88 protein-coding genes are annotated in these 105,365 nt (G+C 43.0%); 44 read left to right on the top strand and 44 right to left on the bottom strand.

Features of this window, described 5'->3' with window-relative positions:
- Positions 1-38: 38 nt before the first annotated feature.
- The 14 genes from ndk to trmJ all read right to left on the bottom strand — a co-directional run bounded on the left by ndk (position 39) and on the right by trmJ (position 13,331).
- Positions 39-470 carry a nucleoside-diphosphate kinase gene (gene ndk / locus ACFI6L_RS14610; protein ID WP_049588021.1) on the bottom strand — a complete coding sequence of 144 codons (432 nt, stop codon included), beginning with the start codon at positions 468-470 and terminating at the stop codon, positions 39-41.
- 271 nt (positions 471-741) lie between these two features.
- On the bottom strand, positions 742-1,152 hold the full coding sequence (locus ACFI6L_RS14605; protein ID WP_049588020.1) for a SufE family protein: 411 nt from the start codon (positions 1,150-1,152) through the stop codon (positions 742-744).
- A gap of 59 nt (positions 1,153-1,211) precedes the next feature.
- On the bottom strand, positions 1,212-1,745 hold the full coding sequence (sufT, locus tag ACFI6L_RS14600; RefSeq protein WP_014977033.1) for a putative Fe-S cluster assembly protein SufT: 534 nt from the start codon (positions 1,743-1,745) through the stop codon (positions 1,212-1,214).
- A 50-nt stretch (positions 1,746-1,795) separates the two neighbouring features.
- On the bottom strand, positions 1,796-2,152 hold the full coding sequence (locus ACFI6L_RS14595) for a HesB/IscA family protein (protein ID WP_014950172.1): 357 nt from the start codon (positions 2,150-2,152) through the stop codon (positions 1,796-1,798).
- Positions 2,153-2,161: 9 nt separating this feature from the next.
- The gene (locus ACFI6L_RS14590; RefSeq protein WP_039231541.1) at positions 2,162-3,379 is read right to left on the bottom strand and encodes an aminotransferase class V-fold PLP-dependent enzyme; all 1,218 of its coding nucleotides are present in this window, start codon (positions 3,377-3,379) and stop codon (positions 2,162-2,164) included.
- Positions 3,376-4,632, bottom strand: a complete 1,257-nt coding sequence (gene sufD / locus ACFI6L_RS14585) for a Fe-S cluster assembly protein SufD (RefSeq protein ID WP_039228366.1) — start codon at positions 4,630-4,632, stop codon at positions 3,376-3,378. The genes ACFI6L_RS14590 and sufD overlap by 4 nt, the downstream gene beginning before the upstream one ends.
- On the bottom strand, positions 4,629-5,390 hold the full coding sequence (sufC, locus tag ACFI6L_RS14580; RefSeq protein ID WP_014979831.1) for a Fe-S cluster assembly ATPase SufC: 762 nt from the start codon (positions 5,388-5,390) through the stop codon (positions 4,629-4,631). Before sufC ends, sufD begins: the two co-directional genes overlap by 4 nt.
- Positions 5,391-5,393: 3 nt before the next feature.
- Entirely contained in the window at positions 5,394-6,830 is a 1,437-nt protein-coding gene (gene sufB, locus ACFI6L_RS14575) for a Fe-S cluster assembly protein SufB (protein WP_014950176.1), read from the bottom strand.
- A gap of 394 nt (positions 6,831-7,224) precedes the next feature.
- Positions 7,225-8,391: an IscS subfamily cysteine desulfurase gene (locus ACFI6L_RS14570; RefSeq protein ID WP_061486181.1), complete on the bottom strand. Its 1,167-nt coding sequence runs from the start codon at positions 8,389-8,391 to the stop codon at positions 7,225-7,227.
- An 18-nt stretch (positions 8,392-8,409) separates the two neighbouring features.
- Entirely contained in the window at positions 8,410-8,895 is a 486-nt protein-coding gene (gene iscR, locus ACFI6L_RS14565) for a Fe-S cluster assembly transcriptional regulator IscR (RefSeq protein WP_014950178.1), read from the bottom strand.
- Positions 8,896-9,152: 257 nt separating this feature from the next.
- Positions 9,153-10,064: an alpha/beta fold hydrolase gene (locus ACFI6L_RS14560; protein ID WP_061486183.1), complete on the bottom strand. Its 912-nt coding sequence runs from the start codon at positions 10,062-10,064 to the stop codon at positions 9,153-9,155.
- Positions 10,065-10,113: 49 nt separating this feature from the next.
- Positions 10,114-11,568: a flavin-containing monooxygenase gene (locus ACFI6L_RS14555; protein ID WP_462574277.1), complete on the bottom strand. Its 1,455-nt coding sequence runs from the start codon at positions 11,566-11,568 to the stop codon at positions 10,114-10,116.
- A gap of 168 nt (positions 11,569-11,736) precedes the next feature.
- Positions 11,737-12,561 carry a serine O-acetyltransferase gene (gene cysE, locus ACFI6L_RS14550; protein WP_462574276.1) on the bottom strand — a complete coding sequence of 275 codons (825 nt, stop codon included), beginning with the start codon at positions 12,559-12,561 and terminating at the stop codon, positions 11,737-11,739.
- A gap of 5 nt (positions 12,562-12,566) precedes the next feature.
- Positions 12,567-13,331 (bottom strand): tRNA (cytosine(32)/uridine(32)-2'-O)-methyltransferase TrmJ, encoded by a 765-nt coding sequence (trmJ, locus tag ACFI6L_RS14545; RefSeq protein ID WP_014950182.1) that lies wholly within the window; start codon positions 13,329-13,331, stop codon positions 12,567-12,569.
- Positions 13,332-13,586: 255 nt separating this feature from the next.
- Here trmJ and suhB point away from each other — a divergent pair, with 255 nt between their 5' ends.
- Complete coding sequence (gene suhB, locus ACFI6L_RS14540; RefSeq protein WP_014950183.1) at positions 13,587-14,363, top strand: inositol-1-monophosphatase; 777 nt, start codon at positions 13,587-13,589, stop codon at positions 14,361-14,363.
- Between the two features lie 148 nt (positions 14,364-14,511).
- On the opposite strand, the gene ACFI6L_RS14535 is transcribed toward suhB, so the two are convergent.
- Positions 14,512-15,798 (bottom strand): acyltransferase family protein, encoded by a 1,287-nt coding sequence (locus tag ACFI6L_RS14535; RefSeq protein ID WP_462574275.1) that lies wholly within the window; start codon positions 15,796-15,798, stop codon positions 14,512-14,514.
- A gap of 100 nt (positions 15,799-15,898) precedes the next feature.
- On the opposite strand from ACFI6L_RS14535, the gene ACFI6L_RS14530 reads away from it, so the two are divergent.
- The gene (locus tag ACFI6L_RS14530) at positions 15,899-16,795 is read left to right on the top strand and encodes a LytR/AlgR family response regulator transcription factor (protein WP_462556722.1); all 897 of its coding nucleotides are present in this window, start codon (positions 15,899-15,901) and stop codon (positions 16,793-16,795) included.
- Positions 16,796-16,870: 75 nt separating this feature from the next.
- Here ACFI6L_RS14530 and secF read toward each other — a convergent pair whose 3' ends face one another.
- The 6 genes from secF to ACFI6L_RS14500 form a co-directional block, all read right to left on the bottom strand.
- Positions 16,871-17,812 (bottom strand): protein translocase subunit SecF, encoded by a 942-nt coding sequence (gene secF / locus ACFI6L_RS14525; RefSeq protein ID WP_014977044.1) that lies wholly within the window; start codon positions 17,810-17,812, stop codon positions 16,871-16,873.
- A gap of 9 nt (positions 17,813-17,821) precedes the next feature.
- Entirely contained in the window at positions 17,822-19,666 is a 1,845-nt protein-coding gene (gene secD, locus ACFI6L_RS14520; protein ID WP_014950187.1) for a protein translocase subunit SecD, read from the bottom strand.
- A 55-nt stretch (positions 19,667-19,721) separates the two neighbouring features.
- On the bottom strand, positions 19,722-20,057 hold the full coding sequence (yajC, locus tag ACFI6L_RS14515) for a preprotein translocase subunit YajC (protein WP_014999069.1): 336 nt from the start codon (positions 20,055-20,057) through the stop codon (positions 19,722-19,724).
- A gap of 24 nt (positions 20,058-20,081) precedes the next feature.
- The gene (gene tgt / locus ACFI6L_RS14510; RefSeq protein WP_014950189.1) at positions 20,082-21,194 is read right to left on the bottom strand and encodes a tRNA guanosine(34) transglycosylase Tgt; all 1,113 of its coding nucleotides are present in this window, start codon (positions 21,192-21,194) and stop codon (positions 20,082-20,084) included.
- A 173-nt stretch (positions 21,195-21,367) separates the two neighbouring features.
- Positions 21,368-22,414, bottom strand: coding sequence for a tRNA preQ1(34) S-adenosylmethionine ribosyltransferase-isomerase QueA (gene queA / locus ACFI6L_RS14505; protein WP_049588006.1), 1,047 nt, complete (start codon positions 22,412-22,414; stop codon positions 21,368-21,370).
- A 434-nt stretch (positions 22,415-22,848) separates the two neighbouring features.
- A complete protein-coding gene (locus tag ACFI6L_RS14500) occupies positions 22,849-23,124 on the bottom strand; it encodes a DUF6471 domain-containing protein (RefSeq protein ID WP_014950191.1) in 276 nt (91 codons plus the stop codon).
- A gap of 268 nt (positions 23,125-23,392) precedes the next feature.
- On the opposite strand from ACFI6L_RS14500, the gene ACFI6L_RS14495 reads away from it, so the two are divergent.
- The 12 genes from ACFI6L_RS14495 to ACFI6L_RS14440 all read left to right on the top strand — a co-directional run bounded on the left by ACFI6L_RS14495 (position 23,393) and on the right by ACFI6L_RS14440 (position 35,361).
- Entirely contained in the window at positions 23,393-23,782 is a 390-nt protein-coding gene (locus tag ACFI6L_RS14495; protein ID WP_014950192.1) for a DUF2170 family protein, read from the top strand.
- A 23-nt stretch (positions 23,783-23,805) separates the two neighbouring features.
- Positions 23,806-24,486, top strand: coding sequence for a PspA/IM30 family protein (locus tag ACFI6L_RS14490; protein WP_014950193.1), 681 nt, complete (start codon positions 23,806-23,808; stop codon positions 24,484-24,486).
- A 148-nt stretch (positions 24,487-24,634) separates the two neighbouring features.
- Positions 24,635-25,690 (top strand): potassium channel family protein, encoded by a 1,056-nt coding sequence (locus tag ACFI6L_RS14485; RefSeq protein ID WP_170826512.1) that lies wholly within the window; start codon positions 24,635-24,637, stop codon positions 25,688-25,690.
- An 11-nt stretch (positions 25,691-25,701) separates the two neighbouring features.
- The gene (locus ACFI6L_RS14480) at positions 25,702-26,346 is read left to right on the top strand and encodes a YjfK family protein (protein WP_014979843.1); all 645 of its coding nucleotides are present in this window, start codon (positions 25,702-25,704) and stop codon (positions 26,344-26,346) included.
- A 16-nt stretch (positions 26,347-26,362) separates the two neighbouring features.
- Positions 26,363-26,779 carry a DUF350 domain-containing protein gene (locus ACFI6L_RS14475; RefSeq protein ID WP_252118800.1) on the top strand — a complete coding sequence of 139 codons (417 nt, stop codon included), beginning with the start codon at positions 26,363-26,365 and terminating at the stop codon, positions 26,777-26,779.
- Positions 26,780-26,789: 10 nt separating this feature from the next.
- Entirely contained in the window at positions 26,790-27,458 is a 669-nt protein-coding gene (locus ACFI6L_RS14470) for a DUF1190 family protein (RefSeq protein ID WP_014977050.1), read from the top strand.
- Between the two features lie 2 nt (positions 27,459-27,460).
- A complete protein-coding gene (locus ACFI6L_RS14465) occupies positions 27,461-28,627 on the top strand; it encodes a glutathionylspermidine synthase family protein (RefSeq protein WP_168463599.1) in 1,167 nt (388 codons plus the stop codon).
- A gap of 19 nt (positions 28,628-28,646) precedes the next feature.
- On the top strand, positions 28,647-29,186 hold the full coding sequence (locus ACFI6L_RS14460) for a rhomboid family intramembrane serine protease (RefSeq protein ID WP_014950199.1): 540 nt from the start codon (positions 28,647-28,649) through the stop codon (positions 29,184-29,186).
- A 46-nt stretch (positions 29,187-29,232) separates the two neighbouring features.
- Positions 29,233-29,934, top strand: a complete 702-nt coding sequence (locus ACFI6L_RS14455) for a VC0807 family protein (protein WP_014950200.1) — start codon at positions 29,233-29,235, stop codon at positions 29,932-29,934.
- Positions 29,935-30,269: 335 nt separating this feature from the next.
- Positions 30,270-30,992, top strand: a complete 723-nt coding sequence (locus ACFI6L_RS14450; RefSeq protein ID WP_462574272.1) for an ABC transporter ATP-binding protein — start codon at positions 30,270-30,272, stop codon at positions 30,990-30,992.
- Between the two features lie 71 nt (positions 30,993-31,063).
- Positions 31,064-34,000 (top strand): FtsX-like permease family protein, encoded by a 2,937-nt coding sequence (locus tag ACFI6L_RS14445; RefSeq protein WP_462574271.1) that lies wholly within the window; start codon positions 31,064-31,066, stop codon positions 33,998-34,000.
- Complete coding sequence (locus tag ACFI6L_RS14440) at positions 33,997-35,361, top strand: lipocalin-like domain-containing protein (RefSeq protein ID WP_462574270.1); 1,365 nt, start codon at positions 33,997-33,999, stop codon at positions 35,359-35,361. The genes ACFI6L_RS14445 and ACFI6L_RS14440 overlap by 4 nt, the downstream gene beginning before the upstream one ends.
- A 40-nt stretch (positions 35,362-35,401) precedes the next feature.
- Here the strand turns inward: ACFI6L_RS14440 and glsB are convergent, their stop codons facing one another.
- The 3 genes from glsB to ACFI6L_RS14425 form a co-directional block, all read right to left on the bottom strand.
- Positions 35,402-36,310 (bottom strand): glutaminase B, encoded by a 909-nt coding sequence (gene glsB, locus ACFI6L_RS14435; protein ID WP_462574279.1) that lies wholly within the window; start codon positions 36,308-36,310, stop codon positions 35,402-35,404.
- Between the two features lie 102 nt (positions 36,311-36,412).
- Positions 36,413-37,891, bottom strand: coding sequence for an alkaline phosphatase (locus ACFI6L_RS14430; RefSeq protein ID WP_252118805.1), 1,479 nt, complete (start codon positions 37,889-37,891; stop codon positions 36,413-36,415).
- A 233-nt stretch (positions 37,892-38,124) separates the two neighbouring features.
- Positions 38,125-39,084: a chemotaxis protein CheV gene (locus ACFI6L_RS14425; protein WP_069944630.1), complete on the bottom strand. Its 960-nt coding sequence runs from the start codon at positions 39,082-39,084 to the stop codon at positions 38,125-38,127.
- A 437-nt stretch (positions 39,085-39,521) separates the two neighbouring features.
- On the opposite strand from ACFI6L_RS14425, the gene ACFI6L_RS14420 reads away from it, so the two are divergent.
- From ACFI6L_RS14420 to ACFI6L_RS14405, 4 genes are all read left to right on the top strand, one after another.
- Positions 39,522-41,117, top strand: a complete 1,596-nt coding sequence (locus ACFI6L_RS14420; protein WP_039228401.1) for an isocitrate lyase — start codon at positions 39,522-39,524, stop codon at positions 41,115-41,117.
- Positions 41,118-41,399: 282 nt separating this feature from the next.
- Positions 41,400-42,344: a LysR family transcriptional regulator gene (locus ACFI6L_RS14415; protein ID WP_049587990.1), complete on the top strand. Its 945-nt coding sequence runs from the start codon at positions 41,400-41,402 to the stop codon at positions 42,342-42,344.
- Positions 42,345-42,442: 98 nt separating this feature from the next.
- Positions 42,443-44,638 carry a malate synthase G gene (locus ACFI6L_RS14410; RefSeq protein ID WP_462574268.1) on the top strand — a complete coding sequence of 732 codons (2,196 nt, stop codon included), beginning with the start codon at positions 42,443-42,445 and terminating at the stop codon, positions 44,636-44,638.
- Between the two features lie 397 nt (positions 44,639-45,035).
- A complete protein-coding gene (locus ACFI6L_RS14405) occupies positions 45,036-45,920 on the top strand; it encodes a patatin-like phospholipase family protein (protein ID WP_014977059.1) in 885 nt (294 codons plus the stop codon).
- Between the two features lie 33 nt (positions 45,921-45,953).
- Here ACFI6L_RS14405 and ACFI6L_RS14400 read toward each other — a convergent pair whose 3' ends face one another.
- Both ACFI6L_RS14400 and ACFI6L_RS14395 read right to left on the bottom strand, forming a co-directional pair.
- Positions 45,954-46,970, bottom strand: coding sequence for an NAD-dependent epimerase (locus ACFI6L_RS14400; RefSeq protein ID WP_462574267.1), 1,017 nt, complete (start codon positions 46,968-46,970; stop codon positions 45,954-45,956).
- A 241-nt stretch (positions 46,971-47,211) separates the two neighbouring features.
- Positions 47,212-47,982: a S1 family peptidase gene (locus tag ACFI6L_RS14395; protein ID WP_462574266.1), complete on the bottom strand. Its 771-nt coding sequence runs from the start codon at positions 47,980-47,982 to the stop codon at positions 47,212-47,214.
- 62 nt (positions 47,983-48,044) lie between these two features.
- Between ACFI6L_RS14395 and ACFI6L_RS14390 the strand changes: the two genes are divergently transcribed.
- From ACFI6L_RS14390 to ACFI6L_RS14365, 6 genes are all read left to right on the top strand, one after another.
- Complete coding sequence (locus ACFI6L_RS14390; RefSeq protein ID WP_462574265.1) at positions 48,045-48,797, top strand: YdcF family protein; 753 nt, start codon at positions 48,045-48,047, stop codon at positions 48,795-48,797.
- 63 nt (positions 48,798-48,860) lie between these two features.
- On the top strand, positions 48,861-49,700 hold the full coding sequence (locus ACFI6L_RS14385; RefSeq protein ID WP_069944637.1) for a PEP-CTERM/exosortase system-associated acyltransferase: 840 nt from the start codon (positions 48,861-48,863) through the stop codon (positions 49,698-49,700).
- Between the two features lie 94 nt (positions 49,701-49,794).
- Positions 49,795-51,516: an FAD-binding protein gene (locus ACFI6L_RS14380; RefSeq protein WP_069944638.1), complete on the top strand. Its 1,722-nt coding sequence runs from the start codon at positions 49,795-49,797 to the stop codon at positions 51,514-51,516.
- A gap of 100 nt (positions 51,517-51,616) precedes the next feature.
- Complete coding sequence (locus tag ACFI6L_RS14375) at positions 51,617-52,579, top strand: PEP-CTERM sorting domain-containing protein (protein WP_139125433.1); 963 nt, start codon at positions 51,617-51,619, stop codon at positions 52,577-52,579.
- A 129-nt stretch (positions 52,580-52,708) separates the two neighbouring features.
- Positions 52,709-55,396, top strand: coding sequence for a tetratricopeptide repeat protein (locus ACFI6L_RS14370; protein WP_462574264.1), 2,688 nt, complete (start codon positions 52,709-52,711; stop codon positions 55,394-55,396).
- A 3-nt stretch (positions 55,397-55,399) separates the two neighbouring features.
- Positions 55,400-56,512, top strand: coding sequence for a GNAT family N-acetyltransferase (locus ACFI6L_RS14365; protein ID WP_239300768.1), 1,113 nt, complete (start codon positions 55,400-55,402; stop codon positions 56,510-56,512).
- Here ACFI6L_RS14365 and ACFI6L_RS14360 read toward each other — a convergent pair.
- Both ACFI6L_RS14360 and ACFI6L_RS14355 read right to left on the bottom strand, forming a co-directional pair.
- Positions 56,463-57,047 (bottom strand): acyltransferase, encoded by a 585-nt coding sequence (locus ACFI6L_RS14360; RefSeq protein ID WP_171337305.1) that lies wholly within the window; start codon positions 57,045-57,047, stop codon positions 56,463-56,465. The two genes, ACFI6L_RS14365 and ACFI6L_RS14360, sit on opposite strands and share 50 nt — an antisense overlap.
- Positions 57,044-58,255, bottom strand: coding sequence for a TIGR03087 family PEP-CTERM/XrtA system glycosyltransferase (locus ACFI6L_RS14355; protein ID WP_462574262.1), 1,212 nt, complete (start codon positions 58,253-58,255; stop codon positions 57,044-57,046). Before ACFI6L_RS14355 ends, ACFI6L_RS14360 begins: the two co-directional genes overlap by 4 nt.
- Before the next feature lie 188 nt (positions 58,256-58,443).
- On the opposite strand from ACFI6L_RS14355, the gene ACFI6L_RS14350 reads away from it, so the two are divergent.
- Genes ACFI6L_RS14350 through ACFI6L_RS14295 form a run of 12 tightly spaced genes read left to right on the top strand, consistent with a single transcriptional unit; the run spans position 58,444 to position 73,715 of the window.
- A complete protein-coding gene (locus ACFI6L_RS14350; protein WP_462574261.1) occupies positions 58,444-60,981 on the top strand; it encodes a hypothetical protein in 2,538 nt (845 codons plus the stop codon).
- The gene (locus ACFI6L_RS14345; RefSeq protein ID WP_159119938.1) at positions 60,978-61,943 is read left to right on the top strand and encodes a glycosyltransferase family 2 protein; all 966 of its coding nucleotides are present in this window, start codon (positions 60,978-60,980) and stop codon (positions 61,941-61,943) included. The genes ACFI6L_RS14350 and ACFI6L_RS14345 overlap by 4 nt, the downstream gene beginning before the upstream one ends.
- Before the next feature lie 2 nt (positions 61,944-61,945).
- Positions 61,946-63,055, top strand: a complete 1,110-nt coding sequence (locus ACFI6L_RS14340) for a glycosyltransferase family protein (RefSeq protein WP_462574260.1) — start codon at positions 61,946-61,948, stop codon at positions 63,053-63,055.
- Positions 63,048-64,064, top strand: coding sequence for a polysaccharide deacetylase family protein (locus ACFI6L_RS14335; protein WP_462574259.1), 1,017 nt, complete (start codon positions 63,048-63,050; stop codon positions 64,062-64,064). The genes ACFI6L_RS14340 and ACFI6L_RS14335 overlap by 8 nt, the downstream gene beginning before the upstream one ends.
- Positions 64,064-65,137: a GNAT family N-acetyltransferase gene (locus tag ACFI6L_RS14330; RefSeq protein WP_462574258.1), complete on the top strand. Its 1,074-nt coding sequence runs from the start codon at positions 64,064-64,066 to the stop codon at positions 65,135-65,137. Before ACFI6L_RS14335 ends, ACFI6L_RS14330 begins: the two co-directional genes overlap by 1 nt.
- A gap of 12 nt (positions 65,138-65,149) precedes the next feature.
- The gene (gene asnB, locus ACFI6L_RS14325; protein WP_462574257.1) at positions 65,150-67,030 is read left to right on the top strand and encodes an asparagine synthase (glutamine-hydrolyzing); all 1,881 of its coding nucleotides are present in this window, start codon (positions 65,150-65,152) and stop codon (positions 67,028-67,030) included.
- Entirely contained in the window at positions 67,020-68,084 is a 1,065-nt protein-coding gene (locus tag ACFI6L_RS14320) for an acyltransferase family protein (protein ID WP_239300763.1), read from the top strand. The genes asnB and ACFI6L_RS14320 overlap by 11 nt, the downstream gene beginning before the upstream one ends.
- Positions 68,081-69,190: a glycosyltransferase family 4 protein gene (locus ACFI6L_RS14315; RefSeq protein WP_462574255.1), complete on the top strand. Its 1,110-nt coding sequence runs from the start codon at positions 68,081-68,083 to the stop codon at positions 69,188-69,190. The genes ACFI6L_RS14320 and ACFI6L_RS14315 overlap by 4 nt, the downstream gene beginning before the upstream one ends.
- 8 nt (positions 69,191-69,198) lie before the next feature.
- Positions 69,199-70,584: a hypothetical protein gene (locus tag ACFI6L_RS14310; RefSeq protein ID WP_239300762.1), complete on the top strand. Its 1,386-nt coding sequence runs from the start codon at positions 69,199-69,201 to the stop codon at positions 70,582-70,584.
- Positions 70,571-71,470, top strand: coding sequence for a glycosyltransferase family 2 protein (locus ACFI6L_RS14305; protein WP_462574254.1), 900 nt, complete (start codon positions 70,571-70,573; stop codon positions 71,468-71,470). Before ACFI6L_RS14310 ends, ACFI6L_RS14305 begins: the two co-directional genes overlap by 14 nt.
- A 2-nt stretch (positions 71,471-71,472) precedes the next feature.
- Positions 71,473-72,795 carry a glycosyltransferase gene (locus ACFI6L_RS14300; protein WP_462574253.1) on the top strand — a complete coding sequence of 441 codons (1,323 nt, stop codon included), beginning with the start codon at positions 71,473-71,475 and terminating at the stop codon, positions 72,793-72,795.
- Positions 72,792-73,715: a polysaccharide pyruvyl transferase family protein gene (locus tag ACFI6L_RS14295; RefSeq protein ID WP_462574252.1), complete on the top strand. Its 924-nt coding sequence runs from the start codon at positions 72,792-72,794 to the stop codon at positions 73,713-73,715. The genes ACFI6L_RS14300 and ACFI6L_RS14295 overlap by 4 nt, the downstream gene beginning before the upstream one ends.
- Positions 73,716-73,821: 106 nt before the next feature.
- Here the strand turns inward: ACFI6L_RS14295 and ACFI6L_RS14290 are convergent, their stop codons facing one another.
- The 9 genes from ACFI6L_RS14290 to ACFI6L_RS14250 form a co-directional block, all read right to left on the bottom strand.
- Positions 73,822-75,270: an oligosaccharide flippase family protein gene (locus ACFI6L_RS14290; RefSeq protein ID WP_462574251.1), complete on the bottom strand. Its 1,449-nt coding sequence runs from the start codon at positions 75,268-75,270 to the stop codon at positions 73,822-73,824.
- A gap of 110 nt (positions 75,271-75,380) precedes the next feature.
- On the bottom strand, positions 75,381-76,484 hold the full coding sequence (locus tag ACFI6L_RS14285; protein ID WP_462574250.1) for a polysaccharide pyruvyl transferase family protein: 1,104 nt from the start codon (positions 76,482-76,484) through the stop codon (positions 75,381-75,383).
- An 88-nt stretch (positions 76,485-76,572) separates the two neighbouring features.
- Positions 76,573-77,637: a polysaccharide pyruvyl transferase family protein gene (locus ACFI6L_RS14280; RefSeq protein ID WP_462574249.1), complete on the bottom strand. Its 1,065-nt coding sequence runs from the start codon at positions 77,635-77,637 to the stop codon at positions 76,573-76,575.
- 23 nt (positions 77,638-77,660) lie between these two features.
- Entirely contained in the window at positions 77,661-78,851 is a 1,191-nt protein-coding gene (locus ACFI6L_RS14275; protein ID WP_462574248.1) for a glycosyltransferase family 4 protein, read from the bottom strand.
- A complete protein-coding gene (locus ACFI6L_RS14270; RefSeq protein WP_462574247.1) occupies positions 78,852-79,913 on the bottom strand; it encodes an acyltransferase family protein in 1,062 nt (353 codons plus the stop codon).
- Entirely contained in the window at positions 79,914-81,179 is a 1,266-nt protein-coding gene (locus ACFI6L_RS14265; protein ID WP_462574246.1) for a putative O-glycosylation ligase, exosortase A system-associated, read from the bottom strand.
- Positions 81,180-81,315: 136 nt separating this feature from the next.
- Positions 81,316-82,833 carry an exosortase A gene (gene xrtA, locus ACFI6L_RS14260; RefSeq protein ID WP_462574245.1) on the bottom strand — a complete coding sequence of 506 codons (1,518 nt, stop codon included), beginning with the start codon at positions 82,831-82,833 and terminating at the stop codon, positions 81,316-81,318.
- A gap of 36 nt (positions 82,834-82,869) precedes the next feature.
- The gene (locus ACFI6L_RS14255) at positions 82,870-83,709 is read right to left on the bottom strand and encodes an XrtA system polysaccharide deacetylase (RefSeq protein ID WP_342287824.1); all 840 of its coding nucleotides are present in this window, start codon (positions 83,707-83,709) and stop codon (positions 82,870-82,872) included.
- Positions 83,710-83,711: 2 nt separating this feature from the next.
- Positions 83,712-85,124, bottom strand: coding sequence for a TIGR03013 family XrtA/PEP-CTERM system glycosyltransferase (locus tag ACFI6L_RS14250; RefSeq protein ID WP_014977095.1), 1,413 nt, complete (start codon positions 85,122-85,124; stop codon positions 83,712-83,714).
- Positions 85,125-85,273: 149 nt separating this feature from the next.
- Here ACFI6L_RS14250 and ACFI6L_RS14245 point away from each other — a divergent pair, with 149 nt between their 5' ends.
- From ACFI6L_RS14245 to ACFI6L_RS14230, 4 genes are read left to right on the top strand one after another with little or no spacing between them, the layout of a single operon-like run.
- Positions 85,274-85,906 (top strand): XrtA/PEP-CTERM system exopolysaccharide export protein, encoded by a 633-nt coding sequence (locus tag ACFI6L_RS14245; protein WP_014977096.1) that lies wholly within the window; start codon positions 85,274-85,276, stop codon positions 85,904-85,906.
- 31 nt (positions 85,907-85,937) lie between these two features.
- The gene (locus ACFI6L_RS14240; RefSeq protein ID WP_069944660.1) at positions 85,938-87,506 is read left to right on the top strand and encodes an XrtA system polysaccharide chain length determinant; all 1,569 of its coding nucleotides are present in this window, start codon (positions 85,938-85,940) and stop codon (positions 87,504-87,506) included.
- Complete coding sequence (locus ACFI6L_RS14235) at positions 87,506-88,456, top strand: XrtA-associated tyrosine autokinase (protein ID WP_069944661.1); 951 nt, start codon at positions 87,506-87,508, stop codon at positions 88,454-88,456. Before ACFI6L_RS14240 ends, ACFI6L_RS14235 begins: the two co-directional genes overlap by 1 nt.
- Positions 88,425-90,101, top strand: coding sequence for a porin family protein (locus ACFI6L_RS14230; RefSeq protein WP_462574278.1), 1,677 nt, complete (start codon positions 88,425-88,427; stop codon positions 90,099-90,101). The genes ACFI6L_RS14235 and ACFI6L_RS14230 overlap by 32 nt, the downstream gene beginning before the upstream one ends.
- A 139-nt stretch (positions 90,102-90,240) precedes the next feature.
- On the opposite strand, the gene ACFI6L_RS14225 is transcribed toward ACFI6L_RS14230, so the two are convergent.
- Positions 90,241-91,305, bottom strand: coding sequence for an XrtA/PEP-CTERM system-associated ATPase (locus tag ACFI6L_RS14225; RefSeq protein ID WP_462556452.1), 1,065 nt, complete (start codon positions 91,303-91,305; stop codon positions 90,241-90,243).
- Between the two features lie 238 nt (positions 91,306-91,543).
- Between ACFI6L_RS14225 and ACFI6L_RS14220 the strand changes: the two genes are divergently transcribed.
- A complete protein-coding gene (locus tag ACFI6L_RS14220) occupies positions 91,544-91,891 on the top strand; it encodes a GIY-YIG nuclease family protein (RefSeq protein WP_156078658.1) in 348 nt (115 codons plus the stop codon).
- 45 nt (positions 91,892-91,936) lie between these two features.
- Here ACFI6L_RS14220 and ACFI6L_RS14215 read toward each other — a convergent pair whose 3' ends face one another.
- Positions 91,937-92,842 (bottom strand): DUF350 domain-containing protein, encoded by a 906-nt coding sequence (locus ACFI6L_RS14215; protein ID WP_156078659.1) that lies wholly within the window; start codon positions 92,840-92,842, stop codon positions 91,937-91,939.
- A gap of 314 nt (positions 92,843-93,156) precedes the next feature.
- On the opposite strand from ACFI6L_RS14215, the gene glnE reads away from it, so the two are divergent.
- A complete protein-coding gene (glnE, locus tag ACFI6L_RS14210; RefSeq protein WP_462556448.1) occupies positions 93,157-96,090 on the top strand; it encodes a bifunctional [glutamate--ammonia ligase]-adenylyl-L-tyrosine phosphorylase/[glutamate--ammonia-ligase] adenylyltransferase in 2,934 nt (977 codons plus the stop codon).
- 10 nt (positions 96,091-96,100) lie between these two features.
- On the opposite strand, the gene ACFI6L_RS14205 is transcribed toward glnE, so the two are convergent.
- The 4 genes from ACFI6L_RS14205 to ACFI6L_RS14190 all read right to left on the bottom strand — a co-directional run bounded on the left by ACFI6L_RS14205 (position 96,101) and on the right by ACFI6L_RS14190 (position 98,910).
- On the bottom strand, positions 96,101-96,718 hold the full coding sequence (locus ACFI6L_RS14205; protein ID WP_462556445.1) for a TcpQ domain-containing protein: 618 nt from the start codon (positions 96,716-96,718) through the stop codon (positions 96,101-96,103).
- A 153-nt stretch (positions 96,719-96,871) separates the two neighbouring features.
- Positions 96,872-97,807: an LpxL/LpxP family Kdo(2)-lipid IV(A) lauroyl/palmitoleoyl acyltransferase gene (gene lpxL / locus ACFI6L_RS14200; protein ID WP_462556442.1), complete on the bottom strand. Its 936-nt coding sequence runs from the start codon at positions 97,805-97,807 to the stop codon at positions 96,872-96,874.
- Positions 97,808-97,992: 185 nt separating this feature from the next.
- Positions 97,993-98,250: a DUF3081 domain-containing protein gene (locus ACFI6L_RS14195; protein ID WP_014950255.1), complete on the bottom strand. Its 258-nt coding sequence runs from the start codon at positions 98,248-98,250 to the stop codon at positions 97,993-97,995.
- Between the two features lie 105 nt (positions 98,251-98,355).
- Positions 98,356-98,910: an outer membrane protein gene (locus ACFI6L_RS14190; protein ID WP_014979895.1), complete on the bottom strand. Its 555-nt coding sequence runs from the start codon at positions 98,908-98,910 to the stop codon at positions 98,356-98,358.
- 409 nt (positions 98,911-99,319) lie between these two features.
- Between ACFI6L_RS14190 and ACFI6L_RS14185 the strand changes: the two genes are divergently transcribed.
- Both ACFI6L_RS14185 and ACFI6L_RS14180 read left to right on the top strand, forming a co-directional pair.
- Complete coding sequence (locus ACFI6L_RS14185) at positions 99,320-101,569, top strand: acyl-CoA dehydrogenase (protein ID WP_156078661.1); 2,250 nt, start codon at positions 99,320-99,322, stop codon at positions 101,567-101,569.
- A gap of 152 nt (positions 101,570-101,721) precedes the next feature.
- Positions 101,722-102,429: a type 2 periplasmic-binding domain-containing protein gene (locus tag ACFI6L_RS14180; protein WP_231513143.1), complete on the top strand. Its 708-nt coding sequence runs from the start codon at positions 101,722-101,724 to the stop codon at positions 102,427-102,429.
- Between the two features lie 73 nt (positions 102,430-102,502).
- Here ACFI6L_RS14180 and ACFI6L_RS14175 read toward each other — a convergent pair whose 3' ends face one another.
- Positions 102,503-105,013, bottom strand: coding sequence for a TonB-dependent receptor (locus ACFI6L_RS14175; RefSeq protein ID WP_462556434.1), 2,511 nt, complete (start codon positions 105,011-105,013; stop codon positions 102,503-102,505).
- Positions 105,014-105,365 lie beyond the last annotated feature (352 nt).

Here is a 105,365-nt window from a genome sequence, read left to right as displayed (position 1 = left end):
ACGGGGCTTATAGCCCCGTTAATTCTACCTACGTAATCTTAGCGAGTACGTGGGCAGATTTCTTCTTCAGAGAAGAAGTAAGCAATTTCACGTGCTGCTGACTCAGGTGCGTCAGAACCGTGAACTGCGTTTTCGTCGATTGACGCAGCGTAGTCTGAACGAAGTGTACCTGCAGCTGCATCAGCTGGGTTAGTTGCGCCCATGATTTCACGGTTAGCTAGAACTGCGTTTTCGCCTTCTAGTACTTGAACCATAACAGGACCAGACGTCATGAAGTCTACAAGTGCGCCGAAGAAAGGACGCTCTTTGTGTTCTGCATAGAAGCCTTCTGCTTGCTCTTTGCTCATGTGGATCATCTTAGATGCCACGATGCGAAGACCTGCAGATTCGAAACGGTTGTAAATTGCACCGACTACGTTTTTAGCTACCGCATCAGGCTTGATAATCGAAAAAGTACGCTCAAGAGCCATGTTCTCTCTCCAAACAAATAGTGTGTGTATCTTTAAAATTTTGGCCGCGAATTATAGGCAATAAATAGCAGCTTGACCAGAGCCTTTATCAAATCAGATATAAAGTACTGTTTTTATGCGCAAATGTAGAGAAAGGTTAGCCTGTTGGCGATGACAATATGATGACAGCGTACAGATTATTTTGCACAGAACTAATTATCGAGGACTCACCTGCCCCACTGCCTTTACTATGAAACCCTAAAACGGCTTAAAGAAACCAACGCTTAAAAAGTTAAGCGTTGGCTTTTGCTAATTCTTGAATTTTACCCACGATGGCGCGTAAGCCATTACCGCGGGTTGGCGTTATATGACGCTCTAGGTCTAGTGCTTCAAAATATCCGTCGATATCAAACGTCAAAATATCTTTTGGCGTTTTGTCATTATAAGCGGCAAGTACTAACGCAAGCAGTCCTTGAACGATAACTGCATCGCTGTCTACGTCAAAGTTGATTTTATTGCCGTCGTAAGACTCCACCAGCCAAACGCTGCTCTGACATCCTTTGACCAAACGCTCAGGTGTTTTGGCATCTTCAGGCAAGCCCGGAATAGATTTCCCTAAATCAATGATGTACTGATAACGCTGTTCCCAATCGTCGAAGAACGCTAAATCATCAATAATTTCGTCACTGCTAGGTAGTTGCATTGCTATTTCCGCTTAATTTGTTTGAAAAATTGTGTGATTAAATTTCACTGCGTGAATGACTAGAAGAACAGACCCGCTTCAAGCTGTGCTTCTTCACTCATCATATCACGGGACCATGCAGGGTCGAATACAAGCTCTACGTTGACGTTTTTAACATGGGGAACCATGGCAACGCGGTATTCAACGTCGCCAACCAATACTGGGCCCATGCCACAGCCTGGTGCGGTCAGGGTCATATCAATATTGACGCTGCTAGTATCTTGATCAATTTCCACTTTGTAGATAAGACCAAGGGATACGAGATTGATAGGGATCTCAGGGTCAAAGATAGTTTCTAACGCGTCCCACACTTGCTGTTCGCTTATGTTTCCGTCTTCTGGCGCGTCAAAGCTCAGAGTCATCGCTTTTCGGCCAATAGCACCTGCATCAGTACCATCGATGCGGTACATGTTGCCACGCCACGTTACCGTATAGTTACCACCGAGCTCTTGGGTGATATTCACAAACTCGCCTTCAGGGATCACGGTAGGATTGCCCGCTGGAACTAAGCGCGCTTTACAGTCGCGCTCGGTGGTCACCATTTTTTGCTTCATAAACTACTTAGTACTCTTTGTTCTACCACTGTTGGCCTTTGACGTGGCGCTTAGCCTACGTTAAAGCTTTCACCGCATCCGCACTCATCAACCACGTTCGGGTTGTTGTATTTAATGACGCCGTTCACACCTTCTGTAACGTAATCAATTTCAGTATTACGCAGTAGGTCGGTGGCATCTGCAGCAACGGCTACGTTAAGTAGTGGCGAAATTTCAACAATTTCGTCATCGGCTTGCGCACTATCTGCGAAATCAAGCACGTAGGCGTAACCTGTACAGCCGCTTACTTTTGTCGATAAACGAATTAACTGACCAGGCTTGTCTTTAAGCTTACTTTCGAAATGCTTAACGGCACTGTCAGTTAGCGAAATGAGCTTTGTACTAGGTACGAAAGTTTCAACACTCATAATGCCTCCTTAGGCCAACATCATTTTTGCTTTTTTAAGCGCAGCAAATAGGCTGTCTACTTCTTCAAGCGTATTGTAAATTGAGAACGACGCACGGGCAGTACCCGGTATACCGAAGCGCTTCATTAGCGGCTGTGCACAGTTGTCACCGGTGCGGATCGCAACGCCTTGTCTATCGAGAATGAAGCCCACGTCCGCCGGGTGCGCACCTTCAAGTAGAAAGCTCAGCACGCCTACCTTATTAGGTGCCGTACCGATTATCCGCATACCGTCAAACGCTTCGGCCTGCTCTGTAGCATAGGCAAGCAGCTTTTGTTCATGTTCATGCAAAGCATTGACATCAAGAGCACTAAACCAATCTACTGCAGCGCCCATACCAATGGCACCTGCGATGTTTGGCGTACCGGCTTCTAATCGATTTGGCAATGCTCCCCATGTGGCTTCATGGTAGGTCACGTCTTTGATCATCTCGCCGCCTACCTGCCAAACAGGCCAGGTTTCTAGCACCTCTTTTTTGCCCCACAGACAGCCAATGCCTGTTGGACCGAATAGCTTGTGGCCTGAAAACGCGTAAAAATCACAGCCAATGTCTTGTACGTCAACACCGCCATGAGCAATACCCTGTGCGCCATCAACCAGCACCCATGCGCCTACCGCTTTCGCTTTTTCAGTAAGCAGTTTAATTGGGTTCACCGTACCTAGTGCATTCGATACGTGAGGAAACGCCACTAGCTTTGTGTTTTCAGACAGCAGTCTATCGAAAGCGTCTACGTCTAACTCTCCGCTGTCGAAAATAGGTACAACATTTAGCGTTGCACCAGAACGGCGACACGCTTGTTGCCAAGTAACCAAGTTTGCGTGGTGCTCAAGCTCAGTCACCATCACTTCGTCACCTTCGCTTAGTAGCTGTCCAAGACCATTGGCGACTATATTGATGGCTTCTGTGGTGCCCGACGTCCAAATAACTTCTTCACGCGCTTTCGCGTTAATGAACTTTGCAACGCTGGTACGTGCATTCTCGTAACGGCGCGTGGCTTCATCCGATAAATGGTGCGCACCGCGGTGCACGTTTGCATTCGTCCCCGTGTAAAAATCTACTAAGGCGTCGATAACGGCCTGAGGTTTTTGTGTTGTTGCCGCGTTATCTAGGTAGACCAGCGGCTTGCCGTCTACCGTTTTAGATAAAATAGGAAACTGGGCACGAAGTGCTGCAACGTCTAAGCTCATTTCACCTCCATTTGGGCGAAGCGCTCACTTAAAATTGGTGCTAGCCATTCACGGACTGCCGCATTAGGCACGTCATTTATAAGCTCTTGAATGAAGCCAAAGTTGAGCATTACAAGTGCCTTACTGCGAGAAACGCCGCGGGTAAGCATGTAATACAAGGCTTCTTCTTCAATTTCAGCAACCGTTGCACCGTGAGCACATTTTACGTCATCAGCATAAATTTCAAGCTCAGGCTTGGTGTTGATAACGCCACGGCGAGATAGCAACAAGTTGCGGTTATTAAGTTCAGCCAATGTCTTTTGCGCATCACGATGAATATGAATGCGACCATTGAACACGGCACGTGCTTTATCGCCTACAATCCCACGCGCGTTTTCTTCTGTCGTACCATTAGGCATGGCGTGCTCAATGGTAGAGTGAAGGTCAAATAACTCGCCTTCCGCGAGAAGATAAATGGCGTTCATTTTCGCATCGGCAAATTCGCCGGCGTGATGAATATCTACATCTAAACGGGAAAGCTCACTTCCATAGCCCACCATGGTGCTGTTAAGCGTAGTGCGGTTATGTAGCTTAAAGTGGCTACCACCTAATTGCTTAGCTTTGCCGGTAAACATAGCAAAACGATAGTGCTCTAGGTGTGCATCATCAGCCAAGTCATATTCAGCAAACGCTGTGGTTAAACTTTCAGTATCGCCAAAACCTTGCTCGATAACAGTAGCACTTGCGCCTTCAGCGACCTTCACCACCACACGCGTATGAGCATCAACATTTTGCGACGCCATGTTCACAATGCGCACTGGCGTGTCGATTTTCGCGCCTGCTTCAACATTAATAAATATACCGTGTTGGCACAGCGCATCGTTAACTAGGCCAAACATATGACGGGTAGGTTTAACCTGACCGTATACACTGCTGATCGCTTGCTGCGTGGCAGTATCATCATTATTAAGTGACGTGATGCTCATGCCAGCTGGCACATTTAGCGTGTTAACCTGCGTGACCAAGACACCGTCTACAAATACTAGGTCGATAGCATTTAGGTTATCGATAGCGGGTACCGGTAAACTGTCTGCCTGAACCGCTTGCTTAGCTTCACGCTTTTCAACGGGTGTTAGCGGCGTAAAACGCCAGCTTTCGTTTCTACGGGCTGGCCAACCATCAGCTTTTAACTTTTCTAAGGCCTGCTGACGCACGGGCGCTAAGTAATCGGAGATTTGCGCCGCATCAATGACCTGTTCTAGCCATTGACTCATGCTTCAGCCTCCTCGTACGCTTTACCTAGGAATGCGTATCCGCTCTTCTCAACTTCTAGCGCTAGTGACGCGTCACCGCTTTTCACAATTTTGCCGTCGGCAAGAATGTGAACAAAGTCAGGCTTGATGTAGTCTAGAAGACGCTGGTAGTGGGTAACAACGATGAAGCTACGCTCACCGTCGCGCTGGCTATTAACACCATCGGCAACAACCTGAAGTGCATCAACGTCAAGGCCTGAGTCTGATTCATCTAGAATACAAAGCTTTGGCTCTAGCAAAATCATTTGCATGATTTCGTTACGCTTCTTCTCACCACCAGAGAAACCTTCGTTTACACCGCGCTTCAAGAAATCCAATGGAAGCTGTACCTGCTTGCACGCTTCTTTTGCTTTCTTTAAAAACTCAGCAGCTGTTAATGGCGCTTCGCCGCGCTGTTCGCGCATAGCGTTAACTGACTCTTTCATGAATTCCATATTGCTTACGCCAGGAATTTCAACTGGGTATTGGAACGCAAGGAAAAGGCCTTCACGGGCACGCTCTTCTACTTCAAGCTCTAATAGGTCTTTACCGTTAAGCGTGGCTTCGCCTTCGCTTACTTCGTAGCCGTCACGACCAGATAGGACGTAGCCTAGTGTACTTTTACCGGCTCCGTTGGGGCCCATGATAGCGTGTACTTCACCAGGTTTAACTTCAAGGTTAAGACCTTTTATGATGTTTTTCTCTTCCACGCTGGCATGTAAATTCTTGATACTAAGCATTGATTACCCCACTGAACCTTCAAGACTAATTTCGAGCAGCTTGCCGGCTTCTACGGCAAATTCCATTGGCAGCTCTTTGAATACTTCTTTACAGAAACCGTTAACAATCATAGAAACGGCCTTTTCTGTGTCTAAGCCACGTTGCTGACACAGGAATAATTGTTCGTCGCTCACCTTCGATGTTGTTGCTTCGTGCTCAACAATGGCTGAAGGGTTACGGCTTTCGATATACGGGAATGTGTGCGCGCCACATTTGTCACCGATAAGTAGCGAGTCACACTCGGTGAAGTTACGTGCTCCGTCGGCGCGAGGGCCCATTTGAACCAGCCCGCGATAGGCATTGTTACTGTTACCCGCTGAAATACCTTTAGAGATGATGGTCGACTTGGTGTTTTTACCAACGTGGATCATCTTAGTACCGGTATCAGCCTGCTGGCGACCGCGCGTTAGCGCTACTGAATAGAATTCACCTACACTGTTGTCGCCTTTAAGTACACAGCTTGGGTACTTCCACGTAACCGCAGAGCCGGTTTCAACCTGCGTCCACGAGATTTTCGCATTGGTATGCGCTACACCACGTTTTGTCACGAAGTTGTAGATACCGCCTTTACCGTTCTCGTCACCTGGGTACCAGTTCTGTACCGTTGAGTATTTAATCTGCGCATCATCCATTGCCACTAGTTCAACCACTGCCGCATGCAGCTGGTTTTCATCTCGCTGTGGTGCAGTACAACCTTCAAGGTAGCTTACGTAGCTGCCTTCATCAGCAACAATCAAGGTACGCTCGAACTGACCGGTGTTCATTTCGTTAATACGAAAATAAGTAGAAAGCTCCATTGGGCAACGTGTGCCTTTTGGAATATAGACAAATGAACCGTCAGTAAATACAGCGCTGTTAAGCGCAGCAAAATAGTTATCTGTGCGCGGCACTACCGAACCAATGTATTTCTTTACAAGGTCTGGGTACTTCTGTACTGCCTCAGAAATTGGGCAAAAGATCACTCCCGCTTCTTCAAGCTTATCGCGGAACGTAGTTACAACCGATACCGAGTCGAATACCGCATCTACCGCGACGCCTGCCAGCATTTCCTGCTCGTGTAGAGGAATGCCCAGCTTTTCATAGGTGCGAAGTAGCTCAGGGTCAACTTCATCTAGCGACTTAGGTTTATCTTTCATACTCTTTGGTGCCGAGTAATAAGAAATGGCCTGATAATCGATTTTCGGATAGTCGACATGCGCCCAATCAGGCTCTTCCATTTCTAGCCATGCATGATAAGACTTCAAACGCCATTCAAGCATCCATTCAGGCTCGTTTTTCATTGCTGATATGCGGCGGATAACCGACTCGTCCAGGCCGCTTTCAAACGTTTCCGATTCGATTTCTGAATAGAAACCCGCATCGTACTTTCTTTCTAACGCCTGTTCGATCTGTTCACTCATGTTGGGATCTCACTTGTTTGCCTGCATTTGCTGCCACTAACCTTTCTATTTAACTGGCAAATAAATCACCCCACGGTCTTGGTAATTTATATCGACTTTCAACTTCAACAACGTCATTTATTTGGGTTTACGCCCAAAAGAGTTGCCAAAACTGCCAGTTACATTGCGGACAGCCTAAAATTTTGGTGCCGTAGTATATAATACCCGACTATTTCACTCAAATATTCAGCCATTAATTTATGGCCACTTACGCGTTTTAAACGCTGCTTAAAGGTCAATTTCCTTCAAACGCGCATTAATTTTCTTCCACATTCACTAAAATAAAAAAGAATGCGCTAACACTAACTACGCTTTGCCTACTACAAAAAACCGCGCTCAACGACGGTATAGGCGTTTATGCTGAAACCGCTTGGCGTAGTCTTGTGGTTACATCCACTACTTTTTGTATTACGTAATCGATGTCTTCTTGGGTCGTAAAACGCCCCACGCTGAATCTAATTCCTGCATGCGCCAATTCGTTGCTTCGGCCAATCGCTTTCAGCACATACGAGGGCTCTAGACTCGCTGATGTACACGCCGACCCTGAAGATACAGCAATATCATTTAAACCCATCATCAAGCTTTCACCGTCTACACCCGCAAAGCTCACATTTAAAATACCCGGGATACGCTGTGTTGCGTGCCCATTTAAATAGATATCGTCGAGCTGTTGAAGGCCCTGCCACAGCGATTCACGCAGCGCTAATATGCGCGCACTATCCTCTTCTATTTTTGAAGAAGCTAGCGCGATGGCTTCACCCATTCCAACAATTTGGTGGGTGGCTAATGTACCCGACCGCATGCCGCGCTCGTGGCCCCCGCCATGAATTTGTGCCACCAGATTAATTTTGGGACGGCGACGCACATATAGTGCCCCCATACCTTTCGGGCCGTATATCTTGTGCGCCGATATAGACAGCAAATCTATAGGAAGCTCGCCTAAATCAATGGCAATTTTGCCCACACTTTGCGCACCATCCACATGAAAAAGAATGCCTTTGTCACGACAAAGCTGGCCAATAGCTTGAATGTCTTGGATAACACCAAGTTCATTGTTCACATGCATCACCGACACCAAAATAGTGTCGTCGCGCAACGCGTTTTTGAGATCATTTAAATCAATTAAACCGTTTGGCAATACTTCAAGATAGGTAACCTCAAAGCCTTGGCTTTGTAAGAACTCACAGGTATCCAACACCGCTTTATGTTCGGTGTTAACGGTAATGATATGTTTGCGTTTATTGGCATAACCTTGGGCGACGCCTTTTATAGCAAGATTGTTCGATTCAGTGGCCCCCGAAGTAAAAACAATTTCTCTAGGGTCGCAATTAAGCGCGTCGCTGATTTGATTTCTAGCAACATCAACCGCTTCTTCTGCCATCCAGCCGAAGCGATAGCTACGAGAAGCTGGGTTACCAAAGTTGCCATCCAGCGTTAGGCATTTTGCCATTGCCTCGGCCACATTCGGGTCTACCGGTGTTGTTGCTGCGTAATCTAAATAAATGGGTGTTGATAAAGCCATGCGTTACTCAATACCAATTTAAAGTTGAATACTAACTTCGATATCTTTGGTGATATGACGAAGTGATGCATTACCGTCTTGACGGTCGGCTACCTCTTGCACATCACGCTTTGCCATTAACTCGCCCAACGTAATTGAATTCAAAAACGCCGCAATGCGATCACTTAGGTCTTGCCACAAGCTGTGCGTTAGGCAGCGATCGCCGCCTTGACAGTCTGCTTGTCCTTGGCAACGTGTCGCATCAATGGACTCGTCGACGGCGCGAATGACTTCGCCTATCGCAATTTTGCTTGCTTCACGGCCTAACAAATAGCCGCCGCCAGGCCCGCGAACACTGTCTACTAATTGCTCTTTACGCAATCGAGAAAAAAGCTGTTCAAGGTAAGATAAAGAAATTTCTTGTCGTTCTGAAATGTCGGCAAGAGGCACTGGACCACGCTTTGAATGCAAAGCGACATCAAGCATTGCGGTAACCGCATAGCGCCCTTTCGAAGTGAGTTTCATTGGATTCTCCCGCCGTTTTATAGTGCGGGAATTTTCACATACCCGACTAAAATGGTCAAGTATAAGACCTAGTAAAATAGTCAGGTATTATTGATTCGAGTAATCGCTTTTGTACATCAAGGCTTTCGTTTCATTTTAGCCCGATCCAAATAAGCACTAATAGACGCTAGTAGGTGCCAAATTTGCGTGGTTACTTCTACGCTAAATGCTAAGAAATCGTTTATTCTGCAAATGAATGATAACGTCGACCATAAACGCTATTTGTTTGCATTTAAGTGAATATGAGCAAGAATACTGTCTGCTATCCGATGTGATTGAACGGTATCAATTTGATGGCGCAACCCACGCAACACTTGATGTTTAGCACCTGATATAGCTCTGGCTGTTGCAACACCGCCACTGGGATGCACCATGTGATCAACATCTCCGTGAATCACTAATGTTGGAGCTTTGACATTTTGAAGCATTGGCGTTCGGTCCCCGGATTTCATAATAGCACCGATTTGCCGGAACATCGCTTTTGCATCACTTTTGCCACCATTGCGCTGCCATGCCAAACGCGCGTACTGATGCCATTGGTTTACGGCTCCGTTTGCAGCTACATCGCCAATATGCGTCATCATTGCCTGATAGTTTTTTACTGCGTCTTTTTCGTTCATTGGCGCTTTAGCTCTTGCCATTCGCCATAGCGTTGAATAAGAGGGTTGCCCTACGCGGCGATTCCCTGTCGTCGAGAAAATAGACGTCATAGATATCACTTTTTCAGGATGCAGACTTGCAAGAGTCTGTGCAATCATCCCTCCCATAGACATTCCTGCGATATGTGCGCTTGATATATTTAGCGCCTCTAACAACTGTGCAGTATCTTCAGCCATCCGTTCAAGTCCATATGCACCTTTCGGCGACCTTCCTCTTAACTGCTGTAATAGGCTGGGATGCGGTGTGCCGCTGCGTACTGACCTTCCTGCATCACGATTGTCAAAGCAAATAACGCGAAATCCACTAGCAACTAAACGCTCAATAAGCGCGTTTGGCCAATAAACCAACTGAAGACCTAAACCCACAATAAGTACAATGGTGTCGGTATTTCCGACACCATGTTCGGCATAGCAAAACCTATCACCGCTTTTAAGCATTACGTATTGCTCATGATGCTGGGCTAAACTCATTTAAAGCTCTCGTGATTTAATAAAAGTAAGTGTGCGTCTATTAAAATTTCTATTCAAACTTAAGCGCTGGATCGTCTACACGGCCTTTCCGAAAAATTTTCACGTCTTGTGCATAATTGAACGACATAGACCAAGGAAACTGCATGCCTTGACGTGGCAACTGTTCTAAAGAGCGTTGGATGTAGCCAGCGCCAAAGTTTAGCAACGGTTGTGTTTCCATATTTGGGTCTGCTATAGGTGTACACTGTGTAAAGCCGTGCTCTTCCATATGATTGAGCAATCGCGTGAAATGCTCACATAGAAGGCCAATTTTTAGTGTCCACGATGAAGCTGTATAGCCCACCGCAATAGCAAAATTAGGCACGCCACTGAGTAACATACCTTTATACGTAACACATTCTGGAAGCGAAATAGCTTCACCATCAATTTTTGGCACTATCCCTCCTAAAGGCAGAAGGTTTAATCCAGTGGCTGTTACTATAATATCTGCTTCAATATGCTGGCCCGAATCAAGTTTAATGCCCGTTTCAGTAAACGTATCTATAGTATCTGTTGCAACCGACGCCTTACCTTTCGAAATCGACTCGAATAAATCTCCACCCGGAACTGCACACAGTCGCTGCTCCCAAGGATTGTAAGGTGGGTTAAAGTGTATATCTACTGGATACCCTTCGGGTAACATTTTTGCATTAAGACTGCGTATTATTTTGCGCGCACGATGCGGAAAGCGCTGACAAAATGCGTACACCCAACGCTGTTTCGCTATGTTAAACCAACGCGCAGCTTTAAACGCTGTATCCTCGCTAAACCACGCGCGTAAATGTTTTGCGATTGGGTCATCTACGGGAACAGGCAATACGTAGGATGGCGTTCTTTGCAGCATAGTCACGTGCGATGCGCTTTTCGCTAGTGCGGGAACCAGCGTTACCGCCGTTGCACCGCTTCCGATTACCACGACGCGTTTGTTTTCGTATTCCAGATCTTCAGGCCAATGCTGTGGATGTACAATCTGGCCGTTAAATTGTGATTGCCCTTTGAAATGTGGTGCATAACCTTTATCGTATCGATAATAACCCGAAGCGTTAAATATCCATCTGGCGGCAATGTGCTCATGCTGCCCACTCTCTTCTGACTTTAACGTAACCCGCCAATAGTGTTTATCGCTTTGCCAATCTATATCTACCACACGAGTTAAAAAACGTATGTGCTCTTTAATACCATTTTCAGCCGCGGTTTCTTCTACGTAAGCCTTTATTGAACGACCATCAGCAATGGCCTTTTTCTCTTTCCAAGGTTTGAATTCGTAGCCAAAGGTGAATAAATCAGAATCTGAGCGTATTCCCGGGTATTTGAATAAATCCCATGTGCCGCCCAAATCACTGCGGGCTTCTATAATAGAATATGAAAGGTCAGGACATTTTTTTTGAATGTGGTAGGCGCAGCCGATACCCGAAATTCCGGCTCCAACAATTAGTACGTCGAGTAATGGCGCTGTTTCTTGCATAACGTCCCTGAAAAGTGATGATCAACCTTTCATCTCAATGTATGTTGGAGTTATGCATGAGTCAATGTGATTGTTAATGTTTTGTAAAAACAAGCTTTTGTGAATTTTTACTATATAAGGGTGAAGGTTCTCGGCCTTAGCACCCGAAAATAGTATGCGGAATTAGAGTTAAATAGCGGGGTCGAAAGAAGAATGAGCCTTCTCTCGCTCTTGGGTTTCCGTTAGGTCGAAACCCGTTTCTGCGAAATCTTCAGCGCTAATATTGTGTAAATTATCGGTACACACATCGCCACCTAGTGACTGAATGACCTTGCACATCTCTTCCACTTTGGTGTCCATTTGGTGCATGTGCTCTAGCATTATGCCCATCGCATTGGCCACAGGATCAGGGTTATCTGGCGCGACAGCATAGGCATCAAAACCATATTTCTGGGCAATTTTATCTCGCTCGGGATTTACCGACGCATTCATCTCTTTTTGCTTCGAGATAATGATACGACCGGGGATCCCCACCGCCGTAGCGCCATCAGGAATATCTTTTACGACCACAGAGTTAGACCCTACTTTAGCGTTTTCACCTATAATAATAGGCCCCAACACTTTGGCGCCAGCGCCGACAACTGCACCATTTTTAAGGGTTGGGTGGCGCTTACCTGCTCTCCAGCTAGTGCCTCCAAGAGTAACGCCGTGGTAAAGGGTGACATCATCGCCAATTTCTGCAGTTTCACCAATGACCACACCCATACCGTGATCGATAAATACCCGTCGTCCTAACGTGGCACCAGGATGAATTTCAATCCCCGTAAGCCAACGGCTAAAGGTTGATAAACTGCGTGCCGACCATTTCCATTCAGCCTTCCATAGTTTGTGACTGATGCGATGTAGCCACACTGCATGAAGGCCAGGATAGTTAGTTAGCACTTCAAAGGTGTCTCTGGCCGCTGGGTCGCGATGAAAAACACCTTGAATATCATCTTTTATACGGGCGAACATAGTGTTTACTCTTTTTCTTCTATCGCTGGTGCAGGGTCTGCATCGCCAGAGTTAGCATTCTTCACCGATTTATCGATAGACGCCAATATACCGCGCAATATATTAAGCTCTTGAGACTCAGGGCGCGCTCGGTTAAACAAGCGGCGCAGCTTAGTCATAACCACACCCGGGTGACTTTTGCGAATGAACGACGTGCCTTCCAGCGTAGTTTCCAAATGCGTATAAAAACGCTCTAAATCGTCATTCAGTGGATATTCTTCCTCAACACTTGGATAGGTTTCGCGATTTAGATAGGCCATGCGAATTTCATAACAAAGGGTTTGCACTGCTGCTGCTAAATTAAGTGAGCTGTATTCAGGGTTGGCTGGAATACACATATGGAAGTGACATTGCTGCAGCTCTTCATTAGTTAAACCACTGTTCTCACGCCCAAACACCAAGGCTACCGGGTACTTTTCTACTTCTTGGACCAGCTTTTCGCCACAGTCGCGCGGGCCTAACATAGGCCATGAATGAGTGCGAGAGCGTGCTGACGTGCCTACTACCAAGCCACAGTCTTTAACTGCCTCTTCCAGCGTGCTTACAATTTTCGCATTAGCAAGCACATCACCAGCCCCTGCCGCCAATGCACTGGCTTGGCCGTCTGGCTCATTTACTGGGTCGACAAGATATAAGCTGCTCAGCCCCATGGTTTTCATAGCTCTTGCTGTCGAGCCGATGTTTCCCGTGTGAGACGTGTTAACTAAAATAATGCGAATATTCTCGAGCATGCGTGTAATACCTACGTACTTATTTGGATAGCGTCTTTAATTCGATAATACGCGCTTTTGGCGTACTATCTAACAGACCTTAATAGCGCGAAGTTTAACACAGCGGCAGTATAGATGGCTATTCACGCTATTGTGCTGGGATTTCATTTGCATCGCGCATAGATTCTGGTAGACTCCGCCCGTTTTCGAAAACAACTAGCTATTTTTTGTACAGTTAGTTTGTTTCATTGGTCTTTTACAATTGGTGGTTTATCTATGCATCCTATGCTGAATATTGCGGTGCGCGCTGCGCGTGCGGCTGGAACAGTTATTGTTCGTGGTTTTGAAAAACATAATGAAGTAGCAACAGAGTCAAAAGGCTTAAACGACTTCGTTACTCAAGTTGATAAAGAAGCAGAACAAGCAATTATTGCCAAAATTCAGCAGTCTTATCCGAACCATTGCTTCCTAGGTGAAGAATCGGGTGAAGTGTTGGGCACAGAAACTGATTATCAGTGGATCATCGATCCACTAGATGGCACCACTAACTTTGTAAAAGGCATTCCTCACTTTGCCGTTTCAATTGCACTTCTTCACAAAGGTCGCTTAGATCAAGCGGTTGTTTTTGACCCAATTCGCAGCGAACTATTTACTGCGAGCCGTGGTCAAGGCGCGCAGCTTAACGGTTATCGTATCCGTGCTTCTAAGCCTCGTGACCTTTCTGAAACCATTATTGCTACTGGCTTGCCGTTTAAGAACAAGTCTCAATTTGGCGAGTATGCACTAAGCCTTAACAAAATTTTCCACGAAGTGGGCGACATTCGCCGCGCGGGTAGTGCAGCGCTAGACCTTGCTTACGTTGCAGCTGGCCGCCACGACGGTTACTGGGAGCGCGGCATTAAATCTTGGGATATCGCAGCAGGTGAGCTTATTGTTCGTGAAGCTGGCGGATTGGTAACAGACTTTAAAGGCGGAAACGACCCGCTTCACAAAGGCGAAATTGTTGCTGGTAGCGTGAAGGTTGTTCAAGGCTTAGTGAAGCATCTTAAGTAAGAAGCACCTTAAATAAGAAGCATCTTAAGTAAGAAGCACCTTAAATAAATCGCTCGTAAGCACATAAACTGAGCCGATAAACCAAGCACAGTTAAACAGTAAAGGCGCTATGACACGAATGACGTGACATAGCGCCTTTTTCTTTTTCTCATTTATAGTTTTCGTTTAACTTTAGGCCAAACAAAAATCTAAGTATTAAAAAGCGCTTGGCGACTTCGTATGTCAGTGCGCACCCCACAACGGTTATTAGCGTTATTAAAATAAATTCTCCGAGTGTCGACGATACACTGGAGCTCAAAAAGAACGCCGCCACCACAATTATCGTTTGATGCACCATATAGTAAGGCAATACGCCTTTGTTCAAATAGCTCACCACCTTACTCGGGTTAGACAAATATTTTCGACCGAACCCCAATATTGCTGCCAACCATGCCCAGTGATTAAGTACAACGATTACACCAACCAAAACACGAAACCCAGGCGACGACTCCATTAACTGCCCTGTAGGGCCTAGCAAGTCGTGACGGTCTAAAATTATGACGCTGTAAAGTACTATCGCAATGGTTAAGCTTACGTAACGGGACCTCATAATTGCAGCATACAATGCGGGTCTAAGCGCGACCACAATACCTACCAGCATCACAAAAAAGTACTTTGCATGACTATACCAATCATTAAGCAAGTCGTGCGACGTGGGATATGCTACTCGTAGTTCCAGCCATATGGCAGTCATGATCGTAACCACTAACACGCTAAACAGCGCCAAACTATCGAGTACTCTCAACGCCCTTACTTCCACAAATCTGATAAGCGGGAAAAACAGCAATATGAAAGCGCTATACACAAAAAGGTAAGGTAAAAACCAAAGGTGATTCCACGTCAGTAAACCAATTACCGATTGTTTGTCGATAAACAAGTCAGTGTTTGGATTAATGTAAGCAACGTAGAACTCGCTAAACGGCATGGCTAGTGCTCCGCTTACTGTCCACTCTACATAAACTTGTGGCGCAACAATAACGAACATACCGAAAACAAGTGGAATTAATATCCTCAACGCCCTCTTCACCAGTAATAAAAGAGATACACGCCAGCGAGAGGTTGGTTTGTCATAAGCTCGGCGCAGCACGACGGTAAATACCATGGCAGAGATTAAAAATAATAAAGACATACGCCATTGGTTGGTCAATATCATGACATCTTGTAGTAGTGAAAATTGCACGTCGCTTTTTATATGCCAGCTCCACTCAAGTACGTAATACATTCCAATGTGATAAAAAATAAGTACGCCAAACGCGATGACACGCAGCGCATCTAACTCAAAATAACGCTGTGCAATAGGACTCTCAACCACGGCCTTCTCTCTCGCCTCCCCCTTTGAAGTTCTGTTAACAAACGTTGCTTCCTGATCAACATATGCTTGCGTCAATGTCCTCACTCCTATTCAATAGTGCTTAACTAGCATGTTGCATCTAATGTGATAGACGTCTGACAGCAAACGCCTAAGTGACGAGAATTAAGGGAAAAAGGGTTAAGCGGTGAATAACTGGGATGAAAAATGGAGTCAGTTTCTTAGGGATTCTGAATCAAAACATAAATACGCTGCATTTGTTTTGCTTACAGCCTATTTGTTTATAAACAATTCAATCAATGCTGCGTCTAGTTGGACTGAATTTTCTCGAAGCGACAATAACAGCGTAGCACTTTGGGAGCCGTACGTTTGGGAATACTCGAGTGCTTTGAGTACCGCTTTGCTCGTCATCCCATTAATTGTCGCTATACGTACACTCGATCAGAAAGTAAAAGTGGGAGCGACATGGCTTGGATGGCATTTTGCCTTCGCCAGTTTATTTTCAGTAGCCCATGTATCATTAATGGTAGCATTTCGAAAGCTCGTCTATTTATTCTCTGAACGCAATTATGACTTTGGGATATGGCTCAATGAGTTCATCTACGAATATCGAAAGGATGTATGGGGCTATATTACTCTGATTACTTTTTACTATATTGCACGGTTTGGCTATCAACGCTTAATTGGTGAAGCATCACCTATTACACGCGACACATCACAGATAACGAATGACAACGTGGCCAACACCTTACCTGACTATTTATTGGTGAAAAAGCTCAATAAAGAGTTTTTGGTTCAAGTCGCTGACATACAGCGAGTAGAAGCCTCAGGAAACTACATTAACCTTCATACTCACGTGGGCGTTTACCCCTTGCGTTATACCCTTGGCCGGTTTTGTGAAGAAGGAGCGCATCAAGGCTTTATGCGAGTGCACCGGTCGCACGCAGTGCGAATACCTGCCATTGTGTCTATAAGTTATGAAGAAACAGGGGATGGAACAATAATGCTCAATAACGGTCAATCAGTAGCGCTTTCCAGGCGATATAAAGATGATCTGAAACAAGCATTAGCCCCCAATCAATAGTAAATTCCACTTTTTATAAAGCATAAAAAAAACCGCATCGTAGATGCGGTTTTTGTACGTTTCAAGCGTGTAAAACTAAGGCATAGGATCTAAATCTGCGCCTTCCTTTTCCACTTGTGGTGGCATTAGGTCTTCTTTGCTAATACCCAATGCAAGTGCCACTGAACTTGCGATATACACCGATGAGTAAGTACCAACCACTACACCGAACAACAAGGCGGTGGCAAATCCGTGAATAAGCGCACCACCCTTGTAGAATAATGCAACCAATACCAACACCGTGGTTAATGAGGTGATAATAGTACGGTTTAGGGTTTGCGTTAGCGAGATATTGATAATCTCAACAGGCTCACCTTTACGAATTTTGCGGAAGTTCTCACGAATACGGTCACACACAACGATGGTATCGTTAAGTGAATAACCAATTACCGCTAGTACCGCTGCAAGTACTGTAAGGTCAAATTCGATTTGAAGTACCGAAAACAAACCTAGCGTAAGTATAACGTCGTGAGCTAGTGCCGACACTGACCCTAGGGCGAATCGCCATTCAAATCGCATCGCGACATAAACCAGAATACACAAGAGTGCAACTAGCATCGCAAGGCCGCCCTGCTCGGTAAGCTCTTCACCTACGTTAGGACCTACGAACTCGATACGACGCATATCAACCTCAGTACCGTCAGCGCGCAAGGCTGCTAGTACCTGTTCACCAATAGTCACGGCTTTAACGCCATCACGAGGAGCAATGCGGATAAGTACATCTTGGCTGCTTCCAAAGTTTTGTACTATGGCATCTTCAAAATTCGCTTCGTTTAGCTGGGCGCGAATGCCTTCTAAGTTAGCAGCGTCCTCATAGCCAACTTCAATTAGCGTACCGCCAGTGAAGTCTAGCCCCCAGTTAAGGCTATTAACGCCTAGCGACACGAACGAACCTAAAATGAGTACCGTTGATAACACCATCGCAGGAATGCGAAGGCGCATAAAATTGACGGTATCGGATAGTTTTAATAGTTGCATGTTACTTCCTTAAATCGCCAATTTCTCTACGCGTCGACCGCCCCATACTGCGTTAACAATAACGCGCGTAACTAGGATTGCGGTAAACATCGAGGTTGCTATACCAATCATCAGTGTAATCGAGAAGCCTTTAATTGGGCCTGTGCCCACGGCAAACAGGATTAAGCCTGCAATGAAGGTAGTAATGTTAGCATCTAGAATGGTAGAAAAAGCACTGTCGTAACCCTGATGAATGGCATGCTGTGGGCTGCGGCCATCACGTATCTCTTCTCGTATACGCTCAAAGATAAGCACGTTTGCATCTACCGCCATACCAACGGTCAGTACAATACCTGCCATACCCGGTAGCGTAAGCGTTGCACCAGGGATCATCGACATAATGCCCACAATCATAACTAGGTTTGTAATCAGAGCGATGTTCGCTACCACACCAAACGCTTTGTAGTAAATCAACATGAAAACAAGTACCGCTGCCAGACCATACATAATAGCCTGCATGCCCAGCTCAATGTTTTCTTTACCCAAGCTTGGTCCAACCGTACGCTCTTCAACAATTTGAATTGGCGCAATCAGTGCACCTGCGCGAAGTAGCAACGCTAAGTCACGGGCTTCTTTCGGTGAATCAAGACCTGTGATTTGGAACTTGCTACCCAGCTGCGCACGAATAGTCGCAACCGAGATTACTTGCTCGTGTTTTTCAAACACTAGCTTGCCGTCTTTGTTACGTTCGCCAGTCGACTTGTATTCGATAAACACCGTAGCCATTGGTTTACCAATGTTCCCACGAGTTGAGCGAGACATCTTATTACCGCCTTCAGAATCAAGCGAGATGTTTACGTTCGGAAGTCCGTACTCATCAACACCGCTATTCGCATCAATAATATGGCTACCGGTAAGCATAATACGCTTTTCAAGAAGCTGAGGAATGCCTTGCTGATCTTCAATCACTTGAGAGCCAGGAGGAACGCGGCCGTTCAATGCATCACGGATATCGTTCTTCTGATCTACCATGCGAAATTCTAGTGTTGCTGTGGCATTAAGAATCTCTTTCGCACGGGCGGTGTCTTGAATACCTGGAAGCTGCACAACAATGCGATCAGCACCTTGCTTTTGTACAAGCGGCTCAGCCACACCAAGTTGGTTTACACGGTTGCGAATAATGGTAATGTTTTGCTTAACCGCGTTGTCGCGAATTTCCTGAAGCTTGCTTTCAGCAAAAATAGCGCGAAGTGTTAAGTCGTCCACCTGGTTAAAGGTTAGGTCGCGACTTTGGTTGCGCAAAAAGAACTCTGCCTTGTCTAGCGCATCTTCATCACGGAACGTAATGTCGATATGATCGTCAACCTGTTTTACACCGCGATAACGAATGCCTTCTTCACGCAGTGAAGTACGGAAACCACCCTCTGCGTCTTCGAGCGACTTAGCAATCACTTCGGTCATATCCACTTCCATCAAGAAGTGAACACCACCGCGAAGGTCAAGACCTAGCTTCATTGGCGCGCCACCTAGGCCTTCAAGCCATTCTGGCGTGTCAGGGGCAAGGTTCATAGCCACGTAGTAGTCATCACCAAGCGCCTTTTCAAGCGTTTCGCGCGTTACAAGCTGGGTGTCAGAATCCGAAACGCGAACTAATATTTGTTCGTTCTCAAACTCAACACGTTTTGGAGAGATATTCTTTTCACTTAGCGCGGCTTTTACTTGTTCCACAGTGGCGTCAGTTACCACAGCGTCACGGCCTGCTGAGATTTGTACGGCGTGATCTTCACCGTAAATGTTAGGAAGCGCATAAAGTGCACACATTGCAACCACAATGAGTGCACTCAGTACTTTCCAAATAGAGTTTTTGTTTAGCACTGGATAATCCTTTCGTGCCAGTACCGGGAAGCGTCCCGGCCCCGGCTTTTGTTACTTACAGTGACTTCATCGTGCCTTTAGGCAGCACAGCAGTTACTGAAGACTTCTGAACAACGATGTTGTTTGAATCGTTAAGTGCAACTTCAATGAAGTCTTTTTCTTCTGACACTTTAGTGATTTTTCCTACCAAACCACCTTGTGTTAACACTTCATCGCCTTTGCTAAGTGACGATACTAGGTTTTTATGCTCTTTTACACGCTTAGCCTGTGGACGGTAAAGCAAGAAGTAAAAGATTAAACCAAATACAGCTAGCATGATGATCATTTCCATGCCGCCACCTTGCGGCGCACCAGCAGACTGTGCGTAAGCGTTAGAGATAAATAGGCTCATAAAATTCCCCAAATATTATCGTTGTTATAGTGCCGGAACCGGCAACCCTTTTTGTTCATAAAATTCTTGTACAAACTCATCAAGCGTACCTGCGTCAATCGCATCGCGAAGACCCTGCATCACACGCTGATAGTAGCGAAGGTTATGGATGGTGTTTAAGCGCGCACCCAGGATTTCGTTACACTTGTCCAAATGATGTAGATAAGAGCGAGAATAGTTTTTACAAGTGTAGCAATCACAATTCTCATCTAATGGCGAGGTGTCGTTTCTGTGTTTCGCATTGCGAATCTTCACTACGCCTTCAGTCACAAACAGGTGACCGTTTCGGGCGTTACGCGTTGGCATTACACAGTCAAACATATCGATGCCGCGACGCACAGACTCTACCAAATCTTCAGGTTTACCCACGCCCATTAAATAGCGAGGTTTATCTTCCGGAATTTTAGGCGCGGTATGATCGATAATGCGGATCATATCTTCTTTCGGCTCACCTACTGAAAGACCACCAATGGCGTAACCGTCGAAGCCAATAGCTTCAAGGCCAGCAAGTGAAACGTCGCGCAGACCTTCGTACATACCGCCTTGAATGATACCAAACAGTGCTGCTGGGTTATCGCCATGGGCTTCTTTACTACGTTTGGCCCAACGTAGCGACATTTCCATTGAAACGCGCGCTTCTTGTTCAGTAGCGGGGTACGGCGTGCACTCATCAAAAATCATCACGATGTCAGAGCCCAAATCGCGCTGAACTTCCATCGATTTTTCAGGCGTAAGTAAAATCTTTTCGCCGTTTATCGGAGAGCGGAATGTTACACCTTCTTCGGTAATTTTACGCAAATCACCCAAGCTAAACACTTGGAAGCCACCCGAATCCGTAAGGATTGGCTTGTCCCAATTCATGAAGTCGTGCAGGTCGCCATGCTGGCGAATAATGCCTGTACCAGGACGAAGCATCAGGTGAAACGTGTTTCCAAGACAGATGTGTGCACCGCTGTCTTTTAATTCTTCAGGGGTCATTCCCTTAACGGTACCGTATGTACCTACGGGCATGAACGCTGGGGTTTCTACAACACCGCGTTCAAACACCAAACGACCGCGTCGTGCTCGGCCTTCGGTTTTTAACAACTCAAATTGCATGTGAAAGCATTCCCACTTTGGTGCGCTTTTGCGCTGGGTATAAAAATAAATTGGCGGCGATTATACCAGTAATTCGGCTGAGATCATGCCCCGTATCTATGTTTATCTGTAACTAAGCTAGAAAGGCCTGCAAAACACCGATTTAAACGCCTAATGTCCTTGGGCGAATGTGCTTAGGCGCGTTCAATAAACATAGAATCTCCATAGCTAAAGAATCGATATTCTTTCTCTATCGCTTCTTGATACGCCTTCATGACATTCTCTTTGCCAGCAAATGCGCTAATTAACATCATTAGCGTGGACTCTGGAAGGTGAAAATTGGTGAACATTGCGTCTACCACTTTAAACTCAAAACCAGGGTAGATAAAAATCTCAGTATCTTCGTTAAATGGCGCAATAACTTCCTCGTCACCGCGCTCTGCACTTGCCTTTGCCGCTGACTCCAAAGAGCGTACAGAGGTTGTACCCACTGCAATAACGCGTTTACCGTTGGCCTTTGTGGTTAGAACAGCGTCAACCACGTCTTGCGGTACTTCGGCGAACTCTGCGTGCATCTTGTGTTCTTGAATATTGTCAACGCGCACAGGCTGGAACGTACCCGCGCCAACGTGCAAAGTTACAAAGGCCAAATTCACGCCTTTTTCTTTTAACGCAGCCAGTATTGCATCGTCAAAGTGTAGCCCTGCAGTAGGCGCCGCAACCGCGCCCGGCTTTTGATTGTAAACGGTTTGATAGCGCTCTTTGTCTGAACTTTCATCAGGACGGTCGATGTAAGGAGGTAGCGGCATGTGACCATGGGCTTCTAGCAGCGTTAATACGGTCTCATCGTGGTCAAACTGTAAAATAAATAGCGCATCGTCTCGCCCTGTCACCGTAACATTCACTTTTTCTTCAAGAATCAGCTTAGATCCAGGCTTAGGCGCCTTGCTCGCGCGAACATGCGCTAACGCTGTATTGTCTGATGTGATGCGCTCGATCAGCACCTCAACCTGACCACCCGTTTCCTTTTTGCCCAGTAAACGTGCAGGAATAACCCGCGTATTGTTGAACACCAAGAGGTCGCCTGGCTCTACAAATTTCAGCATGTCAGCGAACATCGTGTGCGCTACATTGCCAGTCTTCCCATCTAAATGTAACAAGCGACTCGCTGTACGTTGCTGAGTTGGGTATTTGGCGATAAGTTTTTCGGGTAGCTCGAAGCTAAAATCTGATAGTTTCATAAATACGACTAAATTACGGCATAAAAGTTAGACAAAAGTAGAATATTAAGTGCTATTTAAGTTGCAACTAAAGGCTAATAAAAATAGATTTATAGATTAAACCAAAGTCAAAACAAAAACAAAAAATCTTACTTATCAAAAACTTAAAAAATAACGTATATTATAAAATAACTTTATATTGAACAATATACGTACAATTCAATTTATTAAATAGCACTTAACTCCTTAAACGGTTAAGATACCTGCAGATAGTGATGATGTTCTCCCATAAACATTCCTTATCATTCGTACCCAGCACTTGCTGGGTATTTTTTTATCTGCTTATTTTCCCTGCCTACCTTCACTCATCGCAACGTTATTACGAAGCTTCGATTCCTCTGCGCGACAGGTTAGTTGAATATCGATATCTTATGAACGGCGGTATTTTACGCTGTTTATTGCTGAAGATCAGTTAAGATTTCCTCTAAAAGCGCCGCATCTAATGGACGCGCCTTCAACACGTACAAAATCTGCAGAAGTAAATCGGCGCCCATAATACCTTTATTTACCTTATTTCTAAGATTATCTGCGCTTTGCTCCACGCCAATCTCTTCCAGCCTTTGGCTTAACGCTTGATATTTTACGCCGCGCACAGACATCTCAGATTTCACGACTCTTGCTACCGTTTGCCGCCACGCATTTTTAGCACCTTGCGTATTTCCAGTGTTCACACAGCCTCCAAAAACCACACAAATGTGATATATATTTTACAAAAACACACTTTTTTACACTTATAGCATGTATTTAATGTTGACGATTATGGCACAACAGGTCTACACTGCAAGTCTAGATATTGGCGAAGATGAAAATAGTCGTTACAGTAACTTCGGTGGTTAATACAGCAAAGTATCTGTTTTTAATAAAGTGCAGTTGTATAACACACCACTTACACGACATTCATTTTCACAACTATCGCTTCAATAATTAAAGGAGAAAGGTATGAGCTGGGAACTGGAAAGCATCGAAGCCTTATTTAAAGAGCATGATGACTTTGTGGTAACACGTGAGGAAAACTGCTTACTTATTGCTAATCAAGACGGCATAGATGCCTGGCTTGCTATCAGCGGAGAGCAGATCTTAGTAGAGAGTCTTTTGTTTGCAGCGTCGGAAGTAAAAGATAAGCCAGCGCTAGATCATGAAATATTGTCTACTCATATGGTGTTCCCTTTGACCACGGTAGGCATTTCAAACATTGGTGGTGAAGAGTACTACACTGCCTTTGGTGCGCTAAGTGCCCAGTCAAAAGCCGAAAGTATCGTTATTGAAGTGGAAACCCTGTTTCAGAATGTTGCATCTTTCTTAGATGCCTACGAAACACACCTTAACTAAAATTTACTTCTAAGGAGAAGCGAATGTCAGTGTGGAAAAAATTAGTAACTGCAGTAAAAGGTGGTGCAACCGAAGCTGCTCAATCTGTCGTAGACAGTCAGGCTATTCGAATTCTGGAACAAGAAATTAGAGAAGCCAAAGAAGAATTGCGTAAGTCAGACCATGCACGTACCCAAATCTTGGCAAAGTGTAAACTTTCTCAGCAAAAAGTGGATAGCTTCAATTCGTCAATTGCGGAATACGAAGCTCACGCGCGCAAAGCCATCGATAGCGACCGCCAACTCGCGCTAGACTGTGCGCAAAAGGTGTCTGAACTTAAAGAAGAACGAGACCAAGAACAAACATATCTTGATCAGTTCCAGCAGTCAGAAAAGCAGCTGGCACAAAATATCCAACAGGCGAAAGCGAATTTACGTCGCTTAGAGCAGCAAGTGGATATGGTAAAAGCCACTGAAAGCGTTCAGAAGGCGCAAGTAGCGGTTTCTTCACGCCACATGGGTGCGAATAGCAAAATGAAAACGGCGACAGAGTCACTGTCACGTATTCAAGATAAGCAAAAGATGCGCAATGCTGAACTACAAGCTGCAGAAGAGTTAGCAAATAATGAATCGAGCAGCGATCTAGAAAAACGTCTAGCCGAAGCGGGCATTAAAGGTGGTAAAACCTCGGCCGATGACGAGCTAGCGCGAATTCTAGGCAAGTAAGTTAGAAAAATGGGAGCTACGCGCTCCCATTTTTAATTCTTGTTACAATAATTTCCTGCGTAAATTACCGTTAAGTAAAGCGCTAACCTAGACAAATCAAGTACTTCAAGGCAGAGTAAGGGCACGCATAACAAGGGCTGTTTCTTTTATGTCTCCATGGATAAAACTGCGAAAAATCATGCTGCAATATTTTGCAGAATCACGCTGGTACACTATTGTCGGTGCCACCGCCTTTTACGCAGTAACAAGCTATTGGCTACTTTACGCTGCAGACGAGCACGATTTAATTACCAACGCCGACTTTATTTACTGGCTGGCGGTCACCGCCTCTACAGTGGGCTATGGTGATTTATCTCCCGTCACGCCAGCGGGAAAACTGGTTGTAGCGCTTTACGTCATACCGCTTGGTTTGAGTATCTTCGCCATGGTAATTGGCCGGATTGCAGCTTGGGTTTCATTAACGTGGAAGAAAGGATTGTTGGGTATGAATAGCTTGATGCTAGATGAACATATCTTAGTAATTGGGTGGAATGAGCAGCGTACTATGCTACTGCTTGATTTAATACTTCAAGAACGCGATGCCATGCCAGAGCGCCCTGATATTGTGCTGTGTGTGAAGGCCGATATCACTAACCCCATGCCTGGCGTGATTGAGTTCGTGAAGGTAGATTCGTTTAACAAAGACGAAGATATGGATCGCGCCTGCGTGTCCACCGCCCGAACTATTCTTATCGATAACCCACAAGACGATGTCACCATGACTACCGCGCTGTATTGTACTAAGCGTAATCCTGATGCACATCAGGTGGCCTATTTTGATGATGATAGCCTAGTCAGCTTACTTCAGGATCACTGTCCTAAAGTGGAGTGTACACCCAGCGTGGCAATAGAAATGTTAGTTAAAGCCGCTTTTGATCCTGGTTCTAGTATGCTTCATCACGACTTGCTGAGTATTGAAGAGGGCCAAGCGCAATTTTCAGTAAAAATACCAGAAAGTAGCCACGCCATTTCTGTTGCTAAGTTATTTATTAACTTGAAACGTAAACACGATGCCATCTTTATTGGTTATGCGCCAAATGGTCTTGTGAAAGAAATGGTGGTAAACCCACCGTTGGACGTTACGTTAAACCCGGGAGACACCTTGTTTTATATTGCTGAGCGCCGCATTAATGCAATTAACTGGTCTTCTCTAGACGCTGATTAAGAGGCGTAAACATGTTTAGTAAACTATTTAAAAAATCAGAACCTAAAAAACCTAAGTCGCCAGAAATAATGGGGCTTTATTTAGGTGGCTCTTTCGAGTTAGATAACTTGAAACTTTCGCTATTAGAACCGGAGCTCACTATTGAAGGCGCAGCCCGTTCTCAATTAATTCAAGCGGTAGGTGAAGCGCCCTTAGATACAGGTGGCACTCTGCTTCGCTTTTACACCGACGACGATGGATTTTTACAGGTGGTCACCGACGGCGGCTTGTCTGAGAATCACATTACCGATGTTAAGCTGTGGCACTTTTATGAAACGAAAACCATTGGTAATACTGCTCAGTGGAACGAATGCTTGAAAAACGTTATCAGCCAGCCCACCTATGAGCTTGACGGTAAGGTCTATACCCGCGTGTGGGGGGCAGTGGGCGATGAGTCACCGCCTGTTGCCGTCACTGAAACTACCTATGAAGAAGATGGTGATGTGAGTACCACTGATCAGTTTATGATGCTGTATGAACGCCCAATCAGTAACGATAGAGTTGAAACCCTGCTTGTTGTGGGTGAAGAAAAGCAAGTAGGTAATAATTTAGATAGATGTTTGGTGATTTCAACGGGGTTTGATGTTGAACCTGCAGATATCACTATAAACGGTTAATAAAAAGGGAATAACTATGGATACGATCATGCAATCTTTGGCTGGCCTTGATAACTTTGCGCTTTACTTCGGCTTGTCGATTGTTTTTTTGTTTATCTTCAAATTGGTGTACGCATTGGTCACACCTCACGATGAATGGAAGCTGGTAAAAGAAGAGAAAAACGTTGCCGCTGCCATCGGTTTTGGTGGTGCTATAATCGGTTTTGCTATCGCCCTTGGCAGCGCAGCTTCAAACTCGGTTGCTGTAATAGATTTTGCTATTTGGGCGCTTGTTGCTGTGATTGCACAATCCCTAGCGTTTGCCATTTTGCGTTTTAGCTTTATGCCGAAAATCGCTGAGCGCATAAACAATAACGAAGTTTCTGCGGGTGTTATGCTTGCCAGCATGTCTATTGCCGTAGGCTTACTCAATGCCGCTTGCATGACCTATTAAGGGGGCAGCGATGACTGATAAACGAAACACTCAGCTTGATGTTGTTGATAGCGTGCAAGGTGAAAAGCCCGCATTAAAACGCACCAAACATATTGACCTTGGTCGCATGCGCAAAGGTTTTAGCGTGAAGCCTTTAGCATTGGGTGTGGCCAGCGTTATTTTAAGTGGTTGTGGCGGCGAAAAAGAAGACGCCACCATTTACACCTCACTAGAAGACTGTAAACAGGATTTTCCTGATGCAGTAGAGCGTTGTGAAGCTGCCTACCAGACAGCTGTCGACGAGGCCATGCGCACCAGTCCGCGCTTTAGCTCTGAGTACGACTGCGAACATGAATTTGGCCCTAACCAGTGCCAATATGTGAATAATAGTAGCGGCAGCTTTTTCATGCCGTTCATGGCAGGCTACATGGTGAGCTCTCTACTATCGCCAAATCGCTATTACTCACAGCCCTTATATACTTCCTATTCATATAATTCACCGTTTCGTTCACGCTGGATAACGGCAGACGGCTATGTATTCGACGGCGACATTCGCAAAAGAAAATATCGCGTAAACAAAGACGTTTATAAGCCTAAGCCTACCGTGAACCGTACAATGAAACGAGGCGGGTTTGGTAGCAGCGTTCGTGCAAAATCGTCTTGGGGTAGCAGCAGCCGTAAAGGCGGCTGGGGCGGATAACTATGTTTAGAATGCCTTGCCAGCCTCGCAAGGGCTGGCAGCAGTTGGCTAACGAGTTTGGTTTTCATTTCCACACCATGTATGGCGAGCCGTATTGGGATGAAAGTGCCTACTACCAATTCACGCTAGCGCAAATTGAAAACGACATTGAAGACCCCACAGCCGAGCTACATCAAATGTGCTTGGCAGTGACCGAAGATGTGGTTAATAGTGAGGAATTACTTACTCGTTTTCGAATCCCAGAGCAACATTGGGACTTAGTAAGAAACAGCTGGCAGGAAAGAGCCCCCAGTTTGTATTCACGCCTTGACCTTGTCTACAGCGGCAAAGGGCCAGCTAAGCTGCTAGAAAACAATGCAGATACGCCCACCAGCTTGTATGAATCTGGCTTTTGGCAATGGCTTTGGCTTTCACAAAATGTGGATGCCGGCAAACTAGCCCTGCACGCTGATCAGTTCAATAGCTTGCAAGAAAAACTAGTTCATCGCTTTCGCGAAATAGCATTGCACTACAACATTAATCAACTGCACATGGCGTGTTGTAAAGATACCGTAGAAGACCGCGGAACAGTGCAGTACCTACAAGACTGCGCTACAGAGGCCGGGCTTTTAGCTGACTTCGTTTTTATTGAAGACATTGGGTTGGCGGACACGGGCGTTTTTACCGATCTTCAAGACGCGCCAATTACCGACTGCTTCAAGCTTTATCCTTGGGAGTTTATGCTGCGCGAAGAGTTTGGCGATGTGTTAGAAGATGCCCAGGTTAATTGGATAGAGCCCCCATGGAAATCGATAATTTCCAATAAAGCCTTGCTTCCTCAGCTTTGGAAGAAATTTGAAGGCCACCCTAACCTGCTTCCCGCTTATTTTTCAGATGAAATAAACACAAACACACTATCAGGAAAGTGGATTAAAAAGCCTCTGTTTTCTAGGGAGGGCGCGAATGTTTCTATCATTGAAGGTGGGATTGAGAATAGGCTTAGCGATGGTCCTTACGGCGAAGAAGGCTATATTGTTCAAGCATTTGAACCTTTACCCGTTTTTGAAGGTAACCATACACTCATAGGTAGTTGGTTGGTAGATGACATGCCAGCAGGTATTTCAGTAAGAGAAGATGCATCTGCTATTACCCAAGATCTCTCTCGCTACCTTCCTCATATTATTTTGTAATCTACTTTAGGGGCGTTCGATGAAGCCGCTTTCTTTCCAAATTCGCGTTCTACTGACGCTAGGTGCATTGTTAATCGTAATAGAAGTAGCAAACTTACTTACCGGTAATGCACTTAATCAGTTTGGTGTAGTGCCTCGCACACTGTCAACCTTGCCATATATATTCACAGCCCCTTTCCTTCATGGTACACCCACGCATTTGATGGCTAACTTGGTGCCTCTTTTGCTGTTCATGTGGCTTACTATGCAGTGGGGAAAACGCACGTTTCTTATCGCTACGCTGAGCGCACTGCTTATAGGTGGATTGGGCGTGTGGCTGTTCGGTAGAAGCGCTACGCATATTGGTGCGAGCGGCATGGTATATGGCTACTTCGGCTTCCTCGTGCTAGCAGGGTTTAGAAGTAACAAAGTGCGGTATTTGCTTATTTCACTAGTAGTTGCAGCGCTATACGGAGGAATGCTGGTTGGTGTACTTCCCACATCCAAATTTATTTCCTTTGAATATCATCTGTTTGGCTTTATTGGTGGCTTATTTGCCGCATGGCACTGGGCACGCTAATTAGTTTACGTATAATTAGCCTCAAGATAAGACGTTGTAATTAGATATGTCAGCAGTACAAGAACCTACACAAAAAAACCAAGGCTTTTTCGGCAACCTCGCGTTTAACATTGTTATTCCTGTGGTGCTAATGAGCTATGCAAGTTCGGAAGATTACCTAGGCCCTGCGTGGAGCATTGTGGCGGCACTCAGCTTTCCTATTGGTTATGGCCTATGGGATTTAAAAGAGTCGGGAAAGGTCAACGGCTTTTCCATTTTAGGCATTATCAGCGTACTACTTACCGGCGGGTTTAGCTTACTTAAACTGCCCGCAGAGTATATTGCGATAAAAGAAGCCGCTATCCCAGGCATTATCGGTATTGCTGTACTGGTAACCCAATACTCTAATAAACCCTTGGTCAAAATGCTTATTTTGAACGACCAAATCATAAACTGGCCACACCTAAACCAAGTTCTTGATGCGAAAGGAAAACAGAGCGAGTTTAAAAAGAAAGTCGCGGTTAGCTCTTACATCGTAGCCAGTTCGTTTTTCCTCTCTTCTGCACTTAACTATATTTTAGCTAAAATGATTTTGGTCAGTGAGCCAGGCACTACGGCCTACACTGAAGAGCTTGGCCGAATGACTGCGCTTAGCTATCCAGTCATTGTGATCCCGAGCATGATTTTGCTTATTGCAGCGCTCTGGTATTTATTCGCTCAAATCAAAAAAATTACTGGCGAAGAACTCGATAACTTTATTAATCAGTAAAAAGATAATCGATAAGGGGCTTAACGCCCCTTTAACATGCCCTTCCCTACGACTGAAGCTATTACATATTTTGTAATTTAGGCTACTAAAGCAATTTCCTGAAACGCAGAAGAATACTAGCCATCAAATTCCCACACCGCTTTTAACCAAAAAGCGTGAGTATTACGTATACTCTCAATGATAAAAATAACCCATTCTATTAGAACATGTTGGCGCTAATTGAAGGCGCGCATAGCACCTCTAGCATTACGCCACAAGCGCTGAATATTGCCTATTGCATGCATTCTCGCTCCTTCATGTTCACAATAAGACGGTTCAATACAAAACGGCGAATTATGCTGACAATAAAAGACTTAAAGAAATCTTTTTCAAAGACAGGGGCTCCGCTCATCAACAACCTTAACCTTACCGTAAAGACAGGTGAATCGGTGAGTATTCAGGGGGCTTCTGGCTGCGGTAAATCTACCTTGCTGTCGCTTATTGCTGGATTTGAGACGCCCGACGGAGGAGGTATTTCGGTAAATGGATTGTCGATTACTGGCAATAGCAAACTCGATAATACATTTAAAGCGAAGGATATTGATAGTTTTCGCAAACAGCATTTAGGTATTGTGTTTCAAAGCTTCAATCTATTCGACTGCTTTAATGCGTGGGACAACATTGCCTTTACTGCAAGGCTAAAAGGTAATGTAGATAACGACTACCAATTAGCGTTAATGGAGCAGCTAGGGATATTACCCCTAGCGCAAAAGCCGCTAAGTCAGTTATCTGGCGGTGAACAGCAGCGCTGTGCCATTGCAAGAGCGCTTGTACATCGCCCCTCGCTTATCTTGGCCGACGAACCCACCGGCAATTTAGACGAGACCACCAGCGAAACCGTGTCTGACTTACTCTTTAAAACCTGTAAAGAGGCCAATACTTCTCTTGTTGTGGTTACCCATAGCCAAGACGTCGCGGTAAAAGCAGACGCCGCTTTGCGACTACACAAAGGGGTATTAGAGAGTGTGAATTGTGAAAGTCCAGAGCAAACCTTGTCTTCACCAGTAGCAGCAAGCTAATTACAGGTGAAAAACGTTAGTGATATGCGCCCTGTGAAAAAGACACCGAAAACAGCAAGTAGGAAAATAACGTGCTACGCACTCTACTGTTAACACTTTCTAGCTTACTTGCAATGGCAAGGCACAGGCCGTGGGAGCCATTGCTCATTATGGCCGCAATTATACTGGCCAATGCTGGCTTGGTTACCGTTTTGCTTATAAACGAAGGCGCCACACAAGGTGAACTATTACAGTCGAAGCAAGGGCTTACCTTGGGCAGTATCATCACCCCAGCAGACAGCAGAGATCGCTTTACACAAAGCGATTATGCCACGCTTCGCAAGCAGGGGTTTACCCAGCTTGTTGCGATAGCTGAACGAGACCTCAGCCTATCGTGCAATGCCAGCAATCCCACAACAACTCTCACATTACTTGGTGTTGATACTCAGCCTCTTTTAGGAAGTGCATTTAGAAAGAGAGGTTTTGAAGCGCCTGCCCAAAACGATAGCGCTCTTTCGCTTTCCTATTTATCGCAAAATGCGAAGAATTTTAGTGAAATGGAAAACCAGCAGACGCCAGCGGGACGCGAATTGCGCTCAAATTCTGGGGGCGACTTCGCTGTAAATGGGCTTATTCACCCCTTAACGAACGCAAAACTGGCCTGTCACGACACGCTCAATGAAATCGATAGAAAATCCGCGCCAAGTCCCTATTGGCCTGCAACGGTAAGCGCTTATGTGAGCAGCTTTGCTCCGCAAAATACAATTTTGATCTCTATCGATGAGTTTTACAGAGGCGGGGTAACGATTGAGAATGATGAACCTGTTAAGCCTGTTATTCCTGACAGTGCTAAACGCGCGCAAGAGAAACAAGCAAAGCAACAGAAAGCTTACGTCCCACTTTCCGGGTTTATTGCACTTTCACCGCTATCACATCAGCATTTAACCCAAATAGAAACCCTACTTGGAATACCTGTAAAGCAAACCACTAGCAATACAGACAATGACACCGGTTCGTTGCCAGATAGTTTTAGACTAAATCTTTGGGCGATGAGTGGACTGATGGGCGTTGTGGCGCTTTTTATAGTACTTAACGCGCTAAACTTGATGTACCGCACGCGGCTACCCAATATCATTCGTTTACGGCAGCTGGGCATATCTCAGCGAATTTTAAGCATTGCCCTATTCACCGAGTTGCTTGTTTACTGCGTAATAAGTATTCCAATTGGCATGTTCATCGGTTTTCAAGCGGCGTCATGGTTGTCACCTGTGATAAACGGTACATTTACGTCATTGTTTAACGCCGTATTTGTTAACCCAGACGTTAATCTGCTTTTCACCTTCGGCTTCGCATTAACAACGACCTTTATATCTCTAGTTGTTTTTTCGTTAGTTTCTATAGTTAAGCTTTCGAATGCCCTTACCGTAGCGCCAGTCAAAAAAGAAAACGCGTTACGCCAGTTTGCCGTAGGTCTTATCTCATTATGTGCCCTACTACTGTTATTTATCGCTGAGGGGTTAGTGTCTTCTACGGCTTCAGCACTTTTCTTTGTTGCACTGTTACTCCTTACCAGCTGCGCGCTTATTCTTCTTTGGTTACCTATTTTGTCTAAGCTACTGACTAGATTTGTACCAAGACAGTGGCCCGTATTCCACTACGTCATTGCTAATATGCATTTACTGTCTAGCAAAACCCGTCTTGCCGTTTGTGCATTCTTTATCGCGCTAACCGCAAATATTGGTATGAATTCCATGACGGACAGCTTTAGAGACGCCACTGAACAATGGTTAACCCAAAGGCTTTACGCGCCCTTCTATCTGTACACCGACGCGCCCCTTAGTCGTATCGAAACGTTATCTACCAAATCGTTACCTCCGCTTGCTTTAACTCCTTTACTTAAGGCCAAGGGAGCTGTTATTGGCTCACATGCTCAAGAAGAAACACATAAAGAGATACATAAAGAGACACGTGAAGTCAGTAACAGCCCGCCCACTTACGTTTCTATCAGTAGCTACCCCATTCACAAAAGCGGTAAAAAGGCGCTTGTCCTCGATGATGTAATAAACAACGACCTCAACACAGTGTGGCGTGAGTTTACAGAAGGAAAAGGGGTATTCATCAATCAGCAACTAGCGTTTGCCCTTAACGCAAAGCTAGGACACACGCTAGATATAGAAAATATTCGCCTTCGTAAAACTGCGAATTCAAGTTCTTCGGCGATTAATACATCTAACGAGGCGTATAGCTCGCCACAAGATAAAACTACTGACCCAACACAAGGCTCACAAAGCAGTTCGTCGAACTCAAACGTATTTGCAGCGACGCCTCAATGGAAAGTACTGGGTATTTATCCTGACTACGGTAACCTAAACGGGCAAATATTAGTACCTCTACCCTCGTTTAATCGAAACGATGTTCTTATCAGGGATCAACTTTTTTCCGGTGTAGTGGCTATTTACCCAGAGCCGCCTATTGAGACTAACGTGATAGGCGACAACAAACAAAGCACCTATGGAAAGGACATCCTCGAACAGCAGCTAAAATCACAGTTAGGGGAACACCGCGAAATTGCCCTTTACACCCGACAAGCGCTGTTAGATACCTCTATGCAGACCTTTGATCGTACCTTTGTATTAACCGACGGCCTTAATATTACCACCCTATTGGTGGCGGGCGTCGCCTTCGCTGTTTCGCTGACGGTACTAACCATAGGCAGCGCAGCGCAGTTATCTGTATTGCGTGCCCTTGGCGTTAGTCAGCTTAAAGTAAAAGCATCCCTGTTTGCGCAATATCTGCTGCTTTGTTTTATCTCAGCCTTGCTCGCCATTCCTTTTGGCGTGTACTTGGCCTATGTCTTTATTCAACAAGTAAACCGGCATGCATTTAACTGGGTGTACCCGCTTTCACTTAATGCAGAGGTTATTCTCTCTAGCGTGGGGTTATCGCTGCTTATCGTTTCACTGGTGCTGTTGTTACCTTTAGGAAAACTTAAGCCGAAAATTGATTTAAGGCAGGAAGTTCAGCTATGACAAACCAATTACGTAGCGCCAACACCACGTTTTTGCGATTTAAAGCCAACACCTTTTTAGTACTTATAGCTATTTGTTTCACGTTGAGTGCATGTACTGAAAACTCAAAAGATGAAAACGAAACTCTGGGAACTTCCACGCCAAACGGCTTTTTTGGAAACATGCAGTCGAGTTATTCCTTCACGCCAGTACAGCGGGACTATACTGTTGCATTACCGCGCGATCACATGAGTCATCCCGATTTTCAGTTAGAGTGGTGGTACCTCACGTTTGTGTTAAGCGCTGAAGACGGGCAAGAGTTCGGCCTTCAATATACGCTTTTTCGTTTCAATACTGGGCTAGACGCGCCTCAAAGCACTAAGGCTAATGCTGAAAATAGTGCTGAAGTTAGCGCCAACAACCATATCGCAAAAAACTGGAGCAATGGCCAGCAATGGATGGGACATGCTTCGCTACATACCGCTGAACAGCATTATTTCGAAGAACGATTTGCAAGCGGTGGTGTAGGTAATGTCTATGTGAATCAACAACCCTTTACGACAGTTATTGACGATTGGGTTTGGAAAGCGGCACAGGCGGAGGTCCAAACAGGTGCAGAAAGCAAAGCCATGTTCCCGTCCGTATTAACTTTCTCTTTCGGGCAAAGCAGCACGCTTCATCCGCTTAAAACACGTGAAAAAATCCCCGCTACCTCTGCAGACAGCTTATCAGAATTAAATGACGCGCCAAGCGTTAGCGCCGTCAAAATAGCGCTTAACCTAAACACCTCTGGGCCTTTCATCAAACAGGGTGATAACGGCTACAGTAAAAAAACACAAGACGAACGCCTTCGCTCCTACTATTACAGCCAGCCGTTCATTAACGCGGAAGGTACGTTAAACATAGAGGGCAATAGCGTAAAAGTTGCGGGTAAAGGCTGGTTTGATCACGAATGGACGAGCCACCTAGCCAACAGTGAAGCCATGGGATGGGATTGGTTTTCGCTGCATTTAGACGATGGAAGTAAATTGATGGCGTTTCGCATGCACGCCATGAATGAAAACATGAAAAATAGCAAAAGCAAACACAGCGAAATATTCACAACGGCTAGCTATATAGCGGAAAATGGCACGAAAGAAACTATCGACCAAGCCAACGTATCAATTACGCCAACGGCCTATGAAACAATCAACGAGGGAGAGTCAGCTCGCTCTGTTCCCACCGCTTGGCGCATTCAAATACCAGAAAAAGATATCGACCTATCCATTCGCCCGTTCAAGGAAAGCCAATGGAATAACAGCTTATTTCCCTATTATGAAGGGCGAGTGGAAATAAAAGGCTCCCATTCAGGGAGCGGCTTTATGGAATTGACAGGCTACTAAGGCCTGTTGACCTTTGATATACAGCGAAGCGTAATAGCCCCTAATAAATAGACCAATTGATGCGTTCACTTAGCGATGTCAAAGCCGCCACACCTAGCTGAGAATTACCCACGCTATTAAGCGCTGGCGAAAATACGCATATTGAAAAGCGTCCTGGTACAACAGCCACTATGCCTCCACCTACGCCACTTTTACCCGGCAAGCCTACTTTAAAAGCAAAGCTCCCAGCTTCGTCATACATCCCACTAGTCGCCAGAAGCGCGTTCACTTGTTTGGTTTGATAAGGCGTTAGCACCTTTTCATTTGCGCAATTAGAAAAACCTGCGTTAGCAAGAAAGCTCGTTGAGCGCGCCAAGTCCTCACAACTCATTTCTAGCGCACAGTTGTGAAAATAATTACGAAGCACATCTTCCACTTCGTTTTCAAAATTTCCGTAGGCTTTCATCAAATATGCCATTGCTGCATTGCGAGAGCGGTGCTCGTATTCAGACTCCGCCACCACCTTATTTACCACGATATCGCCGTTACAGCTTAAGCGTCTTACGAAATCTCGCATGGCAATATAAGGGGAAGCGAACCGAGATTGCACCATATCACTAACCACCAGCGCACCGGCATTAATGAAGGGGTTGCGGGGAATACCGTTTTCATATTCCAACTGTACAAGAGAATTAAACGGCAGGCCGGATGGCTCGCATCCAACTCGCTCCCACATGGTTTCACCGTAGTGATTGATAGCTAAAACAAGATTAAAGACTTTTGAGATACTTTGAATAGAAAAAGGAACGCTCGCATCGCCTATCGACGTTATTTGACCGTTTGTATCGCAAATTGAAATGCCAAATTGCCGTGGATTAACTGTGGCCAACGCAGGGATGTAGTCGGCAACTTTTCCCATGCCCAACATGGGCTCAACTTCATCATAGATATCTTGAAGTAGTGCCAGCATTTCGTTTTTCATAGTTCCTCTTTCCTGCTTACCACAGATAAAAATAAAGCGCCTTGTTATAGAAACGCTGGCGCTTTAATTTCTATACAAACAATGTAGCGATTAGTTACAGCGCCAATCTTCCTTAAAGTCACACAAGCCATCATCATCTTCGTCTGACGTAAGCTCAATGTTTGTCGATACCTTTTCTGATACTTTATTTGAATCGGAATCGATTATTACTGGCTGTTTTTTATCGATAAAACTGAATATTGTTTTTGCAATATCCGTGTTATCAATTTGCCCCATAAGCGATTGATAACCAGCGCCAAAAGCAAATACTTCAACATCTACACCAGTGTGACCGCCTGTTGTCCACCCCGTGTTTGTTTTGGTGTCTAAGAAGGTTTTTACTGCCATGAAGCGAGTTTCATCATCTTGGTTTGATACGCTATCTAGCGTGGCAAGCTCTTCTTCACTCAACGACAAGCCAAGCTTCTGCGCCACAAATTCGCCAGGGTTCTCTTCATTTGCCATCTCTAAAGCAATTGTCATTACCGAGGCTGACATAGACTTAAGATGTTCAGGGCTCCAGCGGTAGTCGCCGTTTGCGCCAATGGTTAAGCCACCTGTGCTGTGATCCGCCGTCAAGATAACAAGAGTGTCAGGGTGTGCTTTTACATAATCTCGCAAATATTCCATGGTTTGCGCTAAATCGTGCATCTCAGCCATGGCAGACGCGATATCGTTTGCGTGACCAGCCCAATCTACTTGACTTGCTTCAACGAGAAGAAAGAACCCATTGTCGTTTTCTAAGTGTTTAATAGCATGTTGAGTTAGGTACTCAAGACGATTTTTGCGCTTGTCATCTAATACCGCAGGCAGCGCTACTGGAGCAAACAGACCGAGAACATTACTTCCCGCAGGCACTGAAGCCAGACGGTTATATGAATCGGCATATTCGTAGCCAGCATCAATAAACTGCGCCAAAATATCTCTGTCATCGCGTTCAAAGTAAGACGTTCCACCGCCTAGCATCACGTCAGCGACAAACTTACCGTCCACGCGAACATCAAAGAAATCTTCAGCTATTTCGTTGTAGTTCTTACGGCTTTCGTTATGCGCAATGTATGACGCAGGTGTCGCATGAACAATTTGAGACGTTACTGCCAAACCAGTACGCATGCCTTTACTCTTAGCATGGTACATAACAGAGTTTACTGGTTGTTTATTTACATCAACACCAATTGCACCGTTGTATGACTTAACGCCAGTAGCAAGAGCGGTTGCAGCAGCGGCTGAATCAGTAACGTAACCAGATACTTGCGCAGGATACGTGGAAGCATTGCCCACTAAAATATCGTCAAACACAACCGGTTCGATTTTCGGTGTTGACGGGTCATCTACATAATTACGATAAGCCGTGGTATAGGCAGGCCCCATACCGTCGGCTACAACCATTATTATATTTTTCGGTACACCTTTAGTTTGCGTACCGGTTGCACTTGCTGATTCGGTCATAGATTCAGTGATACCACAACCCGCAAGAACAGCAATAGACGCACAACTTAGTAGTGATGTGCGAACAAATTGTTTAATCATTTAAACTTCCCTGAGTAAGTAAGGTACCTACTGGCCTGGATACCCGCAGATACAACAATAACGACACTATCGCGAATGATTCTTTGGTGATCATAATGGTGTTAGCAAAGCGATAAGATGCATTAGTGTAAAGCAGGCTGGCAAGATGCTCAAAGCTTTTGGACAAAATAACGCAAGCATGAGATGACCATCTGGTCATCTCATTAAATTAGCAACTTTTAAGAAGGAAGCGACTACTTATTTTGTGATGAGAGGTATTCGCGCATGCGCTGTTGTGCCACGTCAACGAGCATGTCGGGCTGGAATTTGGAGATAAACCTGTCACATCCAACTTTTTCTACCATGGCGTCGTTGAAGCTTCCGCTTAATGATGTGTTGAGTGCTATAAATAAATTGCTCATACGAGGATCGTTACGCACTTCAGAAGTAAGCCGATAGCCGTCCATTTCTGGCATTTCTGCGTCGGTAAACATTAGCAAAATTTCGTCGGTTGGGTTCTTCCCCTCATCGGCCCACTTCTTCAGCAGCGCTAACGCTTCAGCGCCGTTTTTACGTTCGATGATTGTTATACCTAGCTGCTCTAACGTATCTTTAATCTGTTTTCTTGCTGTGCTTGAGTCATCTACTATCAACACTTTCTTGCCTAAGAAGTGGTTAACAATGTCTTTATCTAGCACTTCTTCAGAGATAGATGTGTCATAATCGATGATTTCCGCGAGTACTTTTTCAACATCGATGATTTCTACCAGCTCTTGTTTACCCTCAACATTCACCTGAGTTATGGCGGTTAAATAATTGGATTTTCCAATGCCGCTAGGGGGTGGTTGAATGGTTCCCCACGATGTATTCACTATGTTTTTCACTTCACCAATAATGAAGCCCTGCACGCTTCTGTTATATTCAGTGATAATGACATTCTTCGCTGTTGCTTGCGTAGCTGCACCGCGCATTTTGATTGCCTGACGCAAGTCTATAATTGGAATGGAGCTTCCTCGGTAGTTCATCACCCCTTTCAGGTTGTGATGTGAACCCGGCATTATATTGAGCTTGGGTACGTTTATAACTTCTTTAATTTTAAAGACGTTCATGGCAAAAATGTGTCGCGTTCCCAGTTGAAACATCAAAAGCTCAAGCCTGTTTTCGCCAACAAGCTTGGTTCTTTGGTCAACTGACGACAATACACTACTACTCATAACACCCACTTTTCATATTATATATCAACAAGCTAAAACAAAAGCGCCCTCGTATCGGACAAGACTATTTAGCGTGAAGCTCTACGCCTAAATTTACCTTGCTCACACCGGCAAAGCTATTACCCTTTTAGCTAATAGACAGACGAAATAGTCAACACCAGCAAGCATTTGCAACCTACGTAAGTTATTTATTACCGACCACTTCTTGCCCCACTGCTGCCCCATTGCCTTAAAACCATCAAACATAGGTGTCAAAGATTTACAGTATCTAGACTTCTCTCGGCGCCAGCCATTCACAAAATAAATGACCGCAATGCAAAATATATATTTCTATTATTCCAAATCCGGCACTAGGATGAAATGGAATCAACGGGAACGCCCTACAGCGTAAACATAAACAACGTTAAGTATTTTAATTATAGTCGGGAGAGACGCTCATGTCGCAATATCAACAAGACATTGATAACTTCGCCACATTAAAGGCAGCACAAAACGGAACTTGGGAAGGTATCAACCCAGAATTCGCTGCACGCATGAAGGTTCAAAACCGTTTTAAAACAGGTTTAGACATTGCTCGCTACACTGCAAGCATTATGCGCAAAGACATGGCTGAATACGACGCAGATTCGTCTCAGTACACACAGTCACTAGGCTGCTGGCATGGCTTCGTAGGCCAACAAAAAATGCTTTCAGTTAAAAAGCATCAAGGCACAACTAACAAAAGCTACCTTTACCTTTCAGGCTGGATGGTAGCAGCACTTCGCTCTGAATTTGGTCCTCTTCCTGACCAATCAATGCATGAAAAAACATCAGTGTCTGCGCTTATCGAAGAACTTTATACTTTCCTTCGCCAAGCAGATGCGCGTGAATTAGGCGACCTTTTCCACAAGCTAGACGACGCTAAGAAAAACGGTGGTGATGTAGCTGCGATTCAAGCTGAAATCGACAATTACGAAACTCACGTAGTTCCAATTATCGCAGATATCGATGCGGGCTTTGGTAACGAAGAAGCAACCTACCTACTTGCAAAGCAAATGATTGAAGCAGGTGCATGCTGTATCCAAATTGAGAACCAAGTATCGGACGCGAAGCAATGTGGTCACCAAGACGGTAAAGTAACCGTGCCACACGAAGACTTCCTAGCGAAAATCAATGCAGTACGCTATGCATTCCTTGAACTAGGTGTTGATGAAGGTGTAATTGTTGCACGTACTGACTCACTAGGTGCTGGTCTTACTCAGAAGATCCCAGTATCTACATCAGAAGGCGACTTAGCTGCTCAGTACAATGCGTTCCTTAAAACTACCGAAGTTGCGGGTGTTGAAGACCTAACTGAAGGTGATTTGGTGCTTAAACAAGGTGGCAAGCTGGTTAAACCTGAGCGCCTACCAAACGGCTTGTTCCGCTTTAAAGACAACACAGGTTTTGACCGTGTAGTACTTGACTGCGTAACGTCACTTAAGCACGGCGCTGACTTGCTTTGGATTGAAACTGAAAAACCTCACGTTGGCCAAATTGCTGAAATGGTTAACGCTATTCGCGAACAAGTACCAAACGCAAAGCTGGTTTATAACAACTCTCCATCATTCAACTGGACGCTTAACTTCCGTCAGCAAGTATTTGATGCCTGGAGTGAAGAAGGTAAAGACGTTTCTGGCTACGACCGCGCGAAACTTATGTCTGCCGACTATGATGACAGCGAGCTAGCAGCTGCGGCCGACGAAAAAATTAAGAGCTTCCAGGCTGACGCAGCACGCGAAGCGGGTATCTTCCACCACCTTATCACGCTACCGACTTATCACACTGCAGCATTGTCTACTGACAACCTTGCAAAAGGTTACTTCGGTGAAGAAGGTATGCTTGCTTATGTACGCGGTGTTCAGCGTCAAGAAATTCGCCAAGGCCTAGCGTGTGTTAAGCACCAAGCGATGGCAGGTTCTGACCTAGGTGATACACACAAAGAGTACTTCTCTGGTGAAGGTGCACTTAAAGCGTCTGGTGAAGATAACACCATGAACCAGTTTGACGTATAACGTGAACAGGCAATGAGTTAAACGGAAAGCATCCCAACCTTTCCTATAGGGCACCTTCGGGTGCCCTTTTTTGTGCGCGTCATTCACTTCACTTATGCTTTTTGCATAAAACAAAAAAAGCCATATTTTTCTAAATTTCATAAAAAAACAATATACCAACTATATTTCAATACCTTATAGGTATAACGGCGGCCAATTTAAGACTAAACGCTTATCTGACATTGAAATAAAAAAGCTTTATAATAGCTATGTTTAATTAGGTTTAAAAAGAGCATTAGAATAATGAATATAGCGAAGGTCGACCTGAATTTATTGGTTTATTTAGATGTGCTGTTGCGCGAAGGAAGTGTAACGAAAGCTGCAAACCAGCTAAGCATTACTCAACCAGCAATGAGTAACGGCCTGAAGCGCCTTCGCGATCTATTTAAAGATCCGCTTTTAGTTCGTACCAGCGATGGGATGACCCCCACCAAGCGTGCGCTTGAGCTACAACCCATTATTCGCGATGTGCTTAGTCGATTGGAAAGCTCTATTCAGCCCGAGACTGATTTCGATCCGTTAACCAGCGACAGAACTTTCCGCATTATGACCAGTGACTATGCAGAGAGTACCTTGTTACTTGAACTCGTTGGAAGACTGGCCGATTTAGCGCCCAATATTACGCTTGATCTTATTACGCCGAGTGACGTGACGTTTCACGATGTCGAGCAAGGTAAAGTGGATATGGCAATTAACCGCTTCGAAGAACTGCCTTTGTCGTTTCACCAAAAAGTTATCTGGTATGACACCTTTAGCTGCGTAATGAGTTCCGACCATCCGCTAGTAGAAAAATGCAACCTAGAAGGCTATTTGAGTGCCCAGCATATTTGGGTGAGTAAAACTGGGTTTGGCGTGGGTGTAGGTATTGATCCAAATGAAGTACAAAAATTGGGTTGGGTTGACGCAGAGCTTACAAAAATCGGAAAACAGCGTGCTATTCGCGTATTTACTCGTCATTACCATGCAGCGCTTCAGATTGCGAAAAAGCAAAAACTTATTGCTACCTTACCAAGCAAAGCGGCACGTTTATTCAAACACGACCCTGATGTGGTGATTAAAGAGCCGCCTTTCGACATACCACCTATTGCGCTAAAAATGGCGTGGAGTGCCCTACTTCACCACGACGCAGGTCACATTTGGTTGCGCCGCTTAATCAGCGATGTAGCTAGCGAAATGAATGCGGGCTAAACATTCACAAAATATATGGCAGAAATACAAACCATAAATTAAAAAACTATCTCTATACACACTACACTGGGTGAACAGACAAAAGTATAGAGGTAGTTATGCAAGGATATATTACTAGAGGCCGATTACAGGTTGCCGAACAACTCGATAACTTTATTAATGAACAGGCACTTCCTGGCACAGGCGTAGATAAAGACACCTTTTGGCAAGGTGCAGAAACCCTCTTCGAAAAATTCATTCCTCAAAATCGCGCACTATTAGAAAAGCGAGAACAGCTTCAGCGCGCTATCGACGATTATCATAAAGCTGGTAACCCAGTAAACGGAAACGAATATACCGACTTCCTAAAAAGCATTGGTTACCTTGTTGAGCAGCCGTCACAAGTAAGTGCACAAACACAAAATGTAGACGCCGAAATAGCAACAATGGCAGGCCCTCAGCTAGTCGTGCCAATCAATAACGCTCGCTATGCACTTAACGCGGTAAATGCCCGTTGGGGAAGCCTTTACGACGCACTATACGGCACTGATGTCATCAGCAATGAAGGTGGAGCAGAAGCGGGAAAAAGCTACAACCCCGTACGCGGCGCCAAAGTAGTTGCGAAAGCGAAAGACTATCTAGATAGCATGATACCGCTTGCGAAAGGCAGCCACGCTGACGTTACTGAGTATAAGATTGAATCGGGTAAATTGGCGATCACTCTTGTCGACGGCGATGAAACCACCTTAGCAAACACAGAGCAATGGCAAGGATACCAAGGTGACATTAGCGCACCGTCAAGCCTGCTATTTGCACACAACGGTCTGCATTTTGAAATTCAACTAGACCCGACTCATCCTATTGGCGAGAGCGATGCCGCAAACGTAAAAGACGTACTGGTTGAAGCTGCATTAACCACCATTATGGACTGCGAAGATTCCGTTGCTGCTGTTGACGCTGAAGACAAAACCTTGGTGTATAGCAACTGGTTAGGCTTAATGAAAGGCTCGCTAAGCATTGAAATGACAAAGGGCGGCAAGCAGCTTGTTCGCGCTATGCATGACGATAGAAGCTACCAGCCGTCTAAACACGCTTCACAAGACGAGCTAAAAGATGGCGAACTAGTACTTTCTGGTCGAAGCCTTATGTTTGTTAGAAACGTGGGCCACCTTATGACTAACAATGCTATGCTCTTTGACGGCGAAGAAGTGCCAGAGGGGATCATGGACGGTTTAGTCACTTCACTTATCGCAAAGCATGATCTTTTAGGAAACAGCAAATTTAAAAACAGCCGCGAAGGCAGTATTTATATTGTTAAACCTAAAATGCACGGGCCAGAAGAAGTGGCATTCTCTAACGCATTGTTTGGTGCTATCGAAGCCATTATCGATGTTCCAGCTAACACCCTTAAAATGGGCATAATGGATGAAGAACGCCGTACGAGTATCAATCTACAAGCTTGTATTGCCGAGGCTACTTCACGCGTCGTGTTCATTAACACGGGTTTCTTAGACAGAACTGGTGACGAAATTCATACCTCAATGCTTGCGGGGCCTTTCGCAGAAAAAGCCGCGCTCAAGTCTATGGCGTGGATTAAGGCTTATGAAACTGCAAACGTTGCAGTAGGCCTTCGTTGTGGTCTTTCTGGCAAAGCGCAGATTGGTAAGGGCATGTGGCCAATACCTGACGAAATGCAAAATATGATGACCGCCAAAATAGGTCACCCTAAGGCAGGCGCTAATACTGCTTGGGTTCCCTCACCTACTGCTGCAACACTGCATGCGCTTCATTATCACGATGTAAATGTGTTTGACGTTCAAAAGTCGCTAGATGAAAACTTTAGTGGCCTTGCTGACATACTTACCATTCCATTGTTAGAAGATGCTTCTACTTTGACGCGTGAGAGTATTAAGCGAGAAATCGAAAATAACGTTCAGGGCATTTTAGGCTACGTTGTACGCTGGGTTCACCAAGGCGTAGGCTGCTCGAAAGTTCCTGACATCAACAATGTAGGCTTGATGGAAGACCGCGCGACGTTGCGAATTTCATCGCAGCATATCGCTAACTGGCTAGAGCACGGCATTGTAAGTGTAGATCAGGTAAAAGAGTCTTTGGCTCGTATGGCTGTCTTAGTGGATGAGCAAAATGCGGGGGATCCTGAGTATATCCCTATGGCACCTGATTTAGACAGCTCAATTGGCTTCTTAGCCGCAAGCGATCTAATCTTCAAAGGTAAAGAGCAGCCTAGCGGTTACACAGAACCTTTACTGCACGCCCGTCGCCGCGAAATGAAGGCAAAACTTGCGGCGAGCTAGTACAAAATATGAGGGCTAAGAATTGGAAGCTAAAAGCTATATTCCATACGGTAAAACACCAAAGAATTAGCTAGCTAGTTTCAAGCCTCATCAGACGCATTTGAATAAGGCTCACTCTGTTAGTAAACAGCAGTGAGCCTTTTTATTTATTGCTGGTGTATTACTAATGCGTTTGCATTTATTGTCGCGACGCGTGAAATCACTTCGCAAACTCACTCAAAAGCGAACTGTGTAGTGATATGGCAACACTTTAGACTAAAGATATCGCTTATCTCCCCCTTGATACTTTGCTGATAATGCATGAGTAAACTACGCTTTTATAGTGTGGGGCGCAGCGTTTGTTATTCCGTTGGAACTAAACACTTAGCGCAAAGCCTCCTTAGTTTGGAGTATGCACATGCAGATAGCCTCGGCAGCAATACCGAATAATTTATTACAGGCGAACGTCACGCAAATTGTGCCCATCTTTTCAGGTGGAGGAACAAGATTGAGCGCCCATATCGGCATCATTAAAGCGCTGCAGGACATGAACGTAGGCTTCGACACTTTAGTGGGTGTATCAGGTGGCTCGATTATCGCTTCTCTTTACGCCAAAGGTTACACAGTGGAACAAATGCGAGAGCTCGCACTGGTTACTGATTTCAAGCAATTCACTGAATTTTCACTCGTAAGATTACTCCGGGAAGGCGGACTTTCTTCTGGCGACGTATTTCAACGATGGATTGACGAACAGTTGGAAGGCGCAGTGTTTGCCGACCTCCCACTCAACCTGCATATTCTCGCTACCGACGTAAATGGCGGCGGACCAGTTTTGTTCAACAAACAAACCTCTCCAGATATGAAGGTGTCAGAAGCAGTGCGGTACTCTATGTCGATACCGCTCATCTTCTCGTTCAAACCCTTTAAAGAGCACTTGCTAGTAGACGGCGCTATATTGTCTGAAGATGCGCTGTTTGAAGATTGGCGAGGCGATGGCACGCCATCAGTATGCTTCAGACTGCAAAGCACCGAACAAAAACGCAAGGCCATTAAAAAGAACTTACTTCAACTGCCGCAATACGTCAGCATGCTTATTCGCACGTTTATGACGGCAATATCCAGGGAGTACGTCAATGCGAAGTATTGGCACAATACGGTGGTGGTGAATACCGGGGAGATTTCCGCGGTAGATTTTTCGCTTACACCTGAAATTAAGAACACACTTTTTGAGCTCGGTTATGCAACCACGAAAGAGTTCTTGCCCAAAAAGTGTGCGGGATTTATGAGAAGCAGTGCACTTTAACGGTTTCAGAAAGTAATTATAAGTCGCTAGCGCTTACACTTTATAAAAGTCGCGATACCAGTCGACAAACGCTTTTACGCCTGTTTCAACATCGGTAGATGGCTGGTACCCAGTATCTTCAACGAGCGACGACACATCAGCATAGGTGTCAGGCACATCGCCCGGCTGCATAGGAAGAAGTTCTTTCTTCGCCTCAATGCCCAATGCACTCTCAAGGGTTTCAATAAACTTCAAAAGGTGCACTGGTGTTTGCGCACCAATATTGTAAACCTTATAGGGCGCCTTACTCGTACTTGGATCTGGATTGCCGCCGTCCCAATTCTCATTAGGTTTAGCCACATTATCCAATGAGCGAATTACGCCTTCAACGATATCATCGATATAAGTGAAGTCACGACGGTGGTTACCATAGTTGTAAACCTGTATTGTTTTACCTTCCAAAATAGCCTTAGTGAACTTGAAAAGCGCCATGTCTGGACGGCCCCAAGGCCCGTAAACAGTGAAAAAGCGCAGCCCCGTTGTAGGCAAGTTATACAGGTGACTATAAGTATGAGCCATTAGCTCGTTAGCTTTTTTAGAAGCCGCATACAAGCTAACTTGATGATCTACGTTATGCTGTTCTGAAAACGGCATAGTCTCATTCGCACCGTAGACTGAGCTAGATGACGCGTACACCAAATGCTCGACGTTATTATGGCGACACCCTTCTAGAATATTCACAAAGCCAACAATATTTGAGTCGACGTAAGCGTTAGGATTTTCAAGTGAATAACGCACACCAGCTTGAGCAGCCAAATGCACCACTCTATCAAATTTGTGCTCTTCAAAAAGCGCAGCCATTTTGTCGCGCTCTTCTACCCCCATCTCGATAAATGAAAATAAATCAGCTGCAGTAGATGATTTAATCTCGTCTAGACGAGCGTGCTTTAAATTCACATCGTAATAATCGTTAATGTTGTCAATCCCGACAACATGGTCACCACGATTGATAAGGTATTGCGATACAGCTGCACCAATGAAACCAGCTGCTCCGGTGACTAAGATTTTCATTTATTAATCCCTTGGATTTCGTATTTTAAATTAAAGTATCACTGATACGCTCGTGCTTTATTCTAGTTCAAACGAGCGACAGAATTCTTATACAACCTACTTCTATAAAACTAGCCTTGTCAGTTAACTATGCTACATAAAGCTCAGCTCTTGGTCGGCAAAGTTTTTATAGTTTGAATTAAGAAAATAAAAAACAGTTAGCAAATAATGCACCATAAAATATCTAATTACTGTTCTAGAGTTAATTTGTAGCTCCCCTCAACAGGGTGGTTACAAACCGAATAGGTACTGCATATGAAATACCAGTTGGTGAAGCAAGTGCACTTTCTTTTGTATCTTTTACTAGAACTTTGTTTATTACACCAATTACCTCTCCTGTTCGAGGGTCGTACAAGGGACTGCCACTGTTGCCTGGATAAGCAATTGCATCCAGTTGATAAATTAGGCTTACGTTCTTTAAGCGTGCCATCATGGTATTAGTTAATTGGTTGCTATTTAACGCTGGGATTGCGTCTGGCGTTATTGCAGAAATATACCCTCTGTGTGTAGCAGGATATAAACCCAAAATAGCGCCAATTGGGAAGCCCGTTAACGCGATTTCTGACCCAGGTTCTAACAATTCATCATCTCCAAGTTTCAATGCAGGTAAGGGGGAGTCCAACTTTAACAATGCTAAATCATGCTTAGGATCAATCTTTAAGACTTCTGCTTTAATTTTTTTTACTACTGTACCTTCACCACTTAGGACTACGTAACTTTCAACTATTGTGGGGTCTAAATCTTCAGATACCACGTGATAATTTGTAATTGCGAAAAAACCGTTTGCTACAATAAACCCCGTCCCTAATACCCTTGGTGCACTGTGCTTAATTGGCGCATCGACAGCTACGGCAACAGTTCCTTTGGAGACTGATTTCACAATAGAAGTAAAAGGGGTTACATCATTATCTGCTGCTACACTCTGAGTCAGTAATCCCAACTGCACTAAAATCCAAATAATTAAAGTTTTCATGTATTTTTTCCCAGTTGAGCGTTAGCTTAATAACTTTAACCAAAGTACACCGTAAGATAACAATGGATTTTTTAAAACAAATAATTCTGCTTTTAATATCCCCCCTAACTATCAGCGTATTGCTAATACTTATGTCATATGTTTTCAAACGGGCAAATTATTTGAACACTGGGAAGAAAATTTTGTTAATGGGTGTACTCATGTTGATGGTTTGCTCTCAACCATGGGTGGCAAACGTTTTACTTTATCCGTTAGAGTACAACAGCAAACGCTATCATTCATCCGATTTAACTAGAAGTGACGCTATATTTGTTCCTGCATGCTATTATCAAACGCAATACGATCTACCAGAAGTTTCGCGTTGGCACGAGTGTTCAATCCAACGGTTGATTCAAGCTAAGATTTTTTCTGATGAATTGAAAATCCCAATTATAGTTACGGGGGGAAGCTTTCTTGCTGATAAAGATGTTAAATATTCAGAAAAAGCAAAGCAATTTCTTGAAACATTAGGGGTAACTCCTGATAAAGTGATTTCAATACCTGAAGGTACCGACTCACTATCAGAGGTTGAAGCATTAAAAACTAGATTTGGCCACATGACCCTAGTAACCGTAACAAGCGCCACTCACCAATATCGATTAGCTCAGATACTAAAAAACGCTGATATAAACTCAGAGATTTTTCAAGTTGATTTTCAAAGCTCTGGGGAATTAAATCCTTTTCTTTCACTTCCTTCAATTCTAGCATTAGAGCGCACTAGAAGAGCGATATACGAATACTTGGCAATAGTGAAGTACCATGTTTTGGAAAAATAGTATAAAAGGATTAGGCAAATTATCGAAAAGATTTGCTAGACTGTTTTGAAGGACGTTTTTTGTGTGGACCAAAGTTTAGTGGCTAATAAAACAATAATAGGACGCGTGAAATCAATTGTCGGCCGGGACAGTAAATTGGGAAAGGCTCTTGGGGGGTTGGAAAAACTCCAAGAAGCCAAGTTCATCTCAAAACACTTTTCCGAGTTCTTAGAGCCAGTAGTTGCGCAGTCCGAAAATACACGTACTGAGAGCTTTAATATTAGACATAAAGTTTATTGTGAAGAGCTCGAGTTTGAACCACTAAAAAACAATTGTCTTGAAACTGACGAATTCGATAAATTCTCGAGCCCTTGTTTAATAAGACATAAAGGCTCAGGTCACTATGCTGGGACAGTACGTTTGGTTAGACCCCAGATAGAAAACCAACTTCTCCCTATTGAGAAATACTGCATTAATTCAATTACTCATGAAACTCTGAACCCACGTAACTTTGCACGGAAAGACATTTGCGAGATATCTCGACTCGCAGTTCCACTTGAGTTTCGGAAGCGTCAGATGGACCGGTTTTCTGGTGCTGCGACAGGTGTAATTAATGAACATACGTACTCTGAAAATGAATTAAGGTGTTTCCCCTTTATCGCCATCGGGCTTTACTTCTCTGCTGCTGCTTTAGTTATGCACAATAATATAAAACATACGTATGTTATGATGGAACCACGTCTTGCCCGAAGTATGAGGTTTGTGGGCATTCAGTTTGAGCAGGTTGGTCCCGTTATTGACTATCATGGTAGGCGTGCACCCTATTATATCAATCCATCACTGCTCTACGCTAATTTAAGGCCTAGCTTTAAAATAATGTTGAAAAACATACAGCATCAAGTTGAGAAGTATCCTCGAGACTAGAGAAGCGTCTAAACACTCTAATTACTTTTGCCGAGCCTGGTGCTCTTTACCAAATACATTGCATTCCAGTTTTCAGGCGCGTTAGGAACTATTTATGAGAACATTAGACTTTGGGTTTGAGCAACTGAAAAACCTTCTACTAACTTCTGGCTTTCGGTCATCACAGATATTATTTGTCGACACTAACGATGCGTACATCACGTATCCAGAAAAAAATTCAGCTATATTGGTCGTTAAACCATACCCTTCCGAATCCGATGGCTCTTCGCGATATATGGAAATAATTAAGATAATAGAACTTGCAAAATGCAATGGATTTGCTGTTCACCCCTACAGTAGAGGCGCCAACTTAGGTTATGGAGGTAAAGAGCCCTACGCTTCAAATTGTATTGCCTTGGATTTAAGTGAGTTTAAAAGAATAAGTTACTACAAGAAATCAAGTGGACACATAACAGTAGAACCAGGAGTATCACAAGAAGCCATTAGTGAATTTTTAATAAAAAACGGTGATATCCATATACATGACACTACTGGAGCGCCAAAATTTGCAAGCGTCACCGGAAACTATCTTGAACGGGGTTTTGGTCATACTCCACTCGCTGAGCACGCTAAGAATATTCTGCATGCAGAAATTATCACTCCCAACAATAAAGAAGAAGCACCTACACATTTTGTGACATCAACCGATGGTACATCATTTGAAATTGACGGGAAAATAGCAACCAGAACCTATAGCATCGGCCCTGACCTGACAGGTCTCGTGATTCAAAATAATGTTTCAATTGTAACAAGCCTTACAATTAAGCTTTTGAAAAAACCTGATTGTTTCGTTGCTTACTTCATACCATTCAAAGAAGAAGATATTGATCAAATGATTGATACTTGTGCAATCCTGAGAAAACAAAACACCATACACAGTGCTGCACATATTGGAAACAACATGAAGACACTCCAATTACTTGCTGTAGAATTTCCAAATCTAATTAAATCGTATGATTACGAAGAGTTAAACAAATTGATCCGCAAATTCGGTTTAGATGATTGGACGCTTTCAGGAGGGATGTACGGAACCAAAAACCAAGTCAAAGCGCATATTAAAGATCTTAAGACCGCGATGAAAAAACTAGGTGTAAAACCTTTATTCATTGACAAAGAAAAGCTCAGCTTTATTAAGAAAACGCTGTCTATTACTCCTAAATATAATAGAGCTTTAGTTAAAAAACTAGTTTCCAGTAATAGTGGTATAGCCAGAAAAATAGGCGCTAAACTTGCTCTGAGAAAGAGCCTAATAGAATTATGTAAAATAAAACAAGGGACTCCTAGCAATGAATTTCTTCGAACCATTTATTGGAGAAACCTTCAGAAGTTAACAGATAACGTGCCCAATCCAAGTCAAGACAAAGTAGGTTTGCTATGGGGCGCGCCCTGCTCTGAAATATCGAGCAAAGATTTTAAATTAATTACTTCTATCATGAGTGAAACATGTAAGAAGTATAGTTTAGAAAGTCCAATCTCAGTAACCCTTATAAATGAAAGAACAATGGAGTGTGTATTATCTCTTTCATGGGATAGACAAAAAGAGAAGGAAGAAGAACAAGCTTTAGCTTGCTATCAAGAAATAATGCTTAAGTGTGCTTCCATGGGCTTCCTTCAGTATAGAATGTCTACGCTTTCCAATCACTTTCTCAATCGACAGCATCTACCGCTACCTTTTGAGCTCCCTGAACTTAAATCTTATTTTGATCCTTGTAATGTCATCTCTCCTTCAAAATATCAATTAGTGTCTAAAAATTTTACAACACGCAAATGCGAATGAAATAAAACCATAATAATCAAATACTTAAAAAATGGCACGTTGCATGCTTATGTTAACAACGTATAACAGACCTACTGTTCAAAACAACGGAGCGTGGAAAATGAAATTTGCAACAACTATCAAATATGCAGCGATTGCGGGAGCTCTTGTTACAGCTTCAAATGCGACTGCTGGGGTATCTGCAACAGCTTATTTAGAATTAAATGATCTTGTTGTTCAAATCGATACTGATGGCGACTTGGTACCTGATCCAGTTAATCCTCTTGACTTTATTTCTATCCTTCCGGGTGGTTCACGATCAACAAGCACTTTCACTGACAACAATGGTGCTTCAGACTCAGACTTAGATTCACAAGCTTCTGCCACAGCAGATTCTGATGCAGACTTACTTTGCCTAGGTTCATCTTGCGGAGTTTTAGGTCTTACCAATAATGGCCAATCTGTTGATGGTGGCAACTTGGTTGCGAGTGACGCGTTTTACTACTCAGTGGCTGACGCTCAAGTTTCAGGCAGTGCGATTGGTTCTGGTGCTACCGGATTTACATATGCGGATGCGGGTATTGCTGCTGGTAACAATGAAAGCGCGGGTGCCAATAGTAATATCGCGAATGATATTCTTACCACGTTTACACTCAATATGTTGACAGATATTAATGTGCGATTCAGTGCACTGATGGATTATCTGGTTGATGCATTTATCTCGCCGGATATCGCTAATGATAGTTTAAGAACAGCTACATCTACAGCTAAAGCGACATTTGGAATTGAGTTAGTGAGCTTTAACACTGGAAACACAGTATCTCTTACAGGTGGTCCATCAAGCGTGACATTTAACGATATCGCAATTGACCAACCTGGACTAGGCGACCTAATCGTTCGTTCAGGTAACAACGTAGATTTCACGTCAGGCTGGGCAAATGTTAGTGCTGGTACTTATCAGTTAACAATTTCTCAATCATCAACTGTTCAATCAACGCTTGTTCCAGCGCCTACTACGTTAGCGATGGCTGCATTCGGCTTGCTGGGCTTGGGCTTAACAGCTCGCCGTAGAAAGCAAAAGTAATCATTGTCTTTATAAGAAAAGCCGGATTTTAATCCGGCTTTTTTTTATACTATCTTAATACTTCTTGTCACTTATTAAAAAGCACGATACCTTTATCAAGGTAAACTCACGGACGTTAGAAGTTTTAAAATGCTAAAAAAAAATATTCAATTTGCTGCGCTCGCTCTATTAACTTGTATTGGATGCACACCAAAGGCTCACCAAGATTACATTCAAGAAACCAAAGTTGCACTTGAGAACGGGCAATCAAGAGAGGCTGAAGTATTAATTAAACAAGCGATGAGTGAGGAGCCAACACCTGGCCTCAGGCTATTGCTTACAGAAGTTTACTTACTAAATGGCAACACAATTGGCGCCAAACAGCAACTCGAAAAAGTAGATATTGAAGCGCTAACCCCATCCGAACAGAGCAAAGCTGAGAGTTTAAACGCACAAATAGCTATCCTTAGTTTTGATAGCAGTTACCAAAGACTTATAGATAAAAACAGTACTTGTCGCGATTGTATGTTGGCAGAAGCGTGGTCTAGCGTCGCACTATCAAACTCTATAGATTTAGAGAGAATAGAAGGCGACACGGCCGTATTTAGCGTCTTTGAAGCATTTAATAGCAACACTCTTACAAGCTTAGATGTTTCACCACTAATTGACAATTCCACATCCGATATTGAACTGCTTGTGATGGGCGATCTATTAAGGCGGTCGAATAATATTGACGGAATGATAACAGTTTATAATGCGTATAAGAAAAATAACCCTAACGTATTGAACATCAATTTGCCATTAGCTCAAGCTTTGCTAGTTAATAATGACTTTAAAAAAGCGAAAGAACTTGTAACCCCTGTTCTTGCGAGATTTTCTAAAAACCCAATGGCTAATTACCTTAATAGTTTAATTTTATTAAGCGAAAATAAAAATGTTGAGGCATATAACGCCATATCCTTAGCTGATACCTACGGGATAAACTTACCTTCTGTTTCGTTAACAAAAGGGCTTTTAGAGTTTAACTCTCAGAATTACGAATCAGCATTAAGTAGCTTTGAAAAAGCAACAAATATGGACCCGGGCAATGAACTAGCAAATACGATGCTTGTTGCTACCAAAGTTAAATTAGGTATCACTGACGATGCTCTAGAAACCTTAGCAACTCAAGAAACACTTTCAGAACTGGATGTATCAACCATTGGACAACTTGTGGGAACTGAGAGTCATGCTAGAGAATGGGTGACTCTACAATCAAAGCTGGCACAGAGCGAATCTCCTAGAGCAAGGGTTCTTAGCGGGCTTATCGAGTTAGCACGTGAAGGAAGCTCTGAAACACTGAGTAAACCGGGCGACACTTCGGATAACACTTATAATCTCATTCAAGTCGCAATGATGATGAATAAAGCTCAATTTGGTGAAGCTCTAAATTATGTAGACAAGTGGTTAGAGAGAACAAATGATAAAGTAAAGGTCATGAACTACAAGGCTGCCATCTTTATTGCTAAAGGAGACCGAGATAGCGCTAGATCAGTTTATGAAGGCACTTTGGAACTTTTGCCCACAAACAGGGCTGCTCATATGTTTATGGCTCAGTCTGCAGCGAAGAATAAAGACTACGAAGGAGCTCTGAAATCTTTAGATAAGATATTAGAGAATAACCTCAACGATGTCATTGTGTTGAAGCTATACCTAGCCTTCCAAACACTTTCAAAAAATAAGAAATACGAATCAAAATTGCATAGCTATATTGATAACGCCATTTCTGAATTTGATGACAATGTTCTTTTCAAATTAATGAAAGCGGGCATTTTCGCTACTCAAGGAGCAAATGAACTTGCTCAAAGGGTTATGAATTCTGTAGATGCCGATAAGGCAAAACTAATCAATCAGTATTGGGAATTACAATTTTATCTAGCGGGTCGCTCGAATGACTTAAATCAAGCAAGGGAAGTGGTCAAGGCATGGAATATACAGTTCCCGGATAGCACTCGCCCGAACATTGCACTTGCAACTTATCTTGAGAAAGCAGGCCAAATTGAAGAAGCTATCTCAGTGCTGGAGCAGGTCCCTCACTCTCTTGAGCGTCGAAAAGAAAGCCTTGCGCTGGATGCAAAGCTTGCTTCACTCTACATCTACGCTGGGAACTTATCTAAAGCGAAATATAAGATTGGACAGATTGAGAAAAAACCTAACCTGCCATCAGGGTTATTAGATTACCTTAGAGGTTCGTACGCTATTAAGCAAAATAATTTAGACGAAGCTGAATCGTTACTTGCAAAAGCTTACAGAGAGACTAGTAACTCCCACACGCTAAAATTACTTCATGTACTTAATCTAAAACGAGGTACCGTCGACAACAGTATTCTTATAGAGCACCTCAAACTACATCCTAACGATATATCGATAAAAGCGCTTTTAGCCGAGTCTTTGATAGGAAAAGATAACGATAAGTCGATAGCTATTTTTGAAGACATAGTAAGTCAATCAAGTGGCAACTCTGATTTATTAAATAACTATGCGTGGGTGTTACACCTTGAAGGGAAAGACGACAGAGCTTTCGAAGTTGCTAAGAGTGTAGTCAAGTCAAACGATTCAAACCAAGAGTATCTAGATACGCTATTTCGAATTTTAACCTCTTTGAATCGTTTCAATGAAATAACAAACTTCTCAAATAATGCGAGTTCTGACGCTAACACCCTCTTATTAGCAAACGCATATATGCATCTAAACGAGAAGACCCAAGCTCAAAAGGCATTAGCTAAGGTAGAGAAGTCGGGGTTAAATAAAGAAGATTTATCTTTGTACGAGCGTATTTCAAAAGACGTAAAAAATTAGTACATGGAAGAAACACAATGGCTAACAAATGTAACTTGGGAGCAACTCTCCACTGTCTTACATGAAGTAAACTGTGATAACTTTTCGCCGTTTTTGAGTGAGGGGTTTCTCAAAGCATGGTTTTGCCAAAAGACATTTCCGGTTCATATGTTTTTGCTCTACGAACAAAGTACAGTGAGTCACTTTGCGTTAATCGGTGAGAGCTTTAAAAAGAAATATGGGCTGACTTTTAAGTTAGCCCATATTAACCAAACTGGTTGTTCTGATAACGACCAAGTGTGGATAGAGTACAACACGTCATTTGGCTTACCTGAAAATCAAAACCGTTTCTTTGATTTACTATTAAAAGAACTAAAAAGCCAAAATTTCGATATTCTTAATGTTTCAATGACATGTGAATTTCTTTTTCCCAAAAAATACTTGAGCGACTTACGCAATGACGCTCATATTTCATATGGTTTTCGTCGTTCCCTTTCACCAGAACTTAATATAGAGCAGCTAATCTCTCGCCTTTCAGCTAATAGTAGAAGCAAGTTAAGAAGGAGTATAAAAGAAGTACGTCTTCGCTTTGGTCCAATTAAAGTGACAATTGCTGAATGTTTAGAACAAAAACTCTCATTTCTAGAGCAATTAGAAATACTTCACATAAAGCGGTGGGGAGACTCTACCTTTGGGAGCGGATTTGAAAATAAGGTCTTCAAAGGCACGCTTAAGAACTTTTTGATAAGTAATGGCAAGCTTTGTGAAATAGCAAAAGTTACAGCAGGAGATGCTTTGCTAGGGTATACACTCAACTTCGTACAAAAAGACGCGGTCTTTTTTTACTGCTCTGGAGTAAACCTTGAGTTTGCATCTAAGCATATTAAGCCTGGTTATATTCTGCATCTTGCTTTAATGGAGTATTATGCACAACAAGGGTTAAGTTGGTACGATTTTATGGGAGGAGCAAGTCAATACAAACAAACTTTGTCCAATGACACTGTTGTATTTCACTCGTTACAAATTCCAACGATGACATTCAAAGGTGTTCTCACACGATTGAGAAATTATTTGGCAAATGCAGCAGTTACTCTCGCAAAGCACGCAAGACCTTCGCAGGGTTCCCACCTACTATAACCCCCGCAGGCACATCATCAATAACTACAGAACCTGCTGCGACCACACTTCCTTTGCCAATATTGGCCATAACCAGTGCACCGTTGCCCAACCAACAGTTCTCTCCTACAGAGACTTTGGTGAAAACGCCGCCCTGATCTTTTATCGGCTTTTCTGGGTCAGAAAAATTATGTTGTCCTTTGCCACTCATAATGTGCACACCGCTTCCCAACAAAGTATTTTTCCCAATAGCGCATTTACCAATGTTACATTGCGGCCCTATGTACACCCCCTCGTCAATCTCAGTATCTTGTTGTGAAAACAACGTTGCGAAACCGATGAGAACGTTTGGCGCACACGAGGTCATGACAAACCGATAAAAGCCCGAACGTAAGTAACACCCTAGTTTACCGGGTATAAGCGATAGCAGCTGGCTAAAAGACGAAAGCAGCGAGTCTTTGTTTACCACAATAGACAGCATTAAATACAAAAGCGTGAAAGGAAACATTACAAGTGCACAAAGGGCAAAAAAACTCTTCTTAATTATTGATTTCATATTCTTGCCATTGCCACCATCAACGGGCTCAATTGTTGTTCCCAGCTATATTCGCTAACTATTGCTTGGTAGCTACGTTGTGCTTTATGTTGTGATAGCTCAAAGTTTTCAATACTCTCAACGCATGCAGCTACAAAGCTGTCTACATCATCTACTATCCACATGTTGTCAGCATTGGCAAACGAGATCCCTTCAGCTCCCATAGACGTGGTTATTATCGGTAGTCTACATGCCGCCGCTTGAAGGACTTTGTTCTGCACGCCCCTTGCCAACCTAAATGGCGCAACAAACGCATGAGCTTGGTGAAAATAAGGCAATATATCATCGACAAAGCCCGTGACATCTATACCATCGCGGCCTGACAACGCTTTTATTTCTTCAACAGGGTTCATACCACCCACAGTAAACTTTGCATTCGGCGCTTTTTCTCGAATGAGTGGCCAACAGTTTTTAACAAACCAAAGTACCGCGTCTACGTTTGGCTTGTAGTCCATCACGCCCGTGAACAAGAAATGCGGTGCAGTGCTTATTGCTACCGCGCAAGGCTGGGCTTTCGCTGGATAAAACGCATCGAAGTCTAATCCGTTTCCAAGTACGGTTATCGCTTTCGATGAGTCTACTGAAGAATTAAATAGCTGCGCCTCTTCCTTTGCAATCAAAAAGCACTCATCAAACCGTTGGTTTGTTTTAGCCTCAAGCTTTTTTATACCTTTGCTTTCACGCTGGTATACGTAGCGCATTAAGAAAGAAGAAGAATCTGCGTATTGCGCCCACTTATCTGAATCAACGTCCATAAAGTCCATAAACAAGCGACAATGGGTAGTGTTGTAATAAGGCGAGTTGAAGATGTAATAGCTTAAACTCGACGCGGTTAACAGCAGCGCATCCTCACCCTCTTTCAGCTTTTCATCAATAACATGTTGAAGTGTTTTTGAGTAAAACGCTCCAACACTTATGGGCAAACCTTGCAGTAAGGCCGAAGCATAACGCGTGAATTTACTACCTAACTGATAAGAGTTAACCGAAATTCCAAGATGCTTGGCTAACGCTTCGGCATTTTTCTTATCTTCTGCAGTTTCTATGAGAGAAAAAACTTCGACTTCGTACCCTAAGCGATTTAGAAATTCAATTTGATGATATGTTCTAAGTTTTTCGCCCTTATTTGGGGGATACGGTACTCGTTGCGACAACACGCAAACTTTCGACATCAGCGCCTTCCAAGCTATCTTTAGTATTTTTATTTGTCCTATTATCATACTACTTCGAAGCAAATATAAGGTCAAAGTAACAAATTAGTGATGAAGGCTACACAAGTGGCAATTCCATTGGCATACTAGAGTCATTATGCATATGTTCATCAAGAACATTGCTCACGGAAGAAATAAAGAAAGCAGTAATGACACAAACGGTTGGAACTATCCAGATTGCCTCTTTAGCCAAAGAGACGTGCGGACATTTTAAAACAGGAATACCTTGCCCTAAGGGAATGTGGCCCGCCGTCACTCAATTTCGGCTTGCCGCAAACGGAATACTACTAACTGATGCTTTTATCAAAACCTCGCAGCTATGGCCAGATGGTTCAATAAAGTGGTTATTATGTGAAGGTTTGATTGATTTACAGCGCCATTCGGTAAGCGATGAAATAGTTCTGACGTTAGAAGCGGTGGAGAGCGACTCACCATCGAACAAGCTTGTTTCACCTGTAAACAATAACGATGAGGCGCTTTCACTGTCTCTGGGCAGTGGCAAAACATTCACAATTAACAAAGCTAAGCCTTTTCAGTTTGTAACCGACAAGCACTTATCCAGCTCTTTCGATATTGTTGATATTAATCCTCAATCGATAACCCCTATTGCATTCTCTTATGCTCTTCATTGCAATAACAACGAATACAGCGCATTAACCATTGAACAAAAATACGAGATTAGGCTTGGCAGCGATAAAAAGCTGATTGTTGAAACAGAAGCGTCAATCTTCCTTAGTACCGGAACGGTTTGTGCTCATTTAACAATGCGAAACCCAAGCGCAGCGTCACACCCAAATGGGAAGTGGGACTTGGGAGACCCAAACAGTATTTATTTAAAAGAATGCTGTATCTCGTTCAAAGGTAAATCGCTGCAGCCTACGCTGACGCTAAATTCTGATGTCTTTAGTTCATCTGAACATGAAGAGCTGACACTTCATCAGGCTTCCAGTGGTTTTGAAAACTGGCAAAGTCCAGTCCATGTAAATCAAGACAACGTTAACTCACTTCCGTTTCGCGGTTTTAAACTTTACCAGCCAGAGCACTTATTGCTTTCGGGTGACCAAGCAAAACCGCAAATTAAGATTTCAAACATCGGTAGCACTTTTAGTATTCATGTTGATAAGTTTTGGCAAAATTTTCCTTCTTCAGCACATTTAACAGCAGACAGTTTAAGCGTTAGCTTGTTAGGTTCTAGGTATAGTGAGAATACTGAACTCCAGCCTGGTGAACAAAAAACAAGACGCATTTCAATCGCACCTTTTAGCATACAATCACTGCAAGTAGTCATTGATAGCGCTTGGTTAAAAAACGCATCTGTTTTGCCTTTTCTCCCTTCTAAATCATGCGAGTTTGACTCTCTTATAAAAAGTGGCATTGAAGGTCCGTCTTCTTTTTATCAAAAGCGGCTCGATATCGACGAATTTGGCTGGCGACATTTTGGTGAGTTGTATGCGGATCACGAAAAGGCACTTGCACCTGACGAGCCCTTTTTCGTGTCACATTACAACAATCAATACGACCCTATATTTGGAATGCTGATGCAGTGGTTGTTAAGCGGCGATCCTCGTTGGTTTGAACTAGCCGATGATCTTGCCAAGCACGTTGCAGATATTGATGTGTATCACACCAGTGACGATAAGCCCGAGTATAGCGGCGGACTATTTTGGCATACGGACCATTATGTTCAGGCATATACAGCTTCTCATAGAACGTACTCTAAACATCAGCCGTCTGGTGTTTACGATGATCATGCTGGAGGCGGCGGTCCGGGTGGCCAACATTGTTATACCAATGGTCTCACTTTGCATCATTTGCTTACTGGCTACACGCCGTCTCGAGACGCCGTATTATCCATAACGCAATGGGTAACCAATTACTATGAAGGCGACGGTACGTTTGTAGGCGCCCTGCTTGCGTTTAAAAATAGCGATATTCCTGGTGTTAAAAATGTAAAAACAGGAAAGTATCCTCTAGACAGAGGTACGGGTAACTACCTGCAAGCAAGGCTAGATAGATACGAACTACAAGGTTGTGATAGTGACATTGAAGCCGCGTCCTATATTATAGCGAATACGGTCTCTCCCACCGATGACTTCGACCAGTTGCAATTGGATAATGTCGAAGCAACGTGGTTTTATACTGTATTCCTACAAGCAGTTTGCCGATTTATATCACTTAAAGAACAGCGCTGTGAATGTGACTCAAGCTATCAATACGCAGTAGACTCACTTACTCACTATGCCAATTGGATGGCAGTGAACGAATATGCTTATCTGGACAAGCCCGACATTCTTGAGTTTCCGAATCAAACGTGGAGTGGGCAAGACCTAAGAAAACTATGCGTACTGCATTTTGCATCTAACTATTTAACTGAAGCCCAACGTACACTTGCTGAGCAAAAAGCCGAGCAACTAGCTGATACAATTTTTCAACGCCTTAGTACGAGTACAGAAACGAGTACCACGCGCGTACTTTGTTTAATGATGCAAAACGGTCATTACTCCGGTTTTAAGCAGGCTGCCCGCCCTCTTTCATCGACTTCTACACAAAAAGGTCAGGCATTAACAGAAAAATCCAATTCATTGAGTTTCCTTTTGTCCAACCTTATCGATTTATCTCCGTCAAGAGAGAGAAAACAGCTAGTGAAACGTTTTCCACAACTTCAAAAATGGTTAGGTAAACCATGAGTATTAATACGTCTTTTATCATTCCTCATAAGGGGCGTGAAGACATGCTCATTGAAACACTAACAAGTATTGCGGGCCTAACAACACCTAAAGAACAATACGAAGTTGTTTTGGTAAGTCAGAATAAAGAAATTTCAAATACGCTCAGCGCATTTATCGAAACAGTAAATTTGCGAGTTGTATATAACGACGAAAATAACACGATTTCACATTCTAGGAATCTGGGCGCCGGCTTGGCGACAGGTGAATACTTGGCATTTTTAGACGCAGATGTTGCACTTGCTTCGAATTGGCTAGACGTGATGATTGATACTCTCAAAACGCGAGACAATACGGCTCTAGTTAGCGCCATGCAGGTGAACAGTCCTAACGCGCCGCCTTTAGAGAGAATAAGAACGGCGTTAAGCAATGCTGAACTTGATGTGCCTGTCAGTTTTCTGCCTGGCCGCAACTTATTTCTTTTAAAGGAAACTTTTGAGGCAGCAGGTAAGTTTCCTGAACACCTTCTTACTTGTGAAGATTATTTCTTTACCGATAAGGTTAATAAATTAGGTGAGTTGTTTTACACCTCACAAACCCAGTATATTCACATTGGCGAAGACAAAGCTTACGCACCGATGTATAAAAAAGAAATATGGCGCGGCCAGTCCAATATTGCATCTTTAAAAGGAAGGCGCATTCCGCTGAGAGAATGGCCAAGTTTTGTTGTTCCTTTTGCATTTACAGGTGGTCTTTTACTGGCTTTTCTCGCGATAATATTCTCGCAACCTATTGTCGCTATAGTTATGTTAGTAGGCGCTTTTCTGCCTTTTACAGCGTACACGTGGCGACTAAAAAGGCTTGTTAAGCAGCAAGTAACTTGGTGGCATTGCTCACTTTTTTATCTGCTTTATTTTCCGGCTAGAGCACTTGGAACATTAATAGGAGTACGCGGCGCTGTTAGTACCAGCTCGCATAAATAACAATGAAAGTTTTACAGTTTATTTGTTCAACCGGTTTTTACGGTGCAGAAAGATGGGTGTTAGCGTTATCAAAGCATTTGCCAGATAGTGTTTCGAGTGAACTTGTTGTTACCTTAGAGCCGGGTACAGAAGAGCTAGAGCTAGTAAAACAGTTCAAAGCGATAGGAAAAACTCACCACATTCCTATGCAGGGTCGTTTTGACCTGCGTGCCGTTTCGAAATTGGCGGATTTAATTCAAGAACAAGATATCGATATTATCCATACTCACGGCTATAAGTCAGATATTTTGGGCGTAATGGCGGCTAGAAAAGCAGGTATTCCGTGTGTTGTAACACCCCACGGCTTTGAAAATGCTGCCGACTTGAAACTCCGTCTCTTTATTTGGTTAGGGTGTCAGTCGATGCGCTTTGCCGACAAAGTTGTTCCACTTTCTAAGCAACTAATGAGTGATGTGGAGAAGTTTAATATATCGCCTGAAAAGCTTGAGTATATCCAAAATGGCGTAGACTTGTCTGAAGTAGAAGCCGTTAGACAAACAAAAACAGACAAGCCAAAAGAAAAGAAGACCATTGGCTTTGTGGGCCAAATGATTAGCCGGAAAAATATAAAAGCCATTTTAGACTGCTTCGAGTCTTTACATAAAAAGCGTCAAGATATTGAATTAGTACTGCTGGGTGACGGCGAAGACCGCCCCAGCTTAGAGGCGTATTCGAAAACACTGGCTAGTGCCAGCGACATTCATTTTTTAGGCTTTAGAAATGACAGGCTACAGCTGCTGCGCGACTTTGACTTGTTCGTAATGACGTCGACGCTTGAAGGCATCCCTCGCTGCTTAATGGAAGCATGCGCCATGGAAATTCCGGTGTCTGCTTATGACATTGCGGGTATCGACCAGCTAATAACACACAACGAGTCTGGTTTATTGGCTCCTCTTCACAACAGCAAGCAGCTTGAGAAAGATTGGGAGAGACTGCTAGACGACAAAGCGCTCGCCACCTCACTAGCTCAAAACTCAAAGTCGTTTGTAGAAGCCAATTTCTCTGCTAAGAGAATGGCTGATGAATACCTTGAATTATTCAAAGGAATCCTGAAAGAGAGTGTAAATGCATAAACAGGACGTGTTATTTGTTTTAACTATTGATACTGAAGAAGAATGGCAGTGGGACGAAGAGTTTCCGCAGCATAACTGTTCAGTTGAAAACGTTGAAAAGCTTCCTGCATTTCAAACTTTCTGTGAAAGTCTTGGTATCCGTCCTACGTATTTTGTTGATTACGCCGTTGCAAGCAATAATGTTGGCAGTCAAACTCTGCGAACCTTTGCTAAGTCTAACAGCGCGGAAATTGGAGCACATCTACACCCTTGGTGTAACCCTCCCTATTTCGGTAAGACAACCGAAGCGGAATCTCACGTAATAAACCTTCCTTTAGAGCAAGTAGAGCAAAAACTCGATGCACTAAACGCCCTTTTACACGACGAAATAGGCGTTCGCCCACAGTCCTTTAGAAGCGGGCGATGGGGCGTAAGTGCCAAAATGCTTAGATTACTTGCATCAAGAGGCTATGTAGTAGATTCAAGCGTTTATCCTTTTTACAGGAACGACTATTTTAGCTGCCTAGGTGCACCAGAATCGCCTTATTGGCCTTCGTTTGACAACGCATTGGCTCCTGGAGAGCAGCGTCAACTGCTTGAGATCCCTGTTACCGCAGGGTTTAATATTCAAAACTTCTCTCTTGGTGAACGCATTCACAATCGACTATCTAAACCGCCCTTTAATTGGGTTAAATCTGTCGGTCTGCTTTGGCACAGTAAACTTTTAAGAAAGATTTATTTGAGTCCAGAGCTTACCGAAATCGAAGACATGCTTGCGTTAGTCGATCAAAGTATTCAGAAAAAACAACCCATTATTCATATGTACTTACACAGCTCTAGTTTAATCGACGGAGCAACGGGCCTTTTAGATGAGCCAAATGCATTTGAAACAATATGCCAGCGCATTGAGGTTGTTACGCAACACTTAGCGAAAAATGCCAATGTTAAATTTTGTACTATCTCAGAAGCCAAGGTGCATTTAAGTAACCGCAGCGCTTCAAGCGGTGTTATTAAAGGTGAGCAAAATTAATGACGGCACAACAAAATACAAAGTTACGAATAGCGTCAGCCAGCGACAAACCTTTGTGGGATGCCTATGTATCACAACACAAAAATGCTTCCGCTTATCACAAGTTTGCGTGGCTTGAAGCGGTAAAGGCCGCTTACGGTCATTCAATGCTTGGCGTTATTGCCACATGTGCTAATACGGGGCAAGTTGTTGGTGTTTTCCCTGCTGTTTTAATGAATATACCTTTACTGGGCAAGCAAATATGTTCTTTACCTTATTGCGATGTAGGCTATGGCTTAGCCAACAACGACAAGGTGTTAAATGACATGCATGCGCTTCTTGTTGCGCAGATGCGAAACGTAACAGGAAAAAAATTGGAAATTAGAGGTATAGAAAAATCACCTTTAGACAAAACCCAGTTTGAGAACAAAAAAGTACGTATGCTTTTGCCTCTGCCTGAGTCTAGTGAAATACTGTTATCAAGTTTCAAATCTAAATTACGCAGCCAAATAAGGAAGGCGGAAAAAAATGGGCTTACCTTTGAGTTAGGCACATCGAACGTCCTAGTAAGTGATTTCTACAACGTATATGCTCAAAACATGAGAGATCTCGGCTCTCCTGTTCATGCCGAAAAATGGTTTAAGGCAATTATAAAAAGTTACGGCCAAAGTAGTTTAATTAGCGTGGTTTATCACGATGGCCAGCCTATTGGTGGTGGCGTTATCATAAAATCGGGTGACAACGCTTCTATTCCATGGGCCTCAACACTTCGTGACTTCAATCGCCTTGCTCCTAATATGTTGTTGTATTGGTCTTTGCTTTCCCATTGCGCCGACAATGGCGTGAAAGTTTTTGACTTTGGCCGCTCAACCTTTGAAGAAGGTACATATAAATTTAAAAAACAATGGGGCGCAGAACCTCAACTGCTTAACTGGCAGAGTTTTGATAAAAATAATGAGTTGATAGACGCTAAAAGCGACGCTGAGTCAGGCTCAAGCAGGGTTAGAGAAATGGCCGAAAACATTTGGCGTGAACTTCCCTTAAAATTTACCATTGTAACTGGGTCAATTCTTCGACCTTATATCAGTTTGTAGGGATAACCATTCATGTGTGGCATTGCAGGATTTAGCCTTTTTAATTTCAACGAAGGCGGTGAAACTTCATTAGAAGCTATGCACAAGGCTATTCATCACAGAGGCCCAGATGCCAGCGGCATGTATATCGATGAACATATCGGCCTTTGTCATAGGCGGCTAAGTATTCTTGATCTTTCAGAAGCAGGCAATCAGCCCATGTACTCAAAAGAGGGTGACTTGGTTATTGTTTTTAATGGCGAGATCTACAACTTCCTTGAATTGCGAGCCGAGCTTGAAAACGACGGTGTTATATTTAAAAGTCATACAGATACCGAAGTTATATTAGAGCTATACGCACGCGAAGGAACCAAGTGTTTAGATAAACTAAACGGAATGTTTGCCTTTGCTCTGTGGGACAAAAACAAGCAAGAACTGTTTATTGCACGAGATCGATTGGGTAAAAAACCCCTGTACTATTTTAATGATAATGGTCGATTTGCGTTTGGCTCTGAGATTAAAGCTATATTGGCGTTGGAGAACATTCCAAGAGAAATTCGCTTAGACGCCGTATATGACTTCTTTGCATATCAATACGTTCCCGACCCAAAGAGTATTTTTAAGCACATTCACAAGTTACCACCTGCTCATTATTTAATTCTTAATAAAGACGGTTTCAGCATTCATGAATATTGGGATTTGAGCTTTAAAAACACCACAAGTGCCAGTGAAGATGCCAATAAAGCGCAGTTAAAGACCTTACTTGAAAAAGTCACTAAACAAAGAATGATCAGTGATGTTCCGCTTGGCGCTTTCTTAAGCGGCGGTGTGGATAGCTCGGGTGTTGTCGCTATGATGGCACAAGCCAGCGAAACTCCAGTAAAAACCTGTACCATAGGATTTGATGATAAAGCATTTAACGAAGCGGATTTCGCTCGTGAAATAGCTGAAAAATACGAAACAGAGCACCATGAATTTACCGTTCACCAAAACGTTAGCGACAGACTAGAACATATCGTGAGCTTTTTTGATGAACCTTTTGCTGACCCCTCGTTAGTGCCGACCTTCTTCGTTTCGGAACTGGCAAGAAAGGCTGTAACCGTTGCGCTCGCGGGAGACGGCGGCGATGAGATGTTCGCTGGCTACGAAAAGTACTCGATTGACGATGTTGAAAACAAGCTAAGAAACAAGTTTCCCGAAGCGGTCCGAAAGTCTGTTTTTCCACACTTAGCGAAATTAGCTGGAAAAGTGCCAGGCACAGTCGGTAAAAAAGCGAAATCATTACTCACAAGCTTATCTCACGAGCCAGCTATGGGCTTTTACATCACTAACAGTATGATGACAGATGAAATGTGGCAAAGCTTAGTTAAGCCTGAGGTTGCACAGCAGCTCGCCGATTACCATCCTAGTCAATATACCTTAGACATGTATAACAAAGCCGACGGTCCGGATCATTTAAGCAAAATTCTTTACACCGACATCAAGACCTACATGACAGGCGACATCTTGGTAAAAGTCGACCGCATGAGTATGGCAAATTCGTTAGAAGTACGAGCGCCTATTCTGGATTACCAAGTTGCAGAGTTCGCCGCGACCCTGCCCTCTTCACAGAAATATCGCGACGGTGAGAAAAAATACTTACTTAAAGAAGTCTTTAAGCCTTTTATCCCCGATTCACTGCTGTATAGAAAGAAAATGGGCTTCAGCACGCCATTAGATGAGTGGTTTAGAGGAGAGCTAAAAGAGCTATCTGAATCTCGACTTCTTCGTGCTCAGTGTGGACTAAATGACGTATTTGATAGCCGTGTAATAAACAAACTTTGGCACGAGCATCAAACGCGCAAAGCCGATCACGGCATAGTGATGTGGAGTATGTTGATGTATCAAATGTGGTTTGCAAAATATGCAGCGTAATTTTTCATTGGATTGCTTTAGAGCTCTCGCCATTATGTTAGTGTTTACCGCACACAGCATTTTAGCTTTTGGTGCACCTGCCATTTTGGCGCCGTTTCAATTCGGAGGAACTGGCGTGGACCTTTTCTTTGTGTTGTCAGGCTGGCTAATAGGCAACCAATTATTGCTGGAAAAGAAAAAATTTGGTGATATTGATGTACCGCGCTTTTGGATCAGGCGGTGGATGCGAACTATGCCAGCTTATTATGCTGTGCTACTTGTCACTATTTTACAGCTTTACTTAACAAAAGAAGATTTCTCTTTTCCCTGGCCTCATCTGTTCTTTTTGCAAAACTACCTTGGTGATCTTAGTGTTTTCTATGTAAGTTGGTCTTTATCCGTGGAAGAGCAATTTTACTTATTTATTGCCCCATTGTTCGTACTTACATTAGCTCTCGACAAAAAGTATCAAGTTTTCGTCTTATTAACGTTATTAGTTTGCCCTTCTATTTTTCGTTACCTCGAACTTTACTCCTCTCATACCGAAACTCACGTTAGGTTAGATTGTTGTGCGATGGGTGTATTACTAGCTTATTTGAAGCACTATAGGCAGCATGTTTGGGGTGAAGCACAGAAAAAAATTAACGTTTTTTTTATTGCTTCAATTGCAGCCTACGCGTTTTTCTATATCGCCAGGTACAATCGTGAGTGGGAAATCGGTGACCCTAGCAGCTTGGGGCTTGCATTCATGTTTGGGATTTGGATTGTCTGGGGCGAGCAAACCAACTTCAATCCAACAGGTATAGCGTCGCGCGCTGTCATGCACATATCTACACGTTCTTATGCCATGTACTTATTGCACGTTGACGCACTTGCAGTATTAAATAAACTCGACCTTAACAACACTGCTTTTTCAATCTACTACGTAGCGGCGTTGTTTATTACTCTGCTGTTGTCTGAGTGTCTGTATCGCTTCGTAGAGTTGCCTTTTATGAAGTCTCGCTCTAAGTTTTCGTTTTCGCAGTCCCGTGCGCACAACGATAGAACTCAAAAGATGAAGATGGAAGGTATATGATTAAAGTTCTACACGTTACCTATGACATGCGTATTGGCGGCACTGAAATGGTAATAAAGAATATTATTGACGGCAATTCTGATCGTTCCATTGCGATGTCGATATTCTGTATTGAAGAGCCTTTAGGACCTTGGGGAGAAGAGCTGAGAAAAGCTGGCACGGATATCTCTACCGCTCATCGTCAACCTGGCTTTGACACTTCGCTTATTAAATCGTTAAAACGGCATATCGAGCACTATGACATCGACGTCGTGCATTGCCATCAGTATACTCCTTGGGTTTACGGCACGCTTGCCTCATTGTTCACTAAAGCCAAAGTTATTTTCACAGAACACGGCAGATTTTACCCTGATTCAACGAGCTGGAAACGCCAGCTTGTAAACCCAGTTCTAATGAGAGCAACTAATAAGGCAACTGCAATCTCGCACGCCACCAAAGACGCGCTCGAAGAATATGAGTTTATTCCTAAAGCACGAATAGACGTTATTTATAACGGCATTAAATCACTTCAAGTCGATAATACAATAAAGGCCATTACAAAAAGCGAATTAGCCATTCCAGAAGAGAGTATTGTTCTTGGCACGATAGCGCGTTTTGACCCGATTAAAAATCAAGAAATGATGATAAAAGCATTTTCAGCAGCTTTGAAAGAAAATCAAAATTTAATTCTTGTACTTGTTGGAGACGGTGAAATGCGACCAACACTTGAAGCACTTGTGCAAAAAGAAGGAATTGAAGACCATGTGCGCTTTACTGGTTATATAAAAGATCCAAGCCACCATCTTGCCATTATGGATATTTTTCTACTTTCTTCGTTGAGTGAAGGCACATCCATGACGCTGCTTGAAGCTATGTCATTGTCTAAGCCTTGTATTGTTACCGATGCAGGTGGAAATTCCGAGATTGTTGAGCATCAACAAACTGGCCTGGTTACAGAAAACGCAAATCAGAAGGCATTCACTAGCGCTATCAATACACTTTGCTCATCCCCCATGTCTCTCAAAGAAATGGGGGCCAATGGCTATAGGGTATTTTGCGAAAAGTTTAATGCGACGAATATGGTGGCACAATACGCTCACCTTTATCGGAAAATAACAGGAAGATAACTATGTGTTTGACAAAACATTCGACTCAACTCCTCCTGCTAATTGTGGTTAGTGTTTTTGGTTCAACCTCTGTGACTAAAGCTTCTGCCAGTGAGCAATGTGACGATAAACGACAAGAAGTATCGCAATATCTGGGGCTAAACCAGAAAAAAGCATTGTTAACATGCACGCAAGTAAACCAAGCGTACGAATTAATTCATTCTCCTAAACTTGACATTTCGGCATGGGAATACGAAGGCGGTTTCCGGCTGTCGACCAAACGCGCTGGCAAAGCGGAGAATTCAACTGTCGATTTTTCATTGGGTATTTTCAGTCTTAGTACATCTAAAAAATCGATGTTTGTGGCTAGCAACCCAAGATTAGGAGGCATTGGTGAATTCCTTATCCCTCCAATAACAAAGTCAGAAGACTTGAGGGATTTTGTGAAAGGCGAAACTGTTCTGCAGAACTTTATTCCGCTAATAAATAACCCAAGAGTTTCAACAGGTATTGGGGGTTACTTTCGCATTACTGGCATTAAGCAAATTGATAATGCGTTAATGGTCAACTACATCAACTGGTATGATGCAACGGCCACGGAAACTGATACGAGCATTATGATATGGAATGCAAATAACCTTGCTGAGAGCAAAATGTACGGCCCTTACCAATTACAAGGCGCAGCTCATGCAGCTGGCTGGTTAAGCGAAATTCCGTCTAATTTAACCGACCTTTTTGACGCTTCGCACATCACGGGCTCACAATCTAACGCAGCGATATCCTCTAGGTTGTCTATTGGCCCGACGGCATTTGCCTTTAACCCCAGAAAAGATGTTATTTACGGTCCGTCAGGGTTTGTTCAAACACAGGCCCTGCTCGACTTTTCCATGAAAAACCCACTTTACGACCACAGCGTATATGAATATCAACCGGAATTTAAACCCTTAAGTATTAATGAAGACGGGTTAAACAAAATGTGGACACTGTCTTCGGGGGCCTCTTTTGGTTTCATTATCCCTGGTACACGCACTTATTTGACACTGGGTAAATCAGCTGGTCACGAAAGTGGTATTGGCTATAAAATCGAGCAAAACAATGGACATAAATGCGGAGGTCCATGCCCATACGATGCATCTGATTACTATAGTTTTTATTGGGCATGGGACGTGGTAGATTTACTGAAAGCCAAGCTTAATTTAACAATGCCCTACAATCTTCAACCTTACGAACACGGCAAGTTTCCTTTGCCCGCAAGGTACAAAGGATTGGCAATAGGTGGAGCCGACTATGATGCTGAGCAAGGAAGGCTATTTATTTCCTTAACAAAAGGCGACACGCTTGGAAAATATGCTAGACCACCTTTGTTTCTTACCTATAAACGTAAAGTATCCACACTAAAAAATGAAACAAAATAATCAAAAAGTGAGTGTCATTATGCCTGCTTATAATTCTTCTCACTACGTAGAAGAATCAATAAGCAGTGTGCTGAATCAAACTCACCGAAATATTGAGCTTATAGTGATTGACGATGGTTCCACAGATGAGACGTGGACCATTATAAATGCATGGTCAGAACGTGACGACCGCATAATTGCTATGAGACAAAAAAATCAAGGTGTTTCTGCGGCCCGCAACAATGCTATTTCGAAGTCTAAGGGCGATTTTATCGCATTTTGTGACTCGGACGACGTATGGTATGCAAACAAGCTTGAACGCCAATTAGATACAATTGGAGACGCGGTATGGTCGCACTGCGACTCGCAATATGTAGGTCTGGGATACGAGGACAAAACGGTTTACCGCTCTACTTACAGCCACCTTTATGACGAAAATATATTCGCGCATTTAGCTGTCGAAAATTTTATCACTACTTCATCACTTTTAATTAAGTCGGATATTTTTAAAAGCTTTTGTGGGTTTGATGAGTCTTTAGTGGCGCTGGAAGACTGGAAACTATGGCTTCAAATTGCTAAAGAGCATCCAATCGTTCTATGTAACGAAGTGCTTTTAGATTATAGGGTACAACCACAATCTACGTCTCGCAATGCTCGCTCATTATTACCTGTACATCTCGAAATTCTTGATGAAACCTTCAACGACGAAGAATTGAGAAACAGCACATTAAAAAAAGAAGCTAAATGCCGTGCTTATCTTATTTTTTCTTATATCGCTGAAGAGAAAAACGATCACCTTTTCTCTTTGCAATGTTCGTTAAATCTTTTTCTATGCAAAGGAAATGCTATGAGCGTTAAGCGCATATTGCGAACTTTTGTTAACTTAATCACCCAAAAGAAGCGATAAATATGAAGTTGGGACATAGTAAGGATCGATTAATAGAATTTATTAAGTTCGATCACAACAGCAAAAAAGGGCTACTTGTTGCGTGTGTAAGGTTATGTGCATTTGCACTATGGAAACTTGGTTCTAGAAGTAAGGCGTTCGCTCTGGTTTCAGCAGTTTTCAGAACGGGGTGGTCTGGCAGTTACTCACTAGGTGTAGAGTACGCTAAACGGTATTTCGTTAACGGTCAGCAATATGAAAACGAAATACAGGACGCATTTATTAATGCCGTTGAGCCTCTATCAAATACGGCGGAATTCTTTACCGAACCTGAAAAGATGCTAAATGGAATTATCACCGTACTGAAAAAGCCAAATGGGTCTGAGAAAGGCGTAATTATTATTAACTATAGTTACTACTTCCCTTTGTTCCTACGCTTTTTCAAAGCAGAAGAAATTTTAGAAAATTATCATCTCATTCTAGAGCCTAGTTGGGCAGGATTTTGCGAGTCGAATATTCTTATTTACACGCAGCTAAAGTTCCCAATTTTCATTCAAACCTATGAAGAAAGAGACTACAACTTCGTTAAAGCACTCAATTCAAATCTTATTCCAATTAAGGTCGGCCCAAGCTGGTTTATAAATTATAAGAATTTCGCTCCCCCCCTTAAAGATGAAGAAAGAGACATAGATTTAATTGTTGTGGCTGCATGGGCGAAGTACAAGCGTCAAAGAGCACTTTTCCAAGCTTTGAAGGGCGTAGTGTCAAGAAAGCCCGACTTCAAGATTGTATTAGTCGGATACCCTGGTGACATATCACAATCTGATATCCTTTCGTATGCAGATGAAATGGGGCTTGCTGACAATGTAAAGATTTACGAATGGATAACACCTCAAGAAGTCGCTGAATTATATAAGCGGGCAAAAATAAACGTCTTGTGGTCAAAGTTTGAGGGTAACAACAGGGCGATTATTGAAGGAATGCTGTGTGATACACCGGTAATAATGAGAGAAAACCATAATTACGGTGAAAAATACGATTTTATAAATGCACAAACAGGTTACTTTGCAAACGAGCAAGATCTTGAATCTAAGGTATTGAGTTTATTAAACAATGAGGGAACTTTCTCTCCAAGAGAGTATATTTTAAATAACAGGAATTGCGACGTAGCCACTCAAATGATGCAAGACGTGATAAGAGACTACGAGATAGAACAAAATAGCGACGTAAAATGGCACTCAAACCTCGCAGTAAAAGTGAATGACTTACATGGCATGCATTATCTTTATGAAGAGCAGGATGCATTTGACGATTGTTATAGCTGGATTGAAAAGAAACTAAAATGAATAAAGAGAAAGATGATGAGTTGGTAGTGTTAATCCAACAGCTTGGTGGAAAGGTAAACTACCTGCCCAATCCTGGCAATGCAGGTGACTCACTTATCGCATGTGCAACGTATCAATTTTTTGAAAGAAACAATATAGAGTACAAATGCTGCCAGTCAGAAAAAGATATTTCAGACAATGATATTCTTGTTTATGGTGGAGGCGGCAATTTTGGTGGTGAAAATAGCCGTGTTGGTTATTACATCAAAAAATACGCTTCTCGCGTGAAAGCCTTTATATTGTTACCTCACACGCTTTTTGGTGCAGAAGAGTTATTGCAATCGCTTCCTGAAACCGTTCATCTCTTTTGTCGAGAACGAGTTTCTTACGAATTTGCTAGCGAAATGGTAACAAGAGCCAACGTATACCTTCACGATGACATGGTATTAAGCGCAGATGTGGAAAAGATGCTATCAAAACCTGCCAGCCAATCGGCGTTGGGTAGTGTTGGTTCAGAATTGAAGCGCCGCGCACTCTTTAAAAATGAAGATTTTGGTATATCGCTGAAGCACTACCTTGCCTACACTTTAAAATCACTGTTTGGTCATCCCTACCCGAGCAAACCTCAAAGCGGTGAACTCAATGCATTTAGAATAGACGTTGAAAAAACTGACATTCTCATTCCCTCAGACAACGTCGACGTATCGGCACTGTATGAGTTGAGTTCATGCGAACCTAAGCTCGCCAAGCTGTCTACATTTCGTTTTTTATCTCACATTAACGCCTTTGAAACGGTGAACACCAACAGGCTGCACGTAGCCATTGCGGCGGCTAAGTTAGGTAAAAAAGTAAATCTATACGGTAATAACTACTTTAAAATACGCGCTATTTACGAGTATTCACTTAAAGGAAAATACGCAAACGTAGTGTGGAAAGAATAAGCGCAATATTCATTAAGCTATCTATTGCTGACCATACTTTAAGTATGCTCAGCAATAGGAACGCTGCAACTCATTCGATTTAACAACTAAATAACTCTTCATTAAATCAACTTGCCCGCCTAGAGCGAATAAAGCGCAAGCCTAACGAACTAACTTCTTCAAGTATTCTGTGCCTTTTAAATAAAAACAGAAAAAATAAACACGCTACAAGATAAACTCCAAAGTATAGAGCACTCCCTAATACAAGATAGAGTATTCCCTGCCCCGTCAACATTTGTGCTGATAAGACAGCGCCAAAACACGCCGAGGCCAACAGCGCACACATAAACAGTAAGCTAACTACGGGCAGCCCAAACCGCATAGAACAAAACACCAGCAAGATGCCCAGCACAGTGAAAGCAAATACTAGCCTTGCGATAATAAATTCTTCCATACTGCCTGAGAAGAAAAACGCAAACAGGCCTAATAATAAGCTCAACGTTACCATTTCATAAACCGACAATAGCTTTACATCACCATTTGCAATAAGCCCTTGCTGAACAAAAGTGGACACGGCAAATGTAATGGTGAACACGGCTAATAGCGGTAATAAGTGCGCAAAGGGCAGCCACTGCTGTCCTAAAAACAGCGAAACAAGTTCTTGGTTAAAAACGTGTAGATAACCGATTACGGGAAAAATCGCACAAAGCAGTATGGTAAGCACAACCACAATGTGCTCTCCAATTGGATCGCCCCTTCTTTTTATTTCAGAAAAGCTTGCTAGGAATACATTAGAAACAGGAGCGATTATTTCTCTACTTGGTAAGAATGAAAGGTTTCTCATTAAGCTAAAACCACCAAGCTGATCTGCACCGTACATTTTACTAATGAAAATCACGTCGAACTCGGCGCGCACGTACCCCAAAATTGAACGAATGAGCATCCACAATGAAAAACTCATTTGCTCCTTTATCCGGCTCAATGAAAACTTCAAAGGATAAGGCGCATACCAATGAGAGAGCAGTGTTTTGCTGGTGTATGCTGCCAGCACGCCTATTATCATGGCCCAATAGTTCTCTAAAATGAAAGCCAGTACCACTGTAACTAAGAAACTCACAACTCTCTCAATCAAGAGTATTTTAGAAATGATGCCGTATTCCAAATCTCTTCTATGCATAAAGAGTTGGGGGCTAGCAAAGGCAGAAATTGGTAACACAAGTGCCATAGCGCGTATCGCAGATTCAGCTTCTGGTGCGTTCAAAAAGTTGGCCAGTACAGGCGTAAGTGCAAGCAGCGCAACAAACAACGCGAGTTTAGACAATATTGAAATCGTCCATGCCGTTACAATATCGCTATCATCCAGGGTCTTCTTCTGAATAATATATTGCTGAGTGCCTCCCTCAGACAATGTATCGAAAAGAAAGACAAGCATTGTAGCTATTGCAACTACGCCAAAATCTTGGGGCGTTAATAAACGCGCAAGAATCAGCAGGCTAATAATACCTATGCCGCGTTGGAATAATCGAACAATAAGGATCAGCGACGTACTGCTGGCCACTTTTCTCGCTAAGTTCAAACTTTTAAATCCTTATCGACTGTGTTCCACACAAAGCACACATCAAGAAGCCTTGATGTAGAACGCACAACAGTTTTCATTTATCAACATTCCTTGAGTCAGTGAAATATTCAGTCAAACACGGCATGCGTGAAGTTTTTTTCAGCGTCATTCTCGCAACGCTTTATACTTTGCGAAAAGTCGTGCCCTTCCAGCATTTTTTCAACAATACTAACCAAACTATCAGGCGACACTTCAAAATCCCCTACCCGAAATTTCTCTGGCCAATCAATATCTTTAAGAAAGTTGCTGGCTTTTTCATGCACTTCGGCTAATAAAAAAGGAACGTGAGCCATAAACGCGTAAATTGCGCCATGTAGTCTAAAGCTTAAAAATGCGTCACAGTCGCCAATCTGATGCCACATACTCATAGGGTCGGTGACATAGTCGAACAGCTCAACGCTCACAGACGGGTCAAGAAGTCGAACAAATTCCTGCGTTGCAGCCATGTCACCGTGCAATTCATGGCCGTTGAACACAAAGAGTCTAAGCGTAACATCACCGCCCCTTTTAGCATTCAACGTATTAATTGCGGACGCCAGAATTTGCAGTCGTTCGCTATTTTCGTGACGCACTTTTCCTGTTTTTCCACTGAACGAACACAGTGCTAACCCGATGGTCGATTTAGTGCTCTCCTGCTTTGCTTTTAAATCTAACTTGTCAACCTTTGGCAACAGCCCAGCAAGATCGAAGGCATGTGTGCAAGGTAAGTCTAAATTGTAACTCTGCACCAATTCATAAGACTTAAGGTCTCTAACACAAAGAAAAGACATGCGTTTCATAAACTCGATAACTTTCTTTTCGTGTGCCACCGAATCAAAGGGACCTACAGAAACCCCAATAGCCCCAATCTTTAAATCATACTTTTCAAAGTTTTTATTGGCATATTCCATTTCCCACCAGTCTTTGCCGTGGAAGATGGAACCACCAGAATACACAAGATGCTTATTTTTCTTAAAATGCCTATCTAACAATAACTCGTTAATGAACTGCAGACGATATGGCAATGTTTTCATAATCGGCTTTGCATTGTTGGATAGCTTAGGAATTTTTTTAGAAAAGAAATAACTGGTATCAGCGCCCCAGTAATGCTGCGCTCCCCACTCTGCGACTTTGCAAAAGCAATCGTCGCCCGTATTTTTCATACCGTAGAAGCCACTAAAGGTAACATTCATACCTATCCCTTATTTTGTTCAATGCGCGCAATTCCACAAACTATTTTTTGCATTAACACCATGGCTTGCTGCTTTATTGCATTTATGATTAATCTTTGGCGATTTTTGACGCTAGGCTATTTATGTAACTACCCGCTTCTGCATTTTCAGCAAGCTTCACATCAAGCTTACTTCGGTCGCTGCTACATTCAGCTAGAAGCGACTCAACTCTATGCTTCAAAACAGATGCGTCTTCTGCTTGCTTAACATCAACCCCGTCAACTTCCGTGTGTGATGTCAAGAATGCCTTCATTTTGTCATCGCACAGTAACGGCAAGAAAGGAATTCCCATACCGAAACCCATTATACAGCCGTGCAGACGACTACTCACAATAACGCGAGCATTACTTACCTTTTTCAGCATTCGAACATGAGAAGAATCCATATTAGTATGCTCTTGATATTCCAACCCCAAAGCTTCAGCTACAGCCATCAGATTTTTTGATATTGTATCTAGGTCAGCGCCTGCCAACCTTACATCTGACGGATGGATTAGATGCAAAAGAACGTTTGAAGAACGTGCTTGTGATTGCCAGTAACGTGGAACCAGATAGTTTATTGAGGGGCAAGCGGTAAGAACTAGTTTATTTGGTGCAAATTGCTCTAAAAAGTTGAAGGTATATTCATCTCTCACGCCTAAATGGTCGGCGCCTTTCGCGATTTTAGGAAATAAATCACCTTTCATTTCCCCTCTTCCAGACATCTTATTAATGCCAATACCATGCGCGGTGAAACGCAAGCCACTTTGTAGTACATCGTGCCAAAAAGGTTCAAAGACTGGCTGTAAAAGGCCTCCTCCGCCAATTACCAGCAGCACATTTGGGTTATGCTGTTTTAAGTAGTCAATGTGCGCTTTAAACTCTTTTAACCATACAGGAGAACAAAAGAGGTCGGGGCCGTCTTTACCCACTATTTCTTTTAAACCAAGATGGGAAATATAGTCCCCAACGTTTCTTTTGTTTGCATAAATGTAAACGACAGGAGCGGTTTTTAAGTATTTTTTCCTCGTGAACTTTTGCTTTAAGTAGAATGAAAGTGAGCCATAAAGATCAAATTTTTCAGCAAAATACAGTTCAAAACGCCATCGCAAAGGTTCCACCAACTTGGATATCAAGAAATACATTCCTTTTTTTATTTTCATTTCAATAATGTCAAATATGTAGAAGCAATATGTTCGGCGGTATGCTCCCAAGTAAACTTGGATGAAATCGTTAGGCCTTTTTTTACTTTTTCATTGTAGAGCTGTTCGTCTGTAAGGAGGCTGCCTACAGCACTACTTAACGCAAGAAAGTCTTCAGCTTCTGCGCTACAAATCGCATCTTGCCCAATTTCTATAAGCACGTCAGCTTCAGAAGTTACTACTGGTGTTCCAGAAGCCATTGATTGCACAAGAGGAAACCCAAAGCCTTCTTCGCGCGATGCAAAAATAAACACCTTTGAGGTTTTCATTGCTTGAATAAGCTCGTCTTCGGTAACCCAGCCTTTTATAACAATGTCATTTTCAATTCCCAATGCTCGAATGGTTTTGGAAATGATAGAGTCTTCCCCTCCAACAAACCCTAAAATAGTGAGGGGATGTGCTTTCTGCAACTCTTTAGGTAACTGCGCCCATGCTTTTAACATGTTCTCAGGGTTCTTCTGATGACTGTCGCCGCCAAGCATGAGAACGCCTTTCTTCAAGACCGGGTTAGTAGGTGGCTCAAAACCTTTAGGAATACCATGGTAAACATAAGAAACTTTGCCCTTTAATGTTGGGAAAGTACTCGTGATATCGCCCATCGAGTATTTTGAAATGGTTAAAATGTGATCAGAAAAAACCAAACCTAACCTATACACTGCCCACAAATACACCTTCTGTCTTAAAAAATAAAAATTCTCTTTTAAAGTTCTGCCTTTATAGTAGCGAAAAATATTAAGAGAATGCCACTCCATTAAATCATGAGTTGTAGTTATTTGTTTAACGCGAGACAGCAAACAGACCCTATTACCTGGCATATGAAAAAGGTTAATTTTGTATTTTTTTAGTTGCTTGGGTAACAACCACTGCTCCCAAAGTATCTCTGTCTCAGCATCGATATTAACTAAAGTTACGTTCGGAAAGTTGGAAAAACGACTTAAACGTTGCTCGTAGTGTGAAATCTCATCATTGTATTCAAACTGCCGATTAATAAAAAAGTAAAAATCGACATTTGGCATCACCTTTGGCAAACGCTGGCAAAGCATATATACATATTGAGGCATACCCCTAAGTGGGCGTAAAACAAATCGAGCATCAATTCCTATTCTGTATCGCATAGAAGTAATTACTGGCTGTAGTTTGTCACCCATTCAAATCCCCTTACTAGCAAATTTACGTGAAATCAAACGACGTCCGGGGACTTCAACAAGTTGGTAACACATTGTAGAAAAAATTAGGACTATTGCGATATAAGCGAAAATATTAAAAATAGAGGCATTTTGACTGTCTTCCATCAATAGCATAACAAACCAATTGAGTAAAAAGGTATGGCTTAAATAGACAGAGTAAGATATGTCGCCAAGCCATATAAAAGGTTTAAGCTCAAGCAGCCTGTGAATTGGCCCTTTAGACAAAAGAAGTCCTAAAAGCATACAAAAGAATAACCCAGGCGCGTAAAAGTGATTGGCAGTAGTATTTAGAATTAATCCATAGAAAGACAAGAAGGAGATACAAAAAAGCCACTTACCAAAAGCAATTTCTTTATCTTTCAATCTGTAATGGATGATGTAAAGGCACATTCCGTTGAAGAAACCGAAAACGCAACGAAGGAGTCCTAGGTCCCCAATATTATCCCCTAATGAACGAGCTCCAATTACCGTGTAGGCAATCGCGGTGATGCTTAGCGAAACTAATAGAGCAATAACAGCATAGCGTCGGAACTTTGCGATAAAACCAGCAGTAAATGCAAAAGCCAAATAAGCACAAAACTCTCCGCTGATAGTCCATGACGGAGTATTCCACATTGACCAAAAATCGGAGCTGATAAACCAAAGATCTAAAAGCATAAGTTTGATGAAGAAGCTTTCTGCGGTAAATGCTCCTTCGGGTACTACTCTATCTGTTAAATACAAGGCAAGAGGAATGCTGAGGTAGCTCAAAAGAACAAAAACGTGAAGTGGATAAATTCTTGCTATGCGCTTAATTATAAAGACTTTTTTAGCCTGCCAAGTGTCATTACTCGAAAAGTGTTTCATATAGTTAAAAGAAATAATGAAACCGCTCAGTAGAAAAAAGAAATCTACCGCTAAATAACCTTTCTCAAAGAATATACTAATAAACTGCGGCACATCGTATGCTACCAACCAATGCTTTATATGATAAAGAACGACAAAGAATGCAGCGATTCCTCTTATTGAAGTAAGATAATTCATTTATGACTCTTCTACTGTACTTAGAGCTAGAGAGACTCCATATAGATAATAGATCCATGGATAAAATGCTACGCCAATGAAGAAACCACCGACACAATAAATAATTAAAGAATGGCTTAATGCACCGCCAATGACCCCAACTTCTCCACCCAACCGCTTAATAGTCCTTCTGTTGAGCAAAATTGTATGCAATAAAATTGACAGAAATAGAAATAGTCCCCCGTAACCGGTTTCGCCAAGCACTTCGAAGAATATATTGTGAAATGCTTTACCGCCTCTTTGTTTTATTTCTATTTCGTCACCTTGCTGATAGTGGTGCAAAATTCCAGCATTTGCATTGTAGCTGTAAAAGCCGCCCCCAAAAAAAGGCCTATGAGAAACATAGTCTAATGTCCACCTCCACACTACAATTCGACCTATCGCTGACTTTTCAGATGTTGTAGCATCTTCTATAGAAGACATGCGGTAAAACCAAGACTTGGGCGCAACTGTATAAATAAGCAAAGGAATCATACATATAGCCAGAAACACTTTAAAATTTATCTTGTGCTTTTTCAGAAGTAATCCTATATACGCAGCCAACGCTACTAGACCCGTTCTAGCTTGAGTACCAACAACTGTGAGTAAAGATAGAGCAGAGTAAGCTAAAGACAGCCAGCGAAAAGCACTCCATGACTGTGCAATTTTTGAGGATGACTTTAAGGCAACAAACAAAGGTATAAGGCACACTGCTAGCGATGCCAGTGTAGAACCTTCTGAATACATAAACCCACCGATTCCGATAAGTGAAACCCCGTAACCTCCCCCCCCTAATAAGGTTTTTATCCCAGCCATAAAAAGGAATAACCCAAAAGAAGCAACACATATCCAAAGAAACATCTCGACATGAGCCCTTTTAGTTAATGTAAAAGGAATAAAGTAAGCAAAAATAAGTGTTTTTATTACAAAGTCGTACTTAATCCAGACGACGTTTTGATATTCACCGAGAAATGAAGCTATCGTTACCCAAACCATAAAACCTATCATAATAAAGTGATATGATTTACTTTTGGGAACACGCAGCTTATTAAAATTAAAAATTAAAACTAAAAAGAACAATGCCGTAGTAATTAAAGAAAGTGGCTGCCCGGCCAAGAAGGCAAAAGAAGTGTTCTGAGGTTTAACAAGGTTTATCCACACTGCCAAACAGGCGGCTACATGCGGCCGAGTAAAAGAATAAAACATCAGAGCTAATAAAATTAAGCTCATGAAAATATCTGTAACCATCAACTAGTCTCTTATTATTTTTTTTCTTTATTTTCGTTTTTACTTGTCTTTGTAGTACTACTTTTTTTTTCAAGCTTCATATAAAAAACTATTATCATCATCATTACAAAGAAATGAATCAGTGTTGAAAGGCTGTCTACTCCCATGATACAAGCTCCGAACTCCCCTGTTTTGTAAGTTTACGTTTAACCGAGTACTCTATGAGGCTAGGGAGTTTTTTCGCAGCAAAACTGTCTGAGTTTGCCGTTGCAAACAACCAAATTTCTCCTCTATGTGGCCTGAAAAGCAATTTGTTTATAATTTGTTGAAGCTTTAATCTTTCCTGAGTTGAATAAACTCTCGAATCAACTATATACCATTTGTAGATTGTCAGCTTTTCTCCAGAAGGGCTCACAACATTCGATACAGAAACACTGTACTGCTTTAAAGGAAGACTAAATGATTCTTCTAACGAATACTTTGAAGGATCGAAGTCACGATTCAAGTAGCTCGCAAGCTCACTATTCTCTTCATTGAAATAAGCAACTAAGATACTTGAATTACAATTGCTATGCTTTAATGCTACTTGTTTCTCAAATGTAGGATTGTTTAATACTGCAAACTTACCAAACTGATTACAAGAGTCATCCGACAATGCTGATAAATTGACCATGACATGTTCACTATCTTTGTTTTGCACTTGTATAAGGCTGTACAGGCCAAAGAAAACAATTATTAGTGCACAACATGTACTAACAACGAATAGAGAGACTCGCACTCTCTCATTCATAGGAGGTAGACCTTCTAATTGTGTTTTTTCCTCTCTCATAAGTTCACCTATGCCTAAGAGGCACACGATTACAAAAGCAAAGAAAAACCAACCGTATATAAGATGGTCAGCTCCTGCTGCATGCTCCATATCAGTCCAGTAAGCTATTAAAATAATGCCATAAACTCGAACAATATTCGCTAATATAGGAAAGATTAAAGAGGTCGCTACAAATAAAGCTCTTCGTGTTTTAGTCACCAAGTTCAAGTAAGCGTATAAGCTACCTATTACAAAGCTAGCGATAAAAAAGCTTACGCCAGAGCATGCTTCCGCTACTAGGAACCGGCCTTGAGGAATTTCTATATATAAACCGCTTCGAAATAGTGGAACACCTGTTAAGCGCAATAGCGCTACGGCTCCGTCTGCAGCAATTTCTTGAAGATAAGGTACGAGTTGCTCTCCTACAGGTACACTAAACAACATAAAAATAAGTGGGAATAGAATTGTTCTCGCCGCCTGAGTCCCTAGCATCAGCCACATGAGTAAAGGTAACAATGCAAAGGTAGCTGCATGTAAAAAAAGTTGAACATCGCCAACAATACCGATCACATAAAGGAAAAGTGTAGGAATTATGAATATAAATGCTAATGGAGCTGGCTTTATTGGCTGTGCAAAAAGTACTCGTCGCTTTAAATAAATAAGGTAGAAAGCTCCAGGTACAATAAAAAAGCCATGGTTGAAGATTTCATTCACGTACCAAATTTGAATAACAGTGGAGAGGCCTTTCCAACAAAAAACAACCCATAAAGACAGTAGTACAAAGCAGCTAAAATAAAACGTTTTATTCACTTTGAAAGACATATCCCTTCCGTCAACGCTGGCATCGAGAGCTTCACTGTTACTCATGAGTTTATCCTTGCTCTTTTTTAAAACGCAGTTCGTTTATTTTATCTCGTAGGCTTGCTGCATTGTTACCCAGTTAAAGTCTTTAAGCAGCTTTTCTACTTTGCCTTCCATTCTTGACAAGTTGATGTAGTGACGAGCTTTAGACTTCCATGGTGCAGAATTAAATTTTGGTTGATCTGCATCTATCTCCCAAGGGTGAAAATAGAAACTGTATGGCGCACTTTCAGATTGCATGAACTCAGTAATACGGCGTTTGGATAACCAATAAGGATAAAGACGAAAATAACCGCCACCACCAATCCCAATATTTGTTCCTTTCTTACGAACTGTTGGTATTGGAATCTCTATCAGACCATTCTCACGTTTGTATTTAAAGCGCGGCCAATCTGGTACACCATAGAGATCGTGGTTGATTGGATAAGTGCTAGAAGAATAAACAAAGCCGAGCTCCTTTAGGATATTGTACGCCCACGTGTTCGAATCGTTAATTGAAAAACTCGGAGCTCTATAGCCTTTTAACGCCACACCGCCTATATCTTCAAGAATCTCTTTGCTTTGCTTAATATCATTGAAAAGCTCTTGCTCGGTCATCGTTGTAGCGCGTTGATGCGCTAGTCCGTGGCTCGCCAGCTCATGACCTTCACTTACTATCCGTTTGATAACATCTGGGCAGCGCTTCGCCACCCAGCCTAACGTAAAAAATGTCGATTTAACGTTATTTTGAGCAAACAAATCTAGAAGGCGATGGGTATTATCTCCCACTCTCAAGCCGATCGAATCCCAATCGCTTTTGTTTACTACGCCTTCAAAAGCAGAAACTTGAAAGTAGTCTTCCACATCTACTGTCATGGCATTGAGTCGATTATCTAGCTTCATGATTATCGCCCTTTGCCAAACAGTACAATTTCAACCGTACGGATAAGTATCAAAATATCTAACAGCAAACTTTGGTGTTTTACATAATAAAGATCGAACTTAAGCTTTTCCATAGAGTCTTCTACGCTGGCGCCATAAGGGTAATTGAGCTGTGCCCAGCCAGCTAAACCTGGTTTAACGTTATGACGCTGATTGTAATAGGGCACTTCGCGTACAAGCTGCTCTACAAACTGAGGTCTCTCTGGACGAGGTCCGATAAATGCCATTTCACCTTTAAACACATTTAAAAGCTGTGGTAATTCGTCTACGCGGTACTTTCTAATAAAGTGGCCAATACGAGTAACGCGATCATCATTCTTGCTTGCCCATTTAGCGCCATCTTTTTCTGCATCAGGTCGCATACTTCTGAATTTAATTATTTTGAAAAGCTTTCCGTTTAACCCCACTCGCTCTTGCTTATAGAAAACGGACACACCTGTACGTCTGCCATCATCGCAATAAATAATGAATGCGGTAATCAGCATAATTGGCCAAACAAAGAGGAATATGATGAACGCTAGGAACGCGTTGAGGGTGTAATCTAGCGCGTCTCGCAAATAATTCTGGCTCTGAAATCCATTGGAATAAATGACCCAACTTGGGTACATCAGGTTTACCACTATTTGCCCTGTTTCTCGCTCCATGAAATCTAAAAGCTCGGTAACTTCAATCCCTCTAAGCCTGCAGTCAAAAAGCACTTCTACAGGAAGCGTTCCACGACGTTGGTCGCAAGCGATGACTATTTCTTCTATTTCATTATCTGCAATGAACTGTTGAAAACTCTCGTCTACCTTAAGATGAATAATCTTCTCTTTTCGAATTCCGTCTTCGCGATTGTCTCCTGGAATTGGGATGAACCCTACAAGCTCAAACCCAATTCTATCCACATCTCTGCGCATACGCTTTTCAATAATTGAAGCTCTTTCCCCTGCCCCAAGGACTAATATGCGCACTTTCCCTAGGCCTAACAAGCCAAGACGGTTTGTGAAATACCTGAAAACAACTAAGGTTATAATAATTGAACAAACCGATGCCGGCAGGAAATAAGAATCCATAACCAAGTCATCAAAAAATGCTCGACTTAGCACTTCGACTAAAAAATAACTCAGTCCCACGCTTACGAATATGCGACGGATGATACCCCGAAAAGTTTCTCTTAACTTCGCTTCATACAACCCAACGGATAACGAACACAACAATATTGAAACTGTAAGCATTCCTACGTTGATTATCAGTTTTTCCACCGCCACATTTGGCGACATTCCAATTTGCGTAAGGATAAAGTGAGAAATATAACCCATGTAAGCAATGAGCAACGCTTCTGTTATTACTAGTATATTTGAGCGTTTATTTTGATTGCGCTTGTTTACTGCCACCCCTGGCCCCCTAAAACTGCGGCGTTTTTCCCATCATAAAGGGATTTATTCCAATAGACTACAATTGTTATTGGCATTATAGTGACATTTACCGTAGGGTAAACGGCAAAAGCCATAAATTAACCATAATGAGTGTAGGATGATCTCTTATGTTCCGCTTTAAAAAACTAATAACGTGCTGTGCTCCACTTTTACTTATCGGTCTTAATGGTTGCAGTAACACTGGCACTCTGCCCGAAGCAACTACCCGACCTTCACTAACTACCAATGTTAATGATTACCAATATTTAATTGGCCCAGGTGATTCCCTAACTATTTTTGTTTGGAGAAACCCAGAGGTTTCTGGCAATTTTATTGTTCGACCGGACGGAAAGGTGACCACTTCTCTAGTGGAAGATATTGATGTGGCTGGTAGAACGCCAACAATGCTTGCAAGGGAAATAGAAGAACAGCTTTCTACCTACATAAACAACCCGAGAGTGACGGTAAGTGTGAACAATTTCACTGGTCCTTTGAGTGAACAGGTTCGCGTGATTGGTGAAGCTACAAATCCAAGTGCTGTAAGTTACTCCGAGCACATGACGTTACTGGATTTAATGATAGCCGTAGGTGGTTTAACGGAATTTGCAGACGGAAATAACGCGAAACTGGTTCGAGTAATCGCCGGAAAACAAAAAACGTTCGAAATAAACATTGACGATTTGATTAGAGATGGTGATATCTCAAAAAATGTCGATATGCTACCTGGTGATATTGTAATTATTCCAGAAGCTTGGTTCTAGTTGTAAAGCAGTAAACGGAACAAATAATAAAATGCAGGACTTACAACAAACGCTAATCCAAATTCTTGATTACATTAAAGGGGTTTGGATTAAAAAGCGTTACGTGATTATTTTTTCATGGCTTATCTGCCCTATTGGCTTTTTATATGTTGCCAGCCTTCCCGATGTCTACTCTTCAAAAGCCCAAGTGTTCGTAGATACTCGCTCGGTTTTACAGCCATTACTGAAAGGATTAGCAATTCAGACTAATCCTGACCAAGAGATTCAAATGATGGCCAAAACATTACTCAGTAGAAGTAATGTAGAGAAAATTGCTCGAGAAAGTGACCTTGATATAACGACGCAAAATGAAGATGAGTTTGATGACTTGGTCAACAGGCTATCCAATAGCATACAGCTGAATAAAACTGGTAGAGATAATATTTACAATATAACGTATTCCAACCAATCTCCCAACACAGCTCAACGTGTGGTTCAAGAAACGCTAGACTTATTTGTCGAAGGCGCACTGGGTAATAACAGGAAGGATACAGACACCGCTGGTAGGTTTTTAGATGAACAAATTGCGGAGTATGAATCGAGACTTTCAGAATCGGAACAGCGTCTGGCTAATTTTAAGAGACAATATAATGATATTCTCCCGCTAGCCGGGACATATTATTCAAACCTACAGACTTTAAATAATGAACTTGAAGCTACTCGATTGCAGATAAGGCAAACTCAGCAACAAGTTGATTCACTTAAAAATCAAATCGGTAATGTAAAACGAGCTGACAGTTTTAGTGTTACCAATCAGAATGACTCAGTTTTACAGACACGATATGACGAAAGAATAAAAGCGCTAGAGGAAGAACTAGATAGACTATCTCTTCGATTTACAGATCTTCACCCTGACGTCGTTGAATCACGAGCTTTATTAGAAAGTCTTGAGAAGTCTAGGCAAAAAGAGATAGATGCCTTCCTAAACGCTGATGAAAGTAATAATACTCAACCTTTAACGGAACTGAACCGAGAGATTAAGCTCGAAGCCAGCCGTCTAGAGAGCCAAATTGCATCCCTTCGTGTTAAAGATAGTGATTTGCAAAGAAAAATTGCAGAACTCGAAAGTAAAGTAGACCTGATTCCTCAGATTGAAGCAGAATCCTCTGCATTGAATAGAGATTACGATGTTACAAAACGAAAATATGAAGAACTTTTGTCACGAAAAGAATCAGCAGACTTATCTCGAAGAGCTGATGTGTCAGCAGAAGACCTTCAATTCAGAATTATAGAGCCCCCGCTTCTTCCCAAGCGCCCTTCAGGCCCCAACAGGCTAATTTTTTACACTGCAGTGTTAATTTTGGGTTTCGGTACAGGAATTGGCATCGCATTTCTTATAAGCCAACTTAATCCTATTTTGATTAGGCCTAAGCAGTTACTCAATGTGTCAGATTATCCTATATGGGGTACTGTAACCCACTTGAACATTGAGCAAATAAATAAAACAAACAGAAACCGTCTTTTAGTGTTTCTGCTTTCCAGTGGTACTATTTTGGCAATGTACGGCGCCTTGGTCGCCGCTGAAATTATGAATATAGATTTGTTTGGAGGGCTTCTTTAATGAAAAATACAATTGAGAAGGCACTTCAAAAACAAAAAGAGGCGAAAGCAGCAAGTCATAAGACTTCGTCTACAGAAAAAATTGAAGACGCTAGTCATTCAAACGCGCCTGAAGAGTCGAAGGTATCAATTGACAAACCTGCACCCGCAGAGCTTCCTGTTGAAACCGTAATTGCTGAAGAAAAGGAATTTATCAATAAAAAAACTCCACTTGACGAGTTTGTTATTGATTTCGTGCGACTTGATAAGAACGGACATATTTCGCTTAACGGTGAGAGAAAACAAATTAATGAAGAGTACCGAGAAATAAAGCGTAAGCTTTTAGCAAATGCTTTTGGTTCACTAGCGAAAACCCTTCACAACCCGAACATTATTATGGTTACCAGTAGTCGCCCTTCTGAAGGGAAGACATTCACTGCAACCAACCTGGCGATGAGTATCGCATCGGAGCAGGATAAAACCGTACTTCTTGTGGACGCCGATGTACTTAAGCCTAATGTATTAAACACTTTAGGGTTAGAGCGTCGTAAAGGGCTAATGGAATACTTGACCGGGGACGTTGACGATATTTCAGATGTGCTGTACCCAACCAACATCGATAAGCTGAAAATTATTCCTGCTGGAAAATCGCACCATTTGTCTACCGAACTGCTAGCAAGCCAGAAAATGCATGACACTGTTAATGAATTTGCAAATAGATACCCAGATCGAATAGTTATTTTTGATACGCCTCCTCTCATTGGTATAAACGAGAGTGCTATTCTCGCTAATTTCGCTGGCCAAGCGGTTGTTGTCGTAGAAGAGGGCAAAGCGAAGATAGGCGATATTAAAATGTCTGTGGAGCGATTGAACCCAGAGATGGCCATAGGATTTGTAGTGAACAAGTCTGTACATAACGACACCGATGGAAGCGGATATTATGGGTATTATTACTCAGAGCGCAGCGAATAGGCGCAATACAATGCCTAAAAGAAGAATAATAAAGCCGACACTTGTTGCTGCAGCCGTCGCAACAAGTCTACCTGCTTTTGCAAAACTTGACGTGAATGCTGTTGCCACAGCCGAAACCATCTACCAAAGTGTCGATACTGAGGAAAATGGAAACCGTTCACTTACAACAGTGACTGTGGCACCAAAAGTAAACGCTACTTATCAAACAAGAACATTTCAAGGGTTATGGTCCGGTACATACACCCATCTGGAACGCGATAACGACGATGCTAGCCAGCGCCAAGATTATGCAGAGTACAGCTATTCTGCTCAGTGGGAACCTCTTGAAAATTTATTATCTTTTCAAGCCGCTGGGGCATTAAGCTATCAGAATACTAATGCTTCAAATTTTCTGGTAACAGATTTTATTGCAAATTCTGACAGCTTGGCAAAAACACGCTCCAACAGACTCTCATCAACGCTGACACTTGACCAAGGTGACTGGGTAAGAGGACAAGGCACAGCCTCATACTCAGATACAGCATCAGAACGGTCTTTAACTAACAGCAATGCTCTCGATAATGATAGTTATCAACTGAGCGGCAAGTTAATAAACGGTGATGAAGCCGAGTATTTCATTTGGTCAGTAACGGGCACTTATCAGAATACTGAGCGAGGTCAAGCAAACAATGGTGACTTTGAATCGAGAACTGGTGACGGTTATATAGATACTCGAATTTATGGCGACTGGGCCATTCGTTTGACTGCAAGGCACGAAGCTAACCAAATTTCAGACAGAGATGACACGAACAGTTTGGTTAGGGAGTTTAATTCTTATGGGGTGGGGTTAACTTACCGTCAAGCTGAGAATCGCTATATATCATTAACGGCCAATAAGAGTGATTCCGATCTAGGGGAAGACGATGGTGAAACATTCGTAGGTGTTGATATGCAATGGGCACTGAGCACTCGCACACGGATTGCTGCTACTTACGGGCGTCGTTTCTATGGTGAATCGGCATCGGCAAATATTAGCTACAATTCCAAATACTTACGAACCTCGTTCAGCTATTCGGAAGACGTTACTAACACCTCTCGCTTGTTAGCTGATCCAGAGAACTTAGGCGTATTTGTTTGCCCAGCTTCATCGACATCCATTGCTGACTGTTTTCAGCCCAATAGCTTAAGTTATACACCCTCCGCGGGAGAGCAATTGGTGCAGCTTACTTCACAAAATCTAGAGTTTGATGACAACATCATTCTGCGAAAAAGTGCAAATTTTCAAGCAGGTTATGACTTTTCTAGAATTACCCTCGCTTTTTCTTGGCGATATGCCGAAGATGATTACTTAGACGAAGATAGACTAAGACGCACCTACTCTTTCGGTACAAACGTAGCCTATAAAATTGGTAGCTATACCAACATAACTAGCAGTATTAACTACGCCAATATCACAGGTCAGGGTGCAGAAGACGTATTTAGAGGCGAAAGCGACAACTGGAATGCATCCATTGGTTTAGAAAGAGAGTTCGGTCGCCGGTTAAAAGCAAGTATTGATGCTAGGTACCTCAAGCAAGAGGGAGATTTGAATACAGGCATATCTCAGTTTGGTAACAACTATACCGACCGACGCTTAAGCGCATCTATTACCTACACCTATGACTAATTCACTGAATTTTTCAATCTACCGGTTGTAGTTTGTAGACAGTACTAGTCAACTAAACTCAATAAAAAAGCGCCCGATTTTACGTTAGTAAAAAGGCGCTTTTTTTGTTTATCAAATGACGGTGGCTACAAAGAAAGCATCACTCTTTCTTATCATCACTCTTAAGTCGAACATACGTTTTGAACTTCTTTTTCATAAGCTTATCGACGTATTGCGTCATTTTCACTTTTTGTGAAATGGCGTCATCTAAGGCATCAACTAATTCAGCTAACATATCCAAGTAGTATTTGGTGTCGCGAATAACATTGCCTTTAGGTGTCATGATAGTTTGGCTTTCCGGGTGGTCAGCAAAGCCCATATGCTCCGTCACTTCCGCGCCCGTTTTATCAGGCTCGAACATCTCTGCTTTTACTTCTTCAATTACTTCGTTTACCGCGTCCGCGTCAAAGCTCTCTAGTTCTTCTAAAAAGCCATAGAGCATTACCCTATCCATTAGGGTATTAATTTTACGAGGGATACCGCGAGAGAACATGTGAATTCGTTCAAACGCCTCTTCACTGAATAACTGTGAGCCGTTCCATCCCGCATGGTGCAATCGGTACTCAATGTATTCTTTGCACTCTTCCAATGAAAGCGGAACGAGATGGCAAGACGCCACAATACGTTGCCTAAATTGCTCCATATTCGGTGCGCGTAAAATAGGCTGCAGTTCTTCTTGCCCCAGCAAAAAGCTTTGAATCAACGGTTTGCCGTTCAGCTGAAAGTTACTCAGCATTCTTAATTCTTCAATGGTCTCTAACGGAAGGTTTTGCGCTTCATCAACCAATAGTAAGGCGCGGCGACCCGCTTTGTTTAGATCGTATAAGAAAATTTCAAGCGCTTTTAAAATATCGGCTTTTGAGCGACCTTCCGTAGGGATATCAAATTTAGACGCGACCATTTTTACCAGTTCATCTGGCGACAGCTTTGGCGTAACTATTTGAGCTGCCGCAATGTCGTCTTCAATTTCTTCAAGCAAGCTGTTTGCTACGGTAGTTTTCCCGGTTCCAATTCCGCCGGTAATAACAATGAACCCTTCAGCTTGAGAAAGTCCATACTGTAGATAAGACATGGCGCGTTTGTGCCATTTACTTGCGAAGAAAAATTCTGGATCTGGGGTTAACTGAAACGGTTTCGAGTTAAGTCCATAATAACTTTCGTACATGCAATTTACCGTTTTTCCATTAAAAATGTGCGTTCGAAAACATGAGTGCGAACACGTGAATTCGAAACAGCGCGCTTATTCTCGTATATATGGTAACCAACATCGCGCGATTATCGAAGTAATATATTCACGCCCAGTCTTAAGGGCTGGTTGATCTATGTTGTACAGCAAAGGTCAACAAGCACTAGTTAATTCTGCTAAGATAAAGCTACGAGAAATTTCTATACATTGAATTACATTGGCACAAAGTATATCAGCCAACGAAGGCAATACCCACCAGGGAAGTACAAAAGCTACGTGGTATCTCTACTTAGTTGAAAATAAGCTTGGCCAACTCTACACAGGAATCACCACTAACCCCAAGCGCCGCATAGCGCAACACCGAGGAGAGTTAAAAGGGGGCGCCAAGGCCTTAAAAGGTAAGGCACCACTGACCTTTAAAGCCATATTCGAAATGACTGACAAGTCACATGCCTCAAAGCTTGAATATGAGGTAAAGAGAATGAGCCGCCCTCAAAAAAACGGGATTATTCGTAAAGGGCAACTCAATGAGCTAATGTGTATGAAAACCCAATTTGAAGATTAAGACATTGGGTTGCGTTAGGTTAGTTATCCAGAAAAGAGTATTCCCCTACCCGCCTAAAACACCGTTAATGATCATGGCGTTTCCTATGCTAAGGGTAAACCCAAGTGCAGCTACACCAACGTTATGCTGTTGATCGACTTCCTGCCGGAAATTCATGCCAAATAAAATAATTTTTTTGCTCACTAGTACCAAAATATGAAGTGCGATTGCTAAGCCAACACTAACAATCAGCCAACCTGTTATATTGCTCACGTAGCCTGATGGGTTGTAAATAAGTAAATTCTTCGCTGCCGACACAATCATAGCAGTTCCAAGTAAATTACCAGTGTGCTCGATAGCGAGTGCTAACTGCCCCTTCTCTAGCGCCCCTTGAAATGAGTCGTTTTGATTATCTCTAGCATATCTAAACTCTAAAATACGCGTCATAACAAGCAACATGGTCAGAACCACGGTAAAGCCGGTCACAATAGCAATGATTGCGTTCATGTCGCTGCCATCAACCCACACCATAATATTGCGTAAAACAATTGCGCTTGCCACCAAACTAGCCGCATCAACCAGCGCCACACTCACACTCCTTTCGGCAATCATCGCATGCGTATCAACTTTATTAAGTACTAGTTTATCGTGAGCGAAGCGTCCGAACTTCACCAATATAATGCCCACAATGCCGAAAGTTACCATTCCAATCGCCGCTTCTTTATAACCCACGCCAATATGACGGCCAACAACCGAGCTCAATACTATGCACAACGACAGCATGCCTCCCGCAATGCTTATCCCAAATGCGAAATTATCTTTAACACCCAATTCTTCTGTTACCGAGTATTTCCTAAATGCGCCTGTCAGCCACTTCATAATCATTAGCAGTACTAACGCAATTGCGACATCCATAGCGAGATATATCAGCAGTTCTTGCGTTAGAGGTACTAGTTTTACTAAGGCTTCCACGTTATCTTTGCTCCTTGAACACACAAAGTTCTTCTGATTAGTTTTTGATGTAGTTTCGAAAAATCAGTGATGGCTAATTGAATAGCGTTCATCTAATACAAACTTGTACAACGATGACATCGAACTTGTTCAGATTTATTTTAGTTAGGGCTAAATGACCTGTAGATCACACCCTGGGTTAGCAGGCACTTAACCACATTGAATGCAGAGCTGCACGTTAGCGCACTTAGCAGACCTTGTTTTGAGTACTTGCAATGGCAATTGTGAGTATTCAACCGTAAAACACGAGCGATATCTCATAAGACGCGAGCATTATGCCAACAGACAACGAAAATAGCATGACAAACGTAGAACTTGCCGAAAAATTTTGGCAGCAGTTGTTAACAGCGCCAGCAATTAGCGAAAGTGACAGAGCCGTAATTGAGGCTCATTGTGAAAAACTAATGCTCTCCTTCACGCGCTCCTCTTTCTTGGCTGAGACATTGATTCAAAATCCTTCATTTGTTTCTCGCATCGTTGAGCATTATCAACCCCTTGAGAAAAGTGAAACGCTTCAATCTCTTGGCAATACCATGTCATCTAGCTATCTCGCAAGCCTAAACAATGAATTGCACACCGTTGCTAGCGAAGATGACTTACTGCAAGTGTTGAGGGAATTTAGAAATAAAGAGATGGCGCGGATTACTTTCCTCGACGTTTTGAACAAGCAACCCATCGAAATATCACTTATGCAGGTTTCAGCATTAGCTGATGTACTTATTAACGGTGCGTACCACTGGCTTTATCAACATTTAGCAGTGCGCTATGGAAAACCGCAAAGCCATAACCAAGACATGCACATGTATATCTTGGGTATGGGGAAATTAGGAGGAAAGGAACTCAACTTTTCTTCTGATATCGATTTAATTTTTACGTACCCAGAAAAAGGCGAAACCCAAGGTGGTCGAAAAAGCGTTGAGCATCAGCAGTTTTTTACCAAACTCGCGCAAAAACTAATCCAAGCATTGAACAAAGTGACTAATGACGGTCAAGTCTACCGCGTTGACATGCGTTTACGCCCCTTCGGCGATTCTGGCCCCCTTGTGATGCATTTCGCGGCACTTGAAGATTATTATCAAGATCAAGGTCGACACTGGGAGCGCTTTGCCATGGTAAAAGCGCGGGTGATTAACGATGATAATTCGCAAGATGTGAAATGGTTAAAGAGCATTTTGCACCCGTTTACCTTCCGTCGTTACTTAGACTTCACCACATTAGATGCCCTTCGTAACATGAAAAAGCTGATCGCCACAGAAATACGCAGACGCAGACTGAGTAACAATATAAAACTCGGCGCAGGTGGCATTCGTGAAGTGGAGTTTTTTGCCCAAAGTTTTCAGCTGATTCACGGAGGACGAGAGCCAGCATTACAAAGTAAGTCATTACTTCGCACGTTAGACGCATTAACTGAACTCGATATAGTCGAACGCGATGTAACGCAACAGCTAAAAAGTGACTATTTATTCCTAAGAAAAGTAGAGCACACGCTTCAACAAGCTCAAGATCGCCAGACCCAAACTCTTCCTGAGTTACCTTGGCAACAAGCTGCGCTTATTGAAGTCATGGGTTTTGATTCTTACAGTGAATTTTTAGTGCATTTAGATACTGTAATGGCGCGTATTCATGCCCATTTCAACGAGTTAGTAGAAGAGTCTCATGATACGCACTCAGAAGAAGACCAGCTTTTCACTGCCTGCCAAGATGCGTGGCGTCTTGCATTGCAAGAGGATGAGTTTACTGAAACCTTTGGCGAATACCTGTCTGCTAGCGATATTAAAGGCATATATTCTATTCTTGTCGCCTTCAAGGATAAGCAACGCAATTATCGCATAGGCCAAAAAGGTGAAGACACGTTAAATAAATTGCTTCCCGAAATTTTGTATGTGCTCATCAACCAACATCCAAACTACATCCCACAAGTACTCGACCGTTTACTTGGTGTTATAGAAGCGATTACTGGCCGAACCACTTACCTTGACTTACTACTTGAAAATCCGGATGTATTAAAACAGTTAGTAAGGCTATGTGAACGAAGCGACTGGATAGCTCAAGAAATTAAGCGCTTTCCATTACTATTAGACGAATTACTCACGCCGTTATACCTAGGTCAGCAAAATACCGATATCCATACCAGCAAGCAGGAATATCAGCTGGAACTGCGTGAAATCATGCTTCGTATTGAACAAGACGACGTTGAAATGCTTATGGATGGATGGAGGCAGTTCAAACTTTGCCAACAGCTTCGCATAGCCGCCAGCGACATCAGTGAATCACTACCTATAAACAACGTGAGCGATAAGCTTACGGTGCTAGCTGAAGTGATATTGGAGAACGTAGTAGATGCTGCCTGGATGCAAATGCAACAGCGCTATGGCGTTCCAGCACACCTAGAAGGAACTGACAAAGGATTTGCCGTGATCGGCTATGGAAAACTAGGCGGGTATGAATTAGGTTACGGCTCAGACTTAGATTTAGTGTTTTTGCACAATGCCCCTCGCGGCATAAGTACAGACGGTAAGAAGTCTATTGAAGCGCAACAGTTTTACATTAAGTTGGCGCAGCGCATCATGCATCTTCTCAATACGAAGACGTTGTTTGGACAATTATACGAAACCGATTTGCGTCTACGCCCTTCTGGCAATGCGGGATTGTTATGTTGCCATATCGACGGTTTCGAAAAATACCAGACGGAAGAAGCATGGACTTGGGAACATCAAGCGCTGGTTCGTGCAAGAGCCATTTGCGGAGACCCTCGCCTTTTGAATGACTTCACGCAGGTAAGAAATTCCATACTAACTCGCTCTAGAAACGCTAAAACGTTGGCTGACGACGTGTGCAAAATGCGTTTGAAAATGCGGGAGCACTTGCTTTCAAAGGACAACGACAAGGTAGACTTAAAGCAGTGTGTAGGTGGTATTACCGATATTGAGTTCATGGCTCAATATCTTGTACTCGCTAATGCAAAGTCACAGGCTGCCATGACAGAATATCCTGACAATCTTCGCATTTTTGACGCCGCAGCCAAGACCAACATTATTGATGTCGCCACTGCGCACAAACTGCAAAAGGCGTATTTAGAGCTGCGAGAGCAATACCACCATTTAACGTTAGCAGATACCAAGTACGCAGATCAGAGCGAAGAACTAGATGCCATACGAGAGCAAGTAACCATTCACTGGAATACACTATTTGGAACGTGTAGCGGCTAGGCGATGAAGCCTAACCTCTAACCAAACGACAGTTGGTGGTGAGAAATTCTGTTTCTTGGGCAGTCACCACCAGCGAGCGTTGCTCTGCACATAAATATGCTTTTACTTGCCCTTCAAAACTACTGTCTATGGCACTGGCAATTTTAGCAAGCGATCCTGCAACCGTGCTGTCCAATTGAAACTGGTGCTTAATAACAAAGTCTTGCTCCAGGTTCCATATCACCTGCATGCCTTCAGCTTGAGCGTATTGCGAAATAGCTTCGCGCAGTGTGTTCCCTTCCTGGAACGTGCGGTATTTATGTTCGCCGGTCCAATTCTTTTCAACCGGACGTGTTTGGCTAGACATTTGTGCAAGCTTGTTGTCTAAATTAGGATCAACGCCCGCAATATCCAGTACAAAATCTCCCTGCTCATCTTCTGCTGGGTCAGTAGCAGACATACGAAAGTCTCGATAGAACTCACTTAACCCACGTGATACAGACTTTTCTTCCGCTTGCCCTTGAGGAACAGGCTCTTGGTCCTGTGTTTGAAGCATGTAAATGAGTACGCCAGCAATGATAACAAGCACTGCTGCTATGCCAATTTGCTTTGCCCAAAACGATGAACTTGAATAACTTGTCTGTCCCATACCTTACCAATGTGTAGCCACTTTTAATCGAAAATCAGCTTATGCTATGTGTATGAACTTAAGCATAATTCTTCTATTTTAGTCTACCTTCGAACGGAAAGCCTATTATTCTATTTATCTAATTTTCATCGCTAGGTGTTTATTCATACACAGCTATAGTGATTTATACAGCGATTCAGGGTTACCTTCCGGTCTGGTTTTAAATCGCTTGTGCATCCACAAATAGCTTTCTGGCTGTTCTTTAACCGCAGCGTCTACATGTTGATTCAGTAATGTTAGTGCTTCAGCGTCTTCCATATCGCCTAACTGAGAAAGCGGTGGATAGATTTTAATTTTGTAACCGCGTTTGGTGTATTGCGACGTGATGATCATTGGCTCAGAGTGACTACGTCGAATAAACATCAGCGTTGCTGTAGTTGTCGCGGTATCTTTCACCCCACCAAATGGCACAAAGATACTTTGTTTCGGGCCATAATCCTGGTCGGGCAAATACAAACAAAGTTCTTTATCGTCAAGTGCAGCAAGTAAGGCTTTTGCGTTGCGCTTATCAATCATGTATTTGTTCGAGCGGTTTCGCCCATGATACTGAAGGTAATCAACGAGAGGGTTGTTGTGTTTGCGATAAAACGCGATGCTTGGACGGAAGAAGCCAATACCTCTACAGGCAAATTCCAGATTCATATTGTGGAGTGCCATACCAAAGACACCTTTGCCATTTGCAAGGGCCGCTTCAACATGCTCAGTGCCTTCAATCTCAATGGCTCGTTTTACGCGCCAGCTAGGCCACCACCATCCCATAGCAGTTTCAAATAGTGCCATGCCTGTACGCCGCACATTTTCTTTGTAAAGCGCCTCTACTTCAATGGCGGAAAGTGTAGGGTTCCAGAGCGTCAAATTACGCTTTGCGACTTTTGCCCGTTTAGGAACAATTAATGCGATAAGTTTACCGGTACCGCCACCGATAGCGCGTATCACGGGTAAAGGCAACCAGGTAATTATATAAAGAACGAAAACACCTAACCATACAGGCCAAAACTTAGGGCCTAAAAATGCTAGTTTAAATTTAGGAGCTTTAATTGCCGCCGCCAATGTCTGTATCCTTTGAAACGAAGTGGGCGGCATTGTAGCAGAAGGTTTTTGGTGGGGCTAATTGAGACAGACAGCCCACAGTGCCCTTGCGATAAATAGAAGCGCTTAAGCAGAGAGAGCCCATACTTGCTTTCTCTGCTTAAGAAATATATTGCTTGTTATCAATACAAACTGAAATCAGGTCACTAGTATTCTTTATCGATTTGCTTCAACTTTTTCTCAAACGATTCATATTGTTCTTTTGAGTCATAGTCAAAATGGTATTGATTGTGAAAGCCGAACTGCAGCTTCACATTAACGTCTTCAATGTAAAGCGTATAGCCATCGTGATCTGTAAACGCAGTGATCCCATTAAGCTTATACTGTTCATCTTCTTTCGCGCCATGCTGGCGGATCTTGTCGAAAACCTGAAGTAAGAACTTGCTGTCTAATTCGTTTTTCATTGTAAATCCATTGTTGAGAATTTATCTATTTTTACACAATCAAACGATTTTTGGATTTATCTAGGGCCTATATTTAAAACGACTATGCGAGTTAATAACTACAACCTAAAAGTTGTAGCGAAAACCTAAATTTACAATATGCGCAGAAAAATCATCTTTGCCACCAAAGTAGGTGTATTCCACGCGTACCATCGACTGTAAGCCTAAGTAGTAATCGAAGCCTAACCCAGCTAATCCTGCGATAATTGTGTCATCGTATCCACACACAGCGGCTTCTGGGCCACAGGTAGAGCTATCTATCGACGCGTGCTCAATGTCAACGCTTGCCACGCCTAATTTATAATACAGCTCACCTTTCTGGCTACTCGCTTTACCTAGTAACGCCAAATAAGGGCCTTTAGATGAGATTGATTGTTCGTCGTTATCTGTATCAATAAAAGAGATATAGCCACCTTCTACATACCACTGACGGTGAAATTGATAGCCTAAAGCAGCTGAATAGCTAATATCAGACTCATTATCTATTTCAGTATCTACGTTGCCAAAGCCAATATTTGCCACTGCATATCCGTTGGCTGATGCTAGTCCAGAAAAACCCAAGCTTGTTATAGCTGCACTTCCAATAAGGAACTTAGCGAAAAATGATGAAAGACGGCGCATTTTAATTACTTCTCCATGTTAAAGAACGCTCACTATAAAAGACAATGCCTCTGATTAAAACGAACAAACAGAGTTTAGATGAATACAGTTAACTGATAGCTACACGAACAAGCGGTTTTATACCAGTCCGCATAGATAATTTCCCACACAGCGAGAGGTAAAATGTTCGTAATCGCGGCGTGTTACCGCAGGTATAGTGGTTCTACATCAAGGTGACACAACAACCAGAGCGTTTTTTGACCATTAAATATCAGCAATGTTAATCCCTTGCATCACACTTTCGTATAAAAAATACGCAGACAGTTTATATAACCACATGATTATTTGATAATTTTTACAAAATTTGATCTTTTTTAAATTAGGTGTAGTATTAACCTAAACAACTGGTCAGATGAGCGGATGAGTTATTATGAGTATCAGAACTAGCTTAAAGAAAGTATTACCCCCAATTTCAATCACAGAGCAAGAAGCCTTAGATGCAGGCGACGTGTGGATTGAATCTTCTATTTATCAGGGTAAGCCTGACATGCAGGCGCTACGCGATATCCCTCAGGCAAAACTGAGCGCAGAAGAACAAGCATTCATGGACGGTCCAGTAACCGAGTTGCTGAACATGATCGATGATTTTGAATTAGGCAACGGCAAGCACATTCCTCAGGATGTTTTAGACTTCCTAGGTAAGAACCGCTTCTTCTCTATGATCATTCCAAAGAAATTTGGTGGTCTTGAGTTCAGCCCGTATGCAAACTCTACAATCGTTGCCACTATCGCAGCGAAAAGCGGTGCAATTGCAGTAACCGTAATGGTTCCTAACTCATTAGGTCCAGGCGAGCTTCTTATGCACTACGGTACGACCGAGCAGCAAGATTACTGGCTACCTCGTCTAGCAGACGGTCGCGATATTCCGTGCTTCGCGCTTACCAGCCCTGAAGCAGGTTCTGACGCAGGTGCTATTCCTGACGCGGCGATCGTGACTAAAGGCGAATTCAACGGTGAAGAAGTGCTTGGTTTACGCGTAAGCTGGGACAAGCGCTACATTACACTTGCACCAATTGCGACCGTACTAGGTCTTGCGTTTAAAGTGTTCGATCCAGACCAACTACTTGGCGACAAACTAGAGCTTGGCATTACCTGTGCCCTTCTACCTAAGTCTCACCCAGGTGTTGAACTTGGTAACCGTCACGACCCAATGGGTGTACGCTTCTACAACGGTACTACTCGTGGTCAAGATGTGTTCATTCCTATGGACTTCATCATCGGTGGCCAAAAGAACATTGGTCGTGGTTGGCAGATGCTAGTTAGCTGTCTAGGTGCAGGTCGTGGTATTTCACTTCCAGCAATGGGCGTAGCAACTGCACAATCTGCATTTAAAGGCACGGTTGAATATTCTTTCGTACGTGAGCAGTTTGGTCTTCCAATTGGTCGCTTTGAAGGTATTCAAGAGAAAATGGCAGACATCGCGGGTAAGACGTTCTTACTTGAAGCGATGCGTGTGTTAACAACTGAAGGTCTAGGCCTAGGTGTTAAACCATCAGTAGTTACCGCTATTGCTAAATATCACATGACTGAACTAGGCCGTGATGTGATGAACTCTGCTATGGACATTCAGGCAGGTAAAGCAATTCAACGTGGTCCTCAGAATACATTAGCGGGCGGTTACTCTGCGCTTCCTATCGCGATTACGGTAGAAGGTGCAAACATTCTTACCCGTAACCTGATGATCTTTGGCCAAGGTGCAATGCGCTGCCACCCGTACTTGAAAGACATGGTTGACCTAATCCATAGCAACGAAAGTTCAGCGGATGCAGATTTCAACAAGGTACTTCGTAAGACTGTTGGCTTTAGCGTTAAAAATGCATTCCGCAGCCTAGGTAAAGGCTACCTTCCTTTCCTACGCGAGAGCGAGTCTGCATTACCAGAAGTTCGCAAGTATGAGAAGCGTGTAAACAGCATCTCTGCAAAACTAGCACCACTTGCTGACTTGTCACTTGCGGTACTAGGCGGTGACCTTAAGAAAGCTGAGCTTTTATCAGCACGTCTAGGTGACGTAATGAGCTACCTATACGGTGCAATGGCAGCGATTCGTTTCTACGAGCAGCGCATTGAAGACAGAAAGCTTGCGCTACCGTATTTCGAATACGCGATGCAGTGGTCTTTACAACAAGCTGATCAGGCAATTGTTAACTTTATCAACAATTTCCCGAATACGGCGACACGTGGTCTAATGCGTCTTCTTACCAACACCTACACCAACAGTGTTGCAAGTATTAGCGATGACCTAGTGCGTGAGCTTTCTATTGCGTCTATGCAAGATAACAGCGTGAAAGAGCAGCTTACTCACCTTGTTCGCGTTACGCCGGGAGACGGCAACGACATTAACGAGCAAGCGTTTAAAGCGAAGCACGCGGTAGCGCACCTTCTAGGCAAAGTGCAAAAAGCACTTCGCAAAGAGCCTGTAGTGCCGTTCATTTCTTTTGAACATGCACTTAACAAGCTTCAAGAAAAAGGCGTAGTAACGGCTGATGAAGCCGCTAAGCTTCACGACTATAACGAAAAACGCAAGCTAGCAGTTCGTGTAGACGAATACACGTTCGATATGGAACTTGTTCCAGCGTCTCAAACGCTTAAAGCGATTGATGGCGGTCAAAACGCTGCGTAAACTGTCATAATTGCAGTAACTTGATTAACGAAGCCCCATCCTTGAGATGGGGCTTTTTATTTGCCCGTTAAATTACCTTTCTATTGTTTTGTTCGTACTCTACCCTTAGCTTATCGTGGTTTTCTTAAACAAGGATTTGTAAAGTGAAAACGATGCGCTTTATTGGCATTCAAACCGTTTCAACATTTTTTATTCTCTTTATCTCGTCGCTGCTATTCAATTCAAACGCCAGTGCCCAGCACGATGATACTAACTTCGTCATTGGAGAACTAACTCATCCTCGAGTAAGTAGCTTCTATAAACCCTTAATAGCACGTGCGTATCAAGATATCGGCATTGAGGTTACATTCGAAAAAGTGGGTGGGGAAAGAGGCTTACGGCTGTTGGATGAAGGAATGACAGATGCAGACATTATTCGCTATGACGTAGTGTCTCAGCCTGACAATAACATTGTAATTGTTCCTCCAGCACTGTCTCATGGCGCATCATTTCTATTGTGTATACGGGGAGCTGAGTGCAATAAAAGCATAATTCAACAACCAGATAAGGCAATAGCCGTCACTACCCGATTTTTCTTCAATATGCACGCCAAACCTGGCGAGTTAAATGCCAACATCTTTGAATTTGATGACTTTCACCACGTCATAAATTTACTGCTCAACGGGCGATTTGACTACGCTATTTTACCGAGTGACTATTCTGAAGAAGCCATTTTCGAACAATCTGGAATTGAGTATATACCTCTAGTGGAACACGAATTGGTACACGTTATTCATAAGAAACATAGCCATTTAATTGACCAACTTTCTGCAGCAATCGCCAAGCAGCTTCAACTACTCAAAACCGCAGAGAGTGAATAAATAAAAAACGCCCGCATCAATTGCGGGCGTTAATTGAACAATAACTAGTACCTTTGCACTAGATACTTGCTCGTTAGTCGAACATATATTTAAGCGACAGTACTGTAGTACGGCCGTTCAATGGACGTGCTCTGATGTAGCTACCAACTTCTGCTGAACCTTCTTCTGACTCAGTGATGATAAATTCATCAGTGGCGTTATTCACATTAAGCGACACAGAAAATTGGTCGTTCACCCAATAAGTGGCAAACAAGTTTACAAGGTTATAACCCTCTTGTTTAAGGTCGTTATTGTCCTGAACATAGTACTCTGTCGAGCCTTGTAGTGAGGCACCAACAGACCATGTATCTGTAACGTACTCAGGGGTAATAGTCCAAATCCAATCTGCTTGGCGGCGTGGAGTATTTCCTTCAAGTGCAGGGTTGTTTACGTCTTTACTGATTTCAGCGTCTGTCCACGTTAAGTTACCGGATAGCACGAAATTATCAGTTGCTGTCCAGCGGCCTTCAAGCTCTAAACCTGTTGCTTCATATTCGCGCATAAAGGTTAAACCACTGGTTACCTCTGCTTGCGTATCTTCAGTAACAGTATCAAACAAGGTTGCGTTAACCATGAGGTCTTTCGTACCGTACTTGTAACCTACCTCGAATTGCTTCGTTGTATCGTAACCCGATGTTGTGCTTGTTAAGCTGCCGTCTGTATTCAATGTACCGCCAATCTGCAGTAAACGATCGGCAATAGCACGGCCACCTTTTGAGTAACGGGCAAAGAATGTCTGACTGGCGCTTAGTAGGTACGAACCACCGATTGAATAAGACGTATTATTCGCACTGTAATCAACAATTTGAGAAGACGCACCGGCGCGATTTAAGTTGATAACACCACCGCTAATGAAGCCGCTGTTGATTGCTGAAGCATCTTCAATTTGCTCAATAGTTCCGTTACCGTTTAGGTCGAAGTCAGCATTTCCTCCGCAACATGAGCTGATGAGTTCACCTGAAGCTTCGGTCGTGTCATGACGTACCGATGCATCAATAAGAATGTTATCTGACAATTCAAAACCAACGTTCATGTACGGCGCTTTTGTTACATAGTTTAAGTCCCACTCCCACGAAAGGAAGCTTGGTGACAATAAACCGTTTGAAACAAGTTCCACGCCATCGCCATCTGTAATTGTTAGAAGCTGTGAATTGTCACCGTCTAGAGTTTGAATAAATGTCTGCCAGCTTGACCAGCTTGTGGCGATGTCCTGGTTTGAGTAGTAATAACCTACTGTGAGGTCGATACCGTTATCAAATTCTTTACGCAAGCTGAAATCGTTGATCATGTTACCCAGATCGTTGATTCTTGTGTCGAACTGAAGGTTTGTAAATGCTTGTCCTGTGTACACTTCACCTGCGCCGGGTCCATTGGCAAGCACAACACTTGTGCTATCGCAATTTAGCGCATTACCGTCACCGTCTGTAGCGCCAGCGCATAACGCAGAAGCGAAATTCGATACATCGCCAGGGCCCGCTGGAAATCCATCAGTAAATGGAGCAATAAAACCACCTGAGATATCTGAAATACGGAACTTGTTTAATAAGAACAAGTTTTCGGCTACTTCGAGGTCAACTTCAACGCCAAATGAGTTTACTTTTGACTCGATGCCATCGCGGACGTCGCGATTCTCTGGGTTACCATAGCTGTCAAAAGTAGAAATATTTGTGTTGTAAGCTGAGTTTAATGCCTGTGAGCTGGCATCGTAACCAGGTACCGGGCCATATTCACCATCGCCTTTCACCAATACCGGAGAAGGAAGGTATGTTGATACTTTGTCATCAAGGTTTTTATAGAAGAAACGGATGTGACCGTTATCTAGCATCTTAGTGATATTGAACTTAACCTGACCGCCTTGGTCGCCATTGTATCCCGTTTCTCGCGGGCCCTCTCCACCACGGGCAAAGCCAGCAATGTGGTAGTAAAGGTCGTCGCTAATTTCACCGCCATAGCGAAAGTCTAAACGAAATTCTTCGTAATCAACGCCAAATGACGTTCCAACGGCACCGCCACCTACTTCGCCCGTGTTACTGATCAAGTTAATAACACCGCCTGGCGAGTTACTGGCGAATGTTGACGCTGAACCACCGCGCACTGCTTCCACATTCGCTACTGACCAGTCGTAGCGTAAAAAGTTATCGGCATTGCCAAAGTTAATATCACCATATTCTAAAACAGGTAAACCGTCTTCATGGATTTGCAAGAATTTAGAACCACCCGTCGCAAGTGGAATACCGCGAATAGTAATATTTGCGTTACCGCCTCCGCCTGAAGACTCGGCACGAATACCGGGTAACGCGCGAAATACCTCAGCGGTAGAACGAGGAGCTAGTTTAAGAATATCGTCTTCGTCGAATGCACTTACAGAAACACTAGCTTCTTGCATCGTTGCACCACTCGGTGCAGCGGTAACCACAATCTGTTCGAATTTTTCTTTCGACTTTGCGTCAGCATCAGCTGTTGATGATTCCTGCGCGATAACCGAGCCCGAAAAAGCGGCGCAAATCGCTAGGGTCAAAGCGTTGAGTGTATGATTTTTGTTCATTTTTTCTCCGGCAATGTGTTGAATTTGTTAAATCCAAGGTAGCCTCTGCCCCTTCAACGTAGGGAGGCGGCAACACAATTCAAACTTAATCGATTAAGAATTTATAACAAAGGAACAACATTGTAAACATCCTGTGAAGAGTTTTTACTCTTTTGCAGTGCCTTATTTAACATTTATATACTAAAGTTTTAGCTATATTTAGCGGTTCACATAGCAGATAAAAAATAAAAATCAATATCGATTAAGAACACTACACTTCAGGTATTTAGAACGAACTGTGAAAAAACATAGACAGACTAAAAGCGGGTTGCTTTAGGCGAATTTTAAAATGCCCCCGTCATATGTATTATAT

Source organism: Alteromonas sp. G4i35 (assembly GCF_054960375.1).
This window is presented reverse-complemented; position numbering and strand designations above follow the sequence as displayed.

What these genes read in the sequence shown, in the direction of transcription:
- ndk (WP_049588021.1), bottom strand. Translation starts at nt 470, where the DNA reads ATGGCTCTTGAGCGTACTTTTTCGATTATCAAGCCTGATGCGGTAGCT.
- ACFI6L_RS14605 (WP_049588020.1), bottom strand. Translation starts at nt 1,152, where the DNA reads ATGCAACTACCTAGCAGTGACGAAATTATTGATGATTTAGCGTTCTTC.
- sufT (WP_014977033.1), bottom strand. Translation starts at nt 1,745, where the DNA reads ATGAAGCAAAAAATGGTGACCACCGAGCGCGACTGTAAAGCGCGCTTA.
- ACFI6L_RS14595 (WP_014950172.1), bottom strand. Translation starts at nt 2,152, where the DNA reads ATGAGTGTTGAAACTTTCGTACCTAGTACAAAGCTCATTTCGCTAACT.
- ACFI6L_RS14590 (WP_039231541.1), bottom strand. Translation starts at nt 3,379, where the DNA reads ATGAGCTTAGACGTTGCAGCACTTCGTGCCCAGTTTCCTATTTTATCT.
- sufD (WP_039228366.1), bottom strand. Translation starts at nt 4,632, where the DNA reads ATGAGTCAATGGCTAGAACAGGTCATTGATGCGGCGCAAATCTCCGAT.
- sufC (WP_014979831.1), bottom strand. Translation starts at nt 5,390, where the DNA reads ATGCTTAGTATCAAGAATTTACATGCCAGCGTGGAAGAGAAAAACATC.
- sufB (WP_014950176.1), bottom strand. Translation starts at nt 6,830, where the DNA reads ATGAGTGAACAGATCGAACAGGCGTTAGAAAGAAAGTACGATGCGGGT.
- ACFI6L_RS14570 (WP_061486181.1), bottom strand. Translation starts at nt 8,391, where the DNA reads ATGGCTTTATCAACACCCATTTATTTAGATTACGCAGCAACAACACCG.
- iscR (WP_014950178.1), bottom strand. Translation starts at nt 8,895, where the DNA reads ATGAAACTCACTTCGAAAGGGCGCTATGCGGTTACCGCAATGCTTGAT.
- ACFI6L_RS14560 (WP_061486183.1), bottom strand. Translation starts at nt 10,064, where the DNA reads ATGAGTTTAGCCCAGCATCATGAGCAATACGTAATGCTTAAAAGCGGT.
- ACFI6L_RS14555 (WP_462574277.1), bottom strand. Translation starts at nt 11,568, where the DNA reads ATGCAAGAAACAGCGCCATTACTCGACGTACTAATTGTTGGAGCCGGA.
- cysE (WP_462574276.1), bottom strand. Translation starts at nt 12,561, where the DNA reads ATGTTCGCCCGTATAAAAGATGATATTCAAGGTGTTTTTCATCGCGAC.
- trmJ (WP_014950182.1), bottom strand. Translation starts at nt 13,331, where the DNA reads ATGCTCGAGAATATTCGCATTATTTTAGTTAACACGTCTCACACGGGA.
- suhB (WP_014950183.1), top strand. Translation starts at nt 13,587, where the DNA reads ATGCATCCTATGCTGAATATTGCGGTGCGCGCTGCGCGTGCGGCTGGA.
- secF (WP_014977044.1), bottom strand. Translation starts at nt 17,812, where the DNA reads ATGCAACTATTAAAACTATCCGATACCGTCAATTTTATGCGCCTTCGC.
- yajC (WP_014999069.1), bottom strand. Translation starts at nt 20,057, where the DNA reads ATGAGCCTATTTATCTCTAACGCTTACGCACAGTCTGCTGGTGCGCCG.
- tgt (WP_014950189.1), bottom strand. Translation starts at nt 21,194, where the DNA reads ATGCAATTTGAGTTGTTAAAAACCGAAGGCCGAGCACGACGCGGTCGT.
- queA (WP_049588006.1), bottom strand. Translation starts at nt 22,414, where the DNA reads ATGAAACTATCAGATTTTAGCTTCGAGCTACCCGAAAAACTTATCGCC.
- ACFI6L_RS14495 (WP_014950192.1), top strand. Translation starts at nt 23,393, where the DNA reads ATGAGCTGGGAACTGGAAAGCATCGAAGCCTTATTTAAAGAGCATGAT.
- ACFI6L_RS14490 (WP_014950193.1), top strand. Translation starts at nt 23,806, where the DNA reads ATGTCAGTGTGGAAAAAATTAGTAACTGCAGTAAAAGGTGGTGCAACC.
- ACFI6L_RS14485 (WP_170826512.1), top strand. Translation starts at nt 24,635, where the DNA reads ATGTCTCCATGGATAAAACTGCGAAAAATCATGCTGCAATATTTTGCA.
- ACFI6L_RS14480 (WP_014979843.1), top strand. Translation starts at nt 25,702, where the DNA reads ATGTTTAGTAAACTATTTAAAAAATCAGAACCTAAAAAACCTAAGTCG.
- ACFI6L_RS14475 (WP_252118800.1), top strand. Translation starts at nt 26,363, where the DNA reads ATGGATACGATCATGCAATCTTTGGCTGGCCTTGATAACTTTGCGCTT.
- ACFI6L_RS14470 (WP_014977050.1), top strand. Translation starts at nt 26,790, where the DNA reads ATGACTGATAAACGAAACACTCAGCTTGATGTTGTTGATAGCGTGCAA.
- ACFI6L_RS14465 (WP_168463599.1), top strand. Translation starts at nt 27,461, where the DNA reads ATGTTTAGAATGCCTTGCCAGCCTCGCAAGGGCTGGCAGCAGTTGGCT.
- ACFI6L_RS14460 (WP_014950199.1), top strand. Translation starts at nt 28,647, where the DNA reads ATGAAGCCGCTTTCTTTCCAAATTCGCGTTCTACTGACGCTAGGTGCA.
- ACFI6L_RS14455 (WP_014950200.1), top strand. Translation starts at nt 29,233, where the DNA reads ATGTCAGCAGTACAAGAACCTACACAAAAAAACCAAGGCTTTTTCGGC.
- ACFI6L_RS14450 (WP_462574272.1), top strand. Translation starts at nt 30,270, where the DNA reads ATGCTGACAATAAAAGACTTAAAGAAATCTTTTTCAAAGACAGGGGCT.
- ACFI6L_RS14440 (WP_462574270.1), top strand. Translation starts at nt 33,997, where the DNA reads ATGACAAACCAATTACGTAGCGCCAACACCACGTTTTTGCGATTTAAA.
- glsB (WP_462574279.1), bottom strand. Translation starts at nt 36,310, where the DNA reads ATGCTGGCACTACTTCAAGATATCTATGATGAAGTTGAGCCCATGTTG.
- ACFI6L_RS14430 (WP_252118805.1), bottom strand. Translation starts at nt 37,891, where the DNA reads ATGATTAAACAATTTGTTCGCACATCACTACTAAGTTGTGCGTCTATT.
- ACFI6L_RS14425 (WP_069944630.1), bottom strand. Translation starts at nt 39,084, where the DNA reads ATGAGTAGTAGTGTATTGTCGTCAGTTGACCAAAGAACCAAGCTTGTT.
- ACFI6L_RS14420 (WP_039228401.1), top strand. Translation starts at nt 39,522, where the DNA reads ATGTCGCAATATCAACAAGACATTGATAACTTCGCCACATTAAAGGCA.
- ACFI6L_RS14415 (WP_049587990.1), top strand. Translation starts at nt 41,400, where the DNA reads ATGAATATAGCGAAGGTCGACCTGAATTTATTGGTTTATTTAGATGTG.
- ACFI6L_RS14410 (WP_462574268.1), top strand. Translation starts at nt 42,443, where the DNA reads ATGCAAGGATATATTACTAGAGGCCGATTACAGGTTGCCGAACAACTC.
- ACFI6L_RS14405 (WP_014977059.1), top strand. Translation starts at nt 45,036, where the DNA reads ATGCAGATAGCCTCGGCAGCAATACCGAATAATTTATTACAGGCGAAC.
- ACFI6L_RS14400 (WP_462574267.1), bottom strand. Translation starts at nt 46,970, where the DNA reads ATGAAAATCTTAGTCACCGGAGCAGCTGGTTTCATTGGTGCAGCTGTA.
- ACFI6L_RS14395 (WP_462574266.1), bottom strand. Translation starts at nt 47,982, where the DNA reads ATGAAAACTTTAATTATTTGGATTTTAGTGCAGTTGGGATTACTGACT.
- ACFI6L_RS14390 (WP_462574265.1), top strand. Translation starts at nt 48,045, where the DNA reads ATGGATTTTTTAAAACAAATAATTCTGCTTTTAATATCCCCCCTAACT.
- ACFI6L_RS14380 (WP_069944638.1), top strand. Translation starts at nt 49,795, where the DNA reads ATGAGAACATTAGACTTTGGGTTTGAGCAACTGAAAAACCTTCTACTA.
- ACFI6L_RS14375 (WP_139125433.1), top strand. Translation starts at nt 51,617, where the DNA reads ATGAAATTTGCAACAACTATCAAATATGCAGCGATTGCGGGAGCTCTT.
- ACFI6L_RS14370 (WP_462574264.1), top strand. Translation starts at nt 52,709, where the DNA reads ATGCTAAAAAAAAATATTCAATTTGCTGCGCTCGCTCTATTAACTTGT.
- ACFI6L_RS14365 (WP_239300768.1), top strand. Translation starts at nt 55,400, where the DNA reads ATGGAAGAAACACAATGGCTAACAAATGTAACTTGGGAGCAACTCTCC.
- ACFI6L_RS14360 (WP_171337305.1), bottom strand. Translation starts at nt 57,047, where the DNA reads ATGAAATCAATAATTAAGAAGAGTTTTTTTGCCCTTTGTGCACTTGTA.
- ACFI6L_RS14355 (WP_462574262.1), bottom strand. Translation starts at nt 58,255, where the DNA reads ATGTCGAAAGTTTGCGTGTTGTCGCAACGAGTACCGTATCCCCCAAAT.
- ACFI6L_RS14350 (WP_462574261.1), top strand. Translation starts at nt 58,444, where the DNA reads ATGACACAAACGGTTGGAACTATCCAGATTGCCTCTTTAGCCAAAGAG.
- ACFI6L_RS14345 (WP_159119938.1), top strand. Translation starts at nt 60,978, where the DNA reads ATGAGTATTAATACGTCTTTTATCATTCCTCATAAGGGGCGTGAAGAC.
- ACFI6L_RS14340 (WP_462574260.1), top strand. Translation starts at nt 61,946, where the DNA reads ATGAAAGTTTTACAGTTTATTTGTTCAACCGGTTTTTACGGTGCAGAA.
- ACFI6L_RS14335 (WP_462574259.1), top strand. Translation starts at nt 63,048, where the DNA reads ATGCATAAACAGGACGTGTTATTTGTTTTAACTATTGATACTGAAGAA.
- ACFI6L_RS14330 (WP_462574258.1), top strand. Translation starts at nt 64,064, where the DNA reads ATGACGGCACAACAAAATACAAAGTTACGAATAGCGTCAGCCAGCGAC.
- asnB (WP_462574257.1), top strand. Translation starts at nt 65,150, where the DNA reads ATGTGTGGCATTGCAGGATTTAGCCTTTTTAATTTCAACGAAGGCGGT.
- ACFI6L_RS14320 (WP_239300763.1), top strand. Translation starts at nt 67,020, where the DNA reads ATGCAGCGTAATTTTTCATTGGATTGCTTTAGAGCTCTCGCCATTATG.
- ACFI6L_RS14315 (WP_462574255.1), top strand. Translation starts at nt 68,081, where the DNA reads ATGATTAAAGTTCTACACGTTACCTATGACATGCGTATTGGCGGCACT.
- ACFI6L_RS14305 (WP_462574254.1), top strand. Translation starts at nt 70,571, where the DNA reads ATGAAACAAAATAATCAAAAAGTGAGTGTCATTATGCCTGCTTATAAT.
- ACFI6L_RS14300 (WP_462574253.1), top strand. Translation starts at nt 71,473, where the DNA reads ATGAAGTTGGGACATAGTAAGGATCGATTAATAGAATTTATTAAGTTC.
- ACFI6L_RS14295 (WP_462574252.1), top strand. Translation starts at nt 72,792, where the DNA reads ATGAATAAAGAGAAAGATGATGAGTTGGTAGTGTTAATCCAACAGCTT.
- ACFI6L_RS14285 (WP_462574250.1), bottom strand. Translation starts at nt 76,484, where the DNA reads ATGAATGTTACCTTTAGTGGCTTCTACGGTATGAAAAATACGGGCGAC.
- ACFI6L_RS14275 (WP_462574248.1), bottom strand. Translation starts at nt 78,851, where the DNA reads ATGGGTGACAAACTACAGCCAGTAATTACTTCTATGCGATACAGAATA.
- ACFI6L_RS14270 (WP_462574247.1), bottom strand. Translation starts at nt 79,913, where the DNA reads ATGAATTATCTTACTTCAATAAGAGGAATCGCTGCATTCTTTGTCGTT.
- ACFI6L_RS14265 (WP_462574246.1), bottom strand. Translation starts at nt 81,179, where the DNA reads ATGGTTACAGATATTTTCATGAGCTTAATTTTATTAGCTCTGATGTTT.
- xrtA (WP_462574245.1), bottom strand. Translation starts at nt 82,833, where the DNA reads ATGAGTAACAGTGAAGCTCTCGATGCCAGCGTTGACGGAAGGGATATG.
- ACFI6L_RS14255 (WP_342287824.1), bottom strand. Translation starts at nt 83,709, where the DNA reads ATGAAGCTAGATAATCGACTCAATGCCATGACAGTAGATGTGGAAGAC.
- ACFI6L_RS14245 (WP_014977096.1), top strand. Translation starts at nt 85,274, where the DNA reads ATGTTCCGCTTTAAAAAACTAATAACGTGCTGTGCTCCACTTTTACTT.
- ACFI6L_RS14240 (WP_069944660.1), top strand. Translation starts at nt 85,938, where the DNA reads ATGCAGGACTTACAACAAACGCTAATCCAAATTCTTGATTACATTAAA.
- ACFI6L_RS14235 (WP_069944661.1), top strand. Translation starts at nt 87,506, where the DNA reads ATGAAAAATACAATTGAGAAGGCACTTCAAAAACAAAAAGAGGCGAAA.
- ACFI6L_RS14230 (WP_462574278.1), top strand. Translation starts at nt 88,425, where the DNA reads ATGGGTATTATTACTCAGAGCGCAGCGAATAGGCGCAATACAATGCCT.
- ACFI6L_RS14225 (WP_462556452.1), bottom strand. Translation starts at nt 91,305, where the DNA reads ATGTACGAAAGTTATTATGGACTTAACTCGAAACCGTTTCAGTTAACC.
- glnE (WP_462556448.1), top strand. Translation starts at nt 93,157, where the DNA reads ATGCCAACAGACAACGAAAATAGCATGACAAACGTAGAACTTGCCGAA.
- ACFI6L_RS14205 (WP_462556445.1), bottom strand. Translation starts at nt 96,718, where the DNA reads ATGGGACAGACAAGTTATTCAAGTTCATCGTTTTGGGCAAAGCAAATT.
- ACFI6L_RS14195 (WP_014950255.1), bottom strand. Translation starts at nt 98,250, where the DNA reads ATGAAAAACGAATTAGACAGCAAGTTCTTACTTCAGGTTTTCGACAAG.
- ACFI6L_RS14190 (WP_014979895.1), bottom strand. Translation starts at nt 98,910, where the DNA reads ATGCGCCGTCTTTCATCATTTTTCGCTAAGTTCCTTATTGGAAGTGCA.
- ACFI6L_RS14185 (WP_156078661.1), top strand. Translation starts at nt 99,320, where the DNA reads ATGAGTATCAGAACTAGCTTAAAGAAAGTATTACCCCCAATTTCAATC.
- ACFI6L_RS14180 (WP_231513143.1), top strand. Translation starts at nt 101,722, where the DNA reads ATGCGCTTTATTGGCATTCAAACCGTTTCAACATTTTTTATTCTCTTT.
- ACFI6L_RS14175 (WP_462556434.1), bottom strand. Translation starts at nt 105,013, where the DNA reads ATGAACAAAAATCATACACTCAACGCTTTGACCCTAGCGATTTGCGCC.